At 71.7% G+C, this 115,343-nt stretch carries 102 protein-coding genes and 1 pseudogene (1 of these 103 running past the window's edge); 44 read left to right on the forward strand and 59 right to left on the reverse strand.

All coding sequences use genetic code 11. From position 1 onward, the window contains the following. Positions 1-40 precede the first annotated feature (40 nt). The 11 genes and pseudogenes from ABD671_RS00005 to ABD671_RS00055 all read right to left on the reverse strand — a co-directional run bounded on the left by ABD671_RS00005 (position 41) and on the right by ABD671_RS00055 (position 11,796). Positions 41-370, reverse strand: coding sequence for a lysophospholipid acyltransferase family protein (locus ABD671_RS00005; protein WP_344731123.1), 330 nt, complete (start codon positions 368-370; stop codon positions 41-43). Between the two features lie 372 nt (positions 371-742). Next, positions 743-1,318, reverse strand: coding sequence for a PaaI family thioesterase (locus tag ABD671_RS00010; protein ID WP_257441207.1), 576 nt, complete (start codon positions 1,316-1,318; stop codon positions 743-745). A gap of 57 nt (positions 1,319-1,375) precedes the next feature. Next, a complete protein-coding gene (locus ABD671_RS00015; protein ID WP_344731124.1) occupies positions 1,376-3,007 on the reverse strand; it encodes a long-chain fatty acid--CoA ligase in 1,632 nt (543 codons plus the stop codon). 76 nt (positions 3,008-3,083) lie between these two features. After that, positions 3,084-4,151, reverse strand: coding sequence for a BtrH N-terminal domain-containing protein (locus ABD671_RS00020; RefSeq protein WP_344731125.1), 1,068 nt, complete (start codon positions 4,149-4,151; stop codon positions 3,084-3,086). A 42-nt stretch (positions 4,152-4,193) separates the two neighbouring features. Continuing rightward, entirely contained in the window at positions 4,194-5,030 is an 837-nt protein-coding gene (locus tag ABD671_RS00025; protein WP_344731126.1) for an SDR family oxidoreductase, read from the reverse strand. Then, positions 5,027-6,556 carry an aldehyde dehydrogenase family protein gene (locus ABD671_RS00030; protein ID WP_344731127.1) on the reverse strand — a complete coding sequence of 510 codons (1,530 nt, stop codon included), beginning with the start codon at positions 6,554-6,556 and terminating at the stop codon, positions 5,027-5,029. Before ABD671_RS00030 ends, ABD671_RS00025 begins: the two co-directional genes overlap by 4 nt. Beyond that, positions 6,553-7,278 carry a transglutaminase-like domain-containing protein gene (locus ABD671_RS00035; RefSeq protein ID WP_344731128.1) on the reverse strand — a complete coding sequence of 242 codons (726 nt, stop codon included), beginning with the start codon at positions 7,276-7,278 and terminating at the stop codon, positions 6,553-6,555. The genes ABD671_RS00030 and ABD671_RS00035 overlap by 4 nt, the downstream gene beginning before the upstream one ends. Then, positions 7,275-8,735: a cytochrome P450 gene (locus tag ABD671_RS00040; protein WP_344731129.1), complete on the reverse strand. Its 1,461-nt coding sequence runs from the start codon at positions 8,733-8,735 to the stop codon at positions 7,275-7,277. The genes ABD671_RS00035 and ABD671_RS00040 overlap by 4 nt, the downstream gene beginning before the upstream one ends. Positions 8,736-8,838: 103 nt before the next feature. Beyond that, a complete protein-coding gene (locus ABD671_RS00045) occupies positions 8,839-10,041 on the reverse strand; it encodes an NAD(P)/FAD-dependent oxidoreductase (protein WP_344731130.1) in 1,203 nt (400 codons plus the stop codon). 11 nt (positions 10,042-10,052) lie between these two features. After that, positions 10,053-11,438: pseudogene (locus ABD671_RS00050) on the reverse strand (cytochrome P450); the annotation flags it as partial. Positions 11,439-11,460: 22 nt separating this feature from the next. After that, positions 11,461-11,796, reverse strand: a complete 336-nt coding sequence (locus tag ABD671_RS00055; protein WP_344731132.1) for a 2Fe-2S iron-sulfur cluster-binding protein — start codon at positions 11,794-11,796, stop codon at positions 11,461-11,463. 193 nt (positions 11,797-11,989) lie between these two features. Here ABD671_RS00055 and ABD671_RS00060 point away from each other — a divergent pair, with 193 nt between their 5' ends. Then, positions 11,990-12,937: a helix-turn-helix domain-containing protein gene (locus tag ABD671_RS00060; protein WP_344731133.1), complete on the forward strand. Its 948-nt coding sequence runs from the start codon at positions 11,990-11,992 to the stop codon at positions 12,935-12,937. Positions 12,938-13,800: 863 nt separating this feature from the next. Here the strand turns inward: ABD671_RS00060 and ABD671_RS00065 are convergent. The 3 genes from ABD671_RS00065 to ABD671_RS00075 are packed head-to-tail and all read right to left on the reverse strand — an operon-like array spanning position 13,801 to position 16,999. After that, positions 13,801-15,459 carry an MMPL family transporter gene (locus ABD671_RS00065; protein WP_344731134.1) on the reverse strand — a complete coding sequence of 553 codons (1,659 nt, stop codon included), beginning with the start codon at positions 15,457-15,459 and terminating at the stop codon, positions 13,801-13,803. 8 nt (positions 15,460-15,467) lie between these two features. After that, positions 15,468-16,352: an MMPL family transporter gene (locus ABD671_RS00070; protein ID WP_344731135.1), complete on the reverse strand. Its 885-nt coding sequence runs from the start codon at positions 16,350-16,352 to the stop codon at positions 15,468-15,470. A gap of 38 nt (positions 16,353-16,390) precedes the next feature. Beyond that, complete coding sequence (locus ABD671_RS00075) at positions 16,391-16,999, reverse strand: TetR/AcrR family transcriptional regulator (protein ID WP_218235027.1); 609 nt, start codon at positions 16,997-16,999, stop codon at positions 16,391-16,393. Positions 17,000-17,430: 431 nt separating this feature from the next. Here ABD671_RS00075 and ABD671_RS00080 point away from each other — a divergent pair, with 431 nt between their 5' ends. The 18 genes from ABD671_RS00080 to ABD671_RS00165 all read left to right on the forward strand — a co-directional run bounded on the left by ABD671_RS00080 (position 17,431) and on the right by ABD671_RS00165 (position 33,462). Further along, positions 17,431-17,919: a hotdog domain-containing protein gene (locus tag ABD671_RS00080; protein ID WP_344731136.1), complete on the forward strand. Its 489-nt coding sequence runs from the start codon at positions 17,431-17,433 to the stop codon at positions 17,917-17,919. Positions 17,920-18,408: 489 nt separating this feature from the next. Next, positions 18,409-19,278 carry a hypothetical protein gene (locus ABD671_RS00085; protein ID WP_344731137.1) on the forward strand — a complete coding sequence of 290 codons (870 nt, stop codon included), beginning with the start codon at positions 18,409-18,411 and terminating at the stop codon, positions 19,276-19,278. A 521-nt stretch (positions 19,279-19,799) separates the two neighbouring features. Then, a complete protein-coding gene (locus ABD671_RS00090; RefSeq protein ID WP_344731138.1) occupies positions 19,800-20,858 on the forward strand; it encodes a hypothetical protein in 1,059 nt (352 codons plus the stop codon). 388 nt (positions 20,859-21,246) lie between these two features. Then, a complete protein-coding gene (locus ABD671_RS00095) occupies positions 21,247-21,462 on the forward strand; it encodes a CbtB domain-containing protein (RefSeq protein ID WP_344731139.1) in 216 nt (71 codons plus the stop codon). Positions 21,463-21,475: 13 nt separating this feature from the next. Then, a complete protein-coding gene (locus ABD671_RS00100; protein WP_344731140.1) occupies positions 21,476-22,303 on the forward strand; it encodes a CbtA family protein in 828 nt (275 codons plus the stop codon). Positions 22,304-22,428: 125 nt separating this feature from the next. Next, on the forward strand, positions 22,429-22,875 hold the full coding sequence (locus ABD671_RS00105) for a (2Fe-2S)-binding protein (protein ID WP_344731141.1): 447 nt from the start codon (positions 22,429-22,431) through the stop codon (positions 22,873-22,875). Positions 22,876-22,911: 36 nt separating this feature from the next. Next, the gene (locus ABD671_RS00110; protein ID WP_344731142.1) at positions 22,912-23,409 is read left to right on the forward strand and encodes a GNAT family N-acetyltransferase; all 498 of its coding nucleotides are present in this window, start codon (positions 22,912-22,914) and stop codon (positions 23,407-23,409) included. A 64-nt stretch (positions 23,410-23,473) separates the two neighbouring features. Then, positions 23,474-23,722, forward strand: a complete 249-nt coding sequence (locus ABD671_RS00115; RefSeq protein WP_344731143.1) for a hypothetical protein — start codon at positions 23,474-23,476, stop codon at positions 23,720-23,722. A gap of 81 nt (positions 23,723-23,803) precedes the next feature. Further along, positions 23,804-24,718, forward strand: a complete 915-nt coding sequence (locus ABD671_RS00120) for an alpha/beta hydrolase (RefSeq protein ID WP_344731144.1) — start codon at positions 23,804-23,806, stop codon at positions 24,716-24,718. A 10-nt stretch (positions 24,719-24,728) separates the two neighbouring features. After that, positions 24,729-25,349, forward strand: coding sequence for a DinB family protein (locus ABD671_RS00125; protein ID WP_344731145.1), 621 nt, complete (start codon positions 24,729-24,731; stop codon positions 25,347-25,349). Further along, the gene (locus tag ABD671_RS00130) at positions 25,346-25,888 is read left to right on the forward strand and encodes an SRPBCC family protein (protein WP_344731146.1); all 543 of its coding nucleotides are present in this window, start codon (positions 25,346-25,348) and stop codon (positions 25,886-25,888) included. Before ABD671_RS00125 ends, ABD671_RS00130 begins: the two co-directional genes overlap by 4 nt. Positions 25,889-25,940: 52 nt before the next feature. Beyond that, positions 25,941-27,446: an alpha/beta hydrolase gene (locus tag ABD671_RS00135; protein ID WP_344731147.1), complete on the forward strand. Its 1,506-nt coding sequence runs from the start codon at positions 25,941-25,943 to the stop codon at positions 27,444-27,446. A 57-nt stretch (positions 27,447-27,503) separates the two neighbouring features. Beyond that, a complete protein-coding gene (locus ABD671_RS00140; RefSeq protein ID WP_344731148.1) occupies positions 27,504-27,992 on the forward strand; it encodes a DUF4188 domain-containing protein in 489 nt (162 codons plus the stop codon). Positions 27,993-28,014: 22 nt separating this feature from the next. Continuing rightward, positions 28,015-29,844: an SEC-C metal-binding domain-containing protein gene (locus tag ABD671_RS00145; RefSeq protein WP_344731149.1), complete on the forward strand. Its 1,830-nt coding sequence runs from the start codon at positions 28,015-28,017 to the stop codon at positions 29,842-29,844. Then, complete coding sequence (locus tag ABD671_RS00150; protein WP_344731150.1) at positions 29,844-30,812, forward strand: YeeE/YedE thiosulfate transporter family protein; 969 nt, start codon at positions 29,844-29,846, stop codon at positions 30,810-30,812. Before ABD671_RS00145 ends, ABD671_RS00150 begins: the two co-directional genes overlap by 1 nt. Before the next feature lie 40 nt (positions 30,813-30,852). Further along, complete coding sequence (locus ABD671_RS00155; protein WP_344731151.1) at positions 30,853-31,929, forward strand: ferredoxin reductase; 1,077 nt, start codon at positions 30,853-30,855, stop codon at positions 31,927-31,929. Positions 31,930-31,939: 10 nt separating this feature from the next. Next, positions 31,940-33,151 carry a fatty acid desaturase family protein gene (locus tag ABD671_RS00160; protein ID WP_344731152.1) on the forward strand — a complete coding sequence of 404 codons (1,212 nt, stop codon included), beginning with the start codon at positions 31,940-31,942 and terminating at the stop codon, positions 33,149-33,151. Beyond that, on the forward strand, positions 33,148-33,462 hold the full coding sequence (locus ABD671_RS00165) for a hypothetical protein (RefSeq protein WP_344731153.1): 315 nt from the start codon (positions 33,148-33,150) through the stop codon (positions 33,460-33,462). Before ABD671_RS00160 ends, ABD671_RS00165 begins: the two co-directional genes overlap by 4 nt. Before the next feature lie 9 nt (positions 33,463-33,471). Here the strand turns inward: ABD671_RS00165 and ABD671_RS00170 are convergent, their stop codons facing one another. Further along, a complete protein-coding gene (locus tag ABD671_RS00170; RefSeq protein WP_344731154.1) occupies positions 33,472-34,779 on the reverse strand; it encodes a UDP-N-acetylmuramoyl-tripeptide--D-alanyl-D-alanine ligase in 1,308 nt (435 codons plus the stop codon). 23 nt (positions 34,780-34,802) lie between these two features. On the opposite strand from ABD671_RS00170, the gene ABD671_RS00175 reads away from it, so the two are divergent. Both ABD671_RS00175 and ABD671_RS00180 read left to right on the forward strand, forming a co-directional pair. Continuing rightward, on the forward strand, positions 34,803-35,879 hold the full coding sequence (locus ABD671_RS00175; RefSeq protein ID WP_344731155.1) for a D-alanine--D-alanine ligase family protein: 1,077 nt from the start codon (positions 34,803-34,805) through the stop codon (positions 35,877-35,879). A 113-nt stretch (positions 35,880-35,992) separates the two neighbouring features. Next, positions 35,993-37,609 (forward strand): AMP-binding protein, encoded by a 1,617-nt coding sequence (locus tag ABD671_RS00180; protein ID WP_344731156.1) that lies wholly within the window; start codon positions 35,993-35,995, stop codon positions 37,607-37,609. A gap of 31 nt (positions 37,610-37,640) precedes the next feature. Here ABD671_RS00180 and ABD671_RS00185 read toward each other — a convergent pair whose 3' ends face one another. From ABD671_RS00185 to ABD671_RS00195, 3 genes are read right to left on the reverse strand one after another with little or no spacing between them, the layout of a single operon-like run. Further along, the gene (locus ABD671_RS00185) at positions 37,641-41,102 is read right to left on the reverse strand and encodes an ATP-binding protein (RefSeq protein ID WP_344731157.1); all 3,462 of its coding nucleotides are present in this window, start codon (positions 41,100-41,102) and stop codon (positions 37,641-37,643) included. Next, entirely contained in the window at positions 41,099-41,902 is an 804-nt protein-coding gene (locus ABD671_RS00190) for a DUF4194 domain-containing protein (RefSeq protein WP_344731158.1), read from the reverse strand. The genes ABD671_RS00185 and ABD671_RS00190 overlap by 4 nt, the downstream gene beginning before the upstream one ends. Then, positions 41,899-43,428 (reverse strand): DUF3375 domain-containing protein, encoded by a 1,530-nt coding sequence (locus ABD671_RS00195; RefSeq protein WP_344731159.1) that lies wholly within the window; start codon positions 43,426-43,428, stop codon positions 41,899-41,901. The genes ABD671_RS00190 and ABD671_RS00195 overlap by 4 nt, the downstream gene beginning before the upstream one ends. A gap of 125 nt (positions 43,429-43,553) precedes the next feature. Between ABD671_RS00195 and ABD671_RS00200 the strand changes: the two genes are divergently transcribed. After that, positions 43,554-45,179 (forward strand): amidohydrolase, encoded by a 1,626-nt coding sequence (locus ABD671_RS00200; RefSeq protein WP_344731160.1) that lies wholly within the window; start codon positions 43,554-43,556, stop codon positions 45,177-45,179. On the opposite strand, the gene ABD671_RS00205 is transcribed toward ABD671_RS00200, so the two are convergent. Both ABD671_RS00205 and ABD671_RS00210 read right to left on the reverse strand, forming a co-directional pair. Continuing rightward, on the reverse strand, positions 45,167-45,490 hold the full coding sequence (locus ABD671_RS00205) for a cupin domain-containing protein (RefSeq protein WP_344731161.1): 324 nt from the start codon (positions 45,488-45,490) through the stop codon (positions 45,167-45,169). The two genes, ABD671_RS00200 and ABD671_RS00205, sit on opposite strands and share 13 nt — an antisense overlap. A 132-nt stretch (positions 45,491-45,622) precedes the next feature. Further along, entirely contained in the window at positions 45,623-47,800 is a 2,178-nt protein-coding gene (locus ABD671_RS00210; protein WP_344731162.1) for a glutamine synthetase III family protein, read from the reverse strand. 283 nt (positions 47,801-48,083) lie between these two features. On the opposite strand from ABD671_RS00210, the gene ABD671_RS00215 reads away from it, so the two are divergent. After that, positions 48,084-50,486 (forward strand): hypothetical protein, encoded by a 2,403-nt coding sequence (locus tag ABD671_RS00215; RefSeq protein WP_344731163.1) that lies wholly within the window; start codon positions 48,084-48,086, stop codon positions 50,484-50,486. 45 nt (positions 50,487-50,531) lie between these two features. Here ABD671_RS00215 and ABD671_RS00220 read toward each other — a convergent pair whose 3' ends face one another. The 3 genes from ABD671_RS00220 to ABD671_RS00230 all read right to left on the reverse strand — a co-directional run bounded on the left by ABD671_RS00220 (position 50,532) and on the right by ABD671_RS00230 (position 54,019). Beyond that, complete coding sequence (locus ABD671_RS00220) at positions 50,532-51,680, reverse strand: NHL repeat-containing protein (RefSeq protein ID WP_344731164.1); 1,149 nt, start codon at positions 51,678-51,680, stop codon at positions 50,532-50,534. A gap of 108 nt (positions 51,681-51,788) precedes the next feature. Next, positions 51,789-53,213 (reverse strand): PepSY-associated TM helix domain-containing protein, encoded by a 1,425-nt coding sequence (locus ABD671_RS00225; protein WP_344731165.1) that lies wholly within the window; start codon positions 53,211-53,213, stop codon positions 51,789-51,791. Positions 53,214-53,329: 116 nt separating this feature from the next. Beyond that, positions 53,330-54,019, reverse strand: a complete 690-nt coding sequence (locus ABD671_RS00230) for a hypothetical protein (RefSeq protein ID WP_344731166.1) — start codon at positions 54,017-54,019, stop codon at positions 53,330-53,332. 90 nt (positions 54,020-54,109) lie between these two features. Here ABD671_RS00230 and ABD671_RS00235 point away from each other — a divergent pair, with 90 nt between their 5' ends. Continuing rightward, positions 54,110-54,529 carry a hypothetical protein gene (locus tag ABD671_RS00235; protein WP_344731167.1) on the forward strand — a complete coding sequence of 140 codons (420 nt, stop codon included), beginning with the start codon at positions 54,110-54,112 and terminating at the stop codon, positions 54,527-54,529. Positions 54,530-54,547: 18 nt separating this feature from the next. On the opposite strand, the gene ABD671_RS00240 is transcribed toward ABD671_RS00235, so the two are convergent. Then, positions 54,548-55,867 carry a choice-of-anchor P family protein gene (locus tag ABD671_RS00240; RefSeq protein WP_344731168.1) on the reverse strand — a complete coding sequence of 440 codons (1,320 nt, stop codon included), beginning with the start codon at positions 55,865-55,867 and terminating at the stop codon, positions 54,548-54,550. A 279-nt stretch (positions 55,868-56,146) separates the two neighbouring features. Between ABD671_RS00240 and ABD671_RS00245 the strand changes: the two genes are divergently transcribed. Genes ABD671_RS00245 through ABD671_RS00255 form a run of 3 tightly spaced genes read left to right on the forward strand, consistent with a single transcriptional unit; the run spans position 56,147 to position 57,934 of the window. Next, positions 56,147-56,743 (forward strand): flavodoxin family protein, encoded by a 597-nt coding sequence (locus ABD671_RS00245; protein ID WP_344731169.1) that lies wholly within the window; start codon positions 56,147-56,149, stop codon positions 56,741-56,743. Continuing rightward, complete coding sequence (locus tag ABD671_RS00250) at positions 56,736-57,134, forward strand: DUF1003 domain-containing protein (RefSeq protein WP_344731170.1); 399 nt, start codon at positions 56,736-56,738, stop codon at positions 57,132-57,134. The genes ABD671_RS00245 and ABD671_RS00250 overlap by 8 nt, the downstream gene beginning before the upstream one ends. Next, positions 57,131-57,934 carry an MBL fold metallo-hydrolase gene (locus ABD671_RS00255; protein ID WP_344731171.1) on the forward strand — a complete coding sequence of 268 codons (804 nt, stop codon included), beginning with the start codon at positions 57,131-57,133 and terminating at the stop codon, positions 57,932-57,934. Before ABD671_RS00250 ends, ABD671_RS00255 begins: the two co-directional genes overlap by 4 nt. Here ABD671_RS00255 and ABD671_RS00260 read toward each other — a convergent pair. Continuing rightward, entirely contained in the window at positions 57,904-58,617 is a 714-nt protein-coding gene (locus ABD671_RS00260; protein WP_344731172.1) for an HNH endonuclease family protein, read from the reverse strand. The two genes, ABD671_RS00255 and ABD671_RS00260, sit on opposite strands and share 31 nt — an antisense overlap. A gap of 24 nt (positions 58,618-58,641) precedes the next feature. Between ABD671_RS00260 and ABD671_RS00265 the strand changes: the two genes are divergently transcribed. Together ABD671_RS00265 and ABD671_RS00270 are read left to right on the forward strand one after the other, a co-directional pair. Further along, positions 58,642-59,343, forward strand: a complete 702-nt coding sequence (locus tag ABD671_RS00265; protein WP_344731173.1) for a response regulator transcription factor — start codon at positions 58,642-58,644, stop codon at positions 59,341-59,343. Beyond that, entirely contained in the window at positions 59,343-60,617 is a 1,275-nt protein-coding gene (locus tag ABD671_RS00270; protein ID WP_344731174.1) for a sensor histidine kinase, read from the forward strand. Before ABD671_RS00265 ends, ABD671_RS00270 begins: the two co-directional genes overlap by 1 nt. Positions 60,618-60,635: 18 nt before the next feature. On the opposite strand, the gene ABD671_RS00275 is transcribed toward ABD671_RS00270, so the two are convergent. Further along, complete coding sequence (locus ABD671_RS00275) at positions 60,636-60,899, reverse strand: hypothetical protein (RefSeq protein WP_344731175.1); 264 nt, start codon at positions 60,897-60,899, stop codon at positions 60,636-60,638. A 140-nt stretch (positions 60,900-61,039) separates the two neighbouring features. Between ABD671_RS00275 and ABD671_RS00280 the strand changes: the two genes are divergently transcribed. The 5 genes from ABD671_RS00280 to ABD671_RS00300 are packed head-to-tail and all read left to right on the forward strand — an operon-like array spanning position 61,040 to position 64,679. Further along, positions 61,040-61,714: a hypothetical protein gene (locus ABD671_RS00280; RefSeq protein ID WP_344731176.1), complete on the forward strand. Its 675-nt coding sequence runs from the start codon at positions 61,040-61,042 to the stop codon at positions 61,712-61,714. A gap of 1 nt (position 61,715) precedes the next feature. Next, positions 61,716-62,636, forward strand: coding sequence for an FAD:protein FMN transferase (locus tag ABD671_RS00285; RefSeq protein ID WP_344731177.1), 921 nt, complete (start codon positions 61,716-61,718; stop codon positions 62,634-62,636). Further along, on the forward strand, positions 62,633-63,250 hold the full coding sequence (locus ABD671_RS00290) for a ferric reductase-like transmembrane domain-containing protein (protein WP_344731178.1): 618 nt from the start codon (positions 62,633-62,635) through the stop codon (positions 63,248-63,250). Before ABD671_RS00285 ends, ABD671_RS00290 begins: the two co-directional genes overlap by 4 nt. Then, positions 63,247-64,482 carry an NADH-ubiquinone oxidoreductase-F iron-sulfur binding region domain-containing protein gene (locus tag ABD671_RS00295; protein WP_344731179.1) on the forward strand — a complete coding sequence of 412 codons (1,236 nt, stop codon included), beginning with the start codon at positions 63,247-63,249 and terminating at the stop codon, positions 64,480-64,482. The genes ABD671_RS00290 and ABD671_RS00295 overlap by 4 nt, the downstream gene beginning before the upstream one ends. After that, the gene (locus tag ABD671_RS00300; protein ID WP_344731180.1) at positions 64,479-64,679 is read left to right on the forward strand and encodes a ferredoxin; all 201 of its coding nucleotides are present in this window, start codon (positions 64,479-64,481) and stop codon (positions 64,677-64,679) included. The genes ABD671_RS00295 and ABD671_RS00300 overlap by 4 nt, the downstream gene beginning before the upstream one ends. A gap of 486 nt (positions 64,680-65,165) precedes the next feature. Here the strand turns inward: ABD671_RS00300 and ABD671_RS00305 are convergent, their stop codons facing one another. The 7 genes from ABD671_RS00305 to ABD671_RS00335 all read right to left on the reverse strand — a co-directional run bounded on the left by ABD671_RS00305 (position 65,166) and on the right by ABD671_RS00335 (position 72,170). Beyond that, the gene (locus tag ABD671_RS00305; protein WP_344731181.1) at positions 65,166-66,497 is read right to left on the reverse strand and encodes an HNH endonuclease signature motif containing protein; all 1,332 of its coding nucleotides are present in this window, start codon (positions 66,495-66,497) and stop codon (positions 65,166-65,168) included. Between the two features lie 501 nt (positions 66,498-66,998). Further along, positions 66,999-67,460, reverse strand: a complete 462-nt coding sequence (locus tag ABD671_RS00310) for an MOSC domain-containing protein (protein ID WP_344731182.1) — start codon at positions 67,458-67,460, stop codon at positions 66,999-67,001. Positions 67,461-67,467: 7 nt separating this feature from the next. After that, the gene (locus ABD671_RS00315; RefSeq protein WP_344731183.1) at positions 67,468-68,646 is read right to left on the reverse strand and encodes a lipid-transfer protein; all 1,179 of its coding nucleotides are present in this window, start codon (positions 68,644-68,646) and stop codon (positions 67,468-67,470) included. Continuing rightward, positions 68,643-69,032 carry a MaoC family dehydratase gene (locus ABD671_RS00320; RefSeq protein ID WP_344731184.1) on the reverse strand — a complete coding sequence of 130 codons (390 nt, stop codon included), beginning with the start codon at positions 69,030-69,032 and terminating at the stop codon, positions 68,643-68,645. Before ABD671_RS00320 ends, ABD671_RS00315 begins: the two co-directional genes overlap by 4 nt. Continuing rightward, entirely contained in the window at positions 69,032-69,424 is a 393-nt protein-coding gene (locus ABD671_RS00325) for a Zn-ribbon domain-containing OB-fold protein (RefSeq protein WP_344731185.1), read from the reverse strand. The genes ABD671_RS00320 and ABD671_RS00325 overlap by 1 nt, the downstream gene beginning before the upstream one ends. Then, complete coding sequence (locus ABD671_RS00330) at positions 69,424-69,969, reverse strand: FAS1-like dehydratase domain-containing protein (protein ID WP_344731186.1); 546 nt, start codon at positions 69,967-69,969, stop codon at positions 69,424-69,426. The genes ABD671_RS00325 and ABD671_RS00330 overlap by 1 nt, the downstream gene beginning before the upstream one ends. Continuing rightward, entirely contained in the window at positions 69,966-72,170 is a 2,205-nt protein-coding gene (locus tag ABD671_RS00335) for an acyl-CoA dehydrogenase family protein (protein WP_344731187.1), read from the reverse strand. Before ABD671_RS00335 ends, ABD671_RS00330 begins: the two co-directional genes overlap by 4 nt. Positions 72,171-72,256: 86 nt before the next feature. On the opposite strand from ABD671_RS00335, the gene ABD671_RS00340 reads away from it, so the two are divergent. Next, positions 72,257-73,135 (forward strand): alpha/beta fold hydrolase, encoded by an 879-nt coding sequence (locus tag ABD671_RS00340; protein ID WP_344731188.1) that lies wholly within the window; start codon positions 72,257-72,259, stop codon positions 73,133-73,135. Positions 73,136-73,147: 12 nt separating this feature from the next. Here ABD671_RS00340 and ABD671_RS00345 read toward each other — a convergent pair whose 3' ends face one another. Continuing rightward, a complete protein-coding gene (locus ABD671_RS00345; protein WP_344731189.1) occupies positions 73,148-74,536 on the reverse strand; it encodes a WS/DGAT/MGAT family O-acyltransferase in 1,389 nt (462 codons plus the stop codon). Between the two features lie 93 nt (positions 74,537-74,629). Here ABD671_RS00345 and ABD671_RS00350 point away from each other — a divergent pair, with 93 nt between their 5' ends. After that, the gene (locus ABD671_RS00350; RefSeq protein WP_344731190.1) at positions 74,630-75,871 is read left to right on the forward strand and encodes an alpha/beta hydrolase fold domain-containing protein; all 1,242 of its coding nucleotides are present in this window, start codon (positions 74,630-74,632) and stop codon (positions 75,869-75,871) included. 62 nt (positions 75,872-75,933) lie between these two features. On the opposite strand, the gene ABD671_RS00355 is transcribed toward ABD671_RS00350, so the two are convergent. The 3 genes from ABD671_RS00355 to ABD671_RS00365 form a co-directional block, all read right to left on the reverse strand. Beyond that, positions 75,934-77,151, reverse strand: a complete 1,218-nt coding sequence (locus ABD671_RS00355; protein WP_344731191.1) for an MFS transporter — start codon at positions 77,149-77,151, stop codon at positions 75,934-75,936. 78 nt (positions 77,152-77,229) lie between these two features. Then, positions 77,230-77,556, reverse strand: coding sequence for a hypothetical protein (locus tag ABD671_RS00360; protein ID WP_344731192.1), 327 nt, complete (start codon positions 77,554-77,556; stop codon positions 77,230-77,232). 30 nt (positions 77,557-77,586) lie between these two features. Next, positions 77,587-79,716, reverse strand: coding sequence for an acyl-CoA dehydrogenase family protein (locus tag ABD671_RS00365; RefSeq protein ID WP_344731193.1), 2,130 nt, complete (start codon positions 79,714-79,716; stop codon positions 77,587-77,589). A 73-nt stretch (positions 79,717-79,789) separates the two neighbouring features. Between ABD671_RS00365 and ABD671_RS00370 the strand changes: the two genes are divergently transcribed. After that, entirely contained in the window at positions 79,790-80,443 is a 654-nt protein-coding gene (locus tag ABD671_RS00370; RefSeq protein ID WP_344731194.1) for a class I SAM-dependent methyltransferase, read from the forward strand. Here the strand turns inward: ABD671_RS00370 and ABD671_RS00375 are convergent. The 3 genes from ABD671_RS00375 to ABD671_RS00385 are packed head-to-tail and all read right to left on the reverse strand — an operon-like array spanning position 80,414 to position 83,647. After that, positions 80,414-81,535: a prenyltransferase/squalene oxidase repeat-containing protein gene (locus tag ABD671_RS00375; RefSeq protein ID WP_344731195.1), complete on the reverse strand. Its 1,122-nt coding sequence runs from the start codon at positions 81,533-81,535 to the stop codon at positions 80,414-80,416. The genes ABD671_RS00370 and ABD671_RS00375 overlap by 30 nt on opposite strands. Continuing rightward, the gene (locus ABD671_RS00380) at positions 81,528-82,292 is read right to left on the reverse strand and encodes a class I SAM-dependent methyltransferase (RefSeq protein ID WP_344731196.1); all 765 of its coding nucleotides are present in this window, start codon (positions 82,290-82,292) and stop codon (positions 81,528-81,530) included. The genes ABD671_RS00375 and ABD671_RS00380 overlap by 8 nt, the downstream gene beginning before the upstream one ends. 53 nt (positions 82,293-82,345) lie before the next feature. Then, on the reverse strand, positions 82,346-83,647 hold the full coding sequence (locus tag ABD671_RS00385; protein WP_344731197.1) for a glycosyltransferase family 4 protein: 1,302 nt from the start codon (positions 83,645-83,647) through the stop codon (positions 82,346-82,348). Between the two features lie 185 nt (positions 83,648-83,832). On the opposite strand from ABD671_RS00385, the gene ABD671_RS00390 reads away from it, so the two are divergent. Then, positions 83,833-84,444, forward strand: coding sequence for a TetR family transcriptional regulator (locus ABD671_RS00390; RefSeq protein ID WP_344731198.1), 612 nt, complete (start codon positions 83,833-83,835; stop codon positions 84,442-84,444). A 195-nt stretch (positions 84,445-84,639) separates the two neighbouring features. On the opposite strand, the gene ABD671_RS00395 is transcribed toward ABD671_RS00390, so the two are convergent. From ABD671_RS00395 to ABD671_RS00450, 12 genes are all read right to left on the reverse strand, one after another. Continuing rightward, on the reverse strand, positions 84,640-85,137 hold the full coding sequence (locus ABD671_RS00395) for a pyridoxamine 5'-phosphate oxidase family protein (protein ID WP_344731199.1): 498 nt from the start codon (positions 85,135-85,137) through the stop codon (positions 84,640-84,642). Positions 85,138-85,159: 22 nt separating this feature from the next. Continuing rightward, positions 85,160-85,927: a glucose 1-dehydrogenase gene (locus ABD671_RS00400; RefSeq protein ID WP_344731200.1), complete on the reverse strand. Its 768-nt coding sequence runs from the start codon at positions 85,925-85,927 to the stop codon at positions 85,160-85,162. Positions 85,928-85,940: 13 nt separating this feature from the next. After that, positions 85,941-86,843, reverse strand: a complete 903-nt coding sequence (locus ABD671_RS00405; RefSeq protein ID WP_344731202.1) for a 3-oxoacyl-ACP reductase — start codon at positions 86,841-86,843, stop codon at positions 85,941-85,943. A gap of 4 nt (positions 86,844-86,847) precedes the next feature. Further along, entirely contained in the window at positions 86,848-87,039 is a 192-nt protein-coding gene (locus ABD671_RS00410; RefSeq protein ID WP_344731204.1) for a ferredoxin, read from the reverse strand. Positions 87,040-87,064: 25 nt separating this feature from the next. Continuing rightward, positions 87,065-88,033: an NAD(P)/FAD-dependent oxidoreductase gene (locus ABD671_RS00415; protein WP_344731205.1), complete on the reverse strand. Its 969-nt coding sequence runs from the start codon at positions 88,031-88,033 to the stop codon at positions 87,065-87,067. A 220-nt stretch (positions 88,034-88,253) separates the two neighbouring features. After that, the gene (locus tag ABD671_RS00420; RefSeq protein ID WP_344731206.1) at positions 88,254-89,105 is read right to left on the reverse strand and encodes a hypothetical protein; all 852 of its coding nucleotides are present in this window, start codon (positions 89,103-89,105) and stop codon (positions 88,254-88,256) included. Positions 89,106-89,240: 135 nt separating this feature from the next. Further along, positions 89,241-89,660 (reverse strand): DUF2149 domain-containing protein, encoded by a 420-nt coding sequence (locus tag ABD671_RS00425; protein WP_344731207.1) that lies wholly within the window; start codon positions 89,658-89,660, stop codon positions 89,241-89,243. Beyond that, complete coding sequence (locus tag ABD671_RS00430) at positions 89,657-90,427, reverse strand: MotA/TolQ/ExbB proton channel family protein (protein ID WP_344731208.1); 771 nt, start codon at positions 90,425-90,427, stop codon at positions 89,657-89,659. Before ABD671_RS00430 ends, ABD671_RS00425 begins: the two co-directional genes overlap by 4 nt. 6 nt (positions 90,428-90,433) lie before the next feature. Beyond that, entirely contained in the window at positions 90,434-91,795 is a 1,362-nt protein-coding gene (locus tag ABD671_RS00435; protein WP_344731209.1) for a PKD domain-containing protein, read from the reverse strand. A gap of 295 nt (positions 91,796-92,090) precedes the next feature. Then, positions 92,091-95,072, reverse strand: a complete 2,982-nt coding sequence (locus ABD671_RS00440) for a bifunctional [glutamine synthetase] adenylyltransferase/[glutamine synthetase]-adenylyl-L-tyrosine phosphorylase (RefSeq protein ID WP_344731210.1) — start codon at positions 95,070-95,072, stop codon at positions 92,091-92,093. A 28-nt stretch (positions 95,073-95,100) separates the two neighbouring features. Continuing rightward, positions 95,101-96,441, reverse strand: coding sequence for a glutamine synthetase family protein (locus ABD671_RS00445; RefSeq protein WP_344731211.1), 1,341 nt, complete (start codon positions 96,439-96,441; stop codon positions 95,101-95,103). A 75-nt stretch (positions 96,442-96,516) separates the two neighbouring features. Continuing rightward, entirely contained in the window at positions 96,517-97,698 is a 1,182-nt protein-coding gene (locus ABD671_RS00450) for a sialidase family protein (RefSeq protein WP_344731212.1), read from the reverse strand. A gap of 691 nt (positions 97,699-98,389) precedes the next feature. On the opposite strand from ABD671_RS00450, the gene ABD671_RS00455 reads away from it, so the two are divergent. Beyond that, positions 98,390-99,694 (forward strand): HNH endonuclease signature motif containing protein, encoded by a 1,305-nt coding sequence (locus tag ABD671_RS00455; protein WP_344731213.1) that lies wholly within the window; start codon positions 98,390-98,392, stop codon positions 99,692-99,694. A 36-nt stretch (positions 99,695-99,730) separates the two neighbouring features. Here the strand turns inward: ABD671_RS00455 and ABD671_RS00460 are convergent, their stop codons facing one another. Both ABD671_RS00460 and ABD671_RS00465 read right to left on the reverse strand, forming a co-directional pair. Then, entirely contained in the window at positions 99,731-103,654 is a 3,924-nt protein-coding gene (locus ABD671_RS00460; RefSeq protein WP_344731214.1) for an InlB B-repeat-containing protein, read from the reverse strand. Positions 103,655-103,840: 186 nt separating this feature from the next. After that, positions 103,841-105,187, reverse strand: a complete 1,347-nt coding sequence (locus ABD671_RS00465; RefSeq protein WP_344731215.1) for a sensor histidine kinase — start codon at positions 105,185-105,187, stop codon at positions 103,841-103,843. 39 nt (positions 105,188-105,226) lie between these two features. Between ABD671_RS00465 and ABD671_RS00470 the strand changes: the two genes are divergently transcribed. Then, positions 105,227-105,904, forward strand: coding sequence for a response regulator transcription factor (locus ABD671_RS00470; RefSeq protein ID WP_344731216.1), 678 nt, complete (start codon positions 105,227-105,229; stop codon positions 105,902-105,904). A 12-nt stretch (positions 105,905-105,916) separates the two neighbouring features. Here the strand turns inward: ABD671_RS00470 and ABD671_RS00475 are convergent, their stop codons facing one another. From ABD671_RS00475 to ABD671_RS00485, 3 genes are all read right to left on the reverse strand, one after another. Next, positions 105,917-106,792, reverse strand: coding sequence for a COG4705 family protein (locus tag ABD671_RS00475; RefSeq protein ID WP_344731217.1), 876 nt, complete (start codon positions 106,790-106,792; stop codon positions 105,917-105,919). 75 nt (positions 106,793-106,867) lie between these two features. Further along, the gene (locus ABD671_RS00480) at positions 106,868-107,509 is read right to left on the reverse strand and encodes a hypothetical protein (RefSeq protein ID WP_344731218.1); all 642 of its coding nucleotides are present in this window, start codon (positions 107,507-107,509) and stop codon (positions 106,868-106,870) included. 96 nt (positions 107,510-107,605) lie between these two features. Then, positions 107,606-108,052, reverse strand: a complete 447-nt coding sequence (locus ABD671_RS00485) for a hypothetical protein (protein ID WP_344731219.1) — start codon at positions 108,050-108,052, stop codon at positions 107,606-107,608. A gap of 112 nt (positions 108,053-108,164) precedes the next feature. On the opposite strand from ABD671_RS00485, the gene ABD671_RS00490 reads away from it, so the two are divergent. Further along, positions 108,165-108,854: a response regulator transcription factor gene (locus ABD671_RS00490; RefSeq protein WP_344731220.1), complete on the forward strand. Its 690-nt coding sequence runs from the start codon at positions 108,165-108,167 to the stop codon at positions 108,852-108,854. A gap of 4 nt (positions 108,855-108,858) precedes the next feature. Further along, complete coding sequence (locus ABD671_RS00495; protein ID WP_344731221.1) at positions 108,859-110,154, forward strand: sensor histidine kinase; 1,296 nt, start codon at positions 108,859-108,861, stop codon at positions 110,152-110,154. Here ABD671_RS00495 and ABD671_RS00500 read toward each other — a convergent pair. Both ABD671_RS00500 and ABD671_RS00505 read right to left on the reverse strand, forming a co-directional pair. Then, positions 110,141-110,536: a hypothetical protein gene (locus tag ABD671_RS00500; RefSeq protein WP_344731222.1), complete on the reverse strand. Its 396-nt coding sequence runs from the start codon at positions 110,534-110,536 to the stop codon at positions 110,141-110,143. The genes ABD671_RS00495 and ABD671_RS00500 overlap by 14 nt on opposite strands. 126 nt (positions 110,537-110,662) lie before the next feature. After that, positions 110,663-112,705 carry an NAD(+) synthase gene (locus ABD671_RS00505; protein WP_344731223.1) on the reverse strand — a complete coding sequence of 681 codons (2,043 nt, stop codon included), beginning with the start codon at positions 112,703-112,705 and terminating at the stop codon, positions 110,663-110,665. Positions 112,706-112,739: 34 nt separating this feature from the next. Between ABD671_RS00505 and ABD671_RS00510 the strand changes: the two genes are divergently transcribed. Together ABD671_RS00510 and ABD671_RS00515 are read left to right on the forward strand one after the other, a co-directional pair. Then, positions 112,740-113,228, forward strand: coding sequence for a flavodoxin family protein (locus tag ABD671_RS00510; RefSeq protein ID WP_344731224.1), 489 nt, complete (start codon positions 112,740-112,742; stop codon positions 113,226-113,228). Positions 113,229-113,347: 119 nt separating this feature from the next. Next, positions 113,348-115,343, forward strand: the 5' portion of a protein-coding gene (locus tag ABD671_RS00515) for a hypothetical protein (protein WP_344731225.1). Its footprint extends 2,273 nt past the window's final position; 1,996 of the gene's 4,269 nt are visible here — the first part of the coding sequence; it begins with the start codon at positions 113,348-113,350; its stop codon lies off the right edge, out of view.

Genomic DNA, 115,343 nt, shown 5'->3' on the forward strand with positions numbered 1-115,343 from the left:
GACATCCTTCCAGCGAGGAGCGATCCTCACAGGTCAGGCGTCAACCAAACTCGGGGCAGTCCCGTGCACCGCCGCGAAGCGCAGTCAAGGCGGCGCCGAATCCGTCGCCGCCATGCGAGCGATCCACCTCCACGTGCCCGGCGGCTCGGAACCACCGCCCGACAATGCCCTCTCCGAACAGACTGCTCTTGGCCAGAAATGCCGGCGTCCTGCCTTGCGCGAGCACCATCTCGGCGATGAGCAATGGGTCCACATGAGACACGTGGTTCGCGGCAAGCACCACCCCGCCGCTTGGTGGGATCTGGTCAAGTCCACGCCAGTCCCGACGTCGCACCAGAATCAGCACGGGCTTGCAGACCAAGAAGGCCACCCACCACGCCACGCCCCAGTCAGGTCGCGTTCCCGGCGACATCACCGAATTCCCGCCATGGGCTGGGTCCAGAGGTAGTCGGTGCTCACGTCGGTGCCGGTCATGTGATCATCTCCGATGTCGCCGTCATGCGGCGCACCGCAAATCCTGCACAAGAGCCTGCCCTCGGGAATGAGTGCAGACCTGAGTCGGTCAGCCCCCGCTCCTCGATGCCAATCCCGGCCGCAGTAGCCGTACCGCACGGGCGGCGCTCTCCCAGTCGCATCCGCCAGCCGTCCTCCGCGAACTCGCGGTGGCGTTCGCGATCGGTCCTCAGCGCAGATGACCAGCCGGCATAGCCCCGCGAACCTCGGGATGTCGCCTCAACGATCCTCAATCGCTCCGACCCATCCCTTGTTCGGCGCCCGCGGCAAAATGTCCAGGACCGACCACCACGAAGGTGGCCGCGGCCGACCCCGCCTTCTGGCCGGCGTCGTCCCAGGCGTCAGCATGGAGTAGCAGTCGACGTCCTTCGCGCTGGGCGACCTGTGCGGAGAATGTGTAGGGACGGTGTAGCCGGAACGGGGCGTGGTACTCGATGGTGAGGCTGCGCGTGACGGCGAGCGAACCGACCGTGTAGAGGGCGAATCCGAAGAGGTCGTCAAAAGCGAGGGCGACCGCTCCGCCGTGCGCAATGCCAGGGGCACCCACTTGAGCATCGGAGAAGCGGTGGACCGCCTCGACGCCCGTCGCGGTGCGCACGACCTGCAGATCCAGGCCGGCGGGATTGCGGGGCCCGCACCCGGCGCAGTCCGGGGAATGGGGTGGCAGCCTCTGGCCGATCTCCACCGTGTCCTGACCTGCGAGGTGCTCCGTCCACCGCGAGATCACTCCCACGTCACCGGGCAGATTCCCTTCGCCGCCGCCGGCGGGCACCTGCCGGTCGCCATTGTCGAACACTGCCGCCACGCGTATCACTCCTCTTCTGCCGTCCAGTCTCGCGCTCTCCGAATGGGCCAAGGTTTCTCAGATCTCGATGACGGCCAGCTCGCCGTCGGCATGCAGGGAGCGCAGGCGCTTCTTGTCGAACTTGCCGACCGAGGTCTTGGGCACCTCGGCGACGAAGCACCAGCGTTCGGGCAGCCACCACTTGGCCACCTTGTCCTCGAGGAACTCGCGGAGCTGACTCGGCGTGGGCTCTCTGCCCTCGCGGACGACGACCACAGCCAGGGGCCGTTCTTGCCACTTCACGTCCGGGACCCCGATCACGGAAGCCTCCAGAACGTCAGGATGGCCGGCAAGCAGCAACTCGAGCTCAACAGAGGAGATCCACTCTCCACCGGACTTGATCACATCCTTAGTCCGGTCGGTCAGCGTGACGAAGCTCCGTGAATCGATGCGACCGACATCACCGGTGCGGAGCCAGCCGTCGTGGAACTTCTCCCCGTGGTCCTCCTCACCAAAATAGGCACCGGTGATCCACGGCCCGCGCACCTGCAGCTCCCCCACCGCCTCGCCGTCGTGAGGAAGCTCATGGCCGGCGTCGTCGACAATCCTCAACTCCACCCCAGCCACCGGACGGCCCTGGGTGGCACGCAGACGCCACCGCTCCTGCTCGTCGAGGGACGCAGAAGGTCGCGCAACGGCGGCCAACGGCGAGGTCTCGGTCATCCCCCACGCCTGGAGGATCTGGACCCCGTACTTTTCCTCGAAGCTCTGCATCAGGTGCAGAGGCACCGCTGAGCCACCGCAGGCAACCAGGTCGAGCGAAGAAACGTCGTGGCCCGGGTTCGATTCCAGGTAGTTCAAGACGTCGTTCCAGATCGTCGGGACCGCACCGGCGATCGTCGGCCGCTCTGCATCAATCAGTCGCACCAGCGGTTCGGCCTGCAAGAACCGCTCAGGCATCAGCAGGTCGGCACCTGCCATGAATGCCGCGTAAACCAGGCCCCAGGCGTTGGCGTGGAACATTGGCACGATCGCGAGGATCCGGTCACCACAGCCGATTCCGAGGCCGTCGGCGGCGCAGGCCGCCATAGAGTGCAGGTAGGTCGACCGGTGGCTGTAGGCCACGCCCTTGGGGTTGCCGGTGGTGCCGGAGGTGTAGCACATGGCCGCTGCCGAATGCTCATCGAGGTCTGGCCAGTCAAAGGTCTCGGGCTGAGCAGCGATGAACTCCTCGTAGCCCACGACGGTGACCCCCTCGCGGCGCAGAGGGGCGAGATCGGCGCCACCGGTCACCACTACGGTGTGCACGCTGCTGATCTGCGGCAACACGGGAGCCAGCAGGGGCACCAGACTGCCATCGACGATCACGACCTGATCCTGGGCGTGGTTGCCGATATAGACGAGTTGCTCCGAGGTGAGGCGAAGGTTCAAGGTGTGCAGCACCGCTCCCATGGAGGGCACCGCCAAGTAGGCTTCCGCGTGCTCCTGGTTGTTCCACATGAAGGTCGCGATGCGCTCATCGCCCGTGATCCCACAGCCTCGCAACGCGTTGGCCAACTGTGCAGCCCTGCGGCCGACCTCAGCGAACGTGCCCACCCTCACGGACCCGTCGGGCTGCAGGGTCCGCACGGTCGCTGAGCCATGGACGCTCGAGCCGTGGCGCAGAATCGCCGTGGTCGTCAACGGGACATTCATCATCGTGCTCTGCATGACATTCCTTCATCGTGAGTACATTCGAACGGACAGCGATCCGGAGCGTTCGCTACGCGTCCGGAAACAGCGCCGATCAGCGATCTGTGGTGTTCAACGAACGTGCGGCACGTTCCAGGGACTCGACCAGACGCAATTCGACCTCCGGCAGCTGACTCGCCATCGAGGCCACCGTGTCGACCCGAGCTCGAATAGGGGCTTCGCGTTGGATCGCGGCGCGTGCGGTGGCGGTCCAGGTCTGCGCACAACGGGCGGCGGCGACCGCAAGCTCTGCGGTCGCGGGGTCGCCGGTCAGCCGTGCGACCTCCGCGCACCCATCGGCGAGCAGGCGTCGGAAGAGCCCGCCACCAGTGCCTGCCTTCTCGATGAAGGCGCCGAGGCTGAACAGGAGGATCTCAAGTTCGTCGTCGGGAAGATCGGCCCAGGTCTCGACGTCGTCGGCCAACTCAGCGACCGCTGCCAAACCCTCGGCGCCGACCGCCGCCGTTGTGGGATCGGCGATGCCGTGCTGCGACGGATCGCGCATGTTGACCGCAGACTGACTGAAGGCGCCTGCAGCCACATCCTCAATCGCGGGGAGCGAGCGGGGCCAGGTGATGCGGTACGTGCAATGGCGCGTCGGCTGCGGGAAGGCCGTTGAGGCCCGTGCCCGAGCCAACGCTTCGAGTGGGACCTCCTGCACCTCGGCGCGGTCGTTGTCCACGACGAAGGCGATCTGCTTGGCGTCGTCGTAGCCGATCACCACAATGTCGTGGCGGCTCATTTGGAGCTGGACCCGCAGGTACGGCAGTTCGGCGATGTCACCCCACACGAGGCTGGGTCGGCCGGCGTCGACGTCGTCGCGAACCCACGACCATCCCTCATCGGGATCGTCGGTGGTGAGAACCTGCACCAGACCGCCGAGGCGTACAGGCAAGTCGACTTCGAAGTCGGCGCCTCGTCCCACCAGATACAGCGGGGGAACGAGTTCGCTCGTTCGGAGGTAGGACAGCCCCAATGCGCCGCCGAGCGCGAACACCAGGCCCTCATCGGGCGGTCCGTCCCACCCCAGACCGTGCCAGTGCAGAAGATCCCGCATCGCACCCGAACCGCAGTGCCCCCCCATCCGATGGGGGTAGTCCTGGATCAGGGTCCTTTGGTGCATTTGATGTCCTTCTCGTGTGGCCGGATGGTTCGGAGATGGGGGTTAGTTGTTCCGGATTCGATCCAGGTAGGCCTGGCGGGCACCCATGTCGACGTCGTCGAGGAACACCGAGTCCGTGCCCAGGGCCGAGCCAAGCCCGGCTGCCACCCGTCCGGGCACGAACTTCATCGCCGCGACCATGCCGCCGGCGAGGCGGGTGACGCGTACGAACGGACGGGGGCGCTCGATCAGGTCGGCCGTCGCCCGAGCGATCTCCTGGGGTTCGGCGTTGCGCAGTCCCTTGGCTCCGGCCGTTCCGGCGACGAGCTCGGTGTTGGTAAAGGTCGGTCGAACGGTGGACAGTTGGACCCCAGACTTGCGATATTCCTGTCGGGCTGCCTCGGTGAACCCGATGACGGCGAATTTGGTGCCACAGTAGGTTGCAAGGCCCGGCACCGCGAGCTCGCCGGCCAGCGACGCGGTGTTGATGATGTGTCCGGTACGGCGCGGCAGCATGCGCTGCAAGGCGAGCTTGGTCCCGAAGATCACTCCGAGGACGTTGATCTCAACCTGCCGGCGAGTCACGGCGTCGTCCTCCTCGTGTGCGTGTCCGGTGGGCATGATGCCCGCGTTGTTGATCAGCACGTCGAGAGGACCGAGCTGCTTTTCGACCATGTCGAGGAAGGCCCGAAAGGAGTCCGGGTCGGTGACGTCGAGACGAGTGACGACAGTCACCCCAAGCTCGTCTGCGGCCTCCTTGGCACGTGTCTCGTCGACGTCACCGATCGCGACACGGTGGCCTCGTCGGATCAGCTCCTTAGCGGTCTGGTACCCAATGCCGCGGGCTCCGCCGGTGATCGCGATCGTCTTGGCTGCCATAGGTGTGGTGGGCGTCGTCACTTGCTGTGCTCCTTGTTCATGCCGAGGCGCTGACGCAAGCCGCGCCCGGCGGCCGCGCGCAACACCTTTCCGGCGATGGCCGTACGCCGGGAGGAGTACGGGTACCACGTGAGTTCTCGTGCCAGCACGGGGAGCCGCGGCTCGGTCACCGCTCGGACCCGGCAATACTTGTGCAGCCCGTAGGCTCCTCCGAGCCGGGCGCCGATCCCCGAGGCCTTCCAGCCACTGTGGGGCAGCGTCATGGCGAAGAGGTTGCTGAAGACGTCGTTGATGTTGACCGCACCCGCATCCAAGCGTCGTGCGACGCGCCGCCCGCGGGCGTGGTCGCGCGTCCACACCGTCGCCGACAATCCGTAGGGCGAGTCGTTGGCCAGTCGGATGGCTTCGTCTTCGTCGGCGACGCACATCACCGGGATCGTGGGGCCGAAGGTCTCCTCGGTCATGCAGTCCATCGTGTGATCCACGTCGACCAGGACGGTCGGCGCGTAGTAGTTCCCGGCCGCGCCCCGGATGCCGCCGGCCAGGACCTTGGCACCGGCCGCGACTGCCTCGCTGACGTGGCGATCCGCGATGTCGACCTGCCTCGCGGTGACCATCGCGCCGACGTCGTCTCCTGGCGTCGCACCTTGGGTCAGGGCTTGCACCCGCTGGGCCAGGCGAGACACGAACTCGTCGTAGATCTCTGCCACCACGTAGACCCGCTCGACGGAGATGCAGACCTGCCCTGCGTTGAACAGGCCGCCCCACGCGACACCCTCCACCGCACGAGCAAGATCGGCGTCCTCGAGCACGATCGCCGGGTCCTTGCCGCCCAGCTCCAGACTTAGCGGCTTCAACTGCTCAGCACAGCGGACGGCGACCGCACGACCAGTGACAGTGGAACCGGTGAACTGCACAAAGTCAGCGGCGTCGACCACCGCTGCACCGGTATCGCCGGCGCCCACGACATGTGCCAGAACCGGTGGGGCGCCGATCTCTTGCCAACCCTCGATGACCCGCGCGCAGGTCAGCGGAGTCTCTTCCGAGGACTTAGCCAGGACTGCACAGCCGGCAGCCAAGGCGGGTGCTGCGTCCATGAGGAAGAGGGTGATCGGAAAGTTCCACGGGGTGACAAGGCCGACGAGGGGGTAGGGCTGGTAGGTCTTGGACAGCCGCTTCGGCAGGCTCAGCAGACCCGAGGACCGGACCTTCTCATCGGCGAGAAAGTCCGCGGCATGGTCGGCGTAGTAGGTGATGAATTCGCACGACGCAGTGGTCTCCACGAGTGCGTCAGGGCGCACCTTGCCCGTCTCGGCCTGCAACAAATCGGTGAGCTCATCGGTGTGAGCCAGGATCCAGTCGCGCCACCGACGCATCCACCGCGCACGCTGCCGCGGCCCAGCCTCGGCCCATGCGCGTTGGGCGAGGCGGAGCTCGGCCGCGATACGGTTCACGGCCTCCCGATCGTCCACAGGGACGGTCCTGACCAGCCGGCCGTCGGAGGGGTTCCGCACCTCCAGGGTGGCTGCTGTGGTCGTCGTGCTCATCGGGCCTCCTGGGGGCAGTGGGACCCGCGGGAAGCTCCATCGGGCCCGGTCTGGCTTATGGGTTGCGTGGCGAAGGCGTCATCGACCGGATGCGCGGAGGTATCCACCATCGGTCCATACGTGTCCCGAAGTTCGGCCAGGATGGCGGCCAAGGGCAGGTCGTCGAAGACACCACGCTCGCGGATGTACTCCATGTGTTGGGTGCCGTCCGCAGTGAAGGCGTGCATCAGTGCGTCGTGTTCGCCGTCGAATTCCACTGGAGGAACACCGAAACGCGCACACAACTCGGTGTTGAACGCCGGGGTCGCCTTGAGCCACCTACCGTCGACGTAGAGGCTGCTGTATCCGTGATAGACGAACAGGTCGGTGCCGCCCATGCGCGCTCGCAATGCGTCGGTCTGCAAATGATTGCGGACATCGGCGAAGCCCAGCCGCGCCGGAATCCCTGCCGAACGGCAAACCGCGGTCAATAGCACCGCCTTCGGAACGCAGTAGGCGCGGCCGGCCTGGAGGACGAAGCTCGCCCGGTAATGGGCCGGATCGTCCGAAACGGAGTACGGGTCGTACCAGACTCGGTCGCGTACGGCGGTGAAGAGCCGTATCGCCTTCTCCTTGTCGGTACTCGCATCACCGATCGCGGCCGCGGCGAACGTGCGGACGGCATCATGCTCGATGTCGAGGAACTCGGTCGCCTCCAGGAACGACACCGGCGCCTGACTCACCTGCGCTCCAGTGTGATCGGCAGCCCATCGACGGGAATCGGTAGCGAGGTGTTGTCCCACCTAGCTTCATAGTTGTCCGGGACCGTCCAGGTGTAGTTGCGCAGCATCTGGTGCAGGATTGCCTTGACCTCAAGGGTCCCGAACTGAAGACCGATGCACTTGTGCACCCCACCGCCAAACGGGATCCACCCGAAGCGGTGCTGCTGGTCCTCGCGCCGCGGCTCGCTGAAGCGGGCAGGGTCAAAGGTGTCGGGGTCGGTCCAGTACGACTCGTCGAAGTGATTGACCGCCGGAGCCACGGCCACCAGGGTGTCCGCCGGAATGTGGTGTCCTGCGATCTCGACGTCCGCGGCCGTCTTGCGCATCACGATCGGCACTGGCGCGACCAGGCGCAGGGTCTCCTTGATCACCAGGTCGAGAGTCGCCAGCGACTCCAGGTCGTCGATGTCCGGGGTCCGTTCACCGAGTTGGTCGGACTCGGCCCGAGCCCGTTCCTGCCACGCCGGGTGCTTGGCGAGGAAGTAGGCGGCGGCCGCAGTGGTGATGGTCGAGGTGTCGTGGGCCGCCATCATCAAGAAGATCATGTGGTTGATGACGTCCTCGTCGGTGAAGGCGTCGCCTTCAGCCGTCCGCGCATGACACAGGCCGGCAAACAGGTCGCCGCCTTGGCCGTTGCGGGCCGCGGGCAGGTGCCGCGCAAAGTAGGCCTCCAGCAAGGCCCGCCCACGGACCCCGGCTCGCCAGCGGGTCCCCGGCAGCGGTACGCGGACGATCGAGCTCGCTGCGCGGACGGTGGCCACGAAGGCGTCGTTGATGGCGTCGGTGTCCTCGCTCCCGCCCCGCCCTGCCATGAAGACCTCCGTGGCGATGTCGAGAGTCAGACTCTTCAGCAGCGGGTAGATGCGCGTGGACTTGCCTGTGGTCCACGCGGGGATGTTGGCCTCCAACGTCGGTCCGAGCTGGTTGACGTATCCGGCGAGCCGATCACGGGTGAACGCCTCCTGCATGATGCGTCGGTGCATCTTGTGTTCGTCGAAGCTCATCAGCATCAGACCTCGGTGGAAGAAGGCGTCGATGAGATAGGTCCACCCGTCCTGGGAAAAGGACTTCGCCTTGGTGGTCAGCGCCTCCTGTGTGGCATCCGGGCCGGCTACGACCACCATCTTGGTGCCGAAGGCGCCCATCCAGGAGACCGGGCCAAGTCGCTCGTACCTGGCACGCGTGAAGTCCGACCCGAACCGGATGTAGTCCAAGGTGTGGCCGAGAAGTGGAAGGCCGGAGGTCCCTTGAACCGGCTTGAGGCAAGAACCTGCCGGAGCCGGGGCGAGATCATGGACCGGCCACTGGTCACTTGCCCCACGCAGGGCCGCGTCCACCCGAGCCGGTAGCGGCGCCAGGAGCACCGACGAGAGTCGATCGCGCCGCTTCGGCAACGCCGACGAGAGGAGGTTCGTCATTGAATTCCCTTTCCATGAGCGGCCAGCTCGACGTTCGACTGGGTGGTCGGGCAACGGTGAGGAGGGAGGATTCGCTCACACGACGCGTGTGCTGCGAGACGGATCAGGACGCAACGAGATCTTCAAGCTGCTCTCGGTCGACCTCGAGCCCCTTGCTGAGCGCTTGCTTGGCCCACACGAAGTCTCGAGGCCGGTTCACGCAGTCCGCGGCGATCAACCGGCCCCGCTGGAGGTAGTAGCAGGAGAAGTCGCGGTCACCGGCTGGGTCGCCGTTGATCACGACCTCGTCGTACCCGGTGTTCAAGCCGGCGATCTGCAGCTTGAGATCGTACTGGTCGGACCAGAACCAGGGCAGGGCCGCGATGGGTCGTTCTCGGCCACACAGCGTGGCCGCCGCAGTTTTCGCCTGCTCGGCGGCGCTCGGCACGGATTCCAGCCTGACGAGTCGGTCGTAGCGAGCCATCCGATGGCTGGCACAGTCCCCCGCGGCCACGATCCGGCCGTCGCTGGTGCGAGCGTGGTCGTCGATGACGATCCCGTCCTCCACCTCCAGTCCCGCGTCGACAGCGAGCTCGGTGCTGGGGACCAGTCCGACGCCCACGATCACGAGATCGGTCGGGATCCGCTCACCCCCGGCCAGGATCGCCTCTCTGACGCGCAGGTCGCCGACCAGACTCTCCACGAGAGCACGCGTCCGGATGTCTACACCTGCCTCTCTGTGCACCCGCTCGTAGAAGGTCGACACCTCGGGTGCAGTGACCCTCTCGAGCACGCGTTCGGCAGCCTCCAGGACGGTCACTTCCAGGCCCAGCGCCCGCAGGGACGCGGCTGTCTCCAAACCGATGTAGCCGCCGCCGATGATGACGGCGTGGCGACCGGGCAAGGCCGATTCGCGGATCGTCTCGACGTCGGCAAAGGTCCGGAGGTAGTGAATCCCCGGAAGGTCGCTGCCGGGCAGGAACAGCCTGCGTGCGCGGCCGCCCGTGCACAGCGCCAGACCGTCGTACGCCAGTGTCTCGCCCTCGCTCGTCACGACGCATCCGGCGGCACGATCGATGCTGGTGACGGTTGCTCGCACCAGTCGGATCTCCTGCTTGGCGTAGAACGCCGTCTTGCGAATCGCGAGCTCCTCCCGGCTGCTCCTGCCTACGAGGTACGCCTTGGAGAGCGGAGGGCGCTGGTAGGGCAGCGCCGCTTCGTCCCCGACCAGGACGACCTCTCCGTCCCAGCCCTCCTGCCGCAGGCTGGCCGCCACCTGGGCGCCCGCGTGACTGGCTCCCACGACGAGAGCCCTGCCCCGGGTCACCCGACGGTCTTGGGCGTCAGCTCGACCATCAACTTGCTGATCCCGCGCACGAAGTTGGACTGGACGTACTCAGGCTCGCCAACGACCTCGATCTTCTCGAAGCGAGGGAGCAGCTCCTCCCAGAGGATGCGCAGCTGCATCTCTGCGAGCCGATTGCCCATGCACCGGTGGACACCGAATCCGAAGGAGATGTGGTTGCGTGCGTTGCTGCGGTCGATGATGAGGTCATCGGGTCGGTCGAAGACGCGCTCGTCCCGGTTGCCCGAGGCGTACCACATGATGACCTTGTCACCTTTGCGGATGAACTGGCCGTTGAGGATCGTGTCCTTCTTGGCCACTCGGCGCATGTAGGCGAGCGGGGTCTGCCACCGGATGATCTCCGAGACCGCGTTCGGGATGAGTTCGGGGTTCGCCTTGAGCTTCTCGAACTGGTCCGGGAACTGGTTCAGCGCGAGCACCCCGCCGCTCATGGAGTTCCTCGTGGTGTCATTGCCTCCCACGATCAGCAGGACGAGGTTGCCGAGGAACTCCATCGGGCGGTCGATCAGGTCCTTGGTGTCCTCGTTGCTCTGCAGCATCGTGATCAGGTCGAAGCCTGGCTCTTCGCCGGCAGCGAGGCGCGCCTCCTTGTCGCGCCACAGGGCGCTGAGGCCGCGCGCCGCGTCGACGAAGCCTCGGAAGATCGTGTCGTTGTCGGAGGGTCCACCGTTGGCCTGCTCCATGGAGCTGGCAAGGTCTGACCACTCCACGAGCTTGCGTCGCTGTTCGTAGGGGAAGTCCAGCAGCGTCGCCAGCATCCGCGCCGTCAGCTCGACGGAGACGAGATCCACCCAGTTGAAAGGCTCGCCCACGGGAAGGTCGTCGAGGACCTCCCTGACGCGCGATCGGATCAGCGTCTCCATCTCGCGGAGGTTCTTGGGAGCCACGACGCCTTGCACGGCTGCACGCTGCCTGTCGTGCTTGGGCGGATCCATGGCGATGAACATGGCCACGTCCATGAACCGCGGAGGTTCACCGATGATGATGAACGGCTCAGCCGAGAAGGTCTCGTGGTCCTTGTCGACCGCGATGATGTCCGCGTGTCGAGTCACCGACCAGAACGGACCGAATGGGCTGTTGGCCTGAAAGTGGACGGGCGCCTCGTTCCGCACCCGCTCGAAGTACGACTGCCACTTGCCCTGCCGGTATAGGAACGGGTTGCTCAGGTCGATGTCGGCTAGAGCGACCTCCTCCACGGGCGGGATGGGCCGCTCGACGAAGATCTTCTGCCCGTTGGTCCGCGTCACGAAGCGGCGGGCCCTGTCGTACAGGTGGGCGCCGCGGATCTGCAGCTCCATCGGGACCAATGATTGCGCTCGCTCGGTCAGGGCGTCGGTCACGACCGTCAGTGTCGCCATGGTGTCGATGTCCTTTCGCTGATCACATCTGGAATTCTGGGAGCCGGACCACCAAGCCGTCACAGTTCTCGCTCATCGTCATCTGGCAGGACAGCCGCGAGGTCGGCTCGCGCTCAGGGTTCATCGCCAGCATCTCCTCCTCGACGGAGGTCGACCGTCCGACCGCGTCGGCCCACGAGTCGTCCACGATCACGTGACAGGTGCCGCATGCCGCCTCCCCGCCGCAGTCGCCGTCGATGCCGGGGACCATGTTGCTCACAGCGATCTGCATGAGGGACTCGCCGTCCTCCAGCGGGGCCTCGTACTTCTCTCCGTCGTGAGAGATGAAGGTGACTACTGACATCGCGGAACTCCTCACTCGAAAACTGGTTCCAGTGTTGTGGCCGATTCGAGTTAGTGGCTATGGTCACCCGCGTCAGCTTTTTGTGAATTCGGCTCAGGAGACGACGTAGTTGAGGCAAGAGGAAGCCGGTGTCCCTCCGCTCGCGTTTGTCCAACTGCTGAATAGTGATGCCCTTGAACCCGATGCGGTCGCTCACTTCCGACGTCTTGTGCGCCGCGAGGGCTGGTCGGAACTCGAACTGGTCAGGCGCGACCGGCAGGTGCCGATCCGATGGTTCCGCGAGGTGTTCGCCGACCTTGATCCCGAGAGCGCGACCCGCTTCGGGCTCGCCTTCGCCGAACAGGCGCAGCTGACGTCCTTCGGCCCCTTGAGTCTGCCCCTGATCAGTGCCGCTTCCGTGGCCGAGGTCTTCGACCTCCTCGGCTATCTACCGGTCATCTCAGGAAGCCTTCGGCCGCACTTCCACCAGAGTCCGACAAGTTTGACAGTGGGTCTCGCCGGGCAGACCGACGACCCCGCTCTCAACTGCCTCGTCATCGCATACGGTGGAGCAGCTCTGCTACGGCTGCTCGACATGCTGGCCGGAGGATTACCCGCCGTGACGCTGCATCTCGCCTGGGAGGCCCCCAGGACTCCGGCGCTGAGGCCCGACGCGGTGGCCGGACGCTTGGTGTTCGGCGCACACACGTCGTTCATCGATGTGCCCGTCGAGTCCCTCTCAGCACCTTGCCGATTCCCGGACCCGGTCGCCTATCGCCTCGCCATCACTGAGCTGCGCCGCACGCTCGAGCGAGATAGGGAACCCACCAGCATCTCCGAGACCATCAGGCGGGCGATCGAGGAGAATCCTGCTCACAGTGGCCGCGATGAGGTCGCGGCCATGCTGGGCATGTCGGTCAGCACAGTGAAGCGGCGCCTCGACGCCGAGGGCACGACTTTTCGCGAGTTGCGAGAGGCGGTTCTCCGCGAACGTGCCATCGTGCGCCTCCTTGACCCGTCGCTTCCCGTCAGCCAGATCGCCATCGACCTCGGTTACAGCGACCTGGCCAACTTCTCTCATGCCTTCAAACGCTGGACGGGGCAGTCACCGGTCGCCTTCCGCCGAGCGGGTAGCCGCATCCGGACGGATGCGGAGGCGAGTGGTCACCCCCTCTGACGCACGCCAGCGGCAACCGCAACCTTTAAGACCTTGGACCGCGTCGACCTCATCGCAACGCAGCCCGGCGTCGCGCTGGACCAACCGTGCAATTGAAGCCATGGACGGCCGACAATCGCTGGGCTGTTATACACGGGAACAGCCAGACCGAATCGGAGTTCGCGCAGGTCGGCATGGGTAAGCAGTCAACACTACGACCTGTAGTCACCTCTCACGTAGAGCTCGAGCCCGACTGCAAGTGCGAGCGCCCGGCACGAGCCGGGGCCCTTGTTTCCGGACGGCCCGCTCCCCTCCCCACGCCTGGACGGAGCAGGCAACGCCGCATTGATGGCGGCGGTCCCGGTTTGTTTGCCCGACGGAGGTGTCCTGTGAATTCGACACATGCATGGCAGGCGCTCGCAAAGGAGCTGACTGACGCGCTGTGGCTTGGAGCCTGGTTCCTCTACGGCGGCTTGGTCGCGTGCGGCGCTTGCTGGTGCGTGGGGTACGGAGGTGCCCGCGCCTGGGAGGAGTGGGATCACGACTGGGTCCGCCGGCGCGAGCAACGCCGAATCGACAGGGAGGCTGCCCGCGGTCTGCGTGCCATCGAGGAGTTCTTGCAGCGTCAGATCCCAGCATCGAGCAACGCCCTCGACGGCGAGGAGTTGCCGAGTGCGGCCAAGGGCCACCGCCGGAGACGGCGACAGCCATAGCGGGGACCCGGCCCCCGCGTCCTGTAGGCAGATGATCGGCGGCGGTCAGAGGGCGGCGGTGAGTCCCCCCTGTCACCTCCTGCCACGCGACCACCCGGGCGGCCAAACGCTCCTGGCCCACCTGATACCCGACCCGCTGGTTGGTGCAACTGTTCCGCATCGGGGGACGGCCTACTTCGGGCCGACGGCGTCTGGACGCGGTGATTGCTCGCCGTCCTCCCGTCGGGTGAGCATCTGGAGGAGTCGGTCCCCCTCGACGTCGAGGTCGGGCAGGATTCGGTCCAGCCAGCGAGGGAGCCACCAAGCCTTATCGCCGAACAGCGCCATCAGCGCCGGGGTCAGGGTGATCCGCACCAAGAACGCGTCGATGAGAATGCCGATCGCGAGCGCGAAGCCCATCTGCTTGATCATCACGTCGTGGGTGAAGATGAAGCCGGCGAAGACCGACACCATGATCACCGCGGCCGCGACGACCACCCGGCTGGCCTGGTCGAAGCCGTGCACCACGCTCGCCGGGCCGTGGTAGCCGTGCACGTAGGACTCGCGCATCGAGGAGACCAGGAACACCTGGTAGTCCATCGCCAGGCCGTAGAGGATGCCGGTGACGATGACCGGGATGAAGCTCATCAACGGCCCGCCGGTGTCGATGCCCACCAGCCACCCGGCCCACCCCCAGGAGAACACCGCGGTGGTCACCCCGAAGGTGGCCAGGATGCTGAGCAAGAACCCGACGGTGGCCTGGATGGGCACGACGATGGACCTGAAGACCACCAGCAGGATCAGCAGCGACAGGCCCACGATGATGGCCAGGTAGACCGGCACGACCTCGGCGAGCCGGTCGGACATGTCGATGCCGATCGCGGTGAATCCGGTGACACCCACCACGACGTCGTACTCCTGCGCGATGGAGGAGCTCGGAGCTCGGAGCGCCTGCACCAGGTCGGCGGTGGCGTCGTCGTCAGGTCCGGAGGTCGGGATGACGCTGAGAACGGCCATGGCGCCGTCCTTGCTGGTGCCGACCGGCACCGCGGCCACGACGTCGTTGCGCTGTTGCAGCAGCTGAGTGACTGCGCCGAGGGTTTGCGGGTCGACTGCAGCGCCGCTCGCGGACTCGACGGTCACCAGCAGCGGGCCGTTGAAGCCCTCGCCGAAGCCCCGGGTGATGGCCTCGTAGCTCTGCCGGGCGGCGGTGTCGGTGTTGGCGGTCGCCCCGGTCGGCAGGCCCAAGTCCATGCTTGCCGCGGGGACTGCACCCAGTCCGAGGACGGCGACGACGCCGAGGATCACCGGCCAGCGGAACCGCACCATGGCCTTGGCCCAGTGGTCGGCGACGCTGTGGGACTCCTCCTCGCTCTTGGCTTGTCGCTTCTGGCGGGTCTTGGTCGAGACGATCCGCTCGCCGATGAGGCCGAGCAGGGCCGGAAGCAGGGTCAGCGCGACCAGGACCGCCAGCAGCACCGTGCTCGCCGCCACCAGCGCCATCGTGGTGAGCAGGGAGATCCCGATGACCGTCAGCGCGACCAGCGCCACGAGCACGGTCAGGCCGGCGAAGAACACCGCGCTGCCGGCGGTCCCCACCGCCCGGCCGGCGGCCTCGCGGGCCTCCAGGCCACGGTCGATGATCAGCCTCCGCTGCCGGTTGACCACGAAGAGCGCGTAGTCGATCCCCACGGCCAGGCCGACCATCAACGCCAGCATCGGGGTGGCGTTGTTCATCTCCACCGACGTCGACAACGCGAAGGCCGTACCGACGCCGATCCAGACGCCCACCAGCGCGGTGATCAACGGCAGGCCGGCGGCAACCAGGGAGCCGAGGGTCAGCACCAGCACGACCGCTGCTACTGCCAGGCCGGCGACTTCGGCCGAGCCGACTGGGATCTCGATCGCCTTGAGGGAGTCACTAGGCAGCACGCGCAGTCGATCCCGACCGCGAGGCCAACCATGAGTCCGAGAACCGGGGTTGCTGAACTCATCGATAGAACCGTCGAGAGAGCATAGGCGCCGCCCACACCGATACCGACCCCGACAAGCGCGTTGACCAAAGGCAGCCCAGCAGCGACCACCGAGCCCAGTGTCAGCACGAGCACGATCCCGGCCACCGTGAGACCGATGACTTCCCCTGCGCCGACGGGTACCTCGAGCGCTTTGAGCGAGTCGCTGGGCAAGGCCGTGATCCCGGTACCGGTCTCGCTGCGTTCCACCGCGTCCAGGACCGCGGTCACGTCACTGTTCGCCAGTGACGTGGTGGGGACCTTGAACTGGAACTGGAACAAGACCGTGTCACCGCGGGCGGAGAGGAGCGCCCCGGGCACCGGGGCCCCGTCGTACATCAGTGGCCGGAAGGGCTGGGCGTTCTCCGGTACGCGGCTCGGACCGCCGGCGGCGGGTTCCAGTTTCGGGGGAGCGGCGACCTGATCCAACCCAAAGACGGCATCAATGGCCCGGGCCATCGCCTCGACCCGATCTGGGGTATCAATACGCTGTCCCTCGGGCACGACAAACACCACACTGGCTTGACCACCCGACACCTCCGGCAGTTCAGCCGTGACGCGGTCGAGTACTGTCTGCGCCTCGGTCCCGTCCACCTTGAAGCCCGAACTCACGCTGACACCGTTGAGGGCGATACCCGCGATGACGATGCCGATCGCGACGAGCCAGCCCGCCAAAACGAACCAAGGTCGATCGAACGCTCGGTGACCCAGCCGGTAGAGAAGCGTGGACATCTGGTGCCCTTTCCGTGAGCATCGCGGCGACGGCGCCGCTAGAAGCCTGACCGCAGGTAGCCAAAGGCGAGTTCGAGGAACTCCTCGTAGTCGATCGACCCCGGTTGGGCGCTTGAGGCACCGTCGGCGACATGCACGTCCAGGGCTCCCTCCAGGGCCGCTGAGATCGCCCCGTAGACGGCGCCAAACAGCAACGGCGCGTAGATGCCGGGATGGCGATCCCGGGCCGCTGTGCGCAGGGTCTCCTGGGCCGCGTCACGCATCCGGTGTTGAAGGGAAAACACGTACGGTTCGAGAGTGGGATACCGGCCCGACAGCACGACCAGTTCGCGCATCTGTACGAACGCCTCCGTCGTCAGTTGCGCCTTCAAGACCTCGTGCAAGGCGTCCAGGAGGGGCAGGTCCGCAGCCAAGTCGCCGAGCGCGATTGTCGCCTCACTGACGCCGCGGAACGCGACCATCGCGATGGCCTCTTCCTTGCAACTGAAGTGGTTGGCGAAGGTCCTACGCGAGTATCCAGCGCGGCGGGCGACATCATCGATCACGAACCCGTCGACTCCGTGCTCTCGCGCCAGCTCGAACGCCGCCTGCGCGAGTGCCTGGGCAGTCGCCTCTCGCTTGCGTTCTCGAAGCCCGGGTTCGGTCATGGATTGAGTTTCCCAGCGCGAGTGCCCATTGAGCAAGATTGCCCATTGGGCAATGCCCCCAGGGACGTCTGCGGAAGCGACACCGCGCGGGGACTGCGGAATCGCGGCTATCAGACAGCGCTTGGCCGGCTACGACGGCCGCCGACAGGGGCCACCGGAATCGGCTGGCTGGAGCGGCGCTCAGGGTGGGACCGGGGAATACCCGCGTCCGAGCCTGCTCCCCCGCTCGGCATGGTCGCGCGTGAGAGCGTTGCTCTCCTATGGGGGATCCTTGTGGGGGGCTCGGCGGCGATGGATCTTGCTTCCCCTGATTGCCTTCGGCAGCGACGATTCCTCCATCGTTGATCGCGTCTGACCTCGCAAGAGCTCCTCCAGCTGGACCAGGCCGCGTGCTGTTTCCTTCTCGATGCGCCGTTCGTGGCGCAGACGGGGTGGTTGCCTCACATGTCTTCGATGACCGCCACGTCGGGGCGCCGGGAATCGCGCACGGTGGCGCCGTGGCAACAGTCCTCGATGACTTGCTCGGCTTCCTGCTCTACCTGACGGGCCAGCCTGCCGTGACCCGCTCCCTGACGATCGAGTACCTGTCGCCGGTCTTGCTCGGTGTGCAGTACGAACTTGCCGGCAAGGCCATGGAGACGAAGGGACGCAAACGCTTTGTCGAAGCAGAGGTAGCCGACCCCCAGCAGCGGATCGTCGCCCGAGCCACAGCACTCTTCGTGGCCGTCGAGGTGGCTCACTTCGATCAGGCGCATTCGGCCGAGGAGGGGCGCGCCCACAGCTTCAAGGCCGGGTCGCGGGCCGGGCTCCAACCACTCGGCGACGGCGCTATGTTGTTACAAGCCCGGTACAAACGGCCGGGACATCTCGACATTTGCGCAGGTCAACATGGGTCAGTCAGTCACTATTACGACATCTGATCAGCCCGGTTAGCTGACCAGCGGCGATGCAGCCACAGGCCCTCTGACCTGCGGAAACACCGTTCGAAGCTTGCCATTAGTTTCCACCACTGTCCGGCGTCTCGTGCGCCGACTGTGCGCCAGCGCTCGACGCGGCGTCGGGAGGGCCTCCGGCCCATCCGACCGCCGCGTCGAGTGCTTTGCGCGCCCTGTCGCCCGATGTCGGCATGACATGGGTGTAGGTCCTCAAGTTGAAGCCGGTGTCGGAGTGCCCGAGATGCTCCGACACCGCCTCATGCTGACGCCGTGCTCGAGCCAGAGGGACGCGCAGGCGTGCCGCAGAGCGTGCGAGCCGTTCTCCCGCTTGTCCGGGACAGCGGGTCCGAGCCGCACAACTGGTTCAGACACGGAGCACTCACCTCTAGTCATCGTCGCCATGTAGGTAGAGGGTGCTGTCTTGTGTGGCACGCACCCTCTTGGGCCCAACTCCAAATGAAAGGCGAGTAGCAGGTGCTAACGGCACTCCTCTCTTCAGCTCGAGAGCTGCGAAACCCCTTGACTGTCGGCTACGCCACCCTGATCTCGCTTTGGGTCCTATGCGGGCCCTCTGTCCAACGCCGAGTTGCCGATGATGAGCTCGGACGCCGACTGCTAATCGCGTTCGACGATCTCGGCGATGCCGGAAGGATCGCCATTTATACGTTCGTTGCCTCAATGGTGGGATCCCTTATGTGGAACTCATTCTTTCAGCGCCTGACGGCATGGATATCCCAAAGGGCCCACCATCCTGACTGGGATTCGTTGATTGCTGAGGCGCGCCAAATTCTGAAGGACTACGAGGAGTATGAGGTCCGGACGATTCCGGATGATCGCAAAGTTCTCACACGCGCATGGGGCCAAGGGGGTGGGATCCACACCGTGCCCTCGCCACAGCACGGAGCCTTCCTGATGTCACGCGTCGAAGAGCGCGAACGAAAGTCTGCCGAGATGTCGTTCAGGGTCACACTGGCCACATCGCTTCTTCCTGTTTCAGCATCTTTCGGTTTCGCCGGCGGCGGCTGGTGGTGGGCAGCACTACTGAGCGTGCCGCTGGTTTGGGCTGACGTATTCACCATGAAGTACTCGGCTGAGGCCGTGGCCACGAGATTCAAACTGGAAGATCTGCACGAGAGAATCAAGACAGTCGATGAAGACCTGATGGACCTAGAGCGTCAACTAGCAGGTGAGCCGCCCGACTCGGCGCCATCATCAACCCGGAGCGAGATAGACGCTGCGATAGCTCAGAGGAGCGCGCTCGCCGATGAGGTTGATCGCCTTGAGCGACGGAACACCAGCATTCGGACTCGCATCTTGAACAAGCTTCTCGGTTCGGGCGCCTGACGCCAGCTAGTGAGCGGGCGGTTGGGGAGAGTGCCCCTCCAGGCACCGCTTCGCGTTGCGCGCGGCCTCTGCACACCCGAGAACCCCACCCGCCGAGTCACCGTCGGCTCTAGTCGGCGACCAATGTCCGATGCCCGCCGCTCCGCAATCGAGGCATTCCCACACCCGACCGTCTAGGTGAGTTGCTCGAGGAGTTACCGGCCCTGCCTTCGCGTCGCGCGCTTCTCGTCGGTTGGGCTGCCCGAATTCGATCTCACGCCGGCGCCGCCGTACCCGCAGCATTTCAGGGCTCCTGCACAACAGCCCGGCGACATCGCGAGCCGCTGAGATCAGGGTCGGTTTCTCCGGCAGGGTTTCATCGAGCACCCCGCAACGCACGCTCGCGCATGTCGGGAGAATATTCGGCTTCGTCAGGTTCTATCCTTGCTTCAAGAACGGCACGAAACCCAGGCCGATTCACCTAAAAGTCTCGGCTGCCTATCCGATTGCAGAAGCAAATGACTAACATTGGCTCGTCCAACATGCTCCATCGATTGAGGCGCGAACTCGCGGATGACCCGTCCCTCGCGGAATGGTCGCCAAACCTACACGCCATCCTCAACTCGATATCGGTACCCAAGGAGCAGCAGCAGCAGGCCGGGCAGTGTTTGGCGGATTCGTGCGCCCGAAATCCCATAGAATCCCATGTCATCCCGGACTCTTCACTGAAGCGACTGGCGGCACGGAACTCCATCATTACTCCACACCTCGACAACTCCCAGACAGGTTCGTTCGAAATCATGACGGGAAAGACGCGTCCCGTGTTCTTCGGATATTGCGATGAACATGAGAAATCGCTCTTCCCTTGGGAGGGTACGATGGAATTCGACTCGCCAATCTATCCTCAATCGCAACTTATGCGAGTCGCTGACGCGTTTTGGCGCGAACAGTCTTTGCGCTGCACAGTTCTTCGGCAGGTGATCGACGCCACTGGACCGGATGGACATCTTGAACGCCTGCGTCTGACGACTGCAGCAAAGAAGACTATTGAGCACAAGAGGGCAGTGTGGAGCCAGGCAGCCGCTGAGATTGATCGAACAGTTCGCGATTTCGAAACCTTGCGTCGCTGTATCCGTTACGGAATGAAAGACGCAGATCACCCCGAGGCAGCGGCCATCGGGTCGGTTCTCATTCCTTCTAGCGCTGGCCATTTCCTACTCCTTGCAGACGCCGGCCATGTTCCCGATTTCCCACAACTTGACGCCGCCCAGCCGGCTCCGTTTGTCGTATCGCTTCTGTATGGCGGCCAGGGGTCAAGCCTCTGCTTCGCGTCAACGAATGCGGCGACGGCGGTGGTAGATCGCATGCGCTGGGAATTTTCCAATGACCCGGAAGAAGCAATCAAATACGCACTGCACTGGATGCGCCATGGTAATTTTTACTGGTACATCAATCAGGAGGCTTGGCTCGAATTTGATCTTGATCTCCGGGCGAAAATGAAGCTCGAACTCGAGCGAGGTCCGCACGTCGCCATGGCTCTTTATGCATCCGGCGGCGTCGCGGCTCACCCGATACTCCGATGGGGCAATCGCTGGGCGTAGCCCCTACGTCAATGAGAGTCGCATTGGCGAACGTGCACGTGACCGCCGTCGATCACTCAATTGCAGGGCGGTGGTCGCGGCAGCTATCGATTGCCCAAGTACGCGAGGCCCCGGCCACCCCGCACCTGACCTCAAGCTCCTTGTCGCACGGCGTTGAGGGCCCCGTCCGCGCGAGGCGAGCCACGTCACCACCGGCGTCCCGGACAGCCCGGAGACATCACCCTCCCGATGGCCTAGGGTGAGCGCGCTGACCCGAGGAAGCCGGTGAGAATCCGGCGCAGTCGCGCTACTGTGACGCCGCCTCCGACCCAGGATGCGACGAAGCCAGACCCGACGGCCGGCTCATCCATCCATCGACCAGGGACGCAGTCATCCCTGAGGAGGCATCGTGTCTGAGCACGCCATTTCCACGACCCCCGAGGTCGCCGTTCCCGCCATCCCGCTCCGGGACCTGGCTCCCTGGGCCGTGCTGTTCGGCCTCATCGCCCTGCTCGCGCTCTTCTTCATCAGCGCCGACCAGGGCGCCGTCTCGATCCCGGCAGGCACCGCGGTGCACGAGTGGGTCCACGACGGACGTCACCTCCTCGGCTTCCCCTGCCACTGAGCGGGGAGAGCGGATGAGTCCCCGAGCCTTCCTCGTCCGCGGCCTGCTGATCGGGCTCCTCGCCGGCGTGGCGACCTTCGTGGTCGCCTACGTCGCCGGGGAGCCGCATGTGCAGACCGCGATCGAGCTCGAAGAGTCCGGTGCCGCCACGAGCGCCACCTCCACCGTCACCACCACCAGCACCGACCCGCGGCACCACCACGACACGACGTCCGGTGAGGAGACTGGCGATCACTCCCACGGCGAGGAGGCCGTCGTCAGCCGGCACGACCAGCGCACGTGGGGGCTGCTCACCGGCACGGTGACCGTCGGCGCGGCCCTCGGCGGCATCGTGGCGCTCATCGCTGCCGGCGCGGTCGGCCGACTCGGACGCCTCACGGTGCCCCAGTCGACGGCGACCGTGGCGGTCGTGGGCTTCCTGGCCTTCGGCCTGGTGCCGTTCCTGAAGTACCCGGCGACGCCGCCCGCCGTCGGTCGCGCCGACACGATCGGCGCCCGTACTGGCGACTACTTCGGCTTCCTGCTGGTCTCGGTCGTCGCCGCGGTCGTCGTGGTCGTCGTGGCCGCGCGGGTCTGGGAGCGCGTCAGCGCGTTCTGGGCCGTCGTGGGCGCCGCCGCGGCGTACGGCGTCGTCATGCTCGTGGCGGGCCAGGTGTTCCCCACCGTCAACGAGATCGGCGACTTCCCGGCCGACACGCTCTGGTACTTCCGACGCGCCTCGCTGCTGACCCTCGCCACGCTGTGGACGGTCATCGGCGTCGGCCTGGTGGGCGCGGTGCGTCCGCTGGCCGCGGCGGCAGCCGAGCAGACGGCCCGACGCGAGCTGGCGGCGAGCCTCTGAACGACGTCCTCGCAGCCGGGGCCGACTTCACGCCGCTCGCCGAGCTCGACCTCGATGACTACCTCGCGGCGATCCAGCGCCGGCTGGGAGGTCCGCCGACGCGGGTCGCCGAGTCGGCGGCCGTGATGGGCCTCGCGTCGCGGTGGTGGTCGGCGGTGCTCGTACCGGCCGTCACCCACGGGATCGCGCCCGAGGCCAGCAGCCTGATGGCGCGGCATGTCGACGGTGCACTCGAACTCGGGGTGCGCTCGTTGACGCCGATGCGGGCCGACCCGGCGCGAGTTCGCGACAGCACAATGCAGGTGCTCGCACCGGTGATCGAGCACCTCCGGGCGAGCAGTCGCATGCTGTGGGCCAACGTCGCGGCATCGCTGCACGCCGTCCCCCGGGTGCACGCGCTGCCGCCCGCCACTGCCTGGTGCGCCCACCTGCTGGCAGAGGATCCACTCGCCGGGCACCTCGAGTTTCGAGGAGGCCAGGCCCGGCGTCAGGCGACCTGCTGCCTCTTCTACCGGGTGCCCGGCGCGGGCGTCTGCGGCGACTGCCTGTTCGAGGTGGCGCCGGGGATGTGAGGATGCGGGTGACCACGGCAGGAGGGCGGGAGCCGCGTGACCGATCGATCGATGACGCCCGACGCCGTCACGATCCACCGCTGCGACGGGCCCGGTGACCTCGCGGCCGCTGCCGAGGTCTTCGACCGCTACCGCTCGTACTACGGTCAGCCGACCGACCTCGACCGGACCCTGGCCTGGATGAGCGAGATGGTCGACGCTCTCCGCTTGATCGTCTTCGTCGCGCGTCCTCGAGCCGGCGACACCACGGAGCCGGTCGGGGTCGCGACGGCGGTGACCACGCCGGCGTCCCTCGCCCTGGGCACCTTCTGGCAACTGCGGGACCTCTACGTCGTCCCGGAGGCCCGGCGGGCCGGCATCGCCCGCGACCTCGTAGTCGCCGTCCGTGACGCCGCCCGGAGCGCGGGCGCGATCCGGGTATCGCTCATCACCGAGCCGGACAACAGCGCGGCGCTGGCGCTGTATCGGGGCCTGGGCTTCACCGAGGTCGAGGGGCTGGCGACGCTGAGCCTGGGGCTCGGGCGAGGCGACTGACGGTCGCCGCGAGGGTCGGTTGAGGGTGCTGCCGTTCCCGCCATCGCGACGTAGCCTCGACCTCATGCGACGTCTGTTCCTCCTCGCGCTCGGGGCGATGGTGGTGCTGCCGCTGGCCACCGTCGATCCGGCTGTCGCGATCATGCTCTTCGACCTGGAGTTCCTGACGATCCTCGGATCGGCCGGAGTGCTCTTCCTGCGCGGCGATGCCCGCGTGCTCTGCTACGCCGCCCTCGACACCCCGACGATGCTCGCCACGCGGGCGGCGATCCGGATGACGCGCGAGCGGCCGGCGTCCCTGCTGGAGGCGTGAGGGGCCTCCCCGCGGCGCCGCGGCGCGGCTAGGGTGCGAACGCTCCGGCGTCCGACCGGCGCGGACGGCGAGGTCGCAGCGATGGCGAGCAGCGGAGCGGGCACCGGCCGCCGGGACGTCTCCTTCATCTCCGGGGACGCCGCCTGCGCGGCTTGGTGGTATCCCGCGACCCAGGAGCCCGCAGGCGGACGGCGTCCGTGCGTGGTGATGGCGCACGGCTTCTCCATGACCCGAGGCGACGGGTTGGCCCGCTACGCCGAGGCGTTCGCGGCCGCGGGTGCGCACGTGCTCGTCTTCGACCACCGGCACCTGGGCGACTCCGGGGGCGAGCCCCGTCAGCGGTTCCGCGCCCGACGGCAGCGCGCCGACTGGCGCAACGCCGTCGCATACGCGCGTTCGCGTGCCGAGGTCGACCCGCAACGCATCGTGCTGTGGGGCTTCTCGTTCTCCGGCGGCCACATCGCCGCGCTGCTCGCCCGTGGGCTCGGTGTGGCGGCGGCGATGGTGCTATGCCCGTTCGTCGACGGCTGGGCGCGGGTCAGGGCCACTCCCCTGCGCCTCTCGGCGTGGATCATCCCGCGCGCCGTGGCCGACCTCCTCGGGCGGCACACGCTGATCCCGGTCACCGGCCCGCCTGGTTCGCACGGCGCGATGACGCATCCCGGCGAGGCCGCGGGGTTCGCCGCCTCGACCACCGCGGAATCCCGCTGGGTCAATCTCATCTCGCCGGCGCTCTTCCTCACCGTCGCCCTCTTCCGGCCGGTCAACCGCGCCGGCCGCATCGGCGTCCCGCTGTGGGTCGGGCGCTGCACGGACGACGCCAGCGTCGACCCCGTCGCCGTCGGACGGCTCGCCGACCGGGCTCCGCGCGGAGAACTCCACGAGTTCCCCGGCGACCACTTCGCGCCGTTCACGAGCGACGACGACGCCGTCCTGGCCGCGCAGGTGGCGTTCCTGCGCCGCACGGTGCTCGAACCGAACGCCATCCATGGATGAGACTGACTCGGTGACTCCGCAGATCTCGGCACCCGACGAACCGCTCGCCACCCTCCAGCGCTACCTCGCCCGCGATCGCGAGGCGCTGCTGTGGAAGCTGGACGGCGTCTGCGAGCGCGACGCCCGGCTGCCGCGCACCCCGACCGGTCTGAGCCTGGCCGGCATCGTCAAGCACTGCGCGAACGTGGAGATCGGCTACTTCGGGCTCACTTTCGGCCGCGAATGGCCGACCCCGGACGACGCCTGCTTCGTGCCGCTGACCACCTACGACGACGATCCGCAGGCCGACTGGTACCTCACCGAGCAGGAGTCGGTGGCCGAGCTGCGCGACTTCTACGCTCGCGTGCAGACCTTCGCCGATGCGACGATCGCCGACCTCGGCCTGGACGCCGTCGGCGCACCGCCCTGGTGGGGCGACCCGGCGGAGAACCAGGTGACGCTGCACCACATGCTCGTGCGGGTGGTCGACGACCTCGCCCGGCACGCGGGTCAGGCCGACGTCGTCCGGGAGCTGATCGACGGGCAGATCGGCCTCAACCCGACCTTCCCGAACATCCCCGAGGCCGGCTACGACTGGAGCGCGTACTGCGCGAAGCTCACCGCCATCGCCGACCGAGCGGCCGCCTCGTGATCGGCAACGGGGTCCGCGCCGACGAGGCGGAGATCGCCCGCAGCCTGCCGGGCGACGACCTCCTCCCGGACGCCGACGTGGTGATGGATCGGGCGTTCAGCCTGCCCGCGCCGCCGGATCAGGTGTGGCCCTGGCTGGTCCAGCTCGGCAAGCGGCGTGCGGGGTGGTACCTGCCCAGGCGGCTGGAACGGCTGCTTCCCCGCGACCGTCGCGGAGCGCGAGGGATCGATGCGCGGTGGCAGTCGCTGGGGGTGGGCGATGTCATCGCCGACTACGGCGGGCGCGACGCCACGTTCACCGTCGCTGCGATCGAACGCCCTCACCACCTCGTGCACACCTCGCAGCGCGGCCACCTGCACCTGACGTGGGCCCTGGTGCTCGAACCCGAGGACGACGGCACGCGGCTCCACCTGCGACTCCGCCTCGGCCCCGTGAAGCGCCGCCTGCTGGTCACGACCGGCGGGGAGCTCATCGACGTGCTCACCGTGGCGGGACTCGCGCGCGGACTGCGCGAGCGACTCACGGCGACCGAGCGGTGAGACGAAGAGCGAGGCCGCACCCGGCCGCCGCCCGATGCCGTAGGAATCGCCCATGCGTTCCCTCCGCCGCTGCGGCGTCGTCGTCCTGCTGCTGAGCCTCATCGGCCTGCCCGCCGCCCAGGCCGCGCCGGGTGATCCGAAGCCGGTCTCCCCCACCGACGACCTGGCCAACATCGCCGACGCCTACGGCCGCATCACCGGTCCGGGCGGGCAGCTGCGCAACCCCGCGTACCTGCCGGCGCTGGTGCAGCAGAGCTCGCTGGTGACCGCGGCCCAACTGATGGCGCAAGCGGTCGACCCGCTGCGCCTCGCGCTCACCCCGGCGCTAGCGGTGCCGGGATGGAACGTCGGCAACCCGCTGCGCGCGGGCTGGGACGGCACCCGCGGCCGCACCCGCACGGTCGCCTTCACCAACCGTTTCGGCGCCAAGCTGGCCGGCACCCTCTACGCGCCCCTGCCCGACGCGGTCGACCCCTACACCGGACGCCGCCTGCGGGCGCCCTACCCGGCCGTGGTGATCACCCCGGGCTCGGTGGGCGGCTCGCAGGGCATGTACCAGTGGCTCGCCGAGGACCTCGCCGAGCGCGGCCACCTCGTGCTGCTCTACGACGTGCAGGGCGAGGGCATCAGCGAGACCCTGCCGCACACCTCCGGCGAGGTGTTCCCCTTCTGCAACCCCTTCGGCGGCACCGAGGGCGACGCCGACCTCGGCACCCGCCAGGTGCTGCCCTGCCCGGGCGTGCCGTTCCAGCAGCTGTCGAACTTCACCACCGGCACCGTCGACGCGCTGGACTTCCTGACCTCGACGCCGTCCCGCCCCTACCCCAACCCGGGCGCCGCGGGCACCACGGTCGACGACCACAACCCGTGGTGGCGCCTGTGGGACCGCTCCCCGCTGCCGCACCCCACCGCCCCCGGCCGCACCGCGCGCATCGCGGTGGTCGGGCACTCGATGGGCGCGCTCGCGATCAGCCGCGTGCAGGGCTACGACGACCGCATCGCCACCGTGGTCGCCCTCGACAAGCTCGGCACGGTGGACGGCGTCCCGGTGCCGACGGTGACCGGGCGCGTCGTCCCGAAGGTGCCGGCGCTGGCGATCCAGTCCGAGTACGGCTTCACCGTGACGCCGGCCGTGCTCTCGGGCGGCAATTCCTTCATCCCCGAGCCGAGCCCGAACGGCCCCGACCCCGACCGCGAGAAGGCCACCGGCTTCGACCGCTGGCAGCGGGCGGGCATCGACTCGCTGGTCTACGTGCCGCGCGCCAGCACCCACCTGGAGTACACCGACATCCCGCTCGTCCTCCCGGCCTCGCGCTACGGCCAGGCGATCACCAGCGCCCTGACGCAGCGCTGGCTCGCCCACTACCTGGACGGCGGCCCGCTCGCCCCACTGCTGCGGCCCCGGCTGCGCTACCTCGAGCCCACCGGCGGCGGCACCTGGACGCCGATCACCCTCGACCGCCAGGCGCTGGCCAGCACCCGCTTCTGCTCGGCCTACTCCCTGAACCGGGGTTCCGCGCGCATCGCCGACGAGGACTGGAGCGACGTCGGATGCTGACCTTCCCCGAGGCCCGCGCCGACGACTAGCGTGGAGGCGACCTTCGAGGAGGCGCCCATGGCCCGCATCCTGCCCGGCCGACACACCCACGCCGAGCCGCCCGACGGCACGCTCACGGTGTTCCTCATCGGCATGCGGGTCAACAAGTGGTGGCGACCCGACGCCTGGGGTCCGGTCGCCGCGGCCATGGGCCCGATGATCGCCGAGCTCTCCCGCGACCCCTCCTCGGGTTTCCTGGGAGCGTCCACCACCATCGGCCGCCACGGACCGGTCCTCATCCAGTACTGGCGATCTCCGGAGGACCTCCAGCGCTACGCCTCCGACCGCGATGCGAAGCACCGGCCGGCCTGGACGGCGTTCAACGCGCGCGCCCGCCGGGCTCCCGGTGCCGTGGGCATCTGGCACGAGACCTACCAGGTGGCCGCGGCCGAGACCCTCTACGCCGACATGCCGCCGTTCGGCCTGGGCGCGGCCCTGGGCACCGAGGAGGTCGGGGCTCCGCTGAACACGGCGGCCAAGCGGCTGAGCCGCGGGCGGAGCACCTGAGGCAACGCCCTAGGCTCTCGGCGTGGACCACTACCCCTCCGACGAGGAGATCGCCGCCCGCATCACCGCCCTGCTGGACGACGGCCAGCCGCGCACCGACACTGAGATCGCCGCGGCGCTCGGGTTGGGAGCCGAGGGCACCGACCTGGTCGCCGAGCTGCTCGAGTCGGAGCTGGTGCCGCTGGTGATGCCGCTCGCAGGCGGCCGTGAAGTCGCGCTGCCGGCCCTCTTCCGCGGCCGGGTGCTCACGCATCGGCTCACCGAGGAGGAGGTCGAGGGACGCCTGCTGACGATGACCTTCGACCTCGCGCCCCTCGACCTCCTGGCCGAGGTCACCGACCGGACGACGTCGGGGGTCACCTTCACCGCCGAGGACGGCGGGTGGCGGTTCACCGGTCCGTTGTGGAAGCACCTCGGTGCCCGCTCGGGCGACCTGGTCGCCGTCCGGCTGGAGGGTGAGGAGATCGCGATCGAGCTGGTCGATGCTCCGGCCGGCGACGGTGCGGCGTTGACCGCGAGGATCGAGGCGGAGGTCCAGAAGGCGCGCCACCCCCTCGACATCTCGTCGGTGGTGTGGGAGATCCTCGCCTCGACGCCCGACGCGCTCACCGCGCCGCTCCCGCCCCTGAGCGAGCTCGTCGACGCCGCCGGGCTGAGCCGCCACAGCACCTACGTCGGCCCCGCCGGCGCCGACATCGACGCCCTCCAGCACGCAGCCGCCGTCGCCTCGGTGGCCGCCGAGCACGACCTCGAGACCGACGAGGCGCAGGCGGTGCTGACCCTCACCGGGCTGATCGTGAAGACCGCTGCCGGTCTGCCGGTCGACGACCCGGCACCGGCCGATGCGCTGGCCGCCCTCACCGAGCCCATCGTCGCCGGCGCCTTGATCGCCCACACCGCACCCTTCGGATGGCGCAGCCCCGAGGCGTTGGAACGGCTCTCCGCGGCCTGGGTCGAGCAGGCCCCGCGGGCCGCGCGCAGCAACCTGTGGTGGGTGCGCGGCCATGCTCTCGAACGCGCCGGTCGCACGGTGGCGGCCGAGGAGGCGTTCGAGAAGTCCCTCGATCTCGACGGCGAGAACCCGCTGGCCCTCGTGGACCTCTCCCGCTACAGCGCCGATCGCGGCAACCTGTCGCGCACCCTGTCGCTGCTGCGGCGGGCCCAGATGCCGGAGGACCACCCGACGGTGCGTCTGCTGGTGTCGCTGAGCGAGCCGGTCGGCGACATCGGCCGCAACGATCCCTGCTGGTGCGGTTCGGGACGCAAGTACAAGAACTGCCACCTCCACGGCGGTGAGCTGCCGCTCGACGCGCGGGCGCTGTGGCTCTACGAGCGCGCCGCCGCGTTCCTGCCGGAGAGCCGGTGGAGCGGGCGCACCTACGACCTGGCGACGATCGCGTGCAACAGCGACGATCCCGAGCACCTCGCCGAGCACGAGAACGACGACCTCGTCGTCGACACCCTGCTCGCCGAGGACGGTGCGTTCGCGGCCTTCCTCGAGCAGCGCGGCATGCTCCTGCCGCCCGCCGACCTCGCCCTCGCCGAGCGCTGGGTCGGCGTGCCGCGAGGCGTATACGTCGTCGTCGGGGTCAGCGAGGACATGTTCGCCTGCGTCCCGCACCGCGACCTGCCGCGCGAGCCCGACCCGCTGATCGTGGTGTGGCCCGGTGCCGGGGAGGTGCTGAGCATCGACGACATCGTGTGCACCCGCCTGCTGCCGGTCGGCGACACGCTGCGGTGCCTGGGCGGCGCCGTCCCGGTGGAGGCCGACGAGGTCGCGGCGCTGCACGCCGTCCTCGATCGCGAGCACACCGCCGAGGAGATCGTCGAGCTGCTGTCCTGGGCCGACTGATGGTCGCGGCCCTCACGGGCATCATCTCCGGCGTCCTCGTCGGCTACTGCCTGCAGCGTGGAGGGCTGTGCTTCCACACCGCGACCCGGACGGCGTTGCGCGGCGACCGACGGCTGGCGAGCGCCTGGCTGCTCGCGATCGCCGTGGCCGCGGTCGGGTTGACGCTGCTCTACGCGCTCCCACTCGGCGACGACCTGAACCGCGGGCTCGCCTTCCGTCCGGTGCGCAACATCGTCGGCGGGCTCACCATCGGCGTGGGCATGGTGGTGGCGCGCACCTGCGTCTCGGGGCTCTTCTTCAAGCTCGGCGCGGGCATGCTCGGCGCCGCCGTCGGGCTCGTCGGCTGGGCGGGCGGCGAACTGCTCGCCCGACACCTGGAGATCGGCGGGCCGACCTGGCTCTCCGGTGGCGACGGCGCCACCTTCCCCGGCGTCGTCGACCTGCCGAGGGCGGTCGTCGCCGTCCCCCTGCTGCTGTTCGCGATCGCGGTGGCGCGCGGCCAGCGCGCCACCGACGCGGGCTGGACGCCGCTGCGGCTCGGCACGCTGCTGGGCCTCGCCGTCACGGCGGCCTGGGCCCTCGCCGCGGTCGGCGGGGCGAGCTTCGGGCCGAGCACGGTGGGTGCGGTGTCCGGGGTCGCGGACGGTCGGCCACCCACCTGGCTCGTCTGCTTCCTCCTCGGCCTGATCCTCGGCGGCGCCGTCGCCGCTCGGGCGGCGGGCACCTTCGACGTCCGGGGCGAGCGGGGGCCTCGGTACGTGGGCCTGCTCCTGGGCGGCGTCCTGCTGGGCGCGGGCGGGTGGATCGCGGGCGGCTGCAACCTCGGTCACGGCCTCTCGGGTGCCGCCCAGCTCGACATCTCCTCGCTCGTCGTCATCGCCGCGATGACCCTGGGCACGGCCGCAGCCGTCGCGGTCGGAGAGCGGCTGGGGATGCTGGAGCGATCCTCCACCCCTCGGATCGAGTGAATCCGTTGACCCGTCGCGAGGACACCTGTTCACTGCTCGTGTGACGGGCGACACACTGACCTGGGAACGGGTGCGCAAGGCGGCCGACAAGCTGACCACGCCGCTCCTGCCCGACGACTACCTCACCCTGCTCAACCCGCTGTGGAGCTCGCGCGAGCTGCGCGGGCGGGTCGAGAAGGTGGTGCGCGAGACCGACGACGCCGCCACGCTGGTCATCCGGCCCGGCTGGGGCTGGCGCTACCAGCACCGCCCGGGCCAGTACGTCGGCATCGGGGTGCAGATCGGCGGGAAGTTCCACTGGCGCTCCTACTCGGTGAGCTCGCCACCCAAGCGCGACGGCCGCACGCTGGCGATCACCGTGCGCGCGATGCCCGAGGGCTTCCTCTCCGACCACCTGGTCAACGGTCTCGAACCCGGCACGATCGTGCGGCTCGCCCTGCCCAACGGCGACTTCGTGCTCCCCGATCCCCCGCCGGCGCGCGCCCTGTTCCTGGTGGGCGGCAGCGGCATCACCCCCGTCATGTCGATGCTGCGCACCCTCGACCGCCGCGGCACGATGAGCGACGTCGTCCTGCACTACTCCTCGACGACGCCGGAGCGGATGATCTTCCGCGAGGAGCTCGAGGCGATGCACGAGCGGCACGCCGCGCTCACGGTGATCCAGCGCCACACCGACCACGAAGGCATCCTCGACCTGACCACGCTGGACGACGTCGTCCCCGACTGGCGGCGGCGCGAGACCTGGGCGTGCGGGCCGGCGCCGATGCTCGACGCGGTCGAGCAGCACTGGGAGGCCGCCGGGCTCGCCGAGCAGCTGCACCTCGAGCGGTTCTCGCTGGTGGTGGCCGGCGACGGCGGCGAGGGCGGCACGATCAGCTTCCAGAACTCCGGCAAGCAGGCCGAGGTCGACGGCGCCACCACCGTCCTCCAGGCCGGCGAGGACGCCGGGGTCGGCATGCCCTACGGCTGCCGCGTGGGCATCTGCCACACCTGCACCGTCACCAAGATCTCCGGCACCGTGCGCGACCTGCGCAACGGCGAGGAGTTCGACCAGCCGAACGAGCAGATCCAGACCTGCGTCACGGTGCCCGTCGGCCCGTGCGTCATCAACCTCTGAGAGGACTCTCATGGCCATCGCCGACGTCGCCGAGTACGCCCACCTGACCCCCGAGGAGGTCGAGGCCATCGGCCGCGAGCTCGACCTCATCCGAGCCGAGATCGAGGCCTCACGAGGTGCCGCCGACGCGCTCTACATCCGCCGCGTCATCCGCGCCCAGCGCTGGATGGCCGCCGGCGCCCGCATCGGCATGATCGCCGCCGCGCCCATGGACAAGCGGGCGCGTCGTCCGGTCATGGCCGCGAGCGCGATCACCCTCGGCCTGGCCAAGATCCTGGAGAACATGGAGATCGGCCACAACGTCATGCACGGCCAGTGGGACTGGATGAACGACCCCGAGATCCACTCCTCCACCTGGGAGTGGGACACCGCGCAGCCGGCCGAGCAGTGGAAGCACTCCCACAACTACATCCACCACCAGTTCACCAACGTGCTCGGCTTCGACAACGACATCGGCTACGGCGTCCTGCGGATGGCCCGGGAGCAGAAGTGGACGCCGGCCAACCTCGGCCAGCCGGTCTACAACGCCCTGCTCGCCGGGCTGTTCCAGTGGGGCGTGGCGCTGCACGACCTCGACCTCGAGGCGATCCGGAAGGGGAAGAAGGACCCCGCCGAGATGAAGCGGCAGCTGCGCCAGATCGCGGCCAAGGGGCGCAACCAGTTCCTCAAGGACTACGTGCTCTATCCGGCGCTCACCGGGCCGCGCTGGAAGGAGACGATCAAGGCCAACGCCACCGCCAACCTCATGCGCAACGTGTGGGCCTACCTCATCATCTTCTGCGGCCACTTCCCCGACGGCGCCCTGCACTTCACCGAGGAGGAGCTGGAGGACGAGACCCGCGCCGAGTGGTACCTGCGCCAGATCTACGCCACGGCCAACTTCGAGGGCGGCCCGCTGCTGCACCTGATGAGCGGCAACCTCGGCTACCAGATCGAGCACCACGTCTTCCCCGACCTGCCGAGCAACCGCTACGCCGAGATCTCCGGGCGCATCCGTGCGCTGTGCGAGAAGTACGACATCCCCTACACCAGCGGCCCGCTGCACCGGCAGTACGGACAGGTGCTGCGCACGGTCATGAAGCTCTCGCTGCCCAACCGCTTCACCACCGACGACAAGCCGGAGACCTTCGACCACCCCGAGGTCTCCCACGGACGCCGCGACCACGAGAAGCGGCAGTCGCGGCGCACCGAGCTGGGGGCCTGGTCGCGGACCGCCTCGTGACCACGGCCCTCTTCGCCTGGGAGGACGGCGTGCCGACGCGGCGCGCCGTCACCCGGTGCGCCCTGAGCCGGGTGTGCGGGGCGTGCGGTCGCCCGCTCGGCCGGCCGATCGCCTTCGTCGGCGACCCCTCCGAGGTGGCGCGCAACGAGTTCCACCTGCCGCCGCTGCACGTCGAGTGCGCGGACGCCGTCCTGCCGCTCGTCACCGACGGAGACGTCGTGCTCACCTCGGGCTACGAGTTCGTGCGGCCTGCGGCCGACGATCCCGACCGGGCCGTGCGCTGCGCGCCCAACTCGGTGGTCGCCCGCTGAGGCTCGCCCTCAGTCCGCTGCGGCCAGCGCGTCGGCCAGCGCGTCGAGGCCGACCGACCGGCTCGCCTTGACCAGCACGGCGGTGCCCGGCGGCACCGGGCCGAGCTCGGCGAGCACCTGCTCGGCCGGGCGCCCAGGGACGCCGTAGAGGTCGGTGCCCGCGGCGACGAGCTCGATGCCCAGCGTGGCCGCGTGCTCGGCGACCTCGCGGTGGCCGGTCTCCGGGTCGTCGAGCTCGCCCATCATGCCGAGCACCGCGACGCGTCGCTCGGCGTCCATCGCGGCCAGGGCGTCGAGGGCGGCGCGGGTGGAGGTGGGGTTGGCGTTGTAGGCGTCGTTGACCACGCGGCCGCCGCCGGCGGCGTCGAGCACCTGCATGCGCATCGCGCTCAGTCGGGCGGTCGAGAGCGCCTCGGCGGCCACCGCGAGGTCGACGCCCAGCGCGCCCGCGACCGCGATCGCTGCCGCGGCGTTGGACGCCATGTGCGCCCCGCCGACGGCCAACGCCAGGTCGGTGCTCCCCCACGGGGTGTGCACGGTGAACCGGGCCCGGGCCAGAGCGTCGAGGGTGAGGTCGGCGATGCGGACGTCGGCGCCCTCAGCGCGCCCGTAGGTCAGCACGGAGGCCTGCGTGCGCGAGGACATGGCGGCGACCCGGTGGTCGTCGGCGTTGAGCACAGCGGTGCCGTCGGCGGGCAGGGCCTCGACGAGCTCGCCCTTGGCCTTCGCGACCCCCTCGATGCCGCCGACCTTCTCGGTGTGGGAGTACCCGACCGCGGTCACCACGCCGATCTGGGGGCGGCCGATCCCGCAAAGCTGGGTGATCTGCCCGAAGCCGCGCATGCCCATCTCGAGCACCAGCACCTCGGTGTCGTCGGGGGCGGCCAGGATCGTGGTCGGCAGCCCCGACTCGTTGTTGAAGCTCTTCTCGTTCGCCCACACGCGGCGCTGCGGGGCCACGGCGGCGCGGATGAGGTCCTTGGTGCTCGTCTTGCCGACGCTGCCGGTGACGCCGACGACCCGGGCGGGCAGCTGCTGGCGGGCCCAGGTGGCCAGGTCGATGAGCGCGGCCGCGGTGTCGGCGACCCGGATCACCGGGATGCCCGACTCGACCTCGCGCGAGGCCAGGGTGGCCGCCGCGCCCGCCGCGACGGCGGCGTCGAGGAAGTCGTGCCCGTCGCGCTCGGCCACCAGCGGCACGAACAACTGACCAGGCACGAGGCTGCGCGTGTCGAACGCGACGGTGTCGAGGACGACGTCCTCGCCGTGGAGTGTGCCGTGGGTCGCGTGTGCCGCCTGGGATGCCCGGAACCTCATGTCGCGGAGGGTAGCGTTCGGCCATGGCCTCGGAGACCCGCACCCACCTCGTCGTCCTCTTCGGTGGACGCTCCGCCGAGCACGACGTCAGCTGCGTGACCGCGGCCCACGTGCTCGCCGCGATCGACCCCGAGCGGTACCGCGTGACGCCGATCGGCATCGACCGCGAGGGCACCTGGATGCTCGCCGAGGGCGCCCGTGCCGCCCTCGCCGCCGGGCCGGCAGCACTGCCCGAGCGTCTGGAGCCCGTCGGCGACGTCGTCACCCCGGACGCCGTCCTGGCCACCACCGCCGCGGGCGAGCGCACCGTCGTCCTGCCGCTGCTGCACGGCCCGATGGGCGAGGACGGCACGGTGCAGGGGCTGCTCGAGCTCGCCGACGTCCCCTACGTCGGCTCGGGCGTGCTCGGCTCGGCCGTCGCGATGGACAAGGCCGTGGCCAAGGACCTCCTCGCCGCCCACGGCATCCCGCAGGCGCGGCACCGCGCCTTCGCCGAGCACCAGGTCACCGACGCCCTCCTAGCCGAGCTGATCGACGATCTCGGGCTGCCCTGCTTCGTCAAGCCCGCCAACATGGGCTCCTCGGTCGGCGTCAGCAAGGCCCGCGACCTCGACGGGCTGCGCGAGGCCATCGCACACGCGCTCACATACGACGAGTGGGTCGTGGTCGAGGAGGCCGTCATCGGCCGCGAGATCGAGGTCGCCGTACTCGGCGGCATCACCCCGGAGGCCTCCGGTGCCGGCGAGATCGTGCCCGGCGCGGAGTTCTACGACTACGAGGACAAGTACGTCACCGACGCCGCCGAACTGCTCATCCCGGCGCCGCTGACCGCCGAGCAGACCGAGGAGGTGCGCGCGCTCGCCGTCCGGGTCTTCCAGGCGCTGCGCTGCGACGGTCTGGCCCGCGTCGACTTCTTCTTCGAGGAGGGCGGGCGCGGCTTCCTGTGCAACGAGGCCAACACGATGCCCGGCTTCACCCCGATCTCGATGTACCCCAAGCTGTGGCAGGCCGCCGGCCTCGACTACAGCGAGCTCATCGACCGCCTCGTCGACCTCGCCGTCGACCGGCACACCCGGCGCCGCCGCAACACCAAGCACTGACCCCGGCGCCGAGCGGTCACCCGTTCGGAGAGGTGGCGCACACCCCGTTGCGCGCCCATGATCGCGATGACGGCCGCACCGTCGCGGCCGCACGCGATCCGTGGGAGGCACCCGTGCTGGCACAGGCTCAGGGCGAGACGTATCCGCCGCTGCTGGAGGAGACGATCGGGGCGAACCTCGAAGCCACCGTCGCCCGGCACCCCGACCGGGAGGCGCTCGTCGAGGTCGCGACCGGACGCCGGTGGACCTGGGCCCAGTTCGACGCCGACGTGAACACCGTGGCCCGCGGACTCCTCGCCGCCGGGGTCGCGGTCGGCGACCGGGTCGGGATCTGGTCGCCCAACCGCGCCGAGTGGACCCTCGTGCAGTACGCGAGCGCGAAGATCGGCGCGATCCTCGTCAACGTCAACCCGGCCTACCGCACCCACGAGTTCTCCTACGCGGTGAACCAGAGCGGGCTCTCGCTGCTCGTGACGGCCGAGTCGTTCAAGACCAGCGACTACCGCGCGATGGTGGCCGCGACCCGGACCGAATGCCCGGCGCTGCGCCGCGTCGTCCACCTGGGCACCGCGGAGTGGGACGACCTGCTGGCCGAGGGCGCCGACCTGCCGGCGGACGCCGTCCCGCAGCGGATGGCGGGCCTGAGCCCCGACGATCCCATCAACATCCAGTACACCTCGGGCACCACCGGCCGCCCCAAGGGCGCCACGCTGAGCCACCGCAACATCCTCAACAACGGCTACTTCACCACCGAGCTGATCGGCTTCACCGCCGACGACCGGCTCTGCATCCCGGTGCCCTTCTACCACTGCTTCGGCATGGTGATGGGCAACCTCGGGTGCACCACCCACGGCGCGACGATGGTGATCCCGGCGCCGGGCTTCGACCCCGAGATCACGCTGCGCACGCTGGAGGAGGAGCGCTGCACGGCCGTGTACGGCGTCCCGACGATGTTCATCGCGATGCAGAACAGCCCGCTGTTCGGCGAGGTCGACCTCGGCACGCTGCGCACCGGCATCATGGCCGGCTCGATCTGCCCCATCGAGGTGATGCGCCGCTGCATCGACGACATGCACATGGACGGCGCCTCCATCGCCTACGGCATGACCGAGACCAGCCCGGTCTCGACCCAGACCCGCGCCGACGACGACCTCGAGCACCGCACCGCCACCATCGGCCGCGTGCACCCGCACGTCGAGGTGAAGATCGTCGACCCGGTCACCGGCGAGACCGTCGAACGCGGCCGGCCGGGCGAACTGTGCACCCGCGGCTACTCGGTGATGCTCGGCTACTGGGACGACCCCGAGCGCACCGCCGAGGCCATCGACGCCGACGGCTGGATGCACACCGGCGACCTCGCCGAGATGCGCGAGGACGGCTACTGCGTCGTGGTCGGCCGGATCAAGGACATGGTCATCCGCGGCGGAGAGAACATCTACCCGCGTGAGATCGAGGAGTTCCTCTACACCCACCCCGACATCGAGGACGTGCAGGTCGTCGGCGTCCCGGACGAGAAGTACGGCGAGGAGCTGTGCGCCTGGATCCGGATGCGCGCGGGCGCGACCCCGCTCGACGTCGCCGACGTCCGCGCCTTCTGCGACGGCCGGCTCTCGCACTACAAGATCCCGCGCTACGTGAAGGTCGTCGAGGAGTTCCCGATGACGGTCACCGGCAAGGTGCGCAAGGTCGAGATGCGCGAGCTCTCGACCGCCGAGCTCGGCTTGGGCTGAGGTCGCCGACCCGGGACCCGGAGCCCGCGCCTCAGCCGTTCTGTGCGTCGCGGATCGGGGTGATCCAGGACTGGTGGGTGGCGGCGTTCTTGGTGATCGCCAGCAGCTCGTCCATGTGCGGTTCGAGGCCGGTGACCTTGTCGAGCGGCACGCCGATGATGAGCTGGAACCCCAGGCCCTTCCAGGCCTGCACGGCGCGGCCGGCGAACTCCGAGTCGGCCTTGACGAAGCCCTCGTCGAGGAAGACCGGCGCGAAGCGCGGGCGCGAGCGCAGCTCGTCGCCGAGACGGAACCGCAGGGCCGAGCCGACGATGAACGCCACGAGCTCCTGGCTCTCGCCGCCGCTCTTCTCCCCCAGCGTGCGGTAGGTCGCGCGCAGCTCGCCCGTGGCGGCGTCGTAGCGCTCGGCGCTGATCTCGACATGGCGTCGCACGTCGAGCAGGCGGTCGCGGTCGGTGACCGACCCGTCGCCGCCCTGGCGCGGACGACGCAGCTGCTCCATGAACCGGGAGAGCTCGACGAAGCGCTTCTCCAGACCGGCCTCGTCGAGCTGGGCGGTGGAGCCCGACGACAGCGCCCGGAGGTCCTTCATGAACAGCTGGACGTGGGCCGGCGCCAGCCGGCGCAGTCGGATGCGGAGCCGGTCACCGGCGCCGCCGAACTCCAGCCGACGCAGGATGGCGTTGATCGGCTCGAGCCGGTCTTCGATCTCCTCGACCGAGGAGGCCATCGCCCCGAGCAGCGGCACGAGGTCCTGACCGCTCCACTCGGTGAGGCGGCGGCGCCACTCCGAGCGCCGATCGGCGAGGCCCTTGCCGCGGATCTCCTCGAGGATGCGCGCGTAGTCGCCGTAGGACTCGGCCGTGATGCCGAGGTTCGGGGAGTCCCACTGGAACTTGTAGAGCCGGAAGATGCCGGCCAGTTCGTCGTCGACCCGGGCGATCTCGGCCTCCGCGTCGGCGACCGCGCCGCGCAGACGTTCGGCCAGCCGCTGGGAGTTCTCGGTGAACCGTTCGAGGTCGTCGGGGTCGGCCGGGGCCGCCGCCGCGGCGAAGTCGGCCACCAGGGCGGCGTCCTGCTCGTCGGTGAGCAGCACCCGCCCGGCGGACTCCATGGCGTCGAGGCGGTCCTTGACGTGGTCCTCGTCGTCGACGAGGTGGGCGTGGGCGTCGGCCAGCTCGCGCTGCTGCCGCTCGAGGTCGAAGCGACGGCGACGCACCTCGTCGACGGCGGCCGCGAGCTCGACGATCTGCCGCTCCAGGGTCTGGAGGGTGTCGTCGGCGTCGAGGATCTCCGCGCGCCGGCGCTCCAGGTCGGCGATGCGACGGTCGCTGGAGTCGACGTCGAGGTCGTCGAACCGGGCCTGGGCCACCGCGTCGTAGGAAGCCCGCTGGAGCTCCAGGACGCCGCCCTGCCGGTCGAGCTCGCGCACCTGGGCGTCGATGCCCTCGAGCTCGGACTCGAGCGCGGCCAGCTCGGCATCGATCTCGGCGAGGGCGTCCTCGTTGGAGAAGCCGATGATGCTGCGGGTGTCGGTGCGCCCGTGGGTGCCGCGTCGACCCTGTCGGGTCTGGCCGGCCAGCGTGACCCGCAGCCCGCCACCGGCCAGCCCCTCGGCGGTCTCGACGCACAGCGCGTTGCGGGAGGGCTCGGCGACGTGCGCCTGCACCCACCCGGCGAACGGGGAGTCCTTGAACAGCAGCTTGCCGGCGACCCGCTCGAGGTCGGCCGGGCCCTGGTCGGGCAGGTCGAGCTCGACGCCCTCGAAGGTGAGCCGGCCCCGCAGGTGCAGGCCGTCGATGGCAGCAGAGAACCGTTCGAGCCGATCGAGCGGCACCAGCATCATGCGGGCGCTGCCACCGAGGACGGTCTCGATGGCGCCGCGCCACCGGGCCTCCTCGGGGGCGACGTCGAGCAGCTCGGCGACGAACGGCAGCTCCTCGATCGGCAGACCGCTGGCCGCGGCGACCTCCGCGCGCAGCTCGTGCATGCGGGCCGGGACCCGACCGGCGCGGTTCTCCAGCGACGCCCGCTCGGCGCGCAGCTCGCTGCGTCGCTGCTGGAGCGGGTAGCGGCGTTCGAGGACGCCGTCGCGCTCGCGGCGGATGCGCTCCTGGTCGCGCTCCCAGCCGGCCAGCCACTGGCGCGCATGCAGCTGGAGCACGGTGAAGGCCTCGGCCGAGAGCATCGCGGCGTCGAGGTCGGGGGCGGAGGCGTCGGCGACGTCGACCAGCGGCAGCAGCCGCTCCTGGAGCACCGCTCGACGGGTGCGACGGTCTTCGCGGACCACCTGCTCCTGCTCGAGTGCGAGGGCCAGCGACTGGAGCGTCGCGCCACCGGCCGAGCGGTGGGACTCCTTGGCCGCCTCCAGGTCGGCCTGGAGCGACCGCTCGGAGGAGATCGCCGCCGCGAGCCGCTCGGTCACCTGGGCGCGCGCCTCGCGGTTGGCGTCGCTCGCGGCCTCGATCAGCCGCAGGTGGGTGCGCAGCAGCCACAGCCGCAGCGGGGTGTCGCCGGAGATCGTGACGCCGTAGGAGTCGAGTTCGCCCAGGCGCCGCTCGGCGACGACCTTGCGGGCGTGGAGGTCGACGATGGGTTCGAGCAGCTCGAGCTTCTGCTCCTCGGTGCGCATCGCCACGTAGGCGGCGTCGAGGTCGTCGAAGTGCTCGATCGCGCGGTCGGCCGCGGCGTAGGTGGCGGGCCGCTCGAGCACCATCTCCTTGTAGAGCTCGTCGACGCTGCGCACCTGGTTGCCGGCCTGGATGCGGGCCAGGAGCCGCAGCGCCTTGGCGCCGTCGCCGCCGGCACCGATGCCCAGCCGGGCGTGCAGCACCGCCGCGAACTCCGCGTAGGTGCGGTGCACCCGGATGCCGGGGTAGAGCTTCTTGAGGGTGTTGGCGTGGAAACGCTCGGGGACGGCGACCTCGAGGGTCTCCAGCGACAGCGCGCCCTCGTAGGTGGCCAGCTGCATCTGCACCTCGCCGGAGCGGGCGGCGCGGCGCGGCACGTAGTAGGTGCGCAGCGCGGTGAAGCGGCCGCCGTGGTCGTTGACGAAGGTCATCGCCACCGCACCCCAGGTGTCGGAGCCCTTGCCGCGCAGGAGCTTCTCGACCGGACGCCCGGTGCGGGGGTCGTCGATCACGTCGACGGCGCCGCGCAGGTAGGAGAGCAGGTTGCGCTGGCCCACACCACGGGCGCGGCCGGCGACGGCGTCGTTGGAGGCGCCGTTGAACTTGGTGTCGGACGGCATCATCAGCGCGGTGTAGGCGTCGAGGATGGTGCTCTTGCCGACCCCCGAGGCGCCGGAGATCATCGTGGCGTCGCCGCGCAGCGGCACCGTCGTCAGGCCGGCGAAGCCGCCCCAGTTGACCAGCTGCATGAGCGCGGCCCGCCACTGCATGGTGTCGTCGGTGGGGGTGGCCACCGTGGCCCGGTCGAAGAGCCCGTCGCCCGCCGGGCCGCCGTCGACCTGCTCGATCTCCTCGACGCTCATGCGAGCTCCTCCTCGGCGCCCTCGGGCGCCACCTCGTCGATCGGGCCCTCGATCTCGCCGTCGATCTGATCGAGGACGGCGTGCGGCTCGTCGTCCGCGGCGTCGGGTGCCGTGCTGGCGCGCAGGGCCGCGAGGAGCTCCTGGAGGACCTCCAGGGGCAGCAACGGCTCGATGGCCTCGCTGATCTCGTAGCGCTCGTCGGCCGGTGAGCCGATGAGCAGCCCGGCCTTCGCCAGGTTGGCCACCGCGTTGCGGGCGCGCTTCTCATCGCCCGCCTCGTCGGTGGCGTGCGGGGGGCGGAAGGTGGCGATGTGGTCGAGGATGTCGTCGCGGTCGACGTAGACCCGGGCGTCGCCACCGGCCAGGCCGGCGCGCAGCCGGTCGCGCAGGTGCACGAGCACGATCGTCTCCTCGCGGGTCCAGGCGGCGTCGTAGAGCAGCGTCGGGAACCGGCTGCCGGTCTCGGAGGTGGCCTGGCGCTTCCAGGCGACCTCGCGGGACCGGTCGACGGCGAGGTCGAGGAAGAGGTCGTTGAGGCGCGAGCGCAGCAGCCGCTCGTGCTCGACGAGCACCGCCCAGTCGCGCGGGTGGGTGCGCGCGGAGATGAAGCGCTGCTTGAGCAGGGTGACCAGCGCATGGCGCTGGGCGTACTCCAGGCCGCCCTCGTCGCCCTCGAAGAGCGAGACCGAGGCCGCGTCGTCGACCAGCTCGTCGTCCAGCTCCTCGTCCAGCTCCTCGTCCAGCCCGTCGAGCGGCTCCTCGAACCGGTCGGTCTGCTCCTCGTCGAGCTCGACGGTCATCGGCGGGCCTTCCGGGTCGTGGTGGTCGTGGTGGTCGGGCTGGTCGGGGCGGGGTCGGGCAGGTCGGGATCGGGCAGCGGCAGCCGTGGCACGGCGAAGGTGCGCCTGCTGCCGTCGGGCCGCAGGGCCGTGAAGGCCTCCTCGGCCTCCTCGGCCGACCAGCCCTGGTCGGCGGCGAGGTGCAGCAGCCCGAAGATCTCGACCGGACGCCGCAGGGAGGGTTCGAGCCGCTCGAAGAGCTCGCCGAGCGAGGACGCCGGCAGCAGGTCGGCCAGGGCCGCGTCGAGCCGCTCGCGCAGCGACCCGAGCTGCGGACCGCCCTGGGCCATCAGCTCGGCGAGCGAGACCGGCGGCGCGTCGGCGGGGTCGGCGGCGCGGATGCGTTCGGGCAGCCGGTCGTCGGCGGGGTCGTGGAAGCGCTCGCGCAGGTGCTCGACGGAGAGGCGCGCGGGCAGCAGCGGGACGTCGTGGCTGGCGCGCGGGCCGGTGGTGGCCATCCAGGTCATCAGCTCGGACTCGATCTGGCGCAGCGTCTGCTCCAGCTCGCGGTCGCGGGCGGCGTCGTGGGAGACGATGTACTCCTTGAGCGTGGACGTCACGCGCGAGCGCTGCGAGAGCACCCGGTCGAGGCCGTCGCGGATGAGCCGCACGGTGCCACGCAGCTCCGAGCGCTCGGCGTCGGAGAGGGTGACGTCGGCCAGCGGATGGTCGAGCAGGTCGGTGAGGTCGTCGCGCAGCTGGGTGACCAGGGCGTCGTCGCGCAGCAGCGCGAACGCGCCCTCGAACGCCCGGCCCTCGTGGGTGGCGGTCATGAGCGCGTCGGCGCGGGCCAGGTAGTCGTCGATGACCTCGCCGGCGGGACGGTCCTCGGCGCGGAAGGCGGCCAGGATCTCGGCACGGATGGTGGCGAACCGCTCCTCGACCCGCGCGAAGTCGCTGGGCAGCGCGGAGATGAGCGAGAGCAGCTCGGTGTAGCCCTCGAGCATGAAGTCGGAGGTGGCCCCGACGATCTCGGCGCCGTCGACGAGCCGGTCGCGCTCGGCGGTGAGCCGGGCGATCTCCTCGTTGAGAATCGTCATGCGCGAGGTGCGGTCGGGATTGGCCTCGGCGTTGAAGCGGCGCACGGTGGTGAGGATCGTGGCGATGCGGTGCTCGCTGAGCGTGGCGCGGTCGCGGGTGAGGTTCTTGACCAGCTCGAGCGCCTGCTGGGCGTGGGAGGTGAGCGTGTAGACCTCGTTGCCCCCCTCGTCGAGGGAGCGCACCAGCCACTGGCCGCGCATCCAGCGCTGGCAGATGTCGCGCCCCGAACCGGCCGGGACGTCGGTCTCGCCGGTGAGCCGGATCTGCGCGAGGTGCTCCTCGACCTGGGTGTGCAGGCGGGCGGTCGGGATCGGCTTGTTGTTGCGGCCGAACGCGGCCCGGAAGATCGTGATGACGACCGGCGCCTGCCGCTGGTGGAGCAGGGTGAGGGTGGGCTGCGCGAAGGCACCGGTGACCCGAGCGAACTCGGCGGCGATCTCGCTCACGACTCCCCCTCCCGGCGACCCGGGCCGGCGACCCGGCCCGGTGACGTGCTGGCAACGACGCGACAGCATCCCAGACGGCACCGACAGACTCGACATCGAGATCCCCCGCCGGGGAGCATCGGGGCATGAGCGCGTCCACGATCACCGTCCTGCGCCACGCCCGGGTCTTCGACGGACGCCGTCACCTCGGTGCGCCCGGCGACGTCGTCCTGGACGCCGGCCGGATCGTCGCCGTGGGCGGCGAGCACGTGGTGGCCGGGGCTCGCGTGGTCGATCTGGCAGGTGCGCTGCTGGTGCCCGGCTTCACCGACGCGCACGTGCACGCCGTGCAGGGAGGCCTCGAACGCATCCGCTGCGACCTCAGCGAGGTCGCCGCCGAGGCCGCGGCGTACGTCGCCGCGGTCGGCGCCTATGCGACCGCCCGGCCCGACGAGCCGTGGATCCTCGGCGGTGGCTGGGCAATGTCGGCCTTCCCCGGCGGCACCCCCACAGCGGCGGCCCTGGACGCCGTCGTGCCCGACCGGCCGGTGTTCCTGCCCAACCGCGACCACCACGGCGCGTGGGTCAACAGCACGGCGCTGCGCCTGGCCGGCATCACCCGGGAGACCCCCGACCCGGCCGACGGGCGCATCGATCGCGACGCCGACGGCGAGCCCACCGGCACGCTGCACGAGGGCGCCATGGGGTTGGTGACCCGGCTCCTGCCACCGACGACCGCGGCCGAGCTGTACGCCGGCCTGCTGGCCGGTCAGGAGCACCTGCACTCCCTCGGCGTCACGGCCTGGCAGGACGCCATCGTCGGGCCCTACGCCGGCATGGACGACAACGGCCCGACCTACGCGGCGGCCGCCCGGGCCGGCGACCTGACGGCGTCCGTCGTCGGCGCGCTGTGGTGGGAGCGCGACCGCGGCCTGGAGCAGATCGCCGATCTCGTCGAACGCCGCGAGACGCTCTCGCACGGGCGCTTCGCCGCCACCAGCGTCAAGATCATGCAGGACGGCGTCGCCGAGAACGGCACCGCGGCGATGCTCGATCCCTACCTCGACCGGTGCGGCCACCACACCGGCAACCACGGCCTCTCCTTCGTCGAGCCGACCCGCCTGCGCGACGCCGTCGCCGAGCTCGACCGGCTCGGCTTCCAGGTGCACGTGCACGGGTTGGGCGACCGTGCGGTGCGCGAAGCCCTCGACGCCCTGACCGGCACCGATCCGGCCAGCCGCCACCACATCGCGCACCTGCAGTTCGTGCACCCCGACGACGTCCCGCGGTTCACCGCCCTCGGCGTCGCGGCCAACCTGCAGACCCTGTGGGCGTGCCTCGACGAGCAGATGCTCGAGCTGACCCTGCCGTTCCTGAGCGCCGAGCAGGCGGCGCGGCAGTACCCGTTCGGCTCGCTGTACCTCGCCGGGGCGCGGCTCGTCGCGGGCAGCGACTGGCCGGTGAGCACGCCCGATCCGCTCCAGGCGCTGCACGTCGCCGTCCATCGAACGGCGTGGGGCGAGGAGGGCCCGGCCGGCACCGAACCGCTCCTGCCCGACCAGGCGCTGCCGTTGGAGGTCGCGCTCAACGCCTACACCGAGGGCGCCGCCTGGGTGAACCACCGTGACGACGCCGGCCGCATCGCACCCGGCGCGGTCGCCGATCTGGCCGTGCTCGACCGCGATCCCTTCGACGACCTCGCCACGATCGGCGCGACCCGGGTGCTCTCGACCTGGGTCGACGGCGAGATCGTGTGGGGTCAGGCCACGTAGAGCTTGCGCAGGGTCGAGCGCACGGTCCAGGTCGTGCGCTCCCCCGCCCGCAGGCGGACGGCGACGCCGGGCCGCAGCTCGATCTCCTCGCCGTCCTCGAAGCCGACCGTCGCCTCGCCGGCGAGCACCACGAACACCTCGTCGACCTCGACGTCGACGGCCGTGCCGGGCGTCATCTCCCACACCCCGACCTCGACCTCACCGACGGTGGTCAGCGTCCGCAGGCCGGCGCGCGGGCTGCCCGCGCGTACGTCGTCGGCGGGCAGGTCGTCGAGCGGCACCTCGCCGAGGAGGTCGAGCACGCGGTCCATGGGTCCATGGTGGCAGCACGCACCGCGGCCCCGGACGTCGTCCGGGGCCGCGGCGGGGGGAGGGAGTGGAGGCGCTGGGACCGGGTGGGTCCGGGTGGGTCCGGGTGGGTCCGGGTGGGACCGTGGTGCCGATCAGAGGATGTAGAGCATCTCCTGGTAGGTCGGCAGCGACCACAGGTCGTCGGCGACGATGCCCTCGAGGGCGTCGGCGGCCGTGCGCACCGCGGTCATCGCGGTGAGGACGACGTCCCGCATGAAGGTCGCCGCCACCAGCGGGTCCTCGTCGTGCTCGTGGGCGAGCGCGGCACCGAGGTCGGCGAGGCCGGCCTTGAGGTCGCCGATGAGGCCGGTGATGGTCTCCAGGGTCGAGAGGTCGGGCTCGAGGCCGGCGGCCTTGAGCGCGGCCGCGTTCTGGGCCAGCTCGGTCTGGTAGCGGATTGCCGCCGGGAGGATGGTGGTGGTGCCGACCTCGTAGGTGATGTTGCCCTCGACGGTGATCGAGAGGATGTACTGCTCGCACCCGACCTCGTAGCGGCTGTGCATCTCGCGGTCGTTGAAGACCTGGTACGTGCTGAACAGCTCGACCGCCTCGGGCGAGATCAGCTCGGGCAGGGCGTCGACCGTCGTCCGCAGGTTCTTCAGGCCCCGCTGCTCGGCCTCGATCTGCCACTCGTCGGAGTAGCCGTTGCCGTTGAAGATCACCGCGCCGTGGTTGGTGATGATCTCGGTGAGCAGGGTCTGCACGGCCTCGTCGAAGTCGGTGCCGGCGGCGACCGCGGCCTCGAGCTGCGTGGCGCAGTAGTCGAGGGCTTCGGCCATGATCGTGTTGATCACGACCATCGGCGCGGCGACGGTCTGCAGCGAGCCCGGGGCGCGGAACTCGAACCGGTTGCCGGTGAAGGCGAACGGCGAGGTGCGGTTGCGGTCGCCGGGGTCCTTGCTCAGGTCGGGCAGGGTGTCGACGCCGATGATCAGCGTGCCCTTCTCCTTCGAGCGGGTCGCGCCGCCCTTGGCGATCTGGTCGAAGACGTCGGCCAGCTGGTCGCCGAGGAAGATCGAGATGATCGCGGGCGGAGCCTCGTTGGCGCCGAGGCGGTGGTCGTTGGACGCCGAGGCGACCGAGACGCGCAGCAGGCCGCCGTACTTGTGCACCGCGCGGATGACCGCGGCGCACACCACGAGGAACTGGGCGTTCTCGTGCGGGGTGTCGCCGGGGAGCAGCAGGTTGCCCTGGGCCGCGTTGCCGATGGAGAAGTTGACGTGCTTGCCCGATCCGTTGACGCCGGCGAACGGCTTCTCGTGGAAGAGGCACTCCATGCCGTGCTTCTTGGCGATCGACTTGAACGTCGTCATGAGCAGCTGCTGGTGGTCGGAGGCGAGGTTGGAGCGCTCGAACATCGGCGCGACCTCGAACTGACCGGGGGCGACCTCGTTGTGGCGGGTCTTGGCCGGGATGCCGAGCTTGAAGAGGGCCTGCTCGGTGTCCATCATGAACGCCAGCACGCGCTCGGGGATCGCACCGAAGTAGTGGTCGTCGAACTCCTGGCCCTTCGGCGGCTTGGCGCCGAAGAGGGTGCGGCCGGCGTTGAGCAGGTCGGGGCGGGCGTTGAAGAAGTGGCTGTCGATCAGGAAGTACTCCTGCTCGGGCCCGCAGTAGGAGACGACGTTGTCGGGCTCGGCGTGGCCGAAGAGCTTGAGCACGCGCTTGGCGTGGGCCGACATCGCCTGCTGCGAGCGCAGCAGCGGGGTCTTGTGGTCGAGCGCCTCGCCGGTCATCGAGATGAAGACCGTCGGGATGCACAGCGTGTTCCCGTTGGGGTTCTCCAGGATGTAGGCGGGGCTCTGGATGTCCCAGCCGGTGTAGCCGCGCGCCTCGAAGGTCGCGCGCAGGCCGCCGTTGGGGAAGGACGAGGCGTCGGGCTCGCCCTGGATCAGCGTCTTGCCCGCGAACTCCGAGATCGCGGTGCCGTCGCCGACGGGCTCGAGGAAGCTGTCGTGCTTCTCGGCGGTCAGGCCGGTGAGCGGGTAGAAGACGTGGGCGTAGTGGGTGGCACCCCGCTCCATCGCCCAGTCCTTCATCGCCGACGCCACGGCGTCCGCGACCGCCGGGTCGAGCGGCGCGGACTTCTCGATGGTCGACAGCACCGACTTGTACACGCCCTTGGGCAGGCGCTTCTGCATCATCTGCAGGCTGAAGACGTTCTCACCGAAGATCGCGCCCGGCTCCTCGGCCGGGTCGAAGGTGAACGGCGGAGGGGTGGTCGCCTGGACGGCGGCGATCGCCTGCAGACGGACGGGGTTGGCGGTCATGGATGCTCCCTGGGGCATAGATGCGACCGGCCTCGGGCACCGGCGCTGAGCCGGAATCTAGGGACGCCGTGTACCGGCATTGTTTCGGCCAGGTGACACTGGACGGCGTGAGCGCTGTGAGCCGCGTATCGGCCGCCGGCGGACCAGACCACTGAGCGCCCCGAGCGCCTGACGAGGTCACCGCCGCTTCCCCACTCGGTGCGCATCGGGCAGTAACCGCCGTCGGACGGCGTCGTTGAGGTGGCCGGGGAGGGAGTCTGAAAGAACGCTGAGAGGACACCCCTTGCGCACCCTCCTCAGCCGCGTCGCACTCGTCGCCGCGGCCCTCCTGCTCGTCGTCTCCGCCGCCGCCACCGCGGGTCCGGCCGCCGGCGACGGCCCCGCCGGCAGTTCGGTGGGCACCTACTTCGGGGACGGCAACCTGCCGCCCGGCTGCATCCGGGACATGAACCCCGACAACCCCGAGAACCGCTGCTACCACATGCGGACGGGGCTCAACGCCCTCGATTCGCCGCAGATCGACGTGCTGATCCTGGCGCCGGTCTCCCCCACGGTCGAACGCGACATGCGCATCATGCGCCAGGTCGTGCAGATGTGGGAAGGCGGGCTCGAGCAGCTCGCCGAGGAGTCGGGCATGGAGTGGCTCAACGACGCCGACTTCCACATCACCGTCGACTCCCTGGACGGCGAGTTCACGACGTACCCGATCTACGACCCCGAGATCGTGGTCGTCGCCACCAACCCGGTCGGCGGCGTCGGCATCGGCATCGACCCATCGAACTTCGCCAGCCAGCTGCAGATCCTCGACGGCGAAGGTGTGCCCTGCACGAACATCAAGAACCCCTTCGACATCGAGACCTGGCAGGCGCTGCCCGGGTGGGACTCCCACCACGAGCCGCGGTCGGGCATCTACGTCGAGGACTGCGGCGGCGCGGGCGGCAACGTGTGCTTCGCGATCAACGGCGCCATCGACCCGGTGCCCGGCACCACCGACGTGTTCGGCATCTTCGACCTCATCAGCCACGAGTTCGGCCACTGCCTGACCCTCGGCCACGTCGGCGACGGTGCGGAGGGCGCCTGGGGCGTCGTCCCGACGAACGACATCATGAGCTACAGCGAGGACCCGCCGGGCATCTCCAAGTGCGTCTCCACCCTCGACCTCGAGGGCTTCGCCCTGCGGATGAGCAACTACCTCGACCGCAACGGCGACGGCAAGGTCACCAAGGCCGATCGGCTCAAGCCCAACGACGTCCCCGGCGACGGCGCGAACTCCTTCCAGATCCAGTCGCCGGCCGACCACCTCTACGCCACCGACACCGGCTCCCCGCTGGACTGCCCGCAGCCCGACGTGGGCCTGGTGCCCGGCGAGAGCGTCGACTGGGGTCCGGCCATGACCCGGGCACCGCGGCCGACGCTCGACCTGGACGCCGTGCGTCCCGGCTCGCGCCTGCGGATCTCGGGGACGGCGTCCTACCGTCCGCGCGGCAAGCAGCCGACGGCCGCCAACGGGTTCGTCGTCGACGACTCCGGTGATGCCCTGAGCCCGTTCAACGACCTGCGCAAGCTGTCGGTGAAGGTCACCCACACGTCCCTGGAGGCCACCCTCGCGGTGGGTCAGCTGTGGCCGACGACGAACGCCACCAGCCCGGCGGCGTACAGCATCGTCATCAACGGCCACCGGTTCGACTCCTTCATCGCCCCGGGCGACAGCTCGGTGACGACCTGGGACAACGGCCTGGAGGTCGTGCTGCCCGGGGTCTCGTCGTGGGACACCGCCACGAACACGGTGCGGTTCTCCATCCCGCGTCGCTATCTGCGCGACGAGCACCTGGTCGAGGCGCCGTACTGGATCAGCAGCCAGGCGAGCGTGCAGAACGGCAAGCGGCTCGCGTTCGTCGACGACCGGGCTCCCGACGCCGGCAAGCTGCTCGGCGTGACCGGCGCTCCGCTGGCCGACACCCCGCAGTCGAGCGCCGCCTTCGAGCCGCCGCTGGGCACCCGGCCTTACAAGGTGAACTTCGGGTCGAAGGACACCAACAGGTTCGCCGCGACCAACTCCAACGCCGGCGAGACCCTGGTGGCCGACAACCACGTGTACTCGATGCGCGTGCGCACGCCCAGCAAGGTCGAGCTCACCCTCGACTGGGACGACGCGGCCTCCGAGCTCGACCTGCTGGCCACCCCCGACGGGGCGGACGGCGCGGCGTCCTCCGACAACGGCCACCCCGAGAAGGTCGTGCTGCCCAAGGTCTCCGGGCTGATCGACCTCGAGGTGGTGCCCTTCCTGGTCGGTGCGACCGGCACGCACTACACACTGACGGCCACGGTCACCCCGCTCGGCAAGGACCGCGACCGCGACGGGCTGCCCGACCCGGGCGACGCCTGCCCCTCGCAGGCGGGTCCGCTGCCGACCGGCTGCCCCGACAAGGACGCCGACGGCATCGCCGACCGGGACGACCGTTGCCCGACCACCGCGGGCACGACCGCCACGGGCTGCCCGACGCCGGCCAGCGAGTGGATCCGGGTCTACGTCGACGGTGAGCTCGTGCGCACGGCCCGCCTCGACCGCATCGGGGGCGTCGGCGACTTCAAGCTGACCGTGCCCGGTGCCCGGGCCGGCCGGGTGAAGGTCGTGTGGGCGAACCGTTCGGGGACGCTCGCCTCGGCGAGCCGCGCGGTGCGCTGAGTCCGGATTCGGGCCGCGTCTGACCACGGCCCGTCGGTCCCGGACTCAGCGTCCGAGACCGACGGGCCGGTACGGCCGCTGGGCGGGCAGACCGGTGCGGACGCGCAGGATCGCGCGGTTCGCTGCGATGTTCAGGTGGGCCGACGGGTTCGCGACATAGGCGTAGCGCCCGACCCAGACCAGCCCCGAGGGGTTGTCGAGGGGAACCGCCTCGGTTCGCGTCAGCGGGTCGCCGATACGCGCCTCGGTGACGCCCTGTGGATCGATCAGGCTCATGGACGAGTCGAGGTAGCCGGTCGTGAGGAGATGTCCGTCGCGGCCGATGCCGATCCCGTAGGTGCCGTTGGCAGGCGTGCTGGTCCACGTCACCTGCGCAGCTCCGGCAGCGCCGCTGCGCGTCACCGGCCAGGTCAGCACCGACCCCGCTCCGATCAGACCCGAGGCGGGTCCGGTGCTGACCCCGAGCGCTGCGCGGACGGCGTTCGCCTTGCGGTCGTAGGCGATCTGGTAGAGCCCGAAGAACCCGAGCCGTGCGTCGTCGGCGCGTGCCCAGACACGTGCCGGTCCCCCACCGGCCGGGACCCGCCAGACGAGGTTGTAGTTGTCGTCGGCCACGTACATCTCGCCGTGCGGCCCGAAGGTCGAGTACAGGCCACGCGGCTCGGTCTGCGTGAGGCTCGGATAGGCGGTCAGCCCGCACGCCTGGAGCGCCCGGAGCGCATCCGGGCAGGGCGGGAGTAGCGCGTCGAGGGCCGGGAAGGTGGTGTAGCGCCGGCCGGTGCCCGCGATCGGGTCGATCTGGAAGATATGGCGTCCCGTGCCGAGGTAGAGCAGACCGTCGCCGTCGACCGTCACGGAGAACGGCCGCTCCGCGTCCTGGTCCCACCCGTGCACGTGGGGCAACGGCACCGGCGTGATCCGTCGACCGTCACCGCTGATCTCGAGGAGCGGCGAGTCGACGGCACCGCCTCGGCCGTCGTGGTTGAGCAGCACTACATAGAAGCGGCCGCGGCTGTAGGCGATCGATACGGGCTGACCCCACTCCTCCAAGGAGACGAAGGTCGTGTAGTCGAGCGGATCGGCGGCCGCCGCCCGCGTCGCGGGGGCGAGCAGCGCACCGAGCGCCAGCACCGGTGCCAGCAGGGCGAGGAGAGCGAGGTGGCGACGGACGAGATGGCGACGGACGAGGGGCATGGGAGTCACGTGAGGTCCTGGGGTCGAGGAGGCGCAGGGGTCGAGGAGGGCGCGAGGACGCGCCGTGGCGGGCGCCGGGAGATGGGGTCCCGGCGCCCGCTGCGGTGATCAGGCGGCGTCGAACCAGCCGGCGAGCGCCGGGATGCGGCGCAGCACGAGCTGGTCGAGGGCGAGCACGACGAGCAGCGAGAGCCCGAACAGCGGCAGGAACAGGCCGAGCGCCACGAGCGCGACGACGAGCAACGGCGTCGCCTTGAGCGGCATCCGGCCACGCGGGGCACCCAACCGGGCCGCGCCCTTCGGACGCCGCTTCCACCACATGAGCGGGCCGGTGACCGAGGCGAACAGGATCGCCAGGCACATGAGCGCCGCCCCCCAGAACGACCACAGGCCGAAGCTGCGGCCCTCGTGCAGGCCGATGCCCTGGGAGACCACCTTGGCCAGCGTCGGGTAGTCGTCGAAGCCGTAGGTGGCGACCACCTGGCCGCCGTAGCGGTCGATGTGCACGGTCTTCTCATCCGACGGCGCGTCGAAGGCGTAGCCGATGACCGAGAAGACGCCGCCGGCGTCGTCGGTGCTCGGCAGGGCGATCGTGAACGGGTGCCGCAGACCCTCGCCGTCGGCGACCTCGACCGCGGTGTCGACGTTGGCCACGCTGCCGCTGCGACCCGCCTGCGTGGTGTCGGAGGACGGCACGTCGGACTCCTGCAGCGCCCACGGGATGTCGACGGCGTGGCTGTGCGGCAGCGACTCGTCGAGCTTCGAGGTCGGGTCGCTCACCGCGCCCGGGTCGAGGGACCACAGCGAGGAGCCGTGCTCGGTGGCGTAGCTCTGCACCTTCTCGCCCCAGAAGCCGGTCCAGGGCAGGCCGGTGACCAGCAGGGTGAGCAGGCCGACGCCGCTGACGGCGCCGACGAGCGCGTGCCGCGAGCGCAGCTTCGCCGGTCCGCGGCCCGAGCGGCGGGCGCGGCGGCGCGCCGTCCACCCGCGCACGAACAGGTAGTAGCCGGTCAGCGCCATGACGACGGCCCAGCAGGCGCCGAGTTCGAGCACGTGGTCGCCCCACGGGCCGGCCATCAGGTCGCCGTGCAGGCGCACGGCGTACCCCGACAGGGTGGTGTCGGGGTTCAGGTCGCCCAGCACCTCGCCGGTGTAGGGGTCGACGTAGGCGTCGCGGCTGGCGCCGTCGGCGGTGACGAGGGAGAACCGGGTGGTCTCCTCGGCGTTCTTCGGCTCGGTCATGGAGAGCACCGAGGCGTCGGGGTAGGCCTCCTGGACGGCGGCGTACTGCACCTCGTAGGGCTGGGTCAGCGCCCCCTGGGAAGGCGGGTCGGTGCGCATGAGGTCGCCGTGCATGAGCGGCTCGAGTTGGAAGCGGAACAGGTAGATCAGGCCCGTGACGGCCAGCAGGATCAGCACGGGCGCGACGAGGAAGCTGGCGAAGAAGTGCCAGCGCCAGACGGCGCGGAACCAGCCGGAACGGCCGGTGGCCCGCTTCTCGGTGGGAGCGGGGTCGATCAGAACATCGGTCATGGAGGTCCTCCGGGGACGTGGCAGGACGCGGCGGGCCCGAGGGCGCGCCGCGAGGGGTCACGAGCCCGCGCCGCGGACGCCGTCGGTCCCCGGACGGGGCGGACGGCGTGGGCGGCTCAGGCGAGGACGACCGGAGGTCCCCGGCGACGGCCGGGTTGGGCCTGCCACTGCGGCAGGAGCGGGACGACGCGGGCGAGCGCCGCCGCGCACAGACCGGGCCGCGGGCACAGCCCGCACACCCGGGGGACGACGAGGTCGAGGAGCCGGGCGAAGAGCAGGGTGAGGGCGACGACGATCGCCTGCTCCCCCCGCCCGAGCCACAGGCCGAGGACGGCGGCGGCGAGGAGGTGGCCGAGCATCATCGGGGCGTGCGCCGAGAGGTCGGCGACCAGGTGAGCGACCGGGAGCTTCGGGCTCAGGCCGCCCGACCCGCCCGCGGCCGCCTGGTAGGCGTCCTGGAGCGAGCCGACCCGGCGTCCGCCCTCGACCGGCAGCGCGGCGGCGAGGCCGCCGTGCACATGCCCGGTGGCGGGCACGTCGCCGCGGTGCCCGGCGCTGAGGGTGAGCGTGAGGTGCACGAACGTCTGGCCGGCGACCATGTAGGCCAGTGCTCGCAGGGGGCTCAGCGGGCGGGACATCACCGGCACCGTGGCCACCACGGTGACCGCGACGAGCACCACCAGCACCGCGGGCCCGGGCAGGAGGCCGTCGGCCATCACGTGTCCGACCACGCCCATCGCCAAGGCGATCGACCCCGCGCCGAGGGCGCGCAGCCACACCACGGCGGGGTCGAGGGGGCGGGCCACGGGCAGCAGTGTCCCATCACCGGGCGAGGACCTTGGACCCTGGTCGCCGATCGGGCCGTCTGCTGTCCTGCTGCGCGGGGGGTGGGACAGATGAGCGGAGCCGTCCGCAGGATCGAGTCGGCAGCGAGCTGCCGCGAGGACGACGTCATCGAGATCGTGTTGGAGGACGTCGCGCCGTCGTGGTGGCGCATGCCGCTGCGGCGTCTGGGGGCCGGCGCCTCGCACGGCGTCGCGCTCCTGCGCCCGGTCGGACGGGTCGTCTCGGGCTTCACCGAGGACGTGCTGGGGCCCGCGTTCCCCTACCCGGCCGCGCGGGAACTGCCGGACGATCGGCTGCCCGAGGCCGCGTGGTCTCCGCCGATGGCCACCGCCATGGCCGAGCTGCGGGCCCGGCTGGTCGATGCCGGCTGGCAGGTCGTGGGCCGCGGCACCCACCCGTGGTCGGAGCGCTACCGGCGTCCGGTACGCGACAGGGCCGCCGACCCGGAGGTCGACGGCCCTGTGCGCTGATGGCGGGGCGATGCTGGGTCAGCGCTGACGGATCTGGAGCTTCGCCTCACCGAGGTTGATCGTCGCTCCGGTGCCGTTGAGCAGCTTCACCTGCACCGCGATGACCTTGAGGCCGCCGCGCACCTTCTCCACGACGTTGGTGCCGATCTCGAGCAGACCCGGGATCGACAGCGTGCCGAGATCGGGCAGCGGCGTTTCGGTGCCGTTGACGGTGATCGAGCCGATCGTCGTGCCGTTGGTCGAGGCGACCACCCGGTTCTTGGAGTCGAGCTCGACGTTCACCCGGCCACGGATGGCGCTGATGACGACGGCACCGTTCAGGAGGTTGACGTTCGCCAGCTCCGACTGGGTGAAGCCGGTCGCCCGGTTGCGCGACTGCTTGCCCATCTCGCTGCTGCGCGCGGCGCCGACCGAGAGGACCCCGGGGATGTCGAGGCCCAGCAGGTTCTTGGTGCGCACGACGCCGCCGGTGCCGCGGCACGGCATGATCGTCTTGACCTGCGGACCACTGGTGACGAGGTCGCCGAGCACGGCCGCGCGGGTCGTGTTCGCGTAGCCGCTGAACCGGCCCTTGACGATGTTGTCGCTGATCTCGGCGTAGCTCGCGGCCAGCTTCACCGTGGTGTCGGTGGCCAGGATGTCGATCTGGACGGCCTTCGCGCGGGCGCTGGCGAAGTCGGCCTTCTTCTTGATCTCGCTGCGGCCGAGGCTGATGCGCAGCAGACCCGGCACCGTGATCGGCTGGCTGATCGTCGGCAGCGGCAGCGTCAGCGGCACGCCGGCGATCGTCACGACGATCTTGGCGAGCTGGGTGTCGGTGGTGGCGTGGAAGCCCGTGCTGTCGTGATAGGCGCGGGCCGTGGTCATCAGGCCCTGGATGCTCAGGCTCGCGAGCCCGCCCAGGCTCAGGCTGATGCCGGCGAGCTCGTGGTGGGAGACGGCGGCGATCTCGCCGCCCACCTTCTCGGTGTGGAGATCAGTGGTCAGCGTGCCGACGCTGCCGATGCCGCCGAGGTCGACGTTGGCGACGGTGTTGCTGCCGTTCTCGCCGATGCGGGTGGTGCACCCGGTGGAGGTGTACCCGGTGTCCCGGGAGTCGACCGGGATCTGGTTGCCGCGGACACGGCTGCCGTAGCCGCTCGCCTTCATCCCGAAGTTGGTACGGACGCCGCGCGACTTCGCCGACGGCGTCGTCGTGCTCTGGACGGCGCTGGTCGCGCTGGTGGCGCCGGCGGTGCCGGCGTCACCGGCAGAGGCCGGCGCTTGGGGGGCCACGATGACCCCGACCGCAGCGACCGCGAAGGCCGCAAGGGCAGGGGTGAATCGACGACGGGGCATGGTTGCTCCTCGCTCGACCGCGAACGGTCGTCAGGAGGCCGCACCGCCGGGGGGTTCCGGACGACCCTCCCTGGACATCCGGACGTGGCAGCACGACCTGTTTGCTCTCTCTCAGGGGTCATCGTGTCGTATGTCCCGGGTCCCTCGCCACCCGGTCCGCCCCTCGGAGCCCTCCCGACAGCTGTCGGAGGGACCTTCTCCCCTCCTCCACGCCGCCGAGGTCCCCCTCGATGTCGGGCCCCGGGCCCTGCTGCGGAGCCGCCCGAGGAGGCAGCGTTGGTGCTCGTCCTGCTCCTCGTGCCGGAAGGCAGCGCCGTGCCGCATCCGCCCACCCGTCCGCGTTCCGCCCTCGTCGTGTTCGAGTCGATGTTCGGCAACACCGGGCACCTCACCCGGGCGGTCGCCGCGGGTCTGCGCGGCCAGGGCGTCGACACGCTGACCCTCGACGTCGCCATCGCCGCACCGCCCGAGCGGGTCACCGCCGACCTGCTGGTGCTGGGCGCCCCCACGCACTCCGGATCGCTCAGCGACATCACGACCCGGGCGGACGCCGTACGCCAGGGCGCGTCGTCGGACCGCATGATCGGCGGGCTGCGCGAGTGGCTCGTGCACGCCCATCCCGACACCGCCGTGCACCCGGGCGGCGTCCCGGTGGCCGCGTTCGACTGCCGTGCGCATCGACTCGATCCCCACCGCGATGCCGTGGACGGCGCAGCCCCGTCGGCGCTGGCGATGGCGGGGCTGCAGGGCTTCGTCCCGCACGCGGAGCCGGAGGTGTTCTACGTGCGCGACCTGCTCGGCCCGCTCGCACCGGGCGAGATGGAGCGGGCGGCCGCCTGGGGACGCCGTCTGGCGCGGGCGCTGGTCGGTGTCTGAGACGCCGGCCTCGCGCCGCCACCCCGGGATCCAGCGCTACCTCGACCAGCGCACCGCCGACCTGCAGAACCGGCTGGCCGACGCGATCACCGCGTTCGCGGGCTCGATGCCGTTCGTCTACGTGCACGTGGCGGCCTTCGCGATCTGGATGCTCGTACTCGAGCGGTCGCCCTGGCCGACCCTGACGCTCGTCGTCTCGCTGGAGGCGATCTTCCTCTCGACCTTCGTGATGATCGGTCAGAACCGGCAGGCCGCCGTCCAGCAGGCGAAGGCCGACCACGACTTCGTCGAGCAGGAGCTGGAGTTGAAGCAGAACACCGAGCTGACCCGCGAGATCCATGCCCTGTTGGCCCGCCTGGCCGACGAGGGATCTGCCACCCTGCGGGAGTGACGACGCGAGTACACCACCTCAACTGCGGGACCATGCGCCCGATCGGCGGCGGTCGGGGCGGGCTGCTGCCGGCCTCGATGGTCGCCCACTGCCTGCTGGTCGAGCGCGACCGCGGCCTGCTGCTGGTCGACACCGGCTTCGGCACCGCCGACATCGCCGATCCCGGGCGGCTGGGCCAGCCGTTCCGCGCGATGGTCGGACCGCGGCTGGACGCCGGCGAGACGGCGATCGCGCAGGTGCGGGCCCGCGGCTTCGACCCGCGCGACGTCACCGACATCGTCGTCACCCACCTCGACCTCGACCACGCCGGCGGGCTCGGCGACTTCCCGCACGCGCGGGTGCACGTCTACGACCGCGAGCTCAGCGCCGCCCTGCGGCCGGGTCTGCGCGAGCGGGCGCGCTACGTGCAGGCGCAGTGGGCGCACGGACCGCAGTGGGTCACCCACGAGGCGCGGGGCGACTCCTGGCGCGGGCTACGGGCCGTACGGGCCCTCGGGGACGACGTCGTCCTGGTGCCGCTGCACGGCCACACGCGCGGCCATGCCGGGGTGGCGGTCGACACCGGCGGCGAGGACGGCTGGCTGCTCCACGCGGGCGACGCCTACTTCCACGCCTCGGAGGCGACGCCCTCGCCGCACGCTCCGGTGGGGCTGGTCGCCTTCCAGCGGCTGATGAGCATCGACGACCGCACCCGCCGCGCCAACCAGGAGCGGATCCGCCAGCTGGCGGCGAGCCAGGTCGACGTCCGGGTGTTCTGCGCGCACGACGTTCAGGAGTTCGAGGAGCTGGCCGGCCGGTAGGCCAGCCGGCGCGAGCCGCAGCGGTCGACCAGGGCGGTCAACGCGTCGCGCTCGGCGCTGTCGATCGCCAGCGACCAGCGCGACTTCACCGCCAGCCACCACGCGGTGTAGCGGCAGCGGTGCTTGGCCGGCAGCCACTCGGCCGGATCCCGGTCGCTCTTGGAGCGGTTCGAGGACGCCGTCACGGCCACGAGCGCGCGGGCGTCGCCGAGGTCGTTGGCGAAGTCCTGGCGGCGCTGTGCGGACCAGCTGCGCGCCCCCGACGCCCACGCCTCGGCGAGCGGCACCAGGTGGTCGATGTCGAAGGTCGAGGGGTCGGTGGTGACCACCGCGTCGTACCAGGAGCGCCACCGGCCGTCGTCGAGGGCGCACCCGCTGCCGACGGTCATCGAGGACGACCGGTTCTCCACGATCAGCACCTCGTCACGGGTGTCGCAGCCGTCGCCGTCGGCGTCGATCCAGTGCCGGAAGAGGTCGCGGTCGTAGCCGTCGGGGGTCTCCGCGGCGACCGGGAGCGCGGCGAGCGCGGCGGCCGTCGTGGTCACCACGCGCTCCCCCGCGCGACCCGCCTCGACCGCCCGGACGGGCGAAGGCGCGGCCAGCGGGGAGAGGGTCAGCAGGACGATCGTGGCGATCGCCGCTCCCAGCGAGGAGCGGACGGTGCGGCGTGGCGGGTTCGTCATCGGGCCTCACGCTAGCCTGCGCGCGTGGTCAGCATCCTGGTGATCGAGGACGACGACGCGATCCGCGCCGCCGTCCAGCGTGGGCTGCGCGAGCGGGACTTCGCCGTCACCGCCGTCGGCACCGGGATCGCCGGGCTGGAGGTGGTGCTGCGCGAGCACCCCGACGTCGTCCTGCTCGACCTGGGGCTGCCCGACGTCGACGGGCTGACCCTGCTCGGCATGATCCGCACGGCCGTCGACGTGCCGGTCATCGTCATCACCGCCCAGGACGACGACCCGACGATGGTGCGCGCGCTCGATGCCGGCGCCGACGACTACGTGGTCAAGCCCTTCGGCACCGACCAGGTCGCGGCGCGCATCCGCGCGGTGCTGCGCCGCGGCGGCCGCGGAGCCGACCCGTCCGCCGCCCTGCGGGTCGGCGCGCTGAGCATCGACCCCGGCACGCGGGTGGCGACGTTGGACGGGCGGCGTCTCGACCTCGCCCGCAAGGAGTTCGACCTCCTCCTGCTGCTGGCCTCCCGCGCCGGGCAGGTCGTCTCCAAGCGCGAACTGCTCGCCGAGGTGTGGCAGCAGGGCCAGAACTACGGCGCCGAGCGCACCGTCGACGTCCACCTCTCGTGGCTGCGCCGCAAGCTCGGCGAGTCCGCCGCCGCACCGCGCTACCTGCACAGCGTGCGCGGCGTCGGCGTCCGGCTCGTCGATCCCGACGGCCCCGATGCCCCGTGATGCGGCGCCGGATCTCCTGGCTGGTGACCGGGACGACGTCGGTCGTGGTGGTCTCCTTCGTGATCCCGCTGTGCCTGCTCGTGCGCACCCTCGCGGAGGATCGCGCGATGAGCGCGGCCGACCAGCAGGCGCGCAACGTGGCGATCCTGCTGGCCGCGGTGCAGAGCGACAAGCGTCTGCTCACCCTCCTCGACAGCCTCGACACCGGCACCGGCACGACCACCTCGGTGCTCACGGTCAAGGGCCGCCAACTCGGCGCCGGACCCTCGATGGCCGACGACCCCGACGTGCGTCGCGCCCTGGACGGCGAGGGGTTCCGCGTCGTCCGCGACGACACCGGCCGGGTGCTGCTGCCGGTGGTGATCGGCAAGCGCACCGCCGTCGTCCGCACCACGGTGTCGGGCGAGCGTCTGCATGACGGCGTCGTCCGGGCCTGGGTGAGCATCATCGGCCTCGGGGTGCTGCTGCTCGTGGCGGCCACGACCATCGCCCGACGGCTGGGCAGCCGCATCAGCGACCCGTTGCTGGAGGTCGCGGGCACCGCGCATCGGCTGCGCGAGGGCGATCTCGACGCCCGGGCCGAGCCGCGCGGGACCGTCGAGACCCAGGAGCTCGCGCGCGCCCTCAACGGGCTGGCCGACCGCACCACCGAGCTGCTCGCCTCCGAGCGGGCCGCCGTCGGGGATCTCTCCCATCGGCTGCGCACGCCGGTCACGGCGCTGCGGCTCGACGCCGAGCAGGTCGCCGACGAGGCCCTGGCCCGCCGGCTCGCCGAGCACATCGGGGTGCTGGAGCGCACGATCGATGCCATCGTCACCGAGGCCCGTCGTCCGGTGCGCACCGATCTCAGCGCCGGCGGCGATCTGTGTCGCGTCGTCGCCGACCGCATCGGCTTCTGGCAGGCGCTGGCCGACGATCAGGGCCGCACGGTGACGACCCGGCTGCCCGACGGCCCGGTGCCGGTGCCGCTGGCCGAGAGCGACCTGCGCGACCTCGTCGACATCCTGGTCGACAACGTCTTCGCGCACACCGCCGAGGGCACGGACTTCGCCGTCCGGCTCACCGTCGAGGACGACGGCCGGGCTCACCTCGTGGTGGCGGACGCCGGTGACGGGTTCCCGGCGGGCGGCGGCCGTGCGGGCCGCCCCGGCACCACCGGACTCGGCCTGGACATCGCGGAACGGATGGCCACGGGCGTCGCCGGCGAGCTGCGTCGTGGCCGGTCGCCGGAGGGCGGGGCGAGTGTCGAGGTCGTCGTCCCCCTCAGCGGCTGATCGTTCCCCGGACGACGCTCAGCGCTCGACGGTGCGCACCACCCGCAGCACGCAGACATGGCCGCGCGGCTTCGCCGGCGGGCGGCACCGCGACCAGCGCACCACGACCGGCCGGCGGGCGGGCTCGGCCTCCGGTTGCGCCGTCCCGGCCGGGGTCGACTGCTCCGAGGTGCCGGCCGGGGCGGCCGGGGCGTCGGCGAGGCTGCGGTAGGCGGCCGTGCCGCCGACACCGCCGCAGGCGAGGGCGGCGGCGAGCACCGGACCGAGGAGACGGTTCACCATGCCTGTGCGATCGGCCGGAACCGAGGCGATCGAAGGGGAATCGGAGGCAGCGGACGTCAAGAGATCCTCAAGCCCGGGCTTGAGGTGAAGTTGAATCGCGCATGAGTCAGGCTTGTCCTCTCCCGGCCGATCATGGAGACATGACCTACTCGGCCCGTTCCCGCGACCGCTTCCGCGCGCTCGTCACCGGCGTCACCGGCGTCGTGGCGGCCGGCTCCGTCGTCGCCACCGGGGCGGTGGCCGGCGCTGCCGCGCAGCGCACCCAGGCCGACCAGGCGGCGAAGCAGCAGGGGCAGGTCTCCGATGGCACCGACTCCGGCGGCACGGGGAAGGAGGGGCAGCGCACCTCGCGTCAGCGCAAGCCCCAGGTCGTGGTCAAGAAGCGGCGCACGGTGCGGAAGGTGACGACCCGCTACGTCGACCGCGCCCCGCAGCCCTCGACGTCGTCGGTGAGCCCGCCCAGCAGCTCGACCGGTTCCAGCGGCTCGACCAGCTCCAGCAGCTCCAGCAGCTCCAGCAGCTCCAGCAGCTCGTCGTCGGGCGGCACGACCTCCTCGCACACCACGCCGACGCCGAGCCACAGCTCGAGCGGCACCAAGGGCTCCTCCTCCGGCGGCACCAAGGGCGGCTCGAGCGGCGGTTCCAGCGGCTCCAGCGGCTCCAGCGGCGGTACCAAGGGCGGTTCCAGCGGCGGGTCCTCGGGCGGTTCGACCGGGGGCTCCTCCGGCGGCTCCTCGGGCGGCTCCTCGGGCGGCTCGACCGGGGGCTCCTCGGGCGGTGGCCCCTCGGCGCCGCCGACCAGCGGTCCCTCCTGACATGTCCGTGTACTCGGCCCGCTGGCGGGAGTGGAGCTGCGAGGTCGTCGTCCAGACCGCGCACGCCGCCGACCTGCCGGTGGCGCGGGGGCTCGTCGAGCAGGTGCTCGCCGACGTGGGTGCGGTGGCCAGCCGCTTCCGCAGCGACTCCGATCTCGCGCGCGTCAACGCCGCACCCGGCCGATGGGTGAGCGTCGATCCGCTGCTCGTCGCGGCCGTCGGTGTCGCGGTCCAGGCCGCCCACGACACCGACGGGCTCGTGCACCCGCTCCTCGGCCGACCGCTCGTCGAGCTCGGTTACGACCGCACCCTCGGCCTCCTCGAGACTGCTGGGCCCGCCCTCGCGCCGGTGTCCGCTCCCCCGGCCCTGGATGCCTGGCGAGCCGTCGAGTGGAGCGAGGACGCCGTCCGGATCCCCGCCGGCACCGCGCTCGACCTCGGCGCGACCGCGAAGGCCTGGGCCACCGATCTCGCGGTGGCGGCCTGCCGCGAGCACCTCGACCACCCGGCGCTCGTCGGGATCGGCGGCGACCTGCGCACCGTCGACGACACCGCCTGGCGGGTCGGGATCCGCGAGGACGCCGACACCGAACCTCTGGCCGTCATCGACCTCGTCGGCGCGCTGGCGACCTCCGGCACCCGCGTGCGCCGCTGGCGCCGCGGCGGTGTCGAGCGCCACCACCTGCTCGATCCGCGTACCGGTCTGCCGGCCACCGACGTCTGGCACACCGTCTCCGTCGCCGCGCCCACCTGCGTGGCGGCCAACACCGCCTCCACCGCGGCCGTCGTCCTGGGCAGCGCCGCCCCGGCCTGGCTCGCCGCGCGTGGCCTCGTCGCCCGCCTCGCCGGCGGCAGCGGCGAGGGCCGCGTCGTCCACACCGTCGGCGGGTGGCCCGCCGACACCCTCGAGGAGATCGCATGACCACCGACTCGCCCGTCCTCTGGTACCTCAACCGGGGCACGGGGATCGTGCTGCTCAGCCTGCTGAGCCTCAGCGTGCTGCTGGGGGTGCTGGCGCTGACCGGTCGCCCGGCCGGCGACGGCGGCTCGCGGGTGCCGCGCTTCGTCACCCAGAACCTGCACCGCAACCTCGCCCTCGGCTCGGTGCTGCTGCTCGTGGCGCACATCGTCACCGCGGTGGCCGACGAATTCGTCGACATCCGCTGGTGGCAGGCGGTGGTGCCGTTCGGGGCCACCTACGCGCCCCTGTGGCTGGAGTTGGGCACCCTCGCCTTCGACCTGATGCTCGTGGTCGCGGTGACCTCGCTGCTGCGACACCGCATCGGCCTGCGCTCCTGGCGGATCGTGCACCTCACCTCGTGGGCGGCGTACGCCGCCGCGGTCGCCCACGGGTTCGGCATCGGCACCGACCTGCGCCACCGCGACCACTGGGAGATGTGGTCGATCGTGCCGACGGCGTTCTCCGTGACCGTCGTCGTCGTGGCGTTCGCCTGGCGGCTCGCCGGTGGGCTGCGCGCCCGCGAGGACGTCGTGCGGCCCTCGGCCGAGCGTGCCCGGATCGGGGTCGAGGCATGAGGTCGCCGCTGCCGGTCACCGAGGAGCTCCTCATCCACCCCGGCCCCGCCCTGCTGGCGGAGGTGTCGCCCGGCCGCACTCTCGCCGACCACCGTCGCCGCCGTGGCGCACCCGCCCGGATCGGGTTCGATGCGCTCCAGGCCATGATCGAGGCCGCCGACGTCCGCGGTCGCGGCGGCGCCGGCTTCCCGTTCGCCACCAAGCTCGCGGCGGCTGCGCGGGGACGCCGTCCGGTCGTCGTCGTCAACGCCTCGGAGGGCGAGCCGGTGAGCGCCAAGGACTCCGCCCTCGCCATGGTCGCCCCGCACCTGGTGCTCGACGGTGCCGCCACGGCGGCCCGTGCGCTGCGGGCCCGCGACGTGCACGTCGTCCTGCCGGGAGATCGGCCGCGTGCCCGTGGGCTGCTGGCCGCCGCGATCGCCGAACGCGACGACGCCGATCTGCGCTGGCACACCTCGACCGCCGAGCCGCGGTTCGTCGCCGGGCAGGCGCGGGCCGTCATCGAGCTGCTCGAGGGTCGCCCCAACCTGCCGGTGACCGCGTGGACCCCGGAGGCCGTCAGCGGTTACCGCGGCCGGCCCACCCTGCTCTCGAACGCCGAGACCTGGGCCCACGTCGGGTTGCTCGCCCTGGAAGGCCTCGCGCCGACGCTCGCCCGCGGCACCCACGCCGAGCCCGGCACCACGCTGCTGACCGTCAACGTGCCCGGGCAGCCGACCGCCGTCCACGAGGTCGAGCACGGCACGCCCCTGGTCGACCTGCTGCCCGCCCAGGCCGGCGGCGGCCCCGTGCTGCTCGGCGGCTTCCACGGCACCTGGGCCACCTGGCCGCAGATCGCCGACGCCGTCGTCTCGCGTACCGGGCTCGCCGAGGCCGGCCTGGCCCTCGGCGCCGGCGTCGTCCTGGCTCCGGGACCGAACGCCTGCGCGCTCGCCCTCACCGAGCAGATCACCGGCCATCTCGCCGCCCAGAGCGCCGGCCGCTGCGGCCCCTGCGTCAACGGCCTGCCCGCTCTCGCCGACGCCGTCGCCGGTCTGCGTCGCGGACGCCCCGGGTCGCTCGAGCGGGTCCAGCAGCTCTGCGGCCTGCTGCCGGGCCGCGGCGCCTGCGCCCACCCCGACGGCACCACCCGCCTCGTCGCCTCGCTCCTCACCGCTCTCCCGCACGAGGTCGATGCCCACGCCCGCGGTCGGTGCACCCGCGCCGCCGCCCCGATCGGAGCAGCCCGATGAGCGACCGCACCGCACGTCTCCGCGTCGATTGGCCCTCCTGCCGTGCACACGGCGTCTGCCACGAACTGCTCCCCGACATCGTGCGACTCGACGAATGGGGCTACCCGATCGTCACCGGAGAGGTGACTCCCGACCTGCTCGCCGAGGCCAAGGCGGCCGCCAAGGCCTGCCCGAAGCTCGCCCTCCGCCTCGCCTGACGGCGGAGGCCGCGCAAGTCCGGTGGTCGAGGTGCGAGCGCATGCGAGCCGCGAGACCCCCGCACCCGACTGCTCTCCGGTACCGCACGACGGCCGCCTCACCGGGTCTCGCGGCTCGGCGCCGGGGCGCCTCACACCTCGACCACCGGACGCTGACTCGCAGGCTCAGCGCCGGCGCCCAGGCAGGGCCGGTGGTCGAGAGGCGAGCGCATGCGAGCCGCGAAACCCCCGCACCCGACCGCTCTCCACTACCGGCCGGCGGCCGCCTCGCCGGGTCTCGCGGCTCGGCGCCGGGGCGCCTCGCACCTCGACCACCGGACGCTGACTCGCAGGCCGGCGGTGGTGCCGGTGCCGAGGCAGGGCCGGTGGTCGAGGTGCGAGCGCATGCGAGCCGCGAGACCCCCGCACCCGACCGCTCTCCGGTACCCGACGACAGCCGCCTCGCCGGGTCTGGGCAGCACGACGGGCCTGAGCCCCGGGTGGGGTTCAGGCTGTCGTGGTGAGTTGCGTGGTGCCGGCGGGTGTGCGGAGGTAGTGCTGGCCGTGGGGGCTGGTCCAGAGATAGCTGGAGCCGTTGCCGGGTGGTCCGCTGGTGTCGTTCGGATCGACGGGTGTGTAGGTCCAGCCGTGGTGGGTCTTGACGCGGTGGTGATGTCGACAGAGCGCGGCGAGGTTGTCTGTGCTTGTTCCGCCGCCTTCGTCCCACGGGACGATGTGGTCGATGTCGGCTGATCTGGCTGGCCTGGTGCAGTGGGGGAAGACGCAGGTGACGTCTCGCAAGATCACCTGCTCGCGGAGGAGGGTGGGGATCTCGTAGGACTCGCTCGACCGGTGTTCGGCGAGGTCGAGGACGGGTCGGACGTGGATCTGGGTGTCGGGGTCGGTGCACCACGACCGGAGGGTGTCGAGGTCGATCGCGGCGCGGGTGTTCTCGACACGAGCGGCCGTACCGAAGGGGTTCTGGCCGGGGGCGTGGCTGATGTGGACGTAGAGCTGGAGGGTCCGCTTGGACCGCACCGGCTCGGTTGTTGCTGCTGCCTCGTAGGTGAGGGCGTGGTCGCGGCGTGCGAGTTCGCCGAGGGCCATGGCCCGTCGGGCGTCCAAGGACTCCTCGCAACCGAGGTCTTTCAGCTGGGCGGCGATGGCGGCGAGGGCGTCCTCGAGATCCAACGCGTCGGCCAGGTCGAGGGCTCCTTCGATGTCGACGCGGCCGTGGAAGTCGACGTGACGGGAGTAGATGGTGACGTGCCGTTTGTCGTCGGCCGCTTCGCGCTTGGCCTTGATGACCTCGGGGTCGGCTTCGGCTTCGGCTGCTTTGACGGTCTGTTCGATGCCGCGTCCGCCGATGGAGTGCGCGAACGACGCCAACCGCTGGTCGACGAGGTCGACGGCTTCGGGTGAGAGCAGGCGGGTGGCTTGGGCGATCTTGCGGGCCCGCCACACCGGCACCTCACCGGCCTCGACACGGCGCCAGCACCGCGGCAGACGGGCGGCGAGTTCGAGGGCGTCGCCGATGTAGTAGTGCCCGGCGTCGGTGGACAGGCCGATCGCGGCGGCGAACTCGTCGATGCAGAACTCCGCCACCAAAGGGGCACCCTGACCCGCGATCGCCAACTCGCGTTCCGTGCCCGGAACACACGCGCTGTCCCACTCATCGACAGCAGGGTGGGCGAGAGCCCACCGGGCGGCGGCGATGAACACGGTCCGTTCGGCGTCGTCGGCCACCACCCGCGCATCGCGCGCGAGCACCAGGAGGGACCGCGGGTCACGCGGGTCCGCAAGCTCGGGGAGCTCCTGGTGTGGGGTGGGGGAGGCCATGCCTCAGTCTACTCGAACACATGTTCGAAGACAAGGGTTCGGAGGGTTGAATCTCGCTGAGTTCAGCTGCTTTCGGGATGTCTGGGCTTCGAGGCCCTCGCCTGGGGGCTCGGGCACCTCAGCCACCGGACGGGAGCCGCAGATCGTCCCCCTGTCGGCGGTCGTCTTGCCGGGTCTCGCGGCTCGGCGCCGGGGCGCCTCGCACCTCGACCACCGGAAGGCGCCCGGCGCGGTGCACCCAAGAGGCAGCCGGAACCCCCACCCGCCTAGCCAGCGCCTTTCAACCGAAACAGACGGCGACCCGAACACCGAGAGCAACCCGGCACCGCCCTAGCCGGCGCCTTTGAACCAGAGCGAGCGAGGAAGCCGGGAGAAGACACGGAGCAGCGACGGCGTCCCCATTGTCGGCGCCCACCCCACCGGGTCTCGCGGCTCGGCGCCGGGGCGCCTCGCACCTCGACCACCGGAAACGCCGGAAACGCCGGAAACGCCGGAGGCACCTCACCCACCCGTCTCCGAGACCACCTCCACCCCATCCCCCACTGCGATCCGCCCGCCCTCCAGCACCCGGAAGACCGTCCCCGCGCGGCGGCGCAGGGCCTCCATCGCACCGGGGCCGAGCTCGTCGTCCAGCAGGCGGCATGGGGCGGCGACGCGCACGACCTCCAGGAGGGTCTCCCCCACCCGCAGCCGCACGCCCGGGGTGGTCGGCACGGCGCCGGAGCTGATCGTGATGTTGCGGCGGGTGAGGTCGGGCGGGATCGGCCGCTGCAGCGCGCCCTCGGCCTCCGCGAGCGCGGACGCCGACTGCACGGTCACGTGCCGGTGCTTGGAGCCGTGGTAGCGGTCGCCGACGATGCCGGCACCGGCCTCGACCTCGACGGCGGCCTTGGCCTGCATGGGCAGGCGGCGGCCCTTGGCGGTGTGCAGGGCGACGACGACCGGGACGGCGGGCTGACTCACCCGGCCATCATCGCGACAGGATCAACCCGCTCGTGGGCACCCCGGTACCGGCGGTCACCAGCACGTGCGGGGACGCCGAGAGGTCGACCGGGTTGACCGAGGTGCCGCGGATCTGGCGCACCCCCTCGGCGATGCCGTTCATGCCGTGGATGTAGGCCTCGCCGAGCTGTCCGCCGTGGGTGTTGAGCGGGAGCCGCCCACCGACCTCGATGGCGCCGTCGGCGATGAAGCCCGGCGCCTCGCCACGCCCGCAGAACCCGAGCTCCTCGAGCTGCATGAGCACGTACGGCGTGAAGTGGTCGTAGAGGATCGCCATCGGCATGTCGTCGGGCGTGAGCCCCGACTGCCGCCACAGCTCGCGGCCCACCACTCCCATCTCGGGGATGCCGATGTCGTCGCGGTAGTACGACGTCATGACGAACTGGTCGCGGCCGCTGCCCTGCGCGGCGGCGCTGATGATCGCCGGGGTCTGCGGCAGATCCCGGGCCCGCTCCGCGGAGACGACGACCAGCGCCACGGCGCCGTCGGACTCCTGGCAGCAGTCGAGCAGGTGCAGCGGGTCGACGATCATCCGCGATGCCTGGTGGTCGTCCAGGGTGATCGGCTTGCCGTGGAAGAAGGCGTTCGGGTTGGTGGCCGCGTGCCGGCGGTCGGCGACCGCGACCCGGCCGAAGTCCTCGGAGGTCGCGCCGTACTCGTGCATGTAGCGCCGCGCCTGCATCGCCACCGTGGCCGCCGGGGTGCCGAGGCCGAACGGGTAGGTCCAGGCGTTGTCGAGGCCGTTCGTGTTGACCTGCTGGGCGACCGCGGTCGAGAACTGTCCGAACCGGTTGCCCGAGCGCTCGTTGAAGCCGCGGTAGGCCACGACGACGTCCGCGACGCCGGTGGCCACCGCCATCGCGGCCTGCTGGATCGTGCCGCACGCGGCGCCGCCGCCGTAGTTGATGCGGCTGAAGAACCGCAGCTCCGGGACGCCGAGCTCGCGAGCTACCGCGATCTCCGAGGAGGTGTCCATCGTGAAGGTCACCAGGCCGTCGATGTCGGACGCCGTAAGGCCGGCGTCGGCGAGCGCGTGCTGCACCGCCTCGACCGAGAGCTGGAGCTCGGAGCGACCCGACTCCTTGGAGAACTCGGTCTGCCCGATGCCGACGATGGCCGCGGCCCCTGCGAGCGTGCGCGCCGTCATCGCGCGACCCGCACGGTGCCGATGACGTGCGCCCCGAGCGAGACCGCACCGGTCACCTTGAGCACGACCTCGTCGTCGCCGACCTCGCTGACCTCGCCGGTGAAGGTGAGGGTGTCGTAGGGGTAGGCGGGCGCGCCGAGACGGATCGCGATGCCGCGGATCTCGACGTCGTGGCCGAGGGTGTCCTCGACGTAACGCTGGCACAGCGCGGTCGAGGTCAGGATGTTCATGAAGATGTCCTTCGACCCGGCCGCCTGGGCGATGTCGCGGTCGTGGTGGACGTCCTGGAAGTCGCGGGTCGCGATCGCCGTGGAGACGATGATCGTCGGCGTCAGCGGCAGCTCCCATGCGGGCAGGGTCGTGCCGACCTCGAGGGTGGTCGCCATCAGTCGGCCTTTCGCCAGATCGGGAGGGACAGCTCGTCGTCGACGGGCGCGAAGTCGACCTGCACGCGCAGGCCGATCGCCAGCTCGCTCTCGGGCAGGTCGACGATCTCGCCGACCATGCGCAGCCCCTCGTCGAGGTCGATGACGGCGAGCAGGATCGGCAGTTCCTTGCCGGGCACCGGCGGGTGCCGGTGGATCACGTAGGAGTACACCGTGCCGAGCCCGGAGGCGACGACGTGCCCGCGGTCGAGAGCACCGCAGTCGGGGCAGGCCGGGCCGGGCGGGTGCCGCAGCGCCTGGCAGGCGTTGCAGCGCTGGAGGCGCAGCTCGCCGGCCAGGGTGCCGTCCCAGAAGTAGGCGTTGTCGCGGTTGACCATGGGGCGTACGGCCATCAGGACGCCGCCTCCCGCGAGCGGGGCACGAACTTCAGCACCCGGAAGAGCATCGTGGCCACGACCTCGGCGGTGCCGTCCGCGTGGTCGACGTACCAGGTGTTGCGCGAGGTGACGAAGTAGCCGACCCCCATGCCGGTGGCCTTGGGGCCGACGACCGACTCCAGGGCGGTGGTGACCCGCACCCGCTCCCCCACCTTCAGGGTGCGGCGGTACTCCTGCTCGCAGTTGGTGCCCAGGACGGCGGTGAAGCCGGCGTCGGTGAGGGCGCGCATCATGCCGTGCAGCGGGTCGTCGGCCGGTGGCTTGCCGCCGAGCCCGTACATCGTCCACACCTGCGCCATCGCGGGCGGCGCCTCGCCGTCCTTCCACCGCGGGTTGGAGATCCCCATCGCCTCCAGCCAGTTGTTGATGGTCGGCTGGTTGACCTCGTCGCGGGCGTAGCGCTCCGCGCCCTCACCGAGCGCCTTGATGCGCTCGGCCTCGGCCATCACCTGCTCGTGGACGGCGGGATCGACGAGGTCGGCCGCGACCTCGGCCGTCATCGCGGCACCCGCGGCAGGCTCATCCCGAACATCGCGATGAGCTCGCGCTGCACCTCGTTGACGCCACCACCGAAGGTGAGCACGAGGTTCCGCTTGGCCTGGGCGTCGAGGTACTCCAGCAGCGCCGCGGTCTCGGCGTCCGCGGGGTCGCCGTGCCGGTGGATGACGGCGATCAGCTCGGCCAGCAGGCGCTGCACCTGGTCGGAGGCGAACACCTTGGACGCCGAGGCGTCGGCGACGTCGGGGTCGCCGGCGGCGGCCGCACGGGCGACCTCCCAGTTGAGCAGTTCGTTGACCCGGAAGACCGTGGTGACGCGACCCAGCACCTCGCGCACGTCCTCGGCGTCCTGGACGCCGGCGGCACGCGCCCAGTCGGCGACCCGGTCGCGCAGACCCTCGATGCGGCCCGCGGGCCCGAGCATCACGCGCTCGTGGTTGAGCTGCGTGGTCAGCAGCTTCCAGCCCTCGTTCTCCTTGCCGACCAGCATGTCGACCGGCACCCGCACGTCGTTGAAGTAGGTGGCGTTGACGTGGTGCGAGCCGTCGGCGGTGATGATCGGCGTGTGGCTGTAGCCCGGATCCGACGTGTCGACGATGAGGATCGAGATGCCCTTGTGCTTGGGCGCATCGGGGTCGGTGCGCACCGCGAGCCACAGGTAGTCGGCCTGGTGGCCGCCGGTGGTCCACAGCTTCTGGCCGTTGACGATGTAGTGGTCGCCGTCGCGGCGCGCGCTGGTGCGCAGCGAGGCGAGGTCGGTGCCGGCGTCGGGCTCGGAGTAGCCGATCGCGAAGTGGACGTCGCCGGAGAGGATCCGGCCGAGGAACATCTCCTTCTGCTTCTCCGTGCCGTAGCGGATGAGGGTGGGGCCGACGGTCTGCAGGGTGACGGCGGGCAGGTGCACGTCGGCGAACTGCGCCTCGTTGGCGAAGAGGGTCTGCTCGATCTCGCCGAGCCCGCGGCCGCCGTACTCGGTGGGCCAGCCGATGCCCATCCAGCCGTCCTCGCCCATCTGCTTGACGATGCGCTGGTAGGTGGGGCCGTGCCGGTCGAGCGCCATGTCGCGGTGCTCGTTCTCCGAGGCGAGGCCGTGGAAGTAGGCGCGCACCTCCTCCTTGAGCGCCCGCTGGGCGGCGGTCAGCTCGAGGTTCTTGGCCGCCGGGCTCTCCATCGGCACGTCGGCCGGGCGGACGCCGAGGTCGTGGACGATGTCGTTCATCCACGAGAAGTAGTGGTGCAGCGGGTAGGTGGTGTCGACGCCCATGCCGCCGTGCAGGTGGTGGCAGGTGCGCACGGACGTCGGGCCCTGGTCGCAGATCCACGCGGCGGCGACCGCGAGGTCGTCGGCGGCCGGCAGCCCGGTCGCCACCCGCCACACGGCGTTCTGGGCGGCGAGATCGACGGTGCGCGAGGCGATGTAGACGTCGGCGATCTGCATGGCGACGGCCTGGAACTCCGCGAGCGCGCGGCCGAACTGGCGGCGTCCCTTGATGTAGTCGGCCGTCAGGTCGCGGGCACCGGCGAGCACACCGGCGGCCAGCGCGCACAGACCGGCCACGGCGTGCGAGACCAACGTGGCGGCCGCACCGTCGCCGAGCAGGTCGGCCGGCGCGGCGTCCAGGACGACGGTGTGGGCGCCGAGGCGGCTGGAGGTGGGCGAGGCGAGGAGCTCGACGCCGGGGCCCTGCGGGTCGACGAGGACGACGACGGGCCGGTCGCCGTCGAGCGCCGTGACGAGGAGCCGGTCGGCGCGGTCGGCGAGGGTGACCGCGATCTTGCGACCGGTGACGGTGCCGTCGGTGTAGGTGGTCGTGGGCACGGCGGTGTAGGGCCGGCCTGCCTCCCGCAGCGCGGGGGTCAGCAGGGTCTCGCCGGTGGCGACGCCGGGCAGCCACTCCTTGCGCTGGGCGTCGGTGCCGTGCGCGGCCAGGGTCGGGACGCCGCAGGCGAGCGTCTCCCACACCGGCAGGTGCAGCGCGCGGGCGCCGAGCTCGCGCAGCACGACGGCGGTCTCGACCAGGCCGAGCCCGTCGCCGCCGAACTCCTCCGGCACCGGGAGCGAGAGCAGACCCGCGGAGGCGAGGGCGGCCCAGTCGGGGTCGCGCTCGAGCGCCTCGCCGACGACGGCGGCGACCGCCTGCACGGACTCCGCCCAGAGCTCGGGGTCGTAGCCGTCGATGGGGTCAGGGGTCGTGGTGTCCACGCGCACCTCCGGGGTCGGGGATCGAGCGATAAAACTGTAACGTGTTCTACCGCAGGATCCAGGCGTGGTCGAGAGGAAGTCGCACCGTGGTCGTCTCCGCAGCCATCGCGCACACGGCGGGCCTGCTCGTCGACCTGCCCGACGCCGTCGTCCCCGCCGGCCGGATGGTCGAGCTGCCCGGCCGCGGCAGCACCTTCGTCACCGACTCCCCCGGCCCCGGGCCGGACGCGCCGACCGTCGTCCTGCTGCACGCACTGGCCTGCACCGGCCTGCTCACCTGGTTCCCCGTCATCGAGCCGCTGCGGGCCCACGCACGCGTGATCACCCTCGACCAGCGCTGGCACGGCCGCGGCATCCGCAGCGCCGAGTTCCGCCTCGAGGACTGCGCGGACGACGTCGCCGCCCTGCTCGACGTGCTCGGCATCGAGGACGCCGTGGTGGCCGGCTACTCGATGGGCTCGATCATCGCCCAGCGGGTCTGGCGCCAGCATCCCGATCGCGTGCGCGGGCTCGTGCTGGCGGCGAGCACCGACCGGTTCCAGCTGACCCCCTACGAGCGGCTGTTCTTCGGCGCCCTGACCACCGCCTCCGCGGCGAGCCGGCTGTTGCCGCTCGGCACGCCGTCCCCCCAGACCGAGACGTCTCCCGCTGCCGACGGGAGCCTGGAGGCCTGGGCGCTCGCGCAGTTCCGGCAGACCACGCCGGCGGGGGTCACGCGCGCGCTGACCGCCCTGGGGCGCCACCACTCCCGCCCGTGGCTGCCCGAGATCGACGTGCCGACCTCGGTGGTGGTGATGACCCGCGACAAGGTCATCCCGACCTCGCGCCAGGTGCACCTCATCACCCGCATCCCCGGCGCGGAGCCCTACGTCGTCGCGGCCGGGCACGCCGGGTGCGTGCTGGACGCCGCCCGGTTCACACCGGTGTTCCTGCGCGCGACCGCCGACACGATCGCGCGCGGCTGACGCCGAGACGCCTCAGACGCCGGCGGCCGCGGCCAGGGACTCCAGCTCGGCCGGGAAGTGCGCCACCAGCGCTGCGACGTCGGGCACGGTCTCGCGACAGGCCAGGGCGCCGACGTGCAGGCGGCCGGCGTTCGACATGACCGTGATGTTGAGACCGGCGCCGTGGAAGACCGGGCCGAGCGGGTAGAGCCCGTCCACGCGCGCGCCGAGCAGGTAGAGCGGCACCGGCGGGCCCGGGACGTTGGAGATGACGAGGTTGTGCACCACCGGGTGCCGCTCGGCCAGGCGCAGCCCGGCGTAGGCGCGCACCGCGAGTCCGAAGGTGCGAGGGGCAGCGAACTCGGCCCAATCCTGGAGCGAGTCGGCCGGAATGGCCTGGGCGTGGTCCTTGGCGTTGCGGTTGCGGTCGGCCATCCCGGCGAGCCGCTCGAGCGGATCCGCCACGTCGGTGCCGAGACGGGTGAACAGCGCGGAGACCTTGTTCGAGCCGCCCGCGCGCCGCGAAGTCTCGCGCACCGACATCGGCACGGTGGCCAGCAGCGACTCCTCCGGCAGCGCGTCGTGCTCGTCCAGATAGGAGCGCAGCGCCCCGCCCGCGATCGTGAGGACGACGTCGTTGACCGTCGAGCCGGTCGCCGACTTCACCGCGCGCACGCGGTCGAGATCGAGGTCGACGGTGCACAGCGCACGGTGGCCGGTGATCGTGCCGTTGAACGGCGTGCGCGGCGCCGTCAGCGGGGCGGCCATCGCGGTGCCGCTGCGCGCGCGGCCGATCGTCGTCCCGATCGCGGACGCCGAGGGGCTGAGCAGTCGGGCCACCTTCACCGGCCGCTTGAGCGTGCTGCCGACGCCCCGCACGAGCAGCTCGGTCGCGCCGGCGTCGCGGCCGTGGTCGCCCAGATCGCCGAGCTTCAGCGGCTCGTCGGTCGGGCTCAGGCTGCACAGGTGGGAGATGAGATTGGCGCCGGAGACGCCGTCCACGGTCGCATGGTGCATCTTCATGAACACCGCGATGCGGTCGCCGTACCCCTCGATCACCCACATCTCCCACAGGGGCCGTGCACGGTCGAGCAGCAGCCCGGCGAGGTGGCCGGCGAGGCTCATCAGCTCGGCATGACCGCCGGGCGTCGGCAGGGCGAGGCGATGCACGTGCCGCTCGATGTCGAAGGAGTCGTCGCGCACCCAGATCGGGTGGTCGAGGCCGAGCGGCACCCGGCGCAGCTTGCGGGTGAAGGCCGGGACGTCGCGCACGTGGCGTTCGATGTCGGCCTGGAGGCGGTCGAAGGAGTACGGCTCGGGCATGGTCGCCGGGTCGAGCACGATGAGGCCGCACACGTGCATGAGCTGCGCGGGGGTCTCGAGGTAGAGGAAGCTGGCGTCGAGGCCGGACAGGCGTTCCATGGGGGCACTCCGGGGACGGACGGGAGAAACGAGAACCTGTTCTACTGCATGGACGGCGCCCGCGCATCTGAGAGGGGTGACTAGTCTCCGACCATGGGTTTCCTCCGCCGCCAGGTCGTGACCGCCGCCCTCACCGCCAACGCGATCCGGCCCGTCCCGGGCTTCCGTGCGGGCATCCCGGCGTTCTTCGCAGGCTGGCTCACCGGCGAGCTCGCTCCGCAGGTGCTGGCGGCCACGGCGGCCGACGTCGCCGTCCACCTGCGGCACCCCTCGCGCCTCACCGGCCGCGAGCGTGCCGGGCTGGCGCTGGCCGGTGCCAGCGCCGTCGGTCTGGCTCACCTGATCCGCCAGGCGCGCGCCTCCCAGCAGGTCGCCGAGGACGCCCTCGTCGAGGGTCTCGGGTACGACTACCGCGAGCAGCTCGACGCCCTGCCGACGCCGGCCGAGCTCGCCACCCCCTGGCGCGACCTGGTCTACCCGTTCCGCGTGCGCAAGGACGGCGTCCGCGTGGCCCGCAACGTCGCCTACGACCCCGAGCACGGCAAGCGCGGCCTGCTCGACGTCTACTTCCCCGCGGGCGAGCCCGTGCACGACGCCCCCGTGCTGCTGCAGGTGCACGGCGGCGGCTGGACGATCGGCGACAAGGACCAGCAGGGCATCCCGCTCATGCACCACCTCGCTGCCAAGGGCTGGGTGTGCGTGGCGATCAACTACCGGCTCAGCCCGCGCGACCCGTTCCCGGCGCACATCGTCGACGTGAAGCGGGCGATCGCCTGGATCAAGGAGAACATCGCCGACTACGGGGGCGACCCCGACTACCTCGCCATCACCGGCGGCTCGGCCGGCGGCCACCTCTGCGCGCTGGCGGCACTCACCCCGAACGACCCGGCCTGGCAGCCGGGCTTCGAGGACGCCGACACCTCGGTGCGGGTCGCCGTCCCGCACTACGGCGTCTACGACTTCGCCGGAGCGACCGGCCTGAAGTCAGCCCGCCAGATGCGCGACGGGTTCCTGGGTCCCCGCATCCTGAAGAAGCGGTACGCCGACGACCCCGACGCCTTCGAGGCGGCCTCGCCGATCCTGCGCATCACGGCAGACGCCCCGGACTTCTTCGTGCTCCACGGCGAGCGCGACACCCTCGTCAGCGTCGACCAGGCCCGCCAGTTCGTCGCCGAGCTGCGCCGCAGCTCGAAGCGGTCGGTCGTCTACGCCGAGCTGCCGGGCACCCAGCACGCCTTCGACGTCTTCCCCTCGATCCGCTCCGCCCACATGGTGCGCGCGATCGACCGGTACCTGCACTGGCACTGGAACTCCTGGCGGCGCGCCCGGGTCTGATCCCGCAGTCCAGGCCCGCAGTCCAGGCCCACAATCCAGGCCCGGAGCTGGGAGACCGGCGCTCAGACCGCGGCCGGCGCGCTGGTCGGCGTCGAGCGCGGCAGCAGGAGGGCGAACGCGAGACCGGGCAGCGACCAGGCGGCGAGCACCCCGAGCGCGAGCTGCGGATGGTCGATGGCGACCTGCACAGTGAGCACCACGACGACGGCGCCGACGTTGCCGGCCAGCAGCAGGAAGGCTGTAGCGCGGCCGGCCCGGGCCGGACCGACGTGCACCTCCGCCCACTCCAATACGACGGGCAGCGTGCCGAGCAGCAGGAAGCCGAGCCCGGCGAGCAGGACGCCGCCGATCACCACGCCGTGGGCCACGATCAGCACCAGCGCGACCGCCGCGAGGGCAGCCGTCGCCACCAGGCAGTGGGTACGGCGGGCGTCGCGCTCGCCGACGAAGCCGGGCAGCACCGCGGCGCCGACGACGCCCGCGAGCGTCATGACGGCGATGAGGTTGCCCGCGGCGCCGGGGTGCCCGAAGTCGGTCATGAGCGAGTCGAGCCAGGTGGCGAGCGCGTTGTAGCTGCCGAAGCCCACGAACAGCAGCGCGGCCATCCGCCACATCACGGGGTCGCGCCGCAGCCAGGCCATCGACCGGTCGGTGTCGGCCGGCGGCTCGGCGAGCGGCGGCACCCGCAGCGAGAGCAGCACGGCCACCGCGGCGACGACGCTGAAGGCGGCGTTGGCGATCAGCACCGCCCGCAGCCCACCGGCGTCGTAGAGCGGCGCACCGGTCAGCACCGCGACGAGGATGCCGAGGAACTGGGCGCCGCTGGCGATCCCGATCGCCGTGGTCTGATGCTCGGGCCCGACGTGCCGGGCGGCGATCTTGGTCGTCGCCGTGAGCACGAGCGGTTGGCCGACCGACATGATCACCTGGCCGGCCATCACGACCGCGAAGGACGTCGGGTCGAGCGCGCGCACGACGGCTCCGAGCGCGGTGAAGAGGGCACCTGCGGCCAGCGTCGCTCGATAGTCGCGGTCGAGCCAGCGCCCGGCCGGGATCGCGAGCACCACGAACATGAGGGCGTTGACGACCGCCAGGTCGCCGACCGCCCCCTGCGAGACGCCGAGGTCGCGGGCGCTCTCGGGGGTGATGGCGGCGAAGGTCAGCCACAGCAACTGGGTGCTCATCGCCAGCAGCGCATAGGCGCCGATGACCCCCACACCGGAGCGCGCGCGTCCGGCTGCTCCAACTGCCGGATCAGGGCGAGGGACTCCACCGGCCATGTGTCCTCCTGTGCGGGCGTGCGAACGGGGCCGTCACCATGCTGGCGGTCCCAGGGCCCTCGAGGACGGGAATCAGGGTCAGTCGACGTCGCACTGGCCGTTCGCCGCCGACGGCGGGATCGGCCGGATCGAGAGGATCGGCGGCAGGCCGCCGCCCGACGCGGGACGCCACCGCACCTCGACGCAGTCGCCCTCGGCGACGGTCGTCAGCTGCGCCTTCGGCGCATCGAAGCACGCCTGCGGTTCGCCCGGACGATCGATGCAGGGCGGGTCGACGGTCGCCAGCCGCCCGTAGGCGGTGGTGTCGCTCGCCTGCCGCTCGCAGCCGCCGAACAGCGCGGTCGCACCCGCGAGGATCAGCGCGGAGACCGCGGCCCGACGTCGTCCCTGCTCCAGCGCCATCACGCGCCCAGCATGCCAGGAACGCCGAAGCGCTCAGCCACGCGGCAGTCCGAGGATCCGCTCGCCCGCGATGTTGCGCAGGATCTGCGTGGTGCCGCCGGCGATGGAGAGGCACCGGGTGTTGAGCATCTCCCACACGTCGGCGGCCATCTGCTCGGCCTCGGTACGCGGCGCACCGCCGGTGTGGTCCTTGCTCGGGGTCAGGACGGCGAGGTGGTCGCCGTGCAGGGTGACGACGAGCTCGGAGCCCTCCTGGCGGTTGCGGACGCCGAGCAGCTTGGCGACGCTCGACTCCGCGCCCGGCCCCTGGCCGGCGAGCGAGCGCAGCGTGGAGCGCAGGCCCATCAGCGAGCACACGGTCGACAGCGCCACCGAGCGGCCGACCGCCACGGTGCGGGCGACGTCGAGGTCGCCGCGGGCGGCGATCTCGACCGCACGCTCGGTGCTGGTGGCCAGCCGCGTGGTGGCCATCGCGACCCGCTCGTTGGCGAGCGTGGTGCGCGCCAGCTTCCAGCCGTCGCCCTCGCCGGCCACCACGAACTCGTCGGGCACGAAGACGTCGTCGAGGAAGACCTCGTTGAACAGCGCCTCGCCGGTCATCTCGCGCAGGGGGCGCACGTCGATGCCCTCGCTGCGCATGTCGACGAGGAAGTAGGTGATGCCCTGGTGCGCCGGCACGTCGGGGTTCGTGCGCGCCAGGCAGATGCCCCAGTCGGCGCGCTCGGCCACGGAGGTCCACACCTTCTGGCCGGTCAGCCGCCAGCCGCCGTCGACCCGCTCGGCGCGGGTGCGCAGCGAGGCGAGGTCGGAGCCCGAGCCGGGCTCGGAGAACAGCTGGCACCACACCAGCTCGCCGAGCAGCGAGGGGCGCACGAACCGCTCGCGCTGGGCATCGGTGCCGTGCTCGAGGATGGTGGGCACCGCCCAGCCGGCGATGACCAGGTCGGGGCGGACGACGCCCGCACGCGCGAACTCCTCGTCGATGACGAGCTGGGTGACGGCGTCGGCCGCCCGGCCGTACGGGGTGGGCCAGTGCGGCATCAGCAGGCCGGTGGCCACCAGCGCGGCCCGGCGCTCGGCCTCGGGCAGCGCGGCGATCGTGTCGACCTCGGCGGCGATGGCCGGGCGGACGGCGTCGTCGCGACCCTCGAGGTCGACGCTGAGCTGGCGTCGCACCCCGTCGACGGCCCGGCCGGTCAGACGCAGGGCGGCGTCGTCCGAGCCGCCGGCCAGGGCGCGCAGCACCTGCGCGCGGCGGTAGTAGAGCTGCGCGTCGTGCTCGAAGGTGAACCCGATGCCGCCGAACACCTGGATGCACGACTTCGCGACCTCGGCCGCGCCGTCGAAGCAGGTGACGGCCGCGACGTCGGCCGCGAAGGCCCACTGCTCCTCCCCCGCCGTGACCGCCGCGGCGACGTCCCACGCGGCCGCGGTGACGGCCTCGGCGGTCTCGAGCATCTGGGCGCAGAGGTGCTTGATGGCCTGGAAGGAGCCGATCTTGCGGCCGAACTGCTCACGCACCTTCGCGTAGTCGACTGCGGTCTCCAGGCACCAGCGCGCGATGCCGCTGGCCTCGGCGGCGGCGAGGGTCACCGCCGCGCGCTGCACGACCGCGGCGTCGACACCCGGCACGGTCACCGCACCGGTCAGGGCCGCCACCGCGACGCCGTCGGGCAGCAGGGCGTGGCGGCGGGTCAGGTCGAGGCCGAGGGTCGGCTCCAGCGCGACGGCGTCCGCGGGCACGAGCACGTGGCCCTCGACGCCGGCCAGCAGCAGGTGCGAGGCGCCGACGGCGTCCCACACCGGACCACCCGGGCGCACCTGGACGCCGACCGCGCCGCCCTCGGCGATCACCTCGCCGACGAGCGCGGGGGCGACCAGGCCGGCGACGACCGTGGAGAGCAGCCCGCCGGGCAGCAGCTCGTGGGCGCAGGCCTCCAGCGCGACGGCGAGGTCGAGCACGGACCCGCCGGCGCCGCCGGCCTCCTCGGCCAGGCCGATGGCGGTCACGCCCATCTCCCCGACCGCGCGCCACACCTCGGTGAAGGCGGCCGCCGGGTCGTGCTCGGCGGCGCGGGCGGCGTCGATGCCGCGCACGCTGGCCACCCACTTGCGCAGGCTGGCACCGAGCTCGACGTGCTCCTCGGAGATGCCGATCGACATGGACGACCTCGCTCGTGACTCGCGGAAAACTAGAACGTGTTACAGAAGCGAGCCCACTCTATAGTCTCCCGGCGTGACTGACGACTGGCTCGCCCATGCCCTGGCCGCGAAGGGGTTCATGCCCGAGGACGAGGGCGAGCTGCTGCACCGCGTCGCCCTCGAACGGCTCCCCCACGGCCCGGCGCTCGAGGTGGGCACCTACTGCGGCAAGTCCGCGATCTACCTCGGCGCCGCCGCCCGCCTCGTCGGCGGCCCGCGGGCGGTCGTCTTCACCGTCGACCACCACCGCGGCTCGGAGGAGAACCAGGCCGGGTGGGAGCACCACGACGCCACGCTGGTCGACCCCGAGTTCGGGCAGATGGACACCCTGCCGACCTTCCGGCGCACCTTGAAGCGTGCCGACCTCGAGCCCTACGTCGTCGCGGTGATCGGCCAGTCGACCACCGTGAGCGCGCACTGGCGCACCCCGCTCTCGATGCTCTTCATCGACGGCGGCCACGCCGAGGAGCACGCCCAGAACGACTACACCGGTTGGGCGCCGTGGGTGATGCCCGGCGGGTTGCTCGTCATCCACGACGTCTTCCCCGACCCCGCGGACGGCGGCCAGCCGCCGTACCACGTCTTCCTGCGCGCCCTGGAGGGCGGCAGCTTCACCGAGGTCGAGGCGCTCGGCTCGATGCGGGTGCTGCGGCGGACCTCAGGCACGGCCGGGGACCCGGTCGGCTGAGGCCTCCGAGGGGCAGCCGCACTCGAGCGCGAGCTCGGCGAAGTGCGGCGCCAGCGAGGTGCCGCGCATGATGCCCGAGCCCGGGGTGCTGCCGCCGGCGACCTCGCCGAGGGCGTCGACGGCGAGGATCACCGCCGCGGCCGTGTAGGTGGTGTGCTCGTGCGGCCAGTACACGTCGCTCGGCTCGTCGGTGCGGCCGGTGTCGTAGACCCAGCCGGTCCAGTAGCGGCCGTCGTCCTCGCGCAGGTGCTGCATGTCGCGCACCAGCGCGATCGCGCGGCGGTGGTCGCCGATCGCGTCGAGGGCCATCGCCAGCTCGCAGGTCTCCGCGCCCGTGACCCACGGGTTGGTGTCGACGCAGTGGATGCCCAGCCCTGGGACGACGAAGTCGTCCCAGCGGCCCGCGAGCCGCTCGAAGGCGGCGTCCCCGCGCAGCGGTCCGCCGAGCACCGGGTAGTACCAGTCCATCGAGTAGGTGGACTTGTCGGCGAAGAGGTCCTGGTGCTCGCGCACGGCGTGGCCGAGGCGGCCGCCGGCGAGCTCCCACTCCGGCTGCGGCTCGTCGAGCAGCTCCGCCAGCGCCACGCCCGCCCGCAGCGAGTGGTAGATGCTGGAACTGCCGGTGAGCAGGCAGAAGTCGTCGACCGGGGTCCAGGCGATGCCGCCGAAGGGCTGCTGGAGCGAGACGACGAAGTCGAGGCCCGCGCGCACCGCCGGCCAGTGGGCGCGCACGAAGTCGAGGTCGCGCCGCAGCAGCCAGTGGTGCCACAGGCCCACGGCGAAGTAGGCCGACATGTTCGACTCGCCGCGGTCGTCCTCGACGGTGTTCGCGACGATCTTCATCGGCCACGAGCCGTCGTCGCGCTGCATCGTCAGCACCCAGGCGTAGGCGCGCTCGGCGGCCTCCACCTGACCGCCGACGAGCATCGCCATCGCGGCCTCGACGTGGTTCCAGATGTCGACGTGCTCGCCGGTGGTCCACGGCACGGCACCGCAAGGCTCCTGCATGGCCGCGATCGCCCGGGCGGTGTCGGCGACCTGCTCGGCGGTCAGGACGCCGTCGAGGAACGGCAGGCGCGTCACCTCACGCACCGGCGACCCCGGCCGTCTCGGGCTTGCGGAAGTAGAGCACCATGCTCTTGCCGATCATCGGGTCGAGCACCTTGCCGGCCAGCTGGAGCACCTTCGGCTGCTTCATGATCTCCCAGACCAGGAGCCGGTGGTACGCCTTGGCCAGCGGGTGGCCGTCGTTCTCGACGCCGACCGCGCACTTGATCCACCAGTAGGGCGCGTGCAGGCCGTGGGCGTAGTCCTTGCCCTCGAAGATCATCGCGGTGCCGGGCGTGCCGTCGTTGAAGCGGCCGGCCTTGGTGACCTTGTCGATGAGCTCGTGGTCGGTGTAGATGCGGATGTGGCCGCCCTCGGCGTTGTGGTAATCGGCCGACAGCTTCCAGTTGATGACCTCCGGCAGCCAGCGCGGCACCGAGATCGCCAGCGTGCCGCCCGGACGCAGCACGCGCACGAGCTCCTTGATGGCGGTGACGTCGTCGTGGATGTGCTCGAGCACCTCGGCGGCCACGATGCGGTCGAACTCGCCGTCGGCGAAGGGCAGCGAGAGCGCGTCGCCCTGCTTGATGTCGGCCTCGGCGCCGACCGGCGCCTCGCCGGCCTCCTTCATCGCCACGAAGAGCTCGCGCACACCGGCGAGCTCGTCGGCGTCCATGTCGAAGGCGATGACGTCGCCGCCGCGGCGGTACATCTCGAACGCGTGACGGCCGGCGCCGCAGCCCATGTCGAGGACGCGGTCGCCGGGGCGCAGCCCGAGGCGGTCGAAGTCGACGGTCAGCATGTGTTCCTCCTGCGTGGCGGTCCGGCGGGGGTCGTGCGGGGGGCGGGTGCGGGTCAGGCGCGGCCGGTGTGGCGGGGCAGACGCCGCGCCTGGCGCTTGGTGGCCGTGGGCATCGGGCCCTGCTCGTGCCACTCCTCGACGACCTCGGCGTAGGCCTGGGCGACGGTGGCGGCCACGGCGCGCCAGCTGAACAGCTCCTCGACGCGACGGCGTCCGGCCTCGCCCATGCGGGCCCGGCGCTCGGGGTCGTCGAGCAGGGCGGCGATCGCGGCCTCGAGCTCGCCGACGTCGCCGGCGGTGACCAGGTCGGCGGCGAGGCCGTCGGGGCCGGTGACCTCCGGGATCGCGCCGGCCCGCGAGGCGATGAGCGGCGTCGCGCAGGCCATCAGCTCAGCGGTCGGCAGCGAGAAGCCCTCGTAGAAGGACGGCACGCACGCCAGCTCGGCCGAGCCCATGAGCTCGACGAGCTCGTCCTGGCTCACCCCGTGCACGAAGCGCACGGAGTCGGTGATCGCGAGCTTGTCGATGAGCCGCTCGGTGCGTCCGCCAGGCTTGGGCTTGGTGACGAGGATCAGCTCCACGTCGCGCTCGGTGCGCAGCTTCGCGAAGGCCTCGAGCAGCGTGGCGATGCCCTTCATCGGAGCGTCGGCGCTGGCCATCGCCATGATGCGGCCCGGCACGCGCGGCCGGTCGGCCGGCGGCGGCACGAAGGCGTCGTCCACCCCGAGCAGGATGGTCTGCATGCGGGCGGGGTCGACCCCGAAGTCGGTGGTGATGTCGCGGCGGCTGGTCTCCGACGGCGTCATGATGCGGCGGGCGGCGCGAGCCACCCGCGCCTGCATGCGCAGGAAGCCGTACCAGCGGCTGAGGGTGAACTTGCGCCACGGGTTGCGGGTGGCGGCGATGTCGATGCGCCGGTCGAAGCTGATCGGGTGGTGCAGCGTGGTGATGAGCGGCATGAACTGCTCGATCTCGAGCATGCCGTAGCCGAGCACCTGGTTGTCGTGGGCGATGTCGAACTCGTCGCGGCGCTCACGCAGCAGCTTCGCGACGCGCGTGGAGAAGGTCTTCGGCTCGGGGAAGCCGGCCGCGCACATGGTCGCGAACTCCTCGACGTCGACGCGGTCGCGGAACTCCTTCAGCTTCGGCACCCGGAACGGGTCGGGCTCGCGGTAGAGGTCGAGGCTCTCGACCTTCGTCAGCGTCACGCCCTCGTCGAGCTCGGGGTAGGGCTGCCCGGAGAACACCTCGACCGAGTGGCCGAGGGCCACCAGCTCCCGGCTCAGGTGCCGGATGTAGATGCCCTGGCCGCCGCAGTGGGGCTTGGAGCGGTAGGAGAGCAGGGCGATCCGCATACGCTGTCGGGCCTCCGGGGTCGGGTGGGTCGGGCTGGGCACGTCCGCACAGGCACCGCGCGAAGTGGAACGCGTTCCTATTATGGACCACTGTCCAGTAGCCTAGACGCGCAATCACCGAGGTCGGCCACCGGAGTCCGCACCACGACACGCCAGGCCCACCTGTGGGCGAGGACGGAGTCCCCTTGAGCACCGCGAACTCTCTGACGGCCGACGAGCTCGGGTCCACCGCGCAGCGCGAACGGCGCAAGCGGATCCTCGACGCCACCATCGCGCTGGCCTCCGAGGGCGGCTTCGACGCCGTCCAGATGCGCGCCGTCGCCGAGCAGGCCGACGTCGCCCTGGGCACCCTCTACCGCTACTTCCCCTCCAAGATCCACCTGCTGGTCTCGGCGCTGGGTCGGGAGTTCGAGAAGGCCGACGCCGGCATGCGCGGCAAGCCGATCCCCGGCGACACCGCCGCCGAGCGGGTCATCAACATCCTCAAGCTGCTCAGCCGCGGCCTCCAGGGCGACCCGCATCTCACCGAGGCGCTGACGCGGGCGTTCATGTTCGCCGACTCCTCCGCCGCCACCGAGATCCACCGCGTCGGCATGTCGATGACGAGCATGCTCAGCCACGCCATCCACCCCGACATGGCCGAGGGCGCCGAGCTCAGCGAGGACGACGTCGCCATCACCAAGGTCATCGGCGACGTGTGGCTCTCCGCCCTCGTCGGCTGGGTGACCGGCCGCTCCTCGGCCGCCGACACCGCGAACCAGATCGAGGTCGCGGTCAAGCTGCTGCTGCGGGACTGAGGGCCGGGGCGGGGCGGGGCGGGGCGGGACAGCGCCGGGCCGGGGTGCAGACTCGCCTGACCAGTGGGACCCGTGGTGCATCTGTGACCCGGCGCGGCCGATTGGTCAGCTGAGTCTGTCGGTTCGGGTACCAAGACTTGCCTGACCAATGGCAGGAGTCACCGGGCGCCCGGTGACTCAGACGTCCGGCCCCGCCTACTCCACGAACGCCGCCGTCGACCCGCCCAGCTCCATGGCGGGCAGGCCGAGCTTGCGGTGGTCCCAGCTGCGGATGCGGGACGGCGTCAGCTTGATCGCGGCGCGGTTCTTGGCCATGAACTCCACGAAGGGGCGCATCTCCTCGGAGTAGGGCCCGTTGTAGCGCTCGAAGATCGCGACGCACACGTCCCAGACGACGTCGGCGTCGTCGATGACCTCGGCCTCGCCCTCGATCGCGACACCGCGCAGCTGGTCGTAGGTGTGCCCGGCCTCGACGAGGAAGGAGCAGCGCGGGTCGCGGCGCACGTTGAGGGTCTTCTGGGCCTTGGTCTTGGTCTCGAACCAGATGGCGCCGTCGAGGACGGCGTACCACATGCCGACGAGGTGGATCTGCCCCTGCGGTCCGACGGTGCCGAAGGTCGAGGAGCGCTGCTGGTGCAGGAACTCCCAGACCTCCTCGTCGGACATCACGACCTGGCCGCGCTGGTTCGCCATGCTCCGATCCTCCCCTGCCCGCTCAGCCGCCGAAGGCGTGGGTGGCGGTGACGCCGCCGTCGACCGCCAGCTCGGCGCCGTTCATGTAGCCCGACTCGTCGCTGGCGAGGAAGACGTAGACCGGCGCGATGTCGGACGGCGTGCCGACGCGGCGCATCGGCACCTTCGAGGCGCCGAACTCCATCGCGGCGTCGCCGCCGTGCACGCGGGTCATCGGGGTGTCGATCATGCCGGGGTGCACGGAGTTGACCCGGATGCCGCGGCCGCCGAGCTCCATCGCCGCGCACTTGGTCATGCCGCGGATCGCCCACTTGGTGGCGGCGTACGCCGTGCAGCCGGCCATGCCGGCCAGGCCCTCGACGGAGGAGGCGTTGATGATCGAGCCGCCGCCGGCGCGCTTCATGCTCGGGACTACGGCCCGCATGCCGAGGAAGGTGCCCATCTGGTTGATGCGCCACATCAGCTCGACGTCGGCGAGGTCGCCCTTGACGATGTCGCCGAAGCGCAGGACGCCGGCGTTGTTGGCCAGCACCGTGATGGGGCCGAACCGCTCCTCGGTGTCGGCCACGAGCGTCGTCCAGGAGCCCTCGTCGCTGACGTCGTGGTGGGCGAAGTGCGCGGACTCCCCCAGCTCGTCGGCCAACGCCTGGCCCTGCTCCTTGGCGACGTCGGCGACGACGACCCGCGCGCCCTCGGCGACGAAGGCGCGGGCGATCTCGGCGCCCTGGCCCATCGCGGCGCCGGTGACGATCGCGACCTTGCCGGCCAGCCGGCCCGTGCTGCTGCTCATCGATCCAGGGTCCTCACACGCTCAGCTTCATGATGGAGTCGGCCGCGAAGCCGTGGGAGAGCTCGCGGCCCTCGAAGAACCCGCCGAGCTGCTTGTCGAGGTCGTCGGGGGTCCAGACGGTGCCCGAGGCGTCGAAGCGCTGCTCGACGACGGGCGCGGCGACGAGCGCGACCATCCCGCCGTAGACCACGAAGACCTGGCCGGTGATGCCCTCGGCGGCCGGCGAGGCCAGGTAGGCCACCAGGGGTGCCACGTGCTCGGGCGAGTAGGGGTCGACCTCCTGGCCGGAGGTGTCCTCGCCGAAGACCTGGGCGGTCATGGCGGTGCGGGCACGCGGGCAGATCGCGTTGGCGCGGACGCCGATGCGCTCGAGGCCGCGGGCGGTCGAGAGGGTCAGCGCGGCGATGCCGGCCTTCGCGGCGGCGTAGTTGGCCTGGCCCGGCGAGCCGCCGAGGAACGCCTCGGAGGCGGTGTTGATGACGCGCCCGTACACCGGGCCGTCGGTGGCCTTCGACTGCTCGCGCCAGTAGGACGCCGCGTTGCGGGAGAGCAGGAAGTGCCCGCGCAGGTGCACGCGGATGACGGCGTCCCACTCCTCGTCGGACATGTTGAAGAGCATGCGGTCGCGCGTCATGCCGGCGTTGTTGACGACGATGTCGAGCGAGCCGAGCCCGAGGGCGGCGGCCACCATCGCGTCGGCGGTGCTGCGCTCGCTGACGTCGCCCTCGACGACGACGGCCTCGCCGCCGCGCGAACGGATCTCCTCGGCGGCGTCGTCGGCCGCACCCGGCAGGTCGTTGAGGACGACGCGGGCGCCGGCGTCGGCGAGCGCGAGGGCCTCGGCGCGGCCGAGGCCGGCACCGGCTCCGGTGACGATCGCGACGCGACCGTCGAGGGAGGTGGGGCTGTCGACCACGGTCTCAGTCCTCCAGCGTGATCGCGGCGCGCGGGCAGGCCGCCACGGCGCGCTTGACCGACTCGATGTTCTCCGGCGTGGTCTCCTCCGCCTTGACGACCAGGTAGTCGTCGTCGTCGAGCTCGAAGACCTCGGGGGCCATCGCCTCGCACAGGGCGTTGGACTCGCACAGGTCGAAGTCGACCTTGATCCGCATGGGTGTCCTCCTCGGGGACGGGGGGTCAGGAACCTTCGCTGGAGTGGCCGGGGAACACCTTCGCGGTCGGGTCGATCGCGACGGTGGCGTTGTTGACGGCGGTGGCGGCCTCGCCGAAGCCGACGGCGATGAGGCGCACCTTGCCGGGGTACTCGGTGATGTCGCCGGCGGCGAAGACGCGGGAGAGATTGGTGCGCATCGTGGTGTCGACGACGATGTGGCGCTTCTCGACCTCGATGCCCCACTGCTGGATCGGGCCGAGGTCGGCGATGAAGCCGAGCGCGGCGACGACCGCCTGGCACGGGTGGGTGGTGGTCTCGCCGTCGACGGTGATGTCGACCGACTCGACGTGCTCGCCGCCGTTGAGGGCCGTGACCTCGGCCTTGGTGATGATGCGAGCGCGCGAGGCCTTGACCTCCTCGACGGTGCGCTCGTGGGCGCGGAACGCGTCGCGGCGGTGCACGAGGGTGACCGAGGCGGCGACCGGCTCGAGGTGCAGCGCCCAGTCGAAGGCGCTGTCGCCACCGCCCACGATGACGACGTCCTTGCCGGCGTACGGCGCGAAGCTCGGGACGAAGAACTCCAGGCCGCGGCCGAGCCACCCCTCGCCGGCCGGGAGCGGCCGGGGACTGAACTTGCCGATGCCGGCGGTGATGATGACGGCGCCCGCGCGGATCTCGGTGCCGTCGTCGAGGGTCACGGTGACGCCGTCGGCGTCCTCGACGAGGTCGCGCGCGGTGCGGTCGAGGAAGTAGTCGGGCTTCGCGGTGGCCGCCTGCGCGACGAGGCCCTCGACGAGGTCGCGGCCCTTGACCGACGGGAAGCCGGCGACGTCGAGGATCTGCTTCTCGGGGTACATCGCGGTGATCTGCCCGCCGAGCTCGGGCAGGGAGTCGACGAGGGCGACGCGGTGTCCGCGGAAGCCCGCGTAGTAGGCGGCGTAGAGACCCGTGGGGCCGGCGCCGATGATGAGGACGTCCGTGGTGGTGGTCACGGCGGGATCCTCTCGACGCGGATGGACGACGGCAAGCGATGTCTCACGCCCCGTCGACCTCGCGGCGAAACTGGAACGTGTTCTAGTCCGTCAACCTAGACGCCCGTCCGGCCGGTGTCCAGCGATCCCGCGCCTGCCGGACACGCAAGAAGACCCACGGCCCTCTCCTCCGCTGCGGAGAGGGCCGTGGGGCGGTGACCGCGCCGTGCGCGGTCACAGGTCACTTGACGCGCAGAGCGGTCTTCGAACCGTTGGTGAGGGTGTCGCCGCTGTAGACCAGCGTGAGCTTCTTGCCACGCGCGTTCTTCGGCAGCTTGAAGGCCGCCGTGCCGGCGCTGGAGAGGTTCTTGCTGGCGAGGGTCTTCTTGCCGAGCTTGGCGGTGACGCTGCCGGTGCCCGGGAGGCCGAGCTGGCGCACGACGGTGGCGCGGGCGGTGTACTTCCGGCCGGCCTTGACGACCGCACCGCTGGTCGAGGAGGTCTGCTTGAGCACGTTGAGCTGACCCAGGACCGGGTTGGTCGACGGGTCGAGCACGCAGGTGATGGTGGGCAGCAGGCCGCCGAGGGGCAGCATGTCGAAGCTCGTCGGCAGCGAGATGTCGTAGAGACCCGGCAGCGGCACGGTGAAGCCGCCCAGGGTGCCGGTGACGGGCAGGTCGAGCGAGCCGGTGCCCGGCAGGTTGGTCGTGGCGGCCGTGAGGCCGTCGAGCGGCAGGACCGTGTCGCCGGCGAGGAGGTTGAAGTTGGAGATCGTCGCGCCGAGCGAGGTCAGACCGAGGCCGGAGAGGGCGCTGAGCAGCGTCTCGGGCAGGGTCGCCAGACCGGCCACCGGGATGAGGTCGGAGGGGACGACGGCACCGGTCGGGACGGCGCTGGTGAGCGCGTCGGTGACCAGGCTGATCGGGATCGGGAACGACCCGAGGAGGGTGTTGCAGTCGTAGGTGGCCGTCGAGCTCGCGGCCTGGGCGGAGCCGCCCGTGGCGCCGACCATGCCGCCGACGGTGAGCGCAGTGGCGATGCCGGCGATGGCCGCGCGGCGGGTGGTCCGACGAGCGGACGAGGTGATTCCCATGGAGATGCTCCCCCTGTTGCCTTCTAGGTCAGGCGCCGCCGCCGTCCGGCGGCACCGAGCATCCCTACGGCCGTCGCGGGCCGGACTGAAGGAAAACCGGGCCCCGAGTTCGGGACAGACGGCCCGGAGGCGGCCTCAGGGGGCGGGGGCAGGGGTCGGCGAGGGGGTGGGGGCGGGCGTGCTCGGCGTCGTCGGGACGGCGGGCGGCGTCGCGCCGGCGCTGGGGCTCGGGGACGGGATGACGTAGACCAGGCGGCCGTCGGCCAGTTGGTAGACGGTGCCGACCGCGGTGCCGGGGCCGACGACCTCCTCCCCCGTCGGTGCGACGGGGCCGGTCTCGCTGCCGGTCGGAGCGGTGACCTGGCCGGCCGGCACGCGCTGGGCGGTGTCGGGGTCGGTGAGGGCGTCGGTGAGGTCGAGGGAGGACAGCGCGGCGAGCAGGAACCCCACCGAGAGCACGATGCCGAGGTCGAAGAGGTTGACCAGGCCGTCGAGCGGCTCGCCCTGCTCGCGGTCGCGCCGCGCGCGGCGGGCGCGCGTGCTGACGGGGATCACGAGGCACCGCCGTCGGCGGCGGGACGACGTCGCGGCAGCCGCGGGCGCGGGATCCGCCGCGCGGGCGTGTCATCCTCGGCGCCCGATCCGGGGGCGGCCTCGGGCTCGGCCTCGGGGTCGGCGGGCAGCTGCGGCGGTGCGCTGCCGTCGAGGTCGGCGGTGAGGATGGCGGCGACGTACTCGAGGTCGGAGTGGTCCTGGTCGTAGAGCCGCTCGCGGGTGATGGTGAGCGCGTAGGCGACGGCGCCGACGAGCAGGCCGAGCACGGTGATCGAGAACGCGACCCGCAGGTTCTGCGCGAGGGTCTCGACGTCGCCCGAGGCGAGGCCCTCGAGCGCCGGCGACAGCGGGATGAGGGTGCCCATCAGGCCCAGGGCCGGGCCGAAGCGCACGAGGAGGCGGGTGCGCGCCAGGCGCCGCTGGGCGGCGAAGTCGAAGTCGGCGAGCTCCTTGGCCAGCAGCGGCTCCGCCGAGGCGGGCCCGGCGAGTCGGGCGAGCACTGTGAGCACGGCGAGCATGTCGGCGCTGCGTGAGACCGGCTGGAGGGCCTCGACGGCGGCGTCGCGGTCGCCGGCGTCCAATGCCAGACGGGCGTCGGCGGCGGCGAGCGCGACGCCCCCGAGGCGGCGACCGCGGCGGCGCAGCAGCTCGATGAGCAGCGAGCCGACCTCCACCACCACCGCCGCGAGCGCGAGGAGGGCCAGGACGACAACGGGGCCCTCGAGGGCGTCGGCGGCGTCGAAGACGAGGTCGTAGAGGCGGTCCATCTGCGGTCAGCTCCGGGGTCGGGCGTCGGTTCCCGCGCCGGGACGGCGCGGGAGGCGGGCGAGGTGGGAGCTCTCACGCAGTGCACCGAGGCCGAGGAGGCCGAGGAGCAGCGCGACGTCGGGTGCCCACCAGGGCAGGTGCAGGGGTGCGGCGTCGCGCCCGGCCGCCGGGTCGGCGGTAATGGTCGGCTGCGGCACGGCGGTCGGCGTGCCGCCGGTCAGCACGAGACCGGTGACGTAGGTGGCGACGGCGGTGGGTGCGGGCGACCCGGCGGGGATCCTCGGCAGGCCGGGCGGGTCGAGGTCGGTGGCGGTGCCCGGGCCCTGGATCACCCCGGGACCACCCGGCGCCAGGGTGACGCCCGGGGCGACCGGCGGGAGCGAGGTCGGGGACGCCGTGGCGCTCGGTCCGCGGGTCGGGTGCCCCGAGGGATGGCCCGAGGGATGCCGGGTGGGGCTCGCCGTGGGGCTCGAGGACGGCGTGGCCGACGGGCTGGCGCTCGTGCTGGGGCTCGGGCTCGGGCTGCCCGCGACGGTGACCTCCACCGACACCGGGGCGGAGCGACCCCAGGAGCCGTCGTCGGCCTGCGCCTGCGCGAACACCCGGTAGGTGCCGGACGCGGCGTAGGTGTGCTCGACCTCGGCGCCGCGCCCGGGGTCGGTGCCGTCGCCGAAGTCCCAGGTGATGGCGAGGCCGGGCGGCTGCTGACCCTCGACCGAGGCGTCGAAGGCGACCGCCCCGTCGCCGCCGGGGTCGGCGTCGGCGTCGACCTGGAGCAGGCGGCCGGAGGTGTGCAGGACGATCTCGAGGGTGCCGCTGCCGAGGAGGAGGTAGCCGTCGCGGTTGGGGTCGCCGGAGAGGTTGGCGTCGTCGGCGGCGCGCAGCGGTCGCACGTAGCTGAGCCGATCGCCGTCGAGTCCGACGGCTGGCATGAGGGCGCCCTCGAACCCCGCGGCAGCGCCCCGGCCGAGTTCGCCGGCACGAAGCGGATGCGCGATGCCGTCGGGACCGCTCACCTCGGTGAACGTGACGGCGTCCGGGTCGGGAGCCCCTGCCCCCAGCGCCTGGGCGAGGGCGCGCAGCGTCACCCAGCGGCGTCCGACCGGCGTCGACGCCGCCCCGGACTCGTCGCGCAGGCCGTAGGGGCTGCCGTCTACGTCGACGAGCCGGCCCAGGTCGTCGAGGCTGAAGGTGCGAGTGGCGTCGGCGTCACCGGCGACGCGGACGACGACGACCGGCGGGTCGGCGGCGGCGGTCGGCGGGACACCGAGGCCGAACAGCCCGATCGCGGCGACGGCGAACGCGACGAGGAGCCCGCTCGCGAGGCGGGCGGCGCGGCGCCAGGCGGCGCGATGTGGCGGAAGCACGACAGGATCTCGGTGGGGATCTCGGTGGGACGACGGGCGGCGGGGGCGGGTGTCGTCAGCGTACAAGCCGGTCGCTGCGGTGTCGGAATCACCGGTGCACCGGCGATCGGACGACGCACCCCGCCACCAAGATCACGGAATGATAACGGGGAGGTCACGGTCCGTGACCTCCCCGATCATCGCGGATCCCCCACGTCACGGATCCGACCCACTGACGCTAGGCGCGGTGTGTGTCGCGGGTGTTACGCGGCCGTCTCCCCCGCATCTCGCCGGGGCACGGGAGGCGTGGTCCGCCTCACTCCCAGAAGACCCGGTCGACGACGCCGCGGGCCTGCCGCACGCAGCGCAGGTGGTCGTCGAGCATCTCCTCCGAGGCGCCGTCGGGGTAGCCGAGGATGCGGGCGACGGCGGCGCGTTCGCGTGGATCGCTCGGCAGGGCGTCGGCCGGCTTGCCGCGGACGAGGGTGACGGCGTTGCGGATGCGGCTGACCCGGCGCCAGGCGTCGGCGAGCACCTCGGCGTCGTGGTCGCCGACCAGGCCGGCCTCGCGGGCGGCCTCCAGGGCCGGCAGGGTGCGCGGGGTGCGCAGCCCCGGGACGTCGGCGGCGTGCCGCAGCTGGAGCAGCTGCACGGTCCACTCGATGTCGGCCAGACCGCCCCGCCCCAGCTTCAGGTGCGTGGCGCGGTCGGCGCCGCGGGGCAGCCGCTCGTCGTCGACGCGGGCCTTGATGCGGCGCACCTCGCGGATCTCCTCCTCGCTGAGCCCCCGCACCGGGTAGCGCAGCGGGTCGATGAGGGCGGTGAAGCGCTCCCGCAGACCCGGGTCGCCCACGGCGGCGTCCGCGCGCAGCAGCGCCTGGGCCTCCCACACCTTCGACCACTTCGCGTAGTAGGCCGCGTAGGCGTCGAGGGTGCGCACGAGCGGCCCCTGCTTGCCCTCCGGGCGCAGGTCGGCGTCGAGTTCGAGGGCCGGGTCGGCGCCGGGCAGGGCGAGCAGGCGCCGCATCTCGTTGGCCACCGCGAAGGCGTAGGTCGAGGCCTCGTGCGGGTCGACGCCCGGCAGGGGGTCGTGCACGAAGAGGACGTCGGCGTCGCTGCCGTAGGAGAGCTCGAAGCCGCCGTAGCGGCCCATCGCCACGATCGCCAGCGCGGTCGGCGCCTGGGCGAGGCCCCGCTGCTCGCGCACCTGCGCCCCGACCACCTCCAGCGTGGCCTCGAGCGTGGCGTCGGTCAGCCGCGACAGGCCGGCGCCCACCCCCGCGACCTCGGTGAGCCCGAGCAGGTCGCCGGCGGCCAGGCGCAGCAGTTCGCGCCGCCGCACCGCACGCACGGCTCGGACGGCCCGCTCGGGCTCGGGACGCCGCGAGGCCGCCGCACGCATCTCCTCCAGGAGGGCCTCGGCGGGCTGCGGCTCCAGCGACTCGGCGAGCATCCGCACGCCCTGCGGCTCCCGCTCGAGCAACCCGGTGGCGTAGCGGGAGGTGGCGAGCAGGGCGGCCAGCCGCTGGGCCACCTGACCCTCGTCACGCAGCGTCGTGAGGTACCAGGGCGTCTCCCCCAGCGACTCGCTGATGCGCCGGAACCCGAACAGTCCGGCGTCGGGGTCGGGGGCCTGCGCGAACCACTGGAGCATCACCGGCAGCAGGGTGCGCTGGATGCTCGCGGTGCGCGTGACCCCGGCCGTCAGGGCGTCGAGGTGGCGCAGCGCGGCCTCGGGGTCGGCGTAGCCGAGCGCCGCGAGCCGCTCGCGGGCGGCGTCCGGGGAGAGCCGTGCCTCGGGGCCCGGGATGCGGGCGACCGCGGTCAGCAGCGGACGGTAGAAGAGCTTCTGGTGCAGGCGGCGCACCTCGCGCCGGTGGTGGGCCCACTCCCGCTCCAGCGCCTCGGCGGGGTCCTTGAAGAGGCCCATCGAGCGGCCCAGGCGCCGCAGCCGCTCGGGGTCGTCGGGCACCAGGTGGGTGCGCCGCAGCTGGAGCAGCTGGATGCGGTGCTCGAGGGTGCGCAGGAAGCTGTAGGCGCGGTGCAGCGACTCGCCGTCCTGGCGCCCGATGTAGCCGCCGCGGGTGAGTTCGGCCAGCGCGCTCAGCGTGGTGGGGCAGCGCAGCGACTCGTCGGCGCGGCCGTGCACCAGCTGGAGCAGCTGGACGGCGAACTCGACGTCGCGCAGCCCGCCCTCGCCGAGCTTGAGCTGGCGCTGCGCCTCCTTCGCCGGGATGTGGTCGACGACGCGGCGTCGCATCGCCTGGGTGTCCTCGACGAACCCCGGGCGCTCGGCCGCTGTCCACACCAGCGGCGCCAACTGCTCGACGTAGGCCTCCCCCAGCTCGCGATCGCCGGCCGCCGGGCGGGCCTTCAGCAGCGCCTGGAACTCCCAGGTGTTCGCCCACCGCTGGTAGTAGCCGAGGTGGCTGGCCAGGGTGCGCACGAGCGGCCCGGACTTGCCCTCGGGCCGCAGCGCGGCGTCGACCTGCCAGATCTCGCCCTCGCCGGTGGGCTCGGAGCAGATGCGCATGAGGTGGCTGGCCAGCTGGGTCGCGGCCCGGTTGGCCACGTTGTCCGCGGCCCCCTCGCGCGGCTCGTAGACGAACACGACGTCGACGTCGGAGACGTAGTTGAGCTCGTGACCGCCGCACTTGCCCATCGCGATCACCGCCAGGCGCGTGGACGCCGCCGCCTCGCCGACCCGCTGCCGGGCGATCGCGAGCGCCGCCTCGAGGGTGCCGACCGCGAGGTCGGAGAGCTCCGCGGCGACGTCGTCGACGCCGACGTGGTGGGCGAGGTCGCGTGAGGTCAGCCGCAGCAGCAGCCGACGGTACTCCACGCGCAGCGCGTCGAGGGCGAGCGCGTCGGGCAAGGTGGCGACCGGCTCGTCGTCACGGGGATCGGCGCCCACCGCCATCAGCAGGTCGGCGCGCAGCGAGGCACGGGTCGGCCGGGTCGAACCGAGCACCGGGTCGGTCAGCTCCAGCCAGTGCTCGGGATGCCGCACCAGGTGGTGACCCAACGCCTCGCTGGCCCCGAGCACGCACAGCAGCCGCATCGCGGTGCCCTCGTCGTCGGCCACCGCGGCGAGCATCGACCGCGGGTCGTCGAGCGCGCCTGCCAGCACCTCCAATGCCGCCAGGGCCCGGTCGGGGTCGGCGGTGCGGCCGAGCAGCGCGAGCAGCGGATCGGCCGCCGCACCCAACCGCTCCAGCGCCGCGCGGGCGCCGTCCGGGTCGGTGAATCCCAGCCGCAGCAGCTGGCCCTTGGCGGTCGCGGAGGCGGAGCGGGGCACGGACGGCGTCCGATCGAGGCCGGGCCGATCAGATGATCGGCAGCATCCGGTCGCGCTCGAAGGCCGAGACCTGGCCGCGGTACTCGTCCCACTCCTGGCGCTTGTTGCGCAGGAGGAAGTCGAAGACCTGCTCGCCCAGCGTCTCCGCGAGCAGCTCGGACTCCTCGGCGATGGTGATGGCCTCGTTGAGGTTGCGCGGCAGCGGCGCGATGCCCAGCGAGGTGCGCTCGCGCTCGCTCAGCGACCACACGTCGTCCTCGGCCTCGGCGGGCATCTCGTAGCCGTGCTCGACGCCCTTGAGACCGGCGGCGAGCACCGCCGCGTAGGCCAGGTAGGGGTTGCAGGCGGCGTCGATGGTGCGCAGCTCGACGCGGGTCGACTGGCCCTTCATCGGCTTGTACATCGGCACCCGGATCATCGCCGAGCGGTTGTTGTGGCCCCAGCAGACGTAGGACGGCGCCTCGCCGCCGAACATCATGCGCTTGTAGGAGTTGACCCACTGGTTGGTGACCACCGAGATCTCACCGGCGTGACGCAGGACGCCGGCGATGAACGCCCGGCCCGTGCGGGAGAGCTGGTACTCGGCACCCGCCTCGTAGAAGGCGTTCTCGTCGCCCTCGAAGAGGCTGAGGTGGGTGTGCATGCCCGAGCCCGGGTGGGTGGTGAACGGCTTGGGCATGAAGCTGGCCCAGATGCCCTGGCTCAGCGCCACCTCGCGGATGACCGTACGGAAGGTCATGATGTTGTCGGCGGTGGAGAGCGCGTCGGCGTAGCGCAGGTCGATCTCCTGCTGACCCGGGCCTGCCTCGTGGTGGCTGAACTCCACCGAGATGCCCATCGCCTCGAGCATCGTGATCGCCTCGCGGCGGAAGTCGGCGCCCTCGGACTGAGCGGTGTGGTCGAAGTAGCCGCTGCGGTCGACCGGCACCGGCTCCTCCCCCACGCCCGGGAGGTCCTTGAAGAGGTAGAACTCGATCTCGGGGTGGGTGTAGAAGGTGAAGCCCTGCTCGGCCGCACGCCCCAGCGCCCGCTTGAGCACGTGGCGCGGGTCGGCGAAGGACGGCGAGCCGTCGGGCATCTCGATGTCGCAGAACATGCGGGCCGTCGCCGGGCCGTCGCTGCTGCGCCACGGCAGGATCTGGAAGGTCGAGGGGTCGGGCTTGGCGAGCATGTCGGACTCGAAGACACGGGTGAAGCCCTCGATCGCCGAGCCGTCGAAGCCGATGCCCTCAGAGAAGGCCCCCTCGAGCTCGGCCGGGGCCACGGCCACCGACTTCAGCGAGCCGAGCACGTCGGTGAACCACAACCGCACGAACCGGACGTCACGCTCCTCGAGAGCGCGGAGAACGAAGTCTTCCTGCTTGCCCATGCGCGGGAGCCTAGCGGCGTCGCGGGGCACCGGAGGGGTCGGCCCGATGAACTCCGCGGTCGGGACCGTCGAGGCTCAGCGGGGGAAGTGCCGCACCGGCCCCGCGCTGCCGTCCGCACCGACCTCGAGGTACCCGTCGTCGAGGCCGACCGCGACACCGTCCTCGAGGGCGGTGACGGACGTCGGCGTCGCGCCGTCGGGCAGCCGGACCTTCTCGAACGTCGTCCAGGAGTCGTCGCTGCTGCGGAACAGGGCGGTGACGGCCCCGCGCCGGTCGGTCTCGCCGAGCACGTAGAGCGAGCCGTCGGGCGCGGCCACCAGGGAGTCGACGAAGGTGAAGGGAACGTCGTCGGCGCCGAGCGTCGCCCAGGTGCGGCCGCCGTCGGGCGTCACCGCCAGCGCCGCAACGGGCAGCAGCGTGGCCCCGTCGTACCCGGCGAGGGCGGCGGCGTGGTCGTCGTGAGCGGCGAGGTAGGCCGGGAAGGCGGTGTCCTTCGGCGGCAGGTCGATGCGGTCACGCACCCAGGTGCTGCCGTCGGCGGTGTGCCACACGTCCATCGGCCCCGGGGTGCCGTCGGCGGTGTGCCACACGTCCATCGGCCCCGGGGTGCCGTCGCCGTACGCGAAGGCCCACAGACCCCCGCGACCGTCGGAGGTGACGCTCTGCCAGCGGCGCACGCCCGCCGGCCGATCGACCGGCGCGCGGGTCGCCGTCGTCGGGTCGACCAGGTCGTAGCCGCGGGGGCCGCTCACCGGGACGGCGTCCGCCAGCGCCGCGGCCGGCAACGGTGTCCGGACCGTGCGCACCTGCTGGGTCGTGCCGGATGGGTCGATGACGAGCGAACGACGCCCACCCGCCTCGGTGAGCACGAAACGGCCGGCCGACGCGGTCGCCGTCCAGCTCAACCGGCCCGGCAGCAGACCGGAGGCCTTCGCGCTCGGGATCGTCCAGGCCGAGCGGCACACCGTCGCGTCGTCCGCTGCGGTCGAGCACTGCTGCGCCAGCCCCAGCTCCGCCTCCCCGACCGTCGCCGCCGGCGCGGTCAGGCGACCGGAGGCGATGACCTCGGCCGCCGTGGGCGTCGGCGGTGTGTCGGCCGAGGGGCTCGCTGAAGGAGTGGTCGACGCGGTGGTCGAGGCGCTGGTCGCCGGTGCGGCGGCGATCTCGACCTCGGTGCTGCCGCCGCTGCACGCGGCGGTGGTGCCGAGCAGCGCGGAGATCGCCAGGGTGCTGAGCAGGGTGCGGCGTCGCGTCATCGCGGTGCTCCGATCGTGAAGTGCGGCGAGGGCGTCCGGTCGGCGTCCCTCCGATGTCGGTGAGAGGGGTCGTCGGGGGCTGGGGTTGTCGGTGGGGGTGGGGTTTCGGGGGGCGAGGGGTTCGGTGGTCGAGGTGCTCCGGTGGTCGAGGTGCGAGGCGCCCCGGCGCCGAGGTGCGAGGCGCGCTCCGGTGGTCGAGGTGCGAGGCGCCCTGGCGCCGAGCCGCGAGACCCGGTGGGGTGGACGCCGAAGGCGGGGACGTCGTCGCTGCTCCGTGTCTCCTCCCGGTTTCCTCGCTCGCTCCGGGTGAAAGGCGCCAGCTACGGCGGTGCCGGGTTGCTCTCGGTGTTCGGGTCGCCGCCTGCTTGGGATCGAAAGGCGCCGGCTACGCAGATCGGCGGTTCCCGCTGCCTCTCGGGTGCGGGGGTCTCGCGGCTCGCTTCGCTCGCACCTCGACCACCGACCGAGCCCGCTTCCGGTGGTCGAGGTGCGAGGCGCCCCGGCGCCGAGCCGCGAGACCCCGCAAGGTGGACGCCGACAGCAGGCGATCTGCGGCTCCCGTCCGGTGGCTGAGGTGCCCGAGCCCCCGGGCGAGGGCCTCGAAGCCCAGCAAGCCGAATAGCAGCCGCAACCACGCAGATTCATGCGCTCTCATCCTTGTCTTCGAACACCAGTTCGAGTAGACTGAGGCATGGCCTCCCCCACCCCACACCAGGATCTCCGGGACCCCCGGTCCCTCCTGGTCCACGCGCGCGACGCGCGGGTGGTGGCCGAGGACGCCGAACGATCCGTGTTCATCGCCGCCGCCCGCTGGGCTCTCGCGCACCCTGCGGCTGACGAGTGGGACAGCGCGTGTGTTCCCGGCACCGAACGCGAGTTGGCGATCGCCGGCCAAGGAGCACCTCTGGTGGCGGAGTTCTGCATCGACGAGTTCGCCGCCGCCATCGGCCTCTCGACCGATGCCGGGCACTACTACATCGGCGACGCCTTGGAGTTGGCCGCTCGCCTTCCGCGTTGCTGGCGACGTGTCGAGGCCGGTGAGGTGACGGTGTGGCGGGCCCGGAAGATCGCCCAAGCCACCCGACTGCTCTCACCCGAGGCGGTCGCGCTGGTCGACCAGCGGCTCGCTGCGTTTGCGCACTCCATCGGCGGACGCGGGATCGAGCAGACCGTCAAAGCAGCTGAGGCCGAAGCCGACCCCGAGGTCATCAAGGCCAGGCGGGAAGCGGCTGACGACAAGCGACACGTGACCATCTACTCCCGTCACGTCGACTTCCACGGCCGCGTCGACATCGAAGGCGCCCTCGACCTCGCCGATGCGTTGGATCTCGAGGACGCCCTCGCCGCCGTCGCTGCCCAACTCAAAGACCTCGGCTGCGAGGAGTCGCTGGACGCACGACGGGCCATGGCACTCGGCGAACTCGCACGACGCGAAGCCTCGTTGACCTTCGACACGGCTGGAACGACTGAACCGGTGCGGTCCAAGCGGACCCTCCAGCTCTACGTCCACATCAGCCACGCACCCGGCCAGAACCCCTTCGGAACAGCTGCTCGTGTCGAGAACACCCGCACCGCCCTCGACCTCGACACCCTCCGCTCCTGGTGCACCGACCCCGACACCCAACTCGTCGTCCGACCCGTCCTCGACCTCGCAGAGCACCGATCGAGTGAGTCCTACGAGATCCCCACACTCCTCCGGGAACAGGTGATCCTCCGAGACGTCACCTGCGTCTTCCCCCACTGCACCAGGCCCGCACGCAGCGCCGACATCGACCACATCGTCCCGTGGGACGAAGGCGGAACCACCAGTACAGACAACCTCGCCGCGCTCTGCAGGCATCACCACCGCATCAAGACCCACCACGGCTGGACCTACACACCCGTCGATCCGAACGACACCAGCGGCCCACCCGGCAGCTACCGCTGGACCAGCCCCCACGGCCAGCAGTACCTCCGCACACCCACCGGCACCACGCAGCTCACCACGACAGCCTGAACCCCACCCGGGGCTCAGGCCCGTCGTGCTGCCCGGTCACCGGTCGAGGATGGATCCAAGGGAGATGCCGCGGGTCCGGGTGCGGTAACCGTCGGAGACGAAGGTGGCCGTGGCGCGGAGGCGGGCACCCTGCTGACCGGCGGTGGGTCGGTACTGCGGCGCGGTGGCGCCGGGGACGACGACGTAGCCGCGGTGCCCCGGTGCACGGACGAGCCACCGCCAGCGCACGGTGAGCGTGCCGGCCTCGACGAGTCGCTCGTAGCGGGCGCGGGCACGCTCGGAGGCGAAGCGGAGCCGAACGCCGGACAGGCGCCCGATCTGAGGAGTCGTCGGGATGGTCCGCAGCAGCGCGAAGCGCGGCAGCGATCCACGCCGGACGGACGAGCCGGTGTCGCTGGTGAGCGTGGTCGGGCTGTAGCCGGCGGCGGAGTAGGTGATCTCGGCCCGGAGGACCGCTCCGAGATCGGACGGCGTCACCCGGTACCGGGACCCGATGGCGCCCGGGATGTCGACCGGGACGGCGACGCGGAGCCAGCCCGGCATCGTGCGTCCGGAGAAGGTGACCAGCCGCTGCCACTGGACATCGACGGTGGTCGGGATGGTCGTGGAGGTGGGGGCCGACGCGACCAGGACGCCGCCGACACGCACCGGCCCGGAGACGGTGGGGAGCTCCAGCGTGGGCACCGAGGGAGCGATGGTCGGGGTGGGGACGTCGGACGGTGAGGACGTCGGCGATGCCGTGACCGTCACCGGAGGCGCCGTCACCGTCGCCGTCGAGGTCACCGGAGGCGCCGTCACCGTCGCCGTCGAGGTCACCGGAGGCGCCGTCACCGTCGCCGTCGAGGTCACCGGAGGCGCCGTCACCGTCGCCGTCGCCGTCGCCGTCGAGGTCGCGGTCGCCGTCGTGGTCGCCGTCGCCGTCGTGGTGGCCGTCGCCGTCGTGGTGGCGGTCGCCGTCGTCGTTGCGGTCGTGGTTGCCGTGGCGGTGGTCGTCGCGGTGGTCGTCGCCGTCACCGTCGCCGTGACCGTCGGCAGGACGACGGTCGAGGTGTCGGTGGGGCCGGTGAGCGGCGTCCAGCGGGCATGGGCTGTGAGCGGGACGGCGGCGCCGTCGGAGCTGGACCCCGGGAGCGCCGTGGTGTCGGTCAGGGAGGTCCCCGACCCGTCCGTCGCGGTGTTCCACCCGGCGAAGGTGTACCCGGCGCGGACCGGAGCGCTCGGGAGGGCGAGTCCGGCGTCGGCGAGGGAGCCGGCGAGCACCAGCATCGGGGACGGCGGGGTGCCGGCGCCGCCGGCGAGGTCGACGGAGACCAGGAAGTGGCGATGCAGGATGGCCACGGGCCGGGCGACGTCGGGGGCGGCGACCGAGGCGGCGGGCAGGAGGATCCGCCCGTCGTTGAGCACCTGGCCGATGCTCCCGGAGGCCGGGCCGGTGATCGATCCGTAGGTCGGCGAGGCGTCCTCCGAACCGGTGATCGTGCCACCGGAGGAGACGACGACCTCGGCGCCCGCCGTGTCGGTGTCGGGGACGACGAGGGCTCCCGTGGGCAGACGCAGCACGCCGCCGTTCGCGACCGTGAGGTGGCCGAAGCCGCCGGAGCCGGTGGCGCCCAGGCCGACGGCGGATCCTCCCCCGCGGGCCACGAGGGTGCCCTCGACCACGACCGTCACGTCGCCCGCGCCCGAGGCGGCGCTGCCGACACCCGCCGCGTCGTCCGAGCCGATCGCCACGACGCGGGCTCCCGACCGCACGGTCAGCGACCCCGCTCCTCCCCCGCCGATCGGGTCGGAGCTCGAGCCGCTCCCGATGCCGGGGCCCTGCGTACCACCCTGCGCGACGACCCGGGCCGTGCCGCCCACGACCGTGGTGCCACCACGGCCCGCCGTGCCGAAGCCGCCGCCGATACCGGCCGCGTCGTCCCCACCGGTCGCCTGCACGCTCGCCGATCCGTCGACGGCGAGCCGGCCGGCAGCACCGCCGATGCCGCCGCCGATGCCCGCGGCGCCGTAGCCCCCCGCAGCCGTGAGGCTCGCGGCGTCCGTGACGGTGACGGACCCCGACGATGCCGACAGCACGCTGCCGCCGACGCCGGCCCCGCTGTCGCCGCCCGACGCCTCCACCCGGGCCCGGCCACCGATGGTGAGGGAGGCGCTCGGCGGGACGCCGATGCCGGCCGTGCCGTCGGCCGAGGAGGCGTCGACGAGGAGGCGCCCGGCGGTCGCCGGCGCGATCGAGCTGTCGGTGACGGTGAGGTCGACGCCGGGGAGCAGGCGGACGTCCCGCACCGTCAAGGTGTGCCCGGCCAGATCGAGTCGGGCCGGGCAGCCCACCACCAGTTCGGTCGCCGCGGCCGTCAGGTCGGTGCTGAGGGTGATCGGTGTCGGGTCGGTTTCGCACGGTGTCCCCGAGCCGGCGCCCGCCTCCAACGCCGTCGCCAGGGTGGCGATGGTGGCGGTGGCGGAGGTCCAGCGGGCCACCAGCGTGAGCCGCACCGGCGATCCGTCGGTCGACGAGCCGGGCAGGACGGTGTCGTTCGTGATGTCGCTGCCGGCACCGTTCGCGGCGGTGTTCCAGCCGGCGAAGACGAATCCCGGACGACGCGGTGCGGCGGGCAGCGAACGGTCGCCCTCGGCGATGGTCGCGGCGAAGACCCGGAACGAGGGCGGGGGCGTGCCGGCGGCACCACCGAGGTCGAAGGAGAGGTCGTAGTGGTGCCGGAGCACGGTCACCGTCGGACCGGGCGACGGCGCGAGGACCTTCGTCGTGGGGAGGCGGATCGCGCCGTCGTTGCGCACCTGGCCGCTTCCGACCAGCCGGGCCGACGTCGACGGCGTCCCGGCAGCGGCAAGGGAGCCGGTGATGACGCCACCGTCGTCGACGACGATCTCGGGCCCGGTCGGATCGGTGTCGGGGACGACGAGGTCGCCCTGCGGCACCCGCAGGACGCCGTCCCGTGCGACGTGCACATGGCCGAACGCCACACCGGAGGCGGCGCCCTCCCCCAGGCCGAGCGCGGTGGAGCCACCGCGGGTGACGAGGGTGCCCGCGACCTCGACCTCGCCGCCCGCACCCGCACGACCGCCGCCGACGCCTGCTGCGCCACTGCCGCCGATCGCGGTGAGCCGGGTGCCGGCGCCGACCGCGGTCGTGCCCGTGCCGTGGTTGCTGTCGGCCCCGCCGCCGACCCCGGCGCCGCCCGCGCCGCCCTCAGCGATCACCACCGCGTGGTCGCGCAGCGTCGTCGACCCACCGCCCGCGGAGTTGAAGCCGCTGCCGATCCCCGAGCCCAGGCCGCCTCCGTATCCGCGGAGCTCGGCCTGGTCGGAGACGACGACCACGCCGCCGTCGCCCTGGTCACCGCCGCCGATACCGGCCGCGCTGTCGCCGCCGAAGCCCTCGACATGGGTGTCGTCCTCGACGGTGAGCGTGCCACCGGAGCCGTGGACGCCGCCGCCGATGCCCGCGCCGCCGGCACCGCCGCTCGCGACCAGAGCCGCCCGGTCGGAGACGACCAGGGTGCCGGCGTCGTCCCCGTCGTCACCGCCGATGCCGGCCGCGCCGAGGCCGCCGGTCACCGAGAGCCGCGCCGAGCCCGTGATGCGGACCTCCGCACGGGTGGTCGAGATGCCGGCGACGCCGTCGACCGGCGCCGTCCCGAGCGTGAGGATGCCTGCGCCGGTGACGGGCGAGCTGTCGGTGATCGTGAAGACCACCCCGGGTGAGACGGCGATGTTGCGGACCGTCACGGCGTGGCCGGCCAGATCGATGATCCCGCTGCACGCGACCGTCAACTCCAGGGCGGGGTCGACGACGTCGTTCGCGATGACCAGCGGCACCGTCGGATCAGGGCAGGGCTGGGCGCTGTCCGCCGCCGCCCGCGGGACGAACGGCAAACCCGCCACGGCGGCGGCGCCCGCCACCACGACGACGACGCGGGAGCGGGCAGGGAGACGGCGCATGGGACACATCCGAGGGGAGGGGGTTCCCGGAGACGGGGCGTCGGCACCGTAGGACGGCGGCCGTGGACCCGCTGCCGGAAGGCGCGCAGCGGGGACCTGGGTCTCGGCGCGCGGTCTGGACCTGGACGACCCACGTCCTTCCGCGGCGGATCGAGGACGCGACCCGGATCGGGTGGATCTCGACGCTCACCCACGCGGCAGCGACACCTCGACGACGGCGCCCTCGCCGGGAGCCGGCGTCCCCAACCGCAGGGAGCCGCCGAGGGTGTGCGCGACCCGCAGCGCGACGGCGAGCCCGAGGCCCGTGCCACCGGAGCCGGAGACGCCGGCGTCGAAGATGCGGTCGGCCACGGTCGGGTCGATGCCCGCGCCGTCGTCGGCGACGCGGACGACGACCTCGTGGGCCTCGGTGCGCGCGGTCAGGGCGATGCGCGTGCGGGCATGCCGGACGGCGTTCTCGACGATCGGGGTCAGGCAGCGGACGACGAGGGCAGCCGGGGCCGTCACCTCGATCCCGCCGGCGGACGCCTCGACGTCGAAGGCGAGGGACGCTGGCACGAGCGGGCGCAGCGCGGCGACGACCTCGGCGAGCTCGGTGGCGGCCAACTGGTCGGTGGGCAGACGATGGCGGGCGAGATCGAGCAGGGTGGAGATGGTGGTGCTCATCGAGCGCGCGGCCTCGGCGATGCGCGTGTAGTCCTCGGCGGCGCGTGGATCCGGGCTGCCGCGCATCTCCCCCAGCTCGGCGATCCCCTGGATGGCCGTGAGCGGGGTGCGCAGTTCGTGGGCGAGCTCGGAGCTGAGCCGCTGCTCGGCCCGCAGGGCACCGGCCACCCGGTCCAGCAGCCCGTCGAGACTGGCGCCGAGCCCCGCCAGCTCGTCGGTCCCGGGCGGGAGGTCGAAGCGACGTCCCAGATCGTGCTCGCTCCAGTCGGTGGCCAGCGCCGCCATCGTGGTGACCGGGCGGAGGGCCTGCGAGGTCACCCGGTGCGCGATCAGCCCGGAGACCGCGATCGCCACGAGCCCGCCGACGAGCGTGGCGAGCAGGGCGTAGCGCTCCGACCGTTCGTACGGGGCGGTCGCCTGGCTGACGACCACCACGCCGCGCCAGCCGGCGTCGGTGGTGACCACCCGGGCGAGCAGCCGCAGACCGCCCGGGGCGTCATCGACCAGCGAGGTGGCGGTGGCGGACGGCGCGGTGAGGTCCTCGGCCAGATCGTCGGCGGGGTCGCGGGCGTCGGCCTCGATCGACCCGGTCACCAGGCGGGCCCGCTGGTCGTAGACCCGAACACCGGGGTCGAGGTAGGCGCCCAGGCGGGCGTCGGGGCGCGACCCGCCCCGGGTGTCGACGACGGAGACGACGGCGTCCATGCGATCGCGCAGCACGCTGTCGATGTCGGACTGGGCGGTGCGGGCGAGCACCACCTGGGTGCCGACGCCGACCGCGATCACGACGGCCGTCATCAGCAGCAACGTGGAGACGACGATCTGGCCGCGGAACGACCGCGGACGCAGCTCCGGTCGTCGCACCACTGCCGCTCGCCCTCCTCGATGGTCGGTCACACTGTGCCCATGGCGGTGATCGGCATCTGCGAGGACGACCCCCGGATCCGATCCGTGCTGGCGGAGGCCCTGACGCTCGCCGGCCACGACTATCGCATGGCCCACGACGCCCGGGAGGCCCTCGCCCTCTTCGGCCCCGGGGTCGCCCTCGACGCCCTGATCCTCGACATCGGCCTGCCCGACGCCGACGGCCGCGACCTGTGCCAGGCGCTGCGCGGCAACGGCCAGCCGGCGCCCGTCCTCTTCCTCACCGCCCTCGACGCGCTGCACGACCGTCTTGCGGGCTTCAGCGCCGGCGCCGACGACTACCTCGTCAAGCCCTTCGCCATCAAGGAGCTGCTCGCGCGGCTCGAGGTGCTCGTGCGCCGGGCACGTCACGAGGCACCGACCATCGGGGACGTCGTCCTCGACCCGTCGCGGCATGCGCTCCTGCGGGGCGGCCGGGAGGTCTCCCTGAGCCCCACCGAGTTCCGGTTGCTCGCGGCCCTGGTCTCCCGGGACGGCGACGTCGTGCGTCGGGCCACGCTGATCGCAGCAGCGTGGCCCGACGGGGCGATGGTCAGTGACAACACCCTCGACTCCTACGTGCGGCGGGTGCGGGTGAAGCTGGAGGAGGTCGGATCCTCCGCGGTCATCCGCACCGCCCGAGGGATCGGGTACCGCTACCTCGCCGACGGCGGCGAGTGACGGCGTCCGCGATCACGCTGCAGCGGCGACCGCGAGCTTCGTCTCCCTGCGGGTCTGCAGGGTCACCCAGGCGACGCCGCCGATCATGATGATCGCCAGCACGGCCGAGGCTCCGTAGGTGCCCAGGCCCAGACCGCCCTTGATGGTCGGCTTGGTGAAGTAGTCGCCGACGGTGGCGCCGAGCGGGCGGGTCAGCACGAACGCCGCCCAGAACAGCACCGTGTTCGGCACGCCCTCGACGAAGTAGAGCGCCGCGATGATCGCGATCAGGACGGCGATGAGCGCCGCACCGCCCGCGTAGCCCAGCCCCGAGGAGTCGGAGAGGAAGTCGCCGAGCGAGGTGCCCAGGGTGTTGGAGATCAGGATCGCGGTCCAGAAGAGCGCCTCGGCCTTGAAGGAGGTGATCTTCGTGATCGAGAACGGGTGGCCCGTCGCCCGCCAGACGGCGAAGGTGATGATCAGCAGCGAGGACAGGATCGCGGCACCGACCGGGTAGCCGATGCCGAGCCCCTGCGGGCCCCAGCCGAGCGAGGTGGCGCCGTTGGAGAGGTACTTCGCCGAGGCGTCGCGGTTCATGAAGTCGCTGATGGTGGTGCCGGCCATCGAGGTGGTGAGGATGACCGCCCAGTAGAAGGCCGGGTGGTAGCTCTTAGCCCGCAGCTGCGCGACCAGGCTCACCAGGAAGATGGCGAAGAGGGCCACGGTCGAGAGGAAGTACCCGAACTTCAGGGTCTGGGAGAACATGTCGCCCCCGGTCTCGCCGAGGGTGGTGGCGGCGATCTTGATGACCCAGTAGAGGAGGGTCACCTGGGGCAGCTTGTGAGTGGCCGCGTAGCCGAGCTCCTCGAGGTCGAGGTCGCCGTCCGGGGCCATGCGATGTGTCGTCATGCCCGGAAGGGTGAGGGGCGGTGCCTGACGAGAACCTGACTGTCGACACCGCCCCGCCCGACCGGGACACCGGCCTCAGCTGTGGCAGTAGAAGGCGTCCTGGTTGGCGATGATGCCCCGGTAGGTGCGCATGTTCGGGGCGTACCACTCCAGGGTGGTCGGCGTGTAGGCGCGCGGCGTGTGGGTGGGCGAGCCGTCGACGGCCTTGGTGCGGGCGTGGGCGACCGTGATCGGGATCGTGATCGCGGAGTCCTCGGTGCCGACCCAGCAACCGGCGGCCCGCTTGGCCTTCGCGGCCTCGGCGCGGGTCACGGTGTCGCCGGGCTGCTTGCCGGCGTAGCGGAAGACGACGTTCGGCACGGCGCCGATGCCGCCGTCCCACGGGGCCTGCACGGTGATGCTCATCGAGCTGGTGCGGCCGGTCGGCACGGTCCAGGCGACCTCGCCGTCCTGCACCTTCTTGGCCTTCGTGTGCCACACGTAGGGGCGACCGTCGATGGCCTGCCAGAGGCGGAAGGTGCACCCCTCGCAGCCGGTGACGTCGAGAGTGACGGTGGTCGTCGGCGTGGCCGACTGACTGGCCGACTGACTGGCCGACTGACTGGCCGACGGGGCGGCCTGGGCGCCCGAGCCGAGGGCGGAGACGCCGAGAGCTGCGGCGCCGAGGGCGGGGACGACGGCGAGCAGCGCGCGGGAGCGGGGAGAGAAGAGCGACATGGTTCCTCCGAGATGCGGCCCCGGGTGGTCGGGGCGTCCATCACCTAGACGCCTCGACCGCCGGGGATGTTGCAGCCGATCTCGCCTCGTCGTCCCCTAGCCCTCGGGGATCTCGTTGCGCTCCAGCTCCGCGATGGTGGGCATGCCCCGGTTGCAGAACACGTCGATCTCCACCGACGACCGGCCCCGCGTGAAGATCGCGTCGACGTCGTCGTCCGGTCCGGGCTCGTAGCTCACCACGCGCCATCCCGGGGCGGGCATCGCGCGAAGGCCCTCGGCATAGGCACCGCGGCACCGCACGACGAAGCGGCCGTGCGCGCCGGAGAAGACCCGTCGCTCCCCCGGCTCCTCCAGCCGCGTGGGTGCCGCGGCCCCGAGCTGCGCCTCGCGGACGGCCTCGTTGTCGCCGATCGGTCCCCGGTCGCGGAAGCTCGCCCCGAGCCCGGAGACGGCGAGCACGCCCACCACGACGGCGGCCGTGGCGGCCGCGACCCAGGCGGCGACCAGGCCGACGGCGCGCGCGGCAGGACGAGTCGGGCTCACCACGCCACTGTGCCCGCGCGAGCCCCTGCGGGACACCAAGACCGGGTTAAGGCGCGGCTAAGGTACCGGCGCGGGCATCGGGGAACCGACCGCGGGCGGTTAGGTTCGGGCTGTGCCCCAGGTGCTGGTGATCGAGGACGACGCGCGGATCCGACCGCTGATCATGCGCGCGCTCGGCGAACGCGGCTACGCGGTCTCCTCCGCGGCCACCGGGATGCAGGGGCTCTCCCTCGCCGTCGAGGGCCGCCCCGACCTGGTGATCCTCGACCTCGGGCTGCCCGACGTCGACGGCACCCAGGTGCTCACCATGCTGCGGGCGGTCAGCGACGTGCCGGTGATCGTGGCCAGCGCCCGCGACGACGACCCGTCGCTGGTCGGCTGCCTGGACGCCGGCGCCGACGACTACGTCGTGAAGCCCTACACCACCGCCCAGTTGGAGGCCCGCATCCGCGCGGTCATGCGACGCACCGGCGGCCTGCGCGAACGGGCCCGGCGCCGCGAGGTCGGCGGCCTCGCCCTCGACCCGGCGTCCCGGTTGGCGACCCTCGACGACGAGCCGCTCGACCTCTCGCCACGCGAGTTCGACCTGCTGCTGCACCTGGCCGAGCGGGTCGACGAGGTCGTCACCAAGCGCGAGCTCCTGGCCGAGGTGTGGCAGCAGGCGTGGGGCGGGTCGGAGAAGACGATCGACGTGCACCTCTCCTGGCTGCGCCGCAAGCTCGGCGAGACCGCCGCGGCGCCGCGCTACCTGCACACGGTGCGCGGCGTCGGCGTCCGGCTCAGCGCACCGACCGAGGACTGAGGCTGTGCGTCGCGAGCTCATCGCCACCGTCGCCGCGTCGGTGGCGATGGTGCTGTTGGCGATGCTGGTGCCGCTGGGCGTGCTGATGCGCAGCTACGCCCTCGAGGACCGCCTCTCCCGGGCCGCACTGGAGGTGCAGGCCACCGAGTCGGTCGTCAGCGGCCAGGACCGCGGCACCGTCGCGGTCTACCTCGACCGCATCAACGACGGCGGCGGCATCGCCACGACCGTGCTCTACCCCGACGGCACCGGGGTCGGACCCGACCCGGGCGAGGACGCGCGGGTCAGGGAGGCGCGGGAGACCGGCCAGGCGCGCCTGGACGACATCGACGGCGGCGCGGAGTTCCTCGTGCCCGTCTCCCTCGGCGGTCGCAGCGCCGGCCCCGAGCAGACGCCGGTCGTGCGGGTCGTGGTGCGCGAACCCGGTCTGGAGTCGGGGATCCTGCGAGCCTGGTTGGCGCTCCTCGCGCTCGGGATCGTGCTGCTGCTGGGGGCGCTGGTGCTGGCCGACCGGCTCGGCCGCTCCTTCGTGCAGCCGATCCGCCGGCTGGCGGCCTACGCCGGTCGCCTCGGCTCCGCCGACCGGCCCGAGCCGCTGCCCCCCGCCGGTCCCCGCGAGGTGCGCGAGCTCCAGACCGCCCTCGAGCGCCTCGTCGGGCGCATCGACGTCCTGCTGGCCCGCGAGCGGGAGCAGGTCTCCGACCTCTCCCACCGTTTGCGCACCCCGATGACGGCGATGCGGCTGCGGGTGGAGAGTCTTGCCGATCCCACCGAACGGGACAGGTTGAGCGCCGACCTCGACGACCTCGACGCCACCGTCGACCACATCGTGCGGCAGGCGCGGCGCGCCGAGCACGAGGGCGTCGTCGTCTGGTGCGACGTCGGGGAGGTCGCCGCCGAACGGGTCGCCTTCTGGCAGGCGCTGGCCGAGGAGCAGGAGCGCGACCTGCGCTTCGTCACCGACCTCGACCAGCCGGTGCCGGTGGGGGTGGGCCGCGACGACCTCGCGGCCGCGCTCGACGTCGTCCTCGACAACGTCTTCAGCCACACCCCCGACGGCACCGCGGCGACCGTCTCGCTGCTGCGTGACCAGGACCGCGTGCTGCTGCGGGTGGACGACGCAGGCCCCGGCCTGCCCCCCGGCGTGGCCGTCACCGCCCGGGGCGCCTCGGGTGCCGGGTCGACCGGCCTCGGGCTCGCCATCGCGGCCTCGACGGCGCGGGAGGCCGGCGGCGCGCTCGCGCTGACGGCCTCCCCGCTCGGCGGCCTGCGGGTGGAGCTGTCGCTCAGGCCTTGGTGATCGAGGCCGAGCAGGCGACCTTGGCGGCGCCCTTGCGCTTCGCGGTGAAGGCGAAGGTGTCCGAGCCGGAGGTGTCGGGACGGAAGGCCTCCAGCTCGACGTCGCCCTCGGCGTCGGCGGTGATGGTGCGCTTCGAGACGACCTTCCCGTCGTGGCGCAGCGCGACGACCCAGCGGGTGCCCGGAGCGACGTTGTCGAGGTCGACGGCCACCTCGTAGCCGCCGTCCTCGCGGTCGACGTCGAACTCGTAGGTGCCGGCGGCGCAGGTGCCGCGCCGCTCGGTGTCGGCGGCGGCCGGGCCGGCGACGAGGACGGCGGCGGTGCCCGCGCCGGCCACGAGGACGGCGGAGGCGGCGGTCGCGGCGAGGAGCTTCTTCTTCATGGGGTTCTCTCCTGTGGAGTCGGGGTGGATCGTGATGACCCGACTCTGCGGCGAGGCGCGCTAACCCCGCGCGAGGGCGCCGTTAAGGCGCGGCAAAGGCTGCCGCCGACCCTCGCGAGCAGCCGTTCAGGCGTCCGGCACGCGGGCGAGATCGGCCAGCCAGGCCGTCGGCTTCGCATCCGAGGGCATCCGCCAGTCGCCGCGCGGCGACATGGTGCCGCCGGCGCTGACCTTCGGGCCGTTCGGCAGCGCCGAGCGTTTGAACTGGCTGGCGAAGAACCGGCGGACGAAGACCTCCAGCCAGTGCTTGATGGTGGCCAGGTCGTAGGCCTCGCGCCGTTCGTCGGGGAAGTTGGGGGGCCACTCCCCCGCCTCGGCGTCGCGCCACGCATGCCAGGCCAGGAACGCGATGCGGCTGGGGCGCATCCCCAGCCGCAGCACGTGGTGGAGGGTGAAGTCCTGCAGCGCGTAGGGGCCGACGGTGTCCTCGGTGGCCTGCGGGCGCTCGCCCTCGCGCGTGGGGACCAGCTCGGGGGTGATCTCGCGGTCGAGGGTCTCGCGCAGCAGCCGGTTGGTGGTCTCCTCGAAGTGCCCGGAGTCGGCGACCCAGCGGATGAGGTGCTGGATCAGGGTCTTCGGGACGCCGGCGTTGACGTTGTAGTGCGACATCTGGTCGCCCACGCCGTAGGTGCACCAGCCGAGCGCCAGCTCGGAGAGGTCGCCGGTGCCCACCACGATGCCGCCGCGGTGGTTGGCGATGCGGAAGAGGTAGTCGTAGCGCAGGCCCGCCTGCACGTTCTCGAAGGTGACGTCGTAGTCGTCGACGCCCGCGGCGTAGGGGTGGCCGATGTCGGCGAGCATCTGCTCGGCGGCCGGGCGGATGTCGAGTTCGGAGAAGGTGACGCCGAGACTCTGCGCCAGCTCGGTGGCCGCCGCGCGGGTGCCGTCGGTGGTGGCGAAGCCGGGCATGGTGATCGCGTGGATGTCGCTGCGCGGGCGGCCGAGGCGGTCCATCGCCTGCGCCGCCACGAGCAGCGCGTGGGTCGAGTCGAGGCCGCCGCTGACGCCGATGACGGCCTTCGGGGTGCCGATGGCGCGCAACCGCTGCTCGAGCCCGGAGACCTGGATGGAGTAGGCCTCGTAGCAGTCCTGGGCCAGCCGGGCCGGGTCGTCGGGCACGAACGGGAAGCGGGCGACGCTGCGTCGCAGGCCGATGTCGCCGGCCGGCGGGGCGAGGGTGAAGCCGACGGTGCGGAAGGCGCCGATGCGCGCGTCGTGGGTGCGCCGGTTGTCGTCGAAGGTGCCCTGGCGCATGCGTTCCTGGCGCAACCGGTCGAGGTCGACGTCGGCGACGATGCGCTGCGCCTCGGTCGGGAACCGCTCGCCGCCGGCCAGCAGGCGGCCGGTCTCGTAGATCATCGTCTGGCCGTCCCACGACAGGTCGGTCGTCGACTCCCCCTCGCCGGCGGCGGCGTAGACGTAGGCGGCGCTGCAGCGGGCGCTGGCGCTGCGGGCCAGCAGGTGACGGTCCTCGGCGCGCGCGATGGTGATCGGGCTGCCGGAGATGTTGGCGAGCACGGTGGCACCGGCCAGCGCGGCCTCCGCGGACGGCGGGATCGGCACCCACATGTCCTCGCAGACCTCGACGTGCACCTTCAGGTCGGGCAGGTCGGTGGCGGCGAAGATGAGGTCGGGGCCGTACGGCACCTCACCGAGGCCGCGGAGCACGACCGTGCCGCCGCGCCGGTCGTCGCCGGGCGCGAAGTGCCGGCGTTCGTAGAACTCGCGGTAGGTCGGCAGGTAGGACTTCGGGGCCACGCCGAGCACGCCGCCGTCGTGCAGCACGACCGCGCAGTTGAGCACCCGGGTGCCGATGAGCAGCGGGGCGCCCACGACGACGACCGGGGTCAGCCCGGCGGTCGCGGCGGCGACCTCCGCCAGCGCGTCGAGGACGCCGTCGAGCAGGACGTCCTGGAGTAGCAGGTCGTCGATGGCGTACCCCGAGAGGCACAGCTCGGGGAAGACCGCCAGCGCCACCGCCTCGTCGTGGCAGGCACGCACCTGCTCGACGACCGCGCGCGCGTTCGCCGCCGGGTCGGCCACCGCGACGGGGATCGCGCAGGCCGCGACGCGGGCGAAGCCCTGGGCGTAGGCGGAGTAGAAGTCCACGACGGCAGTCTAGGGACGCCGTTAGGGTCGGGCCGTGCCGCGCCTGCTGCTCGTCCACCACACCCCCACCCCCGCCGTCCGCTCCCTGGCCGACGCCGTGCTGGCCGGCGCCCGCCACCCCGACCTCGACGACGCCGTCGAGGTGGTCGAGCGGGCCGCGCTGGAGGCCAGCGCCGACGACGTGCTGGCCGCCGACGGCGTCCTGCTCGGCACGCCCGCGAACTTCGGGTACATGTCGGGGGCGCTCAAGCACTTCTTCGACACGATCTTCCTCCAGGCCGGCGGTGCGCTCGCGGACGACGGGTCGGCCGCCGGGGGCACACCGGTGCGCCGTCCCTTCGGGCTGTGGGTGCACGGGCGCTACGACACGACCGGGGCCGAGCGCTCGGTGCTGGCGATCGTCCAGGCGCTGGGGTGGGTGCAGGCGGCGCCGGTGCTCGCCGTCCTCGGCGAGGTCGGCGACGCCGAACTCGAGGCGGCGGGCGACCTCGGCGCCACCCTGGCGGCGGTGCTGCTCGACTGAGCCTGGGTCTGGGGCGGGCGCCCGCCGGGTGTCGTTACCAACTCCACGGTTCGGCCCCGATCGGGTAACCGCGCCGGTGAACCCCCTCGGTCCGGCGGCTGCCTACCGATAGTGGAGCCGTGAATCTCTGGGGAGGGATCGCCGGTGCGCTGACGCGCGCCCGCGTGACGCAGCAGCGCCGTCGGACCATCAGCTCGATCGTGGGCGTGCTGGCGGTGATGCTCGCCTCCCTCACGATGGTCGCGGTGCTCCCGGCGGGCCCGGCCCAGGCCGCCGACCGCTCGTTCGAGACGCGGTTCAGCGCCAACGACACCGGTGACATCGAGATGATCGGCAACACGGTCATGACCTGCCCCGGCACCCTGCTGTGCTCGAGCGCCCAGCAGGCGGCGGCGTCCTCGAGGTCGAACAACAACGTCAACAACAACGTGTTCACCATGGGCTACGTCGATGTCGACAGCGACCCGACGACCTTCGACTCCAGCAGCGCCTCGCTGGCCCTGCCGGCCGGGTCGACGGTGCTGTTCGCCGGCCTCTACTGGGGCGGTGAGGTCACGGCCGGCGCCTACGGCGGCGACGCTCCCAACCAGAACGCCCGCAACACGGTGAAGTTCAAGGCGCCCGGCGACACCGGCTACTCCACGCTCACGGCCAGCACCCTGGACGACGGCGACATCATCTACCAGGGATTCGTCGACGTGACCTCGCGCGTGGCCGCCGCCGGCAACGGCTCCTACACGGTCGCCAACGTGCAGACCGCCACCGGCCAGGACCGTCTCGGCGGCTGGTCGCTCGTCATCGCCTACCGCGACACCACCCAGCCGGCCCGCAACCTGACGATCTTCGACGGCCTGAAGTCGATCAACGGCTCGGCGTCGGGCACGATCGCGATCTCCGGCTTCCGCACCCCGCCCGCGGGCACCGTGCGCACCACCGTCGGCTTCGTGACCTACGAGGGCGACCTGGGTCTGGTCGGCGACGGCGCGAGCCTCAACGGCGTCCCGCTGTCGGACGCCCAGCACCCCGCGACGAACTTCTTCGACTCCCGCAGCAGCCGCGACGGCGTCCTGCGCACCAACGCCAACCCCAGCTACGCCAACAACCTCGGCTTCGAGCAGTCGATGCTCACCGTGGGCAACAGCTACCTCGGCAACGGCGACACCTCCGCGACCATCCGGCTCACCACCGCGGGCGACGTCTACGCCCCCGGCGTGGTGACCTTCGCGACCGAGCTCTACGCGCCCAAGCTCGAGCAGACCAAGACCGTCACCGACCTCGACGGCGGGGTCATCGAGCAGGGCGACCGCCTGCGCTACACGATCAGCGGTCTCAACAGCGGCCAGGACGGCGCCGCGTCGTTCGTGCTGCGCGACCCCGTGCCGGCCGACACCACCTACGTGCCGGGCAGCATCAAGGTGTCCCCGGCCGGGGGCACCGCCGCCGGCGTCACCGACCTCGCCGGTGACGACCTCGGCGAGTACGACGCCGCGGGCAACCGGGTCGTCGCCCGGGTCGGCACCGGCGCGAGCAGCACCGTGGGCGGCACCGTCGGCGTCGGCGGGTCGTACTCCGTCAGCTTCGACGTCGTCGTCAACGGACCGAGCCCGGCGGTGCCCGACGGTCGCACGATCACCAACACCGCCACCGGCAGCTACGCCTCGGCCACCCTGGGCACGCCGCTGACGGTGCAGAGCAGCGTCGACGCCGTCGTCGCCGCCCCCGACCTGCGCATCACCAAGTCGCACACCGGCTCGATCGTGCGCGGCTCCGACGTCACCTACGACCTCACGGTGAGCAACCGCGGCGCGGCCGCCACCCAGGGCGTCGTCACCGTCACCGACGCGCTGCCGGCCGGCCTGACCTACCTCGACGCCTCCGGCATCGGCTGGGCCTGCGGCCAGGCCTCCGGCACCGTCACCTGCACCCGCTCCGACCGGCTCGGCGCCGCCGCGACCTACCCGCCGATCCGGGTGCACGTCGCCGTGGCCGACCCCGCGCCCGCCCAGGTCGCCAACACCGCGGTCGTCGTCGGCGGCGGCGACGGCGTGCCCGACGACAACTCCGACGTCGACGCCGCGCCGACCGTGGCCGTGACCGGCCTCGGCCTGGCCAAGT

This window comes from Nocardioides fonticola (assembly GCF_039536805.1).
Classification (GTDB): Bacteria; Actinomycetota; Actinomycetes; order Propionibacteriales; family Nocardioidaceae; genus Nocardioides; species Nocardioides fonticola.

Excerpts from the sequence above, each read along its gene's own strand:
- ABD671_RS00170 (WP_344731154.1), bottom strand. The coding sequence starts at position 34,779 with ATGAGGTTCCGGGCATCCCAGGCGGCACACGCGACCCACGGCACACTC.
- ABD671_RS00270 (WP_344731174.1), top strand. The coding sequence starts at position 59,343 with ATGCGGCGCCGGATCTCCTGGCTGGTGACCGGGACGACGTCGGTCGTG.
- ABD671_RS00070 (WP_344731135.1), bottom strand. The coding sequence starts at position 16,352 with ATGTCCACGCTTCTCTACCGGCTGGGTCACCGAGCGTTCGATCGACCT.
- ABD671_RS00205 (WP_344731161.1), bottom strand. The coding sequence starts at position 45,490 with ATGGACCGCGTGCTCGACCTCCTCGGCGAGGTGCCGCTCGACGACCTG.
- ABD671_RS00395 (WP_344731199.1), bottom strand. The coding sequence starts at position 85,137 with ATGGCGAACCAGCGCGGCCAGGTCGTGATGTCCGACGAGGAGGTCTGG.
- ABD671_RS00105 (WP_344731141.1), top strand. The coding sequence starts at position 22,429 with ATGGGCCTCGCGTCGCGGTGGTGGTCGGCGGTGCTCGTACCGGCCGTC.
- ABD671_RS00030 (WP_344731127.1), bottom strand. The coding sequence starts at position 6,556 with ATGAGCACGACGACCACAGCAGCCACCCTGGAGGTGCGGAACCCCTCC.
- ABD671_RS00280 (WP_344731176.1), top strand. The coding sequence starts at position 61,040 with ATGACCTACTCGGCCCGTTCCCGCGACCGCTTCCGCGCGCTCGTCACC.
- ABD671_RS00385 (WP_344731197.1), bottom strand. The coding sequence starts at position 83,647 with ATGCGGATCGCCCTGCTCTCCTACCGCTCCAAGCCCCACTGCGGCGGC.
- ABD671_RS00020 (WP_344731125.1), bottom strand. The coding sequence starts at position 4,151 with ATGCACCAAAGGACCCTGATCCAGGACTACCCCCATCGGATGGGGGGG.
- ABD671_RS00190 (WP_344731158.1), bottom strand. The coding sequence starts at position 41,902 with ATGACCGTCGAGCTCGACGAGGAGCAGACCGACCGGTTCGAGGAGCCG.
- ABD671_RS00290 (WP_344731178.1), top strand. The coding sequence starts at position 62,633 with ATGACCACCGACTCGCCCGTCCTCTGGTACCTCAACCGGGGCACGGGG.
- ABD671_RS00235 (WP_344731167.1), top strand. The coding sequence starts at position 54,110 with ATGAGCGGAGCCGTCCGCAGGATCGAGTCGGCAGCGAGCTGCCGCGAG.
- ABD671_RS00260 (WP_344731172.1), bottom strand. The coding sequence starts at position 58,617 with ATGACGAACCCGCCACGCCGCACCGTCCGCTCCTCGCTGGGAGCGGCG.
- ABD671_RS00325 (WP_344731185.1), bottom strand. The coding sequence starts at position 69,424 with ATGGCCGTACGCCCCATGGTCAACCGCGACAACGCCTACTTCTGGGAC.
- ABD671_RS00420 (WP_344731206.1), bottom strand. The coding sequence starts at position 89,105 with ATGGGAATCACCTCGTCCGCTCGTCGGACCACCCGCCGCGCGGCCATC.
- ABD671_RS00450 (WP_344731212.1), bottom strand. The coding sequence starts at position 97,698 with ATGACGCGACGCCGCACCCTGCTCAGCACCCTGGCGATCTCCGCGCTG.
- ABD671_RS00455 (WP_344731213.1), top strand. The coding sequence starts at position 98,390 with ATGGCCTCCCCCACCCCACACCAGGATCTCCGGGACCCCCGGTCCCTC.
- ABD671_RS00345 (WP_344731189.1), bottom strand. The coding sequence starts at position 74,536 with ATGGAACGCCTGTCCGGCCTCGACGCCAGCTTCCTCTACCTCGAGACC.
- ABD671_RS00275 (WP_344731175.1), bottom strand. The coding sequence starts at position 60,899 with ATGGTGAACCGTCTCCTCGGTCCGGTGCTCGCCGCCGCCCTCGCCTGC.
- ABD671_RS00305 (WP_344731181.1), bottom strand. The coding sequence starts at position 66,497 with ATGGCCTCCCCCACCCCACACCAGGAGCTCCCCGAGCTTGCGGACCCG.
- ABD671_RS00135 (WP_344731147.1), top strand. The coding sequence starts at position 25,941 with ATGCGTTCCCTCCGCCGCTGCGGCGTCGTCGTCCTGCTGCTGAGCCTC.
- ABD671_RS00350 (WP_344731190.1), top strand. The coding sequence starts at position 74,630 with ATGGGTTTCCTCCGCCGCCAGGTCGTGACCGCCGCCCTCACCGCCAAC.
- ABD671_RS00100 (WP_344731140.1), top strand. The coding sequence starts at position 21,476 with ATGAGTCCCCGAGCCTTCCTCGTCCGCGGCCTGCTGATCGGGCTCCTC.
- ABD671_RS00150 (WP_344731150.1), top strand. The coding sequence starts at position 29,844 with ATGGTCGCGGCCCTCACGGGCATCATCTCCGGCGTCCTCGTCGGCTAC.
- ABD671_RS00410 (WP_344731204.1), bottom strand. The coding sequence starts at position 87,039 with ATGCGGATCAAGGTCGACTTCGACCTGTGCGAGTCCAACGCCCTGTGC.
- ABD671_RS00225 (WP_344731165.1), bottom strand. The coding sequence starts at position 53,213 with ATGACCGATGTTCTGATCGACCCCGCTCCCACCGAGAAGCGGGCCACC.
- ABD671_RS00445 (WP_344731211.1), bottom strand. The coding sequence starts at position 96,441 with ATGGGCAAGCAGGAAGACTTCGTTCTCCGCGCTCTCGAGGAGCGTGAC.
- ABD671_RS00200 (WP_344731160.1), top strand. The coding sequence starts at position 43,554 with ATGAGCGCGTCCACGATCACCGTCCTGCGCCACGCCCGGGTCTTCGAC.
- ABD671_RS00460 (WP_344731214.1), bottom strand. The coding sequence starts at position 103,654 with ATGCGCCGTCTCCCTGCCCGCTCCCGCGTCGTCGTCGTGGTGGCGGGC.
- ABD671_RS00210 (WP_344731162.1), bottom strand. The coding sequence starts at position 47,800 with ATGACCGCCAACCCCGTCCGTCTGCAGGCGATCGCCGCCGTCCAGGCG.
- ABD671_RS00315 (WP_344731183.1), bottom strand. The coding sequence starts at position 68,646 with ATGACGGCGCGCACGCTCGCAGGGGCCGCGGCCATCGTCGGCATCGGG.
- ABD671_RS00330 (WP_344731186.1), bottom strand. The coding sequence starts at position 69,969 with ATGACGGCCGAGGTCGCGGCCGACCTCGTCGATCCCGCCGTCCACGAG.
- ABD671_RS00295 (WP_344731179.1), top strand. The coding sequence starts at position 63,247 with ATGAGGTCGCCGCTGCCGGTCACCGAGGAGCTCCTCATCCACCCCGGC.
- ABD671_RS00470 (WP_344731216.1), top strand. The coding sequence starts at position 105,227 with ATGGCGGTGATCGGCATCTGCGAGGACGACCCCCGGATCCGATCCGTG.
- ABD671_RS00160 (WP_344731152.1), top strand. The coding sequence starts at position 31,940 with ATGGCCATCGCCGACGTCGCCGAGTACGCCCACCTGACCCCCGAGGAG.
- ABD671_RS00430 (WP_344731208.1), bottom strand. The coding sequence starts at position 90,427 with ATGGACCGCCTCTACGACCTCGTCTTCGACGCCGCCGACGCCCTCGAG.
- ABD671_RS00380 (WP_344731196.1), bottom strand. The coding sequence starts at position 82,292 with ATGCTGACCGTCGACTTCGACCGCCTCGGGCTGCGCCCCGGCGACCGC.
- ABD671_RS00220 (WP_344731164.1), bottom strand. The coding sequence starts at position 51,680 with ATGCCCCTCGTCCGTCGCCATCTCGTCCGTCGCCACCTCGCTCTCCTC.
- ABD671_RS00400 (WP_344731200.1), bottom strand. The coding sequence starts at position 85,927 with ATGAGCAGCAGCACGGGCCGGCTGGCCGGCAAGGTCGCGATCGTCACC.
- ABD671_RS00500 (WP_344731222.1), bottom strand. The coding sequence starts at position 110,536 with ATGAAGAAGAAGCTCCTCGCCGCGACCGCCGCCTCCGCCGTCCTCGTG.
- ABD671_RS00090 (WP_344731138.1), top strand. The coding sequence starts at position 19,800 with ATGCTCCATCGATTGAGGCGCGAACTCGCGGATGACCCGTCCCTCGCG.
- ABD671_RS00475 (WP_344731217.1), bottom strand. The coding sequence starts at position 106,792 with ATGACGACACATCGCATGGCCCCGGACGGCGACCTCGACCTCGAGGAG.
- ABD671_RS00300 (WP_344731180.1), top strand. The coding sequence starts at position 64,479 with ATGAGCGACCGCACCGCACGTCTCCGCGTCGATTGGCCCTCCTGCCGT.
- ABD671_RS00185 (WP_344731157.1), bottom strand. The coding sequence starts at position 41,102 with ATGAGCGTCGAGGAGATCGAGCAGGTCGACGGCGGCCCGGCGGGCGAC.
- ABD671_RS00320 (WP_344731184.1), bottom strand. The coding sequence starts at position 69,032 with ATGGCGACCACCCTCGAGGTCGGCACGACCCTGCCCGCATGGGAGCTG.
- ABD671_RS00120 (WP_344731144.1), top strand. The coding sequence starts at position 23,804 with ATGGCGAGCAGCGGAGCGGGCACCGGCCGCCGGGACGTCTCCTTCATC.
- ABD671_RS00285 (WP_344731177.1), top strand. The coding sequence starts at position 61,716 with ATGTCCGTGTACTCGGCCCGCTGGCGGGAGTGGAGCTGCGAGGTCGTC.
- ABD671_RS00075 (WP_218235027.1), bottom strand. The coding sequence starts at position 16,999 with ATGACCGAACCCGGGCTTCGAGAACGCAAGCGAGAGGCGACTGCCCAG.
- ABD671_RS00240 (WP_344731168.1), bottom strand. The coding sequence starts at position 55,867 with ATGCCCCGTCGTCGATTCACCCCTGCCCTTGCGGCCTTCGCGGTCGCT.
- ABD671_RS00040 (WP_344731129.1), bottom strand. The coding sequence starts at position 8,735 with ATGACGAACCTCCTCTCGTCGGCGTTGCCGAAGCGGCGCGATCGACTC.
- ABD671_RS00365 (WP_344731193.1), bottom strand. The coding sequence starts at position 79,716 with ATGTCGATCGGCATCTCCGAGGAGCACGTCGAGCTCGGTGCCAGCCTG.
- ABD671_RS00175 (WP_344731155.1), top strand. The coding sequence starts at position 34,803 with ATGGCCTCGGAGACCCGCACCCACCTCGTCGTCCTCTTCGGTGGACGC.
- ABD671_RS00015 (WP_344731124.1), bottom strand. The coding sequence starts at position 3,007 with ATGCAGAGCACGATGATGAATGTCCCGTTGACGACCACGGCGATTCTG.
- ABD671_RS00480 (WP_344731218.1), bottom strand. The coding sequence starts at position 107,509 with ATGTCGCTCTTCTCTCCCCGCTCCCGCGCGCTGCTCGCCGTCGTCCCC.
- ABD671_RS00140 (WP_344731148.1), top strand. The coding sequence starts at position 27,504 with ATGGCCCGCATCCTGCCCGGCCGACACACCCACGCCGAGCCGCCCGAC.
- ABD671_RS00115 (WP_344731143.1), top strand. The coding sequence starts at position 23,474 with ATGCGACGTCTGTTCCTCCTCGCGCTCGGGGCGATGGTGGTGCTGCCG.
- ABD671_RS00355 (WP_344731191.1), bottom strand. The coding sequence starts at position 77,151 with ATGGCCGGTGGAGTCCCTCGCCCTGATCCGGCAGTTGGAGCAGCCGGA.